The organism is Flavobacterium sp. KH_035 (genome assembly GCF_057839565.1).
Genome location: NZ_CM174492.1, coordinates 4,900,863 through 5,016,205 on the forward strand (window position 1 = coordinate 4,900,863; position 115,343 = coordinate 5,016,205).

At 35.8% G+C, this 115,343-nt stretch carries 88 protein-coding genes, 8 tRNA genes, 3 rRNA genes and 1 pseudogene (2 of these 100 cut by a window edge); 64 read left to right on the forward strand and 36 right to left on the reverse strand.

The window, feature by feature from the left end:
* The 5 genes and pseudogenes from AC3IS6_RS19780 to AC3IS6_RS19800 all read right to left on the reverse strand — a co-directional run.
* A pseudogene (locus tag AC3IS6_RS19780) lies at positions 1–3,316 on the reverse strand (amino acid adenylation domain-containing protein) (its annotated part extends 1,370 nt beyond the left edge of the window); the annotation flags it as partial.
* Between the two features lie 23 nt (positions 3,317–3,339).
* Entirely contained in the window at positions 3,340–5,733 is a 2,394-nt protein-coding gene (locus AC3IS6_RS19785; protein ID WP_489161889.1) for a TonB-dependent receptor domain-containing protein, read from the reverse strand.
* A gap of 41 nt (positions 5,734–5,774) precedes the next feature.
* Positions 5,775–6,857: an NHL repeat-containing protein gene (locus tag AC3IS6_RS19790; protein ID WP_489161891.1), complete on the reverse strand. Its 1,083-nt coding sequence runs from the start codon at positions 6,855–6,857 to the stop codon at positions 5,775–5,777.
* A 140-nt stretch (positions 6,858–6,997) separates the two neighbouring features.
* A complete protein-coding gene (locus AC3IS6_RS19795; protein WP_489161892.1) occupies positions 6,998–12,601 on the reverse strand; it encodes an amino acid adenylation domain-containing protein in 5,604 nt (1,867 codons plus the stop codon).
* A gap of 892 nt (positions 12,602–13,493) precedes the next feature.
* A complete protein-coding gene (locus tag AC3IS6_RS19800) occupies positions 13,494–14,162 on the reverse strand; it encodes a response regulator (RefSeq protein WP_489161894.1) in 669 nt (222 codons plus the stop codon).
* A 115-nt stretch (positions 14,163–14,277) separates the two neighbouring features.
* Between AC3IS6_RS19800 and AC3IS6_RS19805 the strand changes: the two genes are divergently transcribed.
* Both AC3IS6_RS19805 and AC3IS6_RS19810 read left to right on the forward strand, forming a co-directional pair.
* Positions 14,278–14,526, forward strand: a complete 249-nt coding sequence (locus AC3IS6_RS19805) for a hypothetical protein (protein ID WP_489161895.1) — start codon at positions 14,278–14,280, stop codon at positions 14,524–14,526.
* Positions 14,527–14,653: 127 nt separating this feature from the next.
* Positions 14,654–16,672, forward strand: coding sequence for a tetratricopeptide repeat-containing sensor histidine kinase (locus AC3IS6_RS19810; RefSeq protein ID WP_489161896.1), 2,019 nt, complete (start codon positions 14,654–14,656; stop codon positions 16,670–16,672).
* 462 nt (positions 16,673–17,134) lie between these two features.
* Here the strand turns inward: AC3IS6_RS19810 and AC3IS6_RS19815 are convergent.
* The 9 genes from AC3IS6_RS19815 to AC3IS6_RS19855 all read right to left on the reverse strand — a co-directional run bounded on the left by AC3IS6_RS19815 (position 17,135) and on the right by AC3IS6_RS19855 (position 24,780).
* Positions 17,135–17,208, reverse strand: a tRNA-Arg gene (locus AC3IS6_RS19815).
* Positions 17,209–17,265: 57 nt separating this feature from the next.
* Positions 17,266–17,351: transfer RNA gene (locus tag AC3IS6_RS19820), tRNA-Leu, on the reverse strand.
* A 6-nt stretch (positions 17,352–17,357) separates the two neighbouring features.
* Positions 17,358–17,430 (reverse strand) — tRNA-Phe (locus tag AC3IS6_RS19825).
* 68 nt (positions 17,431–17,498) lie between these two features.
* Positions 17,499–17,608: ribosomal RNA gene (gene rrf / locus AC3IS6_RS19830) — 5S ribosomal RNA — on the reverse strand.
* A 162-nt stretch (positions 17,609–17,770) separates the two neighbouring features.
* A 23S ribosomal RNA gene (locus tag AC3IS6_RS19835) occupies positions 17,771–20,656 on the reverse strand.
* Between the two features lie 153 nt (positions 20,657–20,809).
* Positions 20,810–20,883, reverse strand: a tRNA-Ala gene (locus tag AC3IS6_RS19840).
* A gap of 168 nt (positions 20,884–21,051) precedes the next feature.
* Positions 21,052–21,125, reverse strand: a tRNA-Ile gene (locus tag AC3IS6_RS19845).
* A gap of 127 nt (positions 21,126–21,252) precedes the next feature.
* Positions 21,253–22,766, reverse strand: a 16S ribosomal RNA gene (locus tag AC3IS6_RS19850).
* Together the 16S, 23S and 5S rRNA genes with 5 tRNA genes alongside form the textbook arrangement of a ribosomal RNA operon.
* Before the next feature lie 994 nt (positions 22,767–23,760).
* Positions 23,761–24,780, reverse strand: a complete 1,020-nt coding sequence (locus AC3IS6_RS19855; protein ID WP_489161898.1) for a hypothetical protein — start codon at positions 24,778–24,780, stop codon at positions 23,761–23,763.
* Between the two features lie 199 nt (positions 24,781–24,979).
* Between AC3IS6_RS19855 and AC3IS6_RS19860 the strand changes: the two genes are divergently transcribed.
* The 9 genes from AC3IS6_RS19860 (at position 24,980) to AC3IS6_RS19900 (ending at position 33,229) form a co-directional block, all read left to right on the forward strand.
* A complete protein-coding gene (locus AC3IS6_RS19860; protein WP_489161899.1) occupies positions 24,980–25,495 on the forward strand; it encodes an RNA polymerase sigma factor in 516 nt (171 codons plus the stop codon).
* A 50-nt stretch (positions 25,496–25,545) separates the two neighbouring features.
* Positions 25,546–26,445 (forward strand): FecR family protein, encoded by a 900-nt coding sequence (locus AC3IS6_RS19865; protein ID WP_489161901.1) that lies wholly within the window; start codon positions 25,546–25,548, stop codon positions 26,443–26,445.
* Between the two features lie 84 nt (positions 26,446–26,529).
* A complete protein-coding gene (locus AC3IS6_RS19870) occupies positions 26,530–28,980 on the forward strand; it encodes a TonB-dependent receptor (protein ID WP_489161903.1) in 2,451 nt (816 codons plus the stop codon).
* A 307-nt stretch (positions 28,981–29,287) separates the two neighbouring features.
* The gene (locus AC3IS6_RS19875; protein ID WP_489161905.1) at positions 29,288–30,163 is read left to right on the forward strand and encodes a COG4315 family predicted lipoprotein; all 876 of its coding nucleotides are present in this window, start codon (positions 29,288–29,290) and stop codon (positions 30,161–30,163) included.
* Between the two features lie 257 nt (positions 30,164–30,420).
* Positions 30,421–30,816 carry an OB-fold protein gene (locus AC3IS6_RS19880; protein WP_489161907.1) on the forward strand — a complete coding sequence of 132 codons (396 nt, stop codon included), beginning with the start codon at positions 30,421–30,423 and terminating at the stop codon, positions 30,814–30,816.
* A 16-nt stretch (positions 30,817–30,832) separates the two neighbouring features.
* On the forward strand, positions 30,833–31,675 hold the full coding sequence (locus tag AC3IS6_RS19885; protein ID WP_489161909.1) for a DUF5777 family beta-barrel protein: 843 nt from the start codon (positions 30,833–30,835) through the stop codon (positions 31,673–31,675).
* A 20-nt stretch (positions 31,676–31,695) separates the two neighbouring features.
* On the forward strand, positions 31,696–32,088 hold the full coding sequence (locus tag AC3IS6_RS19890; RefSeq protein ID WP_489161911.1) for a c-type cytochrome: 393 nt from the start codon (positions 31,696–31,698) through the stop codon (positions 32,086–32,088).
* Between the two features lie 5 nt (positions 32,089–32,093).
* A complete protein-coding gene (locus tag AC3IS6_RS19895; protein ID WP_489161913.1) occupies positions 32,094–32,648 on the forward strand; it encodes a YceI family protein in 555 nt (184 codons plus the stop codon).
* A gap of 164 nt (positions 32,649–32,812) precedes the next feature.
* On the forward strand, positions 32,813–33,229 hold the full coding sequence (locus AC3IS6_RS19900) for a hypothetical protein (RefSeq protein ID WP_489161915.1): 417 nt from the start codon (positions 32,813–32,815) through the stop codon (positions 33,227–33,229).
* Positions 33,230–33,313: 84 nt separating this feature from the next.
* On the opposite strand, the gene AC3IS6_RS19905 is transcribed toward AC3IS6_RS19900, so the two are convergent.
* The 4 genes from AC3IS6_RS19905 to AC3IS6_RS19920 all read right to left on the reverse strand — a co-directional run bounded on the left by AC3IS6_RS19905 (position 33,314) and on the right by AC3IS6_RS19920 (position 34,276).
* Positions 33,314–33,754, reverse strand: coding sequence for a DUF3592 domain-containing protein (locus AC3IS6_RS19905; protein ID WP_489161917.1), 441 nt, complete (start codon positions 33,752–33,754; stop codon positions 33,314–33,316).
* A 244-nt stretch (positions 33,755–33,998) separates the two neighbouring features.
* A tRNA-Arg gene (locus AC3IS6_RS19910) sits at positions 33,999–34,072 on the reverse strand.
* Positions 34,073–34,103: 31 nt separating this feature from the next.
* Positions 34,104–34,178, reverse strand: a tRNA-Pro gene (locus AC3IS6_RS19915).
* A 14-nt stretch (positions 34,179–34,192) separates the two neighbouring features.
* Positions 34,193–34,276: transfer RNA gene (locus AC3IS6_RS19920), tRNA-Ser, on the reverse strand.
* A gap of 239 nt (positions 34,277–34,515) precedes the next feature.
* Between AC3IS6_RS19920 and AC3IS6_RS19925 the strand changes: the two genes are divergently transcribed.
* The 4 genes from AC3IS6_RS19925 (at position 34,516) to AC3IS6_RS19940 (ending at position 37,564) form a co-directional block, all read left to right on the forward strand.
* Complete coding sequence (locus AC3IS6_RS19925; protein ID WP_173967529.1) at positions 34,516–35,694, forward strand: acetyl-CoA C-acyltransferase; 1,179 nt, start codon at positions 34,516–34,518, stop codon at positions 35,692–35,694.
* A 68-nt stretch (positions 35,695–35,762) separates the two neighbouring features.
* Positions 35,763–36,524 carry a C40 family peptidase gene (locus tag AC3IS6_RS19930; protein WP_489161919.1) on the forward strand — a complete coding sequence of 254 codons (762 nt, stop codon included), beginning with the start codon at positions 35,763–35,765 and terminating at the stop codon, positions 36,522–36,524.
* 65 nt (positions 36,525–36,589) lie between these two features.
* Positions 36,590–37,090 (forward strand): Xre family toxin-antitoxin system antitoxin, encoded by a 501-nt coding sequence (locus AC3IS6_RS19935; RefSeq protein ID WP_489161921.1) that lies wholly within the window; start codon positions 36,590–36,592, stop codon positions 37,088–37,090.
* Positions 37,091–37,564, forward strand: coding sequence for an RES family NAD+ phosphorylase (locus tag AC3IS6_RS19940; RefSeq protein ID WP_489161923.1), 474 nt, complete (start codon positions 37,091–37,093; stop codon positions 37,562–37,564).
* 748 nt (positions 37,565–38,312) lie between these two features.
* Here the strand turns inward: AC3IS6_RS19940 and AC3IS6_RS19945 are convergent.
* Positions 38,313–39,158, reverse strand: coding sequence for an AraC family transcriptional regulator (locus tag AC3IS6_RS19945; RefSeq protein ID WP_489161925.1), 846 nt, complete (start codon positions 39,156–39,158; stop codon positions 38,313–38,315).
* Positions 39,159–39,278: 120 nt separating this feature from the next.
* Between AC3IS6_RS19945 and AC3IS6_RS19950 the strand changes: the two genes are divergently transcribed.
* The 5 genes from AC3IS6_RS19950 (at position 39,279) to AC3IS6_RS19970 (ending at position 42,816) form a co-directional block, all read left to right on the forward strand.
* Entirely contained in the window at positions 39,279–40,265 is a 987-nt protein-coding gene (locus tag AC3IS6_RS19950; RefSeq protein WP_489161927.1) for an aldo/keto reductase, read from the forward strand.
* A 106-nt stretch (positions 40,266–40,371) separates the two neighbouring features.
* Positions 40,372–40,977: an NAD(P)H-dependent oxidoreductase gene (locus AC3IS6_RS19955; RefSeq protein WP_489161929.1), complete on the forward strand. Its 606-nt coding sequence runs from the start codon at positions 40,372–40,374 to the stop codon at positions 40,975–40,977.
* A 2-nt stretch (positions 40,978–40,979) separates the two neighbouring features.
* On the forward strand, positions 40,980–41,258 hold the full coding sequence (locus AC3IS6_RS19960; RefSeq protein ID WP_489161931.1) for a putative quinol monooxygenase: 279 nt from the start codon (positions 40,980–40,982) through the stop codon (positions 41,256–41,258).
* A 12-nt stretch (positions 41,259–41,270) separates the two neighbouring features.
* Positions 41,271–42,251: a zinc-dependent alcohol dehydrogenase family protein gene (locus AC3IS6_RS19965; protein WP_489161933.1), complete on the forward strand. Its 981-nt coding sequence runs from the start codon at positions 41,271–41,273 to the stop codon at positions 42,249–42,251.
* A gap of 97 nt (positions 42,252–42,348) precedes the next feature.
* A complete protein-coding gene (locus AC3IS6_RS19970; protein ID WP_173967538.1) occupies positions 42,349–42,816 on the forward strand; it encodes a DUF3291 domain-containing protein in 468 nt (155 codons plus the stop codon).
* 71 nt (positions 42,817–42,887) lie between these two features.
* On the opposite strand, the gene AC3IS6_RS19975 is transcribed toward AC3IS6_RS19970, so the two are convergent.
* Together AC3IS6_RS19975 and AC3IS6_RS19980 are read right to left on the reverse strand one after the other, a co-directional pair.
* Entirely contained in the window at positions 42,888–46,571 is a 3,684-nt protein-coding gene (locus AC3IS6_RS19975; RefSeq protein WP_489161935.1) for a PKD domain-containing protein, read from the reverse strand.
* Positions 46,572–46,846: 275 nt separating this feature from the next.
* Positions 46,847–47,554, reverse strand: a complete 708-nt coding sequence (locus tag AC3IS6_RS19980) for a class I SAM-dependent methyltransferase (protein ID WP_489161937.1) — start codon at positions 47,552–47,554, stop codon at positions 46,847–46,849.
* 199 nt (positions 47,555–47,753) lie between these two features.
* On the opposite strand from AC3IS6_RS19980, the gene AC3IS6_RS19985 reads away from it, so the two are divergent.
* Positions 47,754–49,034 carry a DUF2130 domain-containing protein gene (locus AC3IS6_RS19985; protein ID WP_489161938.1) on the forward strand — a complete coding sequence of 427 codons (1,281 nt, stop codon included), beginning with the start codon at positions 47,754–47,756 and terminating at the stop codon, positions 49,032–49,034.
* Positions 49,035–49,199: 165 nt separating this feature from the next.
* Here AC3IS6_RS19985 and AC3IS6_RS19990 read toward each other — a convergent pair whose 3' ends face one another.
* Entirely contained in the window at positions 49,200–49,964 is a 765-nt protein-coding gene (locus AC3IS6_RS19990; RefSeq protein WP_489161940.1) for an META domain-containing protein, read from the reverse strand.
* A gap of 268 nt (positions 49,965–50,232) precedes the next feature.
* Between AC3IS6_RS19990 and AC3IS6_RS19995 the strand changes: the two genes are divergently transcribed.
* The 5 genes from AC3IS6_RS19995 to AC3IS6_RS20015 all read left to right on the forward strand — a co-directional run bounded on the left by AC3IS6_RS19995 (position 50,233) and on the right by AC3IS6_RS20015 (position 54,435).
* On the forward strand, positions 50,233–50,817 hold the full coding sequence (locus tag AC3IS6_RS19995) for a DUF4202 domain-containing protein (RefSeq protein WP_489161942.1): 585 nt from the start codon (positions 50,233–50,235) through the stop codon (positions 50,815–50,817).
* A 127-nt stretch (positions 50,818–50,944) separates the two neighbouring features.
* The gene (locus AC3IS6_RS20000) at positions 50,945–51,604 is read left to right on the forward strand and encodes a response regulator (protein WP_489161944.1); all 660 of its coding nucleotides are present in this window, start codon (positions 50,945–50,947) and stop codon (positions 51,602–51,604) included.
* A 426-nt stretch (positions 51,605–52,030) separates the two neighbouring features.
* Positions 52,031–52,744, forward strand: coding sequence for an exonuclease/endonuclease/phosphatase family protein (locus AC3IS6_RS20005; RefSeq protein WP_489161946.1), 714 nt, complete (start codon positions 52,031–52,033; stop codon positions 52,742–52,744).
* Positions 52,745–52,747: 3 nt separating this feature from the next.
* A complete protein-coding gene (locus tag AC3IS6_RS20010; protein ID WP_489161948.1) occupies positions 52,748–53,371 on the forward strand; it encodes a class I SAM-dependent methyltransferase in 624 nt (207 codons plus the stop codon).
* Positions 53,372–53,772: 401 nt separating this feature from the next.
* Positions 53,773–54,435, forward strand: coding sequence for a hypothetical protein (locus AC3IS6_RS20015; RefSeq protein WP_489161950.1), 663 nt, complete (start codon positions 53,773–53,775; stop codon positions 54,433–54,435).
* A gap of 124 nt (positions 54,436–54,559) precedes the next feature.
* Here the strand turns inward: AC3IS6_RS20015 and moaA are convergent, their stop codons facing one another.
* The 8 genes from moaA to AC3IS6_RS20055 all read right to left on the reverse strand — a co-directional run bounded on the left by moaA (position 54,560) and on the right by AC3IS6_RS20055 (position 60,851).
* Positions 54,560–55,567 carry a GTP 3',8-cyclase MoaA gene (gene moaA / locus AC3IS6_RS20020; protein WP_489161952.1) on the reverse strand — a complete coding sequence of 336 codons (1,008 nt, stop codon included), beginning with the start codon at positions 55,565–55,567 and terminating at the stop codon, positions 54,560–54,562.
* Entirely contained in the window at positions 55,554–56,468 is a 915-nt protein-coding gene (gene moaCB / locus AC3IS6_RS20025) for a bifunctional molybdenum cofactor biosynthesis protein MoaC/MoaB (RefSeq protein ID WP_489161954.1), read from the reverse strand. Before moaCB ends, moaA begins: the two co-directional genes overlap by 14 nt.
* A 9-nt stretch (positions 56,469–56,477) precedes the next feature.
* Positions 56,478–56,909, reverse strand: a complete 432-nt coding sequence (locus AC3IS6_RS20030; RefSeq protein WP_489161956.1) for a molybdenum cofactor biosynthesis protein MoaE — start codon at positions 56,907–56,909, stop codon at positions 56,478–56,480.
* Positions 56,910–57,054: 145 nt separating this feature from the next.
* Entirely contained in the window at positions 57,055–57,291 is a 237-nt protein-coding gene (locus AC3IS6_RS20035; RefSeq protein WP_489161958.1) for a MoaD/ThiS family protein, read from the reverse strand.
* Between the two features lie 2 nt (positions 57,292–57,293).
* Positions 57,294–58,082 carry a uroporphyrinogen-III C-methyltransferase gene (cobA, locus tag AC3IS6_RS20040; protein WP_489161960.1) on the reverse strand — a complete coding sequence of 263 codons (789 nt, stop codon included), beginning with the start codon at positions 58,080–58,082 and terminating at the stop codon, positions 57,294–57,296.
* Between the two features lie 6 nt (positions 58,083–58,088).
* Positions 58,089–58,661 (reverse strand): molybdenum cofactor guanylyltransferase, encoded by a 573-nt coding sequence (locus AC3IS6_RS20045; protein ID WP_489161962.1) that lies wholly within the window; start codon positions 58,659–58,661, stop codon positions 58,089–58,091.
* A 109-nt stretch (positions 58,662–58,770) separates the two neighbouring features.
* Positions 58,771–59,517 (reverse strand): sulfite exporter TauE/SafE family protein, encoded by a 747-nt coding sequence (locus tag AC3IS6_RS20050; protein ID WP_489161964.1) that lies wholly within the window; start codon positions 59,515–59,517, stop codon positions 58,771–58,773.
* 161 nt (positions 59,518–59,678) lie between these two features.
* Positions 59,679–60,851, reverse strand: coding sequence for a molybdopterin molybdotransferase MoeA (locus AC3IS6_RS20055; protein WP_489161966.1), 1,173 nt, complete (start codon positions 60,849–60,851; stop codon positions 59,679–59,681).
* A gap of 1,129 nt (positions 60,852–61,980) precedes the next feature.
* Between AC3IS6_RS20055 and AC3IS6_RS20060 the strand changes: the two genes are divergently transcribed.
* From AC3IS6_RS20060 to AC3IS6_RS20110, 11 genes are all read left to right on the forward strand, one after another.
* A complete protein-coding gene (locus AC3IS6_RS20060; RefSeq protein WP_489161968.1) occupies positions 61,981–65,112 on the forward strand; it encodes a SusC/RagA family TonB-linked outer membrane protein in 3,132 nt (1,043 codons plus the stop codon).
* Positions 65,113–65,127: 15 nt separating this feature from the next.
* Positions 65,128–66,600, forward strand: coding sequence for a RagB/SusD family nutrient uptake outer membrane protein (locus AC3IS6_RS20065; protein ID WP_489161969.1), 1,473 nt, complete (start codon positions 65,128–65,130; stop codon positions 66,598–66,600).
* 31 nt (positions 66,601–66,631) lie between these two features.
* On the forward strand, positions 66,632–68,551 hold the full coding sequence (locus AC3IS6_RS20070) for an arylsulfatase (protein WP_489161971.1): 1,920 nt from the start codon (positions 66,632–66,634) through the stop codon (positions 68,549–68,551).
* A 195-nt stretch (positions 68,552–68,746) separates the two neighbouring features.
* Positions 68,747–69,817 carry a sterol desaturase family protein gene (locus AC3IS6_RS20075; RefSeq protein WP_489161973.1) on the forward strand — a complete coding sequence of 357 codons (1,071 nt, stop codon included), beginning with the start codon at positions 68,747–68,749 and terminating at the stop codon, positions 69,815–69,817.
* 5 nt (positions 69,818–69,822) lie between these two features.
* The gene (locus AC3IS6_RS20080; RefSeq protein ID WP_489161975.1) at positions 69,823–70,542 is read left to right on the forward strand and encodes a thioredoxin domain-containing protein; all 720 of its coding nucleotides are present in this window, start codon (positions 69,823–69,825) and stop codon (positions 70,540–70,542) included.
* Positions 70,543–70,620: 78 nt separating this feature from the next.
* Entirely contained in the window at positions 70,621–71,883 is a 1,263-nt protein-coding gene (locus tag AC3IS6_RS20085) for a YeiH family protein (protein WP_489161977.1), read from the forward strand.
* A gap of 191 nt (positions 71,884–72,074) precedes the next feature.
* Positions 72,075–73,730 (forward strand): arylsulfatase, encoded by a 1,656-nt coding sequence (locus AC3IS6_RS20090; RefSeq protein WP_489161979.1) that lies wholly within the window; start codon positions 72,075–72,077, stop codon positions 73,728–73,730.
* Between the two features lie 684 nt (positions 73,731–74,414).
* Positions 74,415–75,335: a family 2A encapsulin nanocompartment shell protein gene (locus tag AC3IS6_RS20095; RefSeq protein ID WP_202703368.1), complete on the forward strand. Its 921-nt coding sequence runs from the start codon at positions 74,415–74,417 to the stop codon at positions 75,333–75,335.
* On the forward strand, positions 75,319–77,256 hold the full coding sequence (locus AC3IS6_RS20100) for a family 2A encapsulin nanocompartment cargo protein cysteine desulfurase (RefSeq protein WP_489161981.1): 1,938 nt from the start codon (positions 75,319–75,321) through the stop codon (positions 77,254–77,256). The genes AC3IS6_RS20095 and AC3IS6_RS20100 overlap by 17 nt, the downstream gene beginning before the upstream one ends.
* A 400-nt stretch (positions 77,257–77,656) precedes the next feature.
* Complete coding sequence (locus tag AC3IS6_RS20105; RefSeq protein WP_489161982.1) at positions 77,657–80,665, forward strand: SusC/RagA family TonB-linked outer membrane protein; 3,009 nt, start codon at positions 77,657–77,659, stop codon at positions 80,663–80,665.
* A 10-nt stretch (positions 80,666–80,675) separates the two neighbouring features.
* Positions 80,676–82,073 carry a RagB/SusD family nutrient uptake outer membrane protein gene (locus tag AC3IS6_RS20110; RefSeq protein WP_489161984.1) on the forward strand — a complete coding sequence of 466 codons (1,398 nt, stop codon included), beginning with the start codon at positions 80,676–80,678 and terminating at the stop codon, positions 82,071–82,073.
* 66 nt (positions 82,074–82,139) lie between these two features.
* Here the strand turns inward: AC3IS6_RS20110 and rocD are convergent, their stop codons facing one another.
* Positions 82,140–83,393 (reverse strand): ornithine--oxo-acid transaminase, encoded by a 1,254-nt coding sequence (gene rocD / locus AC3IS6_RS20115; RefSeq protein WP_489161986.1) that lies wholly within the window; start codon positions 83,391–83,393, stop codon positions 82,140–82,142.
* Between the two features lie 255 nt (positions 83,394–83,648).
* On the opposite strand from rocD, the gene AC3IS6_RS20120 reads away from it, so the two are divergent.
* From AC3IS6_RS20120 to AC3IS6_RS20145, 6 genes are all read left to right on the forward strand, one after another.
* Positions 83,649–84,101, forward strand: a complete 453-nt coding sequence (locus AC3IS6_RS20120) for an Lrp/AsnC family transcriptional regulator (RefSeq protein WP_263361487.1) — start codon at positions 83,649–83,651, stop codon at positions 84,099–84,101.
* A 36-nt stretch (positions 84,102–84,137) separates the two neighbouring features.
* On the forward strand, positions 84,138–85,001 hold the full coding sequence (locus tag AC3IS6_RS20125) for a cyanophycinase (protein ID WP_489161987.1): 864 nt from the start codon (positions 84,138–84,140) through the stop codon (positions 84,999–85,001).
* Between the two features lie 2 nt (positions 85,002–85,003).
* Positions 85,004–87,196: a penicillin acylase family protein gene (locus AC3IS6_RS20130; protein ID WP_489161989.1), complete on the forward strand. Its 2,193-nt coding sequence runs from the start codon at positions 85,004–85,006 to the stop codon at positions 87,194–87,196.
* A gap of 102 nt (positions 87,197–87,298) precedes the next feature.
* Entirely contained in the window at positions 87,299–88,072 is a 774-nt protein-coding gene (locus AC3IS6_RS20135) for a dienelactone hydrolase family protein (RefSeq protein ID WP_489161991.1), read from the forward strand.
* A 146-nt stretch (positions 88,073–88,218) separates the two neighbouring features.
* Entirely contained in the window at positions 88,219–89,196 is a 978-nt protein-coding gene (locus AC3IS6_RS20140; RefSeq protein WP_489161993.1) for a DUF3667 domain-containing protein, read from the forward strand.
* A 7-nt stretch (positions 89,197–89,203) separates the two neighbouring features.
* A complete protein-coding gene (locus AC3IS6_RS20145) occupies positions 89,204–90,226 on the forward strand; it encodes a M28 family peptidase (RefSeq protein WP_489161995.1) in 1,023 nt (340 codons plus the stop codon).
* A 202-nt stretch (positions 90,227–90,428) separates the two neighbouring features.
* Here the strand turns inward: AC3IS6_RS20145 and AC3IS6_RS20150 are convergent, their stop codons facing one another.
* From AC3IS6_RS20150 to rho, 3 genes are all read right to left on the reverse strand, one after another.
* Positions 90,429–90,920 carry an acyl-CoA thioesterase gene (locus tag AC3IS6_RS20150; protein WP_281921250.1) on the reverse strand — a complete coding sequence of 164 codons (492 nt, stop codon included), beginning with the start codon at positions 90,918–90,920 and terminating at the stop codon, positions 90,429–90,431.
* A 53-nt stretch (positions 90,921–90,973) separates the two neighbouring features.
* Positions 90,974–91,555 carry a TetR/AcrR family transcriptional regulator gene (locus AC3IS6_RS20155; RefSeq protein ID WP_489161996.1) on the reverse strand — a complete coding sequence of 194 codons (582 nt, stop codon included), beginning with the start codon at positions 91,553–91,555 and terminating at the stop codon, positions 90,974–90,976.
* A gap of 267 nt (positions 91,556–91,822) precedes the next feature.
* Complete coding sequence (rho, locus tag AC3IS6_RS20160) at positions 91,823–93,718, reverse strand: transcription termination factor Rho (RefSeq protein WP_489161998.1); 1,896 nt, start codon at positions 93,716–93,718, stop codon at positions 91,823–91,825.
* A gap of 184 nt (positions 93,719–93,902) precedes the next feature.
* Between rho and AC3IS6_RS20165 the strand changes: the two genes are divergently transcribed.
* From AC3IS6_RS20165 to AC3IS6_RS20175, 3 genes are all read left to right on the forward strand, one after another.
* Positions 93,903–94,319, forward strand: a complete 417-nt coding sequence (locus AC3IS6_RS20165; protein ID WP_395343160.1) for a DUF4293 domain-containing protein — start codon at positions 93,903–93,905, stop codon at positions 94,317–94,319.
* A 167-nt stretch (positions 94,320–94,486) separates the two neighbouring features.
* On the forward strand, positions 94,487–95,149 hold the full coding sequence (locus tag AC3IS6_RS20170) for a response regulator (protein ID WP_489161999.1): 663 nt from the start codon (positions 94,487–94,489) through the stop codon (positions 95,147–95,149).
* 37 nt (positions 95,150–95,186) lie between these two features.
* The gene (locus AC3IS6_RS20175) at positions 95,187–96,098 is read left to right on the forward strand and encodes a sensor histidine kinase (protein WP_489162000.1); all 912 of its coding nucleotides are present in this window, start codon (positions 95,187–95,189) and stop codon (positions 96,096–96,098) included.
* Positions 96,099–96,105: 7 nt separating this feature from the next.
* On the opposite strand, the gene AC3IS6_RS20180 is transcribed toward AC3IS6_RS20175, so the two are convergent.
* Complete coding sequence (locus tag AC3IS6_RS20180; protein WP_263361495.1) at positions 96,106–96,600, reverse strand: metallophosphoesterase family protein; 495 nt, start codon at positions 96,598–96,600, stop codon at positions 96,106–96,108.
* 427 nt (positions 96,601–97,027) lie between these two features.
* Between AC3IS6_RS20180 and truA the strand changes: the two genes are divergently transcribed.
* The 14 genes from truA to AC3IS6_RS20250 all read left to right on the forward strand — a co-directional run bounded on the left by truA (position 97,028) and on the right by AC3IS6_RS20250 (position 109,510).
* The gene (gene truA, locus AC3IS6_RS20185; protein WP_281921241.1) at positions 97,028–97,768 is read left to right on the forward strand and encodes a tRNA pseudouridine(38-40) synthase TruA; all 741 of its coding nucleotides are present in this window, start codon (positions 97,028–97,030) and stop codon (positions 97,766–97,768) included.
* A gap of 78 nt (positions 97,769–97,846) precedes the next feature.
* Positions 97,847–99,601 (forward strand): ABC transporter ATP-binding protein, encoded by a 1,755-nt coding sequence (locus AC3IS6_RS20190; RefSeq protein WP_489162002.1) that lies wholly within the window; start codon positions 97,847–97,849, stop codon positions 99,599–99,601.
* Positions 99,602–99,830: 229 nt separating this feature from the next.
* Positions 99,831–100,124 (forward strand): ubiquitin-like protein, encoded by a 294-nt coding sequence (locus AC3IS6_RS20195; protein ID WP_246253169.1) that lies wholly within the window; start codon positions 99,831–99,833, stop codon positions 100,122–100,124.
* Positions 100,125–100,669: 545 nt separating this feature from the next.
* The gene (locus AC3IS6_RS20200; protein ID WP_264524678.1) at positions 100,670–101,254 is read left to right on the forward strand and encodes an NUMOD4 domain-containing protein; all 585 of its coding nucleotides are present in this window, start codon (positions 100,670–100,672) and stop codon (positions 101,252–101,254) included.
* 237 nt (positions 101,255–101,491) lie between these two features.
* Complete coding sequence (lpdA, locus tag AC3IS6_RS20205; RefSeq protein ID WP_121329580.1) at positions 101,492–102,880, forward strand: dihydrolipoyl dehydrogenase; 1,389 nt, start codon at positions 101,492–101,494, stop codon at positions 102,878–102,880.
* Between the two features lie 491 nt (positions 102,881–103,371).
* Positions 103,372–104,118 (forward strand): YegJ family protein, encoded by a 747-nt coding sequence (locus AC3IS6_RS20210; RefSeq protein WP_489162005.1) that lies wholly within the window; start codon positions 103,372–103,374, stop codon positions 104,116–104,118.
* A 149-nt stretch (positions 104,119–104,267) separates the two neighbouring features.
* The gene (locus tag AC3IS6_RS20215; protein WP_489162007.1) at positions 104,268–104,759 is read left to right on the forward strand and encodes a TPM domain-containing protein; all 492 of its coding nucleotides are present in this window, start codon (positions 104,268–104,270) and stop codon (positions 104,757–104,759) included.
* Between the two features lie 193 nt (positions 104,760–104,952).
* Positions 104,953–105,138 (forward strand): SymE family type I addiction module toxin, encoded by a 186-nt coding sequence (locus tag AC3IS6_RS20220; RefSeq protein WP_489162008.1) that lies wholly within the window; start codon positions 104,953–104,955, stop codon positions 105,136–105,138.
* Positions 105,139–105,344: 206 nt separating this feature from the next.
* Positions 105,345–106,253: an arginase family protein gene (locus tag AC3IS6_RS20225; RefSeq protein ID WP_489162009.1), complete on the forward strand. Its 909-nt coding sequence runs from the start codon at positions 105,345–105,347 to the stop codon at positions 106,251–106,253.
* Between the two features lie 170 nt (positions 106,254–106,423).
* Positions 106,424–106,813 carry a DUF1801 domain-containing protein gene (locus tag AC3IS6_RS20230; protein ID WP_489162011.1) on the forward strand — a complete coding sequence of 130 codons (390 nt, stop codon included), beginning with the start codon at positions 106,424–106,426 and terminating at the stop codon, positions 106,811–106,813.
* 80 nt (positions 106,814–106,893) lie between these two features.
* Positions 106,894–107,547 (forward strand): DUF2306 domain-containing protein, encoded by a 654-nt coding sequence (locus AC3IS6_RS20235; RefSeq protein ID WP_489162012.1) that lies wholly within the window; start codon positions 106,894–106,896, stop codon positions 107,545–107,547.
* A gap of 44 nt (positions 107,548–107,591) precedes the next feature.
* Positions 107,592–108,494: a PhzF family isomerase gene (locus AC3IS6_RS20240; RefSeq protein ID WP_489162013.1), complete on the forward strand. Its 903-nt coding sequence runs from the start codon at positions 107,592–107,594 to the stop codon at positions 108,492–108,494.
* 38 nt (positions 108,495–108,532) lie between these two features.
* Positions 108,533–108,964, forward strand: coding sequence for a GNAT family N-acetyltransferase (locus AC3IS6_RS20245; RefSeq protein WP_489162015.1), 432 nt, complete (start codon positions 108,533–108,535; stop codon positions 108,962–108,964).
* A gap of 141 nt (positions 108,965–109,105) precedes the next feature.
* Complete coding sequence (locus AC3IS6_RS20250; protein WP_489162017.1) at positions 109,106–109,510, forward strand: hypothetical protein; 405 nt, start codon at positions 109,106–109,108, stop codon at positions 109,508–109,510.
* An 84-nt stretch (positions 109,511–109,594) separates the two neighbouring features.
* On the opposite strand, the gene AC3IS6_RS20255 is transcribed toward AC3IS6_RS20250, so the two are convergent.
* Positions 109,595–112,102, reverse strand: coding sequence for a M14 family zinc carboxypeptidase (locus AC3IS6_RS20255; protein ID WP_489162019.1), 2,508 nt, complete (start codon positions 112,100–112,102; stop codon positions 109,595–109,597).
* 403 nt (positions 112,103–112,505) lie between these two features.
* On the opposite strand from AC3IS6_RS20255, the gene AC3IS6_RS20260 reads away from it, so the two are divergent.
* The 4 genes from AC3IS6_RS20260 to AC3IS6_RS20275 all read left to right on the forward strand — a co-directional run.
* A complete protein-coding gene (locus tag AC3IS6_RS20260; protein WP_489162021.1) occupies positions 112,506–113,291 on the forward strand; it encodes a hypothetical protein in 786 nt (261 codons plus the stop codon).
* A gap of 193 nt (positions 113,292–113,484) precedes the next feature.
* Positions 113,485–113,973 carry an SRPBCC family protein gene (locus tag AC3IS6_RS20265; protein ID WP_489162023.1) on the forward strand — a complete coding sequence of 163 codons (489 nt, stop codon included), beginning with the start codon at positions 113,485–113,487 and terminating at the stop codon, positions 113,971–113,973.
* 109 nt (positions 113,974–114,082) lie between these two features.
* On the forward strand, positions 114,083–114,499 hold the full coding sequence (locus tag AC3IS6_RS20270) for a hypothetical protein (RefSeq protein WP_489162025.1): 417 nt from the start codon (positions 114,083–114,085) through the stop codon (positions 114,497–114,499).
* A 692-nt stretch (positions 114,500–115,191) separates the two neighbouring features.
* Positions 115,192–115,343: the beginning of an aspartate/glutamate racemase family protein gene (locus AC3IS6_RS20275; protein WP_489162026.1), read on the forward strand. 529 nt of this gene lie beyond the right edge of the window; only the first 152 of its 681 coding nucleotides appear in the window; the start codon lies at positions 115,192–115,194; its stop codon lies beyond the right edge, outside the window.

Here is a 115,343-nt window from a genome sequence, read left to right on the forward strand (position 1 = left end):
AGGCATTCTCTTGTAATTCCTTACTTAAACCTTCTATAGTCGGGCTTGCAAAAAAAGCTTTAAAAGATATTGTTTGACCTAATTGTTTATGAATTCTGTTGATTACCTGGGACACGATTAAACTATGACCTCCTAATTCAAAGAAATTATCGGTAATTCCAATCTTTGGAACTCCTAAAACTTCTTGCCATATTTTAACCAGTTCATTTTCGGTACTATTTCCTGGAGCAACATATTCTTTTCTTATAATATCTTCCTCCGAAATAGCCGGCAGGGCTTTTCGATCTATCTTTCCATTAGTAGTTAATGGCAATTTATCCAATTCCGAATAAAAATTTGGAACCATGTAATCCGGCATTTTATCTTGCAGAAAACTTCTCAATTCCGATTTATCTATCTCAGTAGTTGCTACCAAATAAGCAACTAATGCCTTCTCGCCATTTACTTCTCTGGCCTCTACAACTACCTGATTTAAATTCTCTGAGTACTGTAATATGACATTTTCTATTTCTCCAAGTTCAATTCTATATCCTCTAATTTTTACCTGATGGTCTTTTCGTCCCAGAAACTCAATATTTCCGTCAGGTAACCAACAACCTAAATCTCCGGTATCATACATTCGCTCTCCTTTTATAAAAGGATTTACGATAAACTTCTCTTTCGTGAGCTCAGGATTGTTTAAATAACCTCTTGACACACCAGATCCCGATATATAAAGTTTCCCGGTTACTCCTATTGCTACTGGTTGTAAATCTTCATCCAGCACATAAATCTGCGTATTTGAGATTGCAGAACCAATAGGCGGATTACCAATCAGGTAATCATCTTTTATGGTAATTGTTGATACAACATGTGTTTCAGCTGGTCCATAGTGATTATGAAGCTTAGTATCTGACTTACTAATTCTCTCAATAGCTTCTTTACTTAACGTCAGCTGTTCTCCTGCAACTATTATATTTTTAATAATGCCGGACGTTAGTAAGGCATAAAAAGCTTTAACCTCTATTAATATCTTAAAATACGATGTTGGTAAAAAAACAGTTTCAATAGTATTCTTCTTTATAAAGGCTGACAGCGCATCAGAATCTGTTTTAACTATTTCAGTAATAGGATATAAAGTTGCTCCCCTCGACAACGTGGTAAATATTTCCTGAAATGAGACATCGAAACTTATACTTGTAAATTGCAATACCTTACGAACATCATTATCGTGAAATTGCTCATTATGAAAAACGATCAGATTGAACATACACTTGTGTTCCATCATAATTGCCTTTGGGATTCCAGTAGAACCGGAAGTGTAGATAACATAAACAAGGTTCTTCTCTTTTATAAGTACCTTATTTTTTTCCTGAGAATACTTTTCTTTAACTTTATTAAACCTTTCTAATTCTGCTTCATCAATTACAACTTTGCAATTGCTGTCTTTTTCCATATAGTCAATCCTCTCCTTCGGATAATTGATATCTATAGGAACATAAGCCGCACCGGCCTTTAGCACACCTAAAATAGCTACGATAAGTTTTTCACTTCTTTCTAACTTTACGCCTACTAAATCATCAGGTTGAATAGCGTAATTTTCTCTTAAGTAAGATGCTAATTGATTCGTTTTTTTATCGAGCTCACGGTACGTCAATTCAGTATCTTCAAACACCACAGCCACATTATCAGGTGCTCTCTGCACTTGCTCTTCAAATAAATCTACTACTGTTTTACTTTCAGAATAAGCTACTTCTGTGCCATTAAAAATGGACAAGACCTGATGCTTTTCAGGTTCCGTTAAATAATCTAATGAACCTATTGAAACTTCCGGTTTCGTAACGATACTATGAAATAATATTTCAAGATGAGATAATATGTTTTCTGCGAATTCTTGTGAATAAATATCGGTGTTGAATATTAGTTTTAAACCAAGTCCTTTGTCCGTTTCTTTAAAAGAAAACTCCAAATCAAACTTGCTGACAATTTCTTCTTCTGACTGATGTCCTCTAACTACAACTTCCTGAATGTTCTGGTTACTCGCTTTAAATATTTCAGTATTCTGAACTGTAACCATCACATCAAACAATGGATTCCTACTCATATCCCTATTGAGCGGCAAATGCTCCACTAATTCATCAAATGGAAAGATTTGGTGTTCATATGCTCCTAGAGTAACTCCTTTTACCTTTGCCAATAATTCTTTAAAACTGTCTTCTTTTTCAAACTGCGTTCTTAAGGCTAAAGTATTAACATAAAAACCTATTTGATTTTGTAGATCCAACTGTTCTCTTCCGGCAACGGGACTTCCTATAACTATGTCTTTTTGATTGCTGTATCTAAACAATAACACTTTTACGGTAGTTAATAAGCCCATAAACAAGGTGGATCCTTGTGATTGATATAATTCGCTAATTTTCTTTAGAAGATTCTCATCATAAATTTTCTTTACAGCGTTTCCATTATAGGTCTTAATTACTGGTCTTGTTTGATAAGCAGGTAAATTTAATATCGGAAGCTCATCTGAAAATTGTTCTAACCAATAGTCTTTATGATCTTCTATACTATCATTCTTCAATTGTTCCTGCTGCCAGGTCGAATAATCCTTATACTGTATATTTAATGCTGGTAATTGGCTTGGATTTCCTTTTATATGAGCATCATAAAATTCAAATAATTCATTGGTCATTATTTCTGACGACCAACCATCGCCAATAATATGATGCATCACACAAATAAATATGTAATTATCTTGTGATGTTCTTATTAATTTGGCTCTCAGCAAGGAATCGGTCGATAAATCAAAAGCATATTCTGTTTCTTCCTGAATTATAGATTTTATCCTCTCCGATTTATTTGCTTCTTTGCTTAAATCTTCATGTCGCAATTGGAACCGAATATCATTCAAATTCAATATCACTTGCCTAACCTCACCAGACTTATCTTCTTTGAACAGCGTTCTTAAAGATTCATGTCGCTCTATAAGTGACAGAAAAGCACTTTGCAAAGAAGGAATAACCAATTTCCCTTCCAATTCAAAAACGCTCGGCATGTTATAAGCTATATTTCCACCTTCGAATTGGCTTAATAGCCATAACCTGCGCTGGGAGGAAGATAAAACATAGCTCGATTGTTCCTGCGCTTTTGGAATAATTTTTTGTTTCTCTTTTTTTGTTTTGTAGAAAGCTATAAATTCTATTAATTTGGTTTTATTTAACTGAATTTCATTTAAGATCTCCCGGGTCACAACTCCTTTAGGCGCCTGAATGTCAAGACCATCTCCAACCAAATCAATTTTTATATTAAGTTCATTTAATTTTTTAAGTAGTGTTTTCATTTCCCTTATCTTATCAAAATTTATTAATTACCTGTTCGACTTCTTTCTTCTTCATTACCAGTTTCTCTTTGTCCTGTCTTAATCTTCTTATTCCCGAACTTATAAGAAACGGAGAACTGAAGCGCCTGTCTGTCGCGATAATATCTACCCTCGTTGTAAACATCATTAACTCTTGAATTTATACTGATTACTTCGGTTCTGAATATATCACTTCCCTTTAATGACAGTGTCAGATCTTTATCTAATAGCAAATATTGAAGAGTTAACGATAATGAACTCATCGCATCATTTTTGTAAAAACCATCATTACCAGGGAAACTATACCAATAATTTACATTAAAAAGCAAGGTCTTTTTCGAATTAAGAATAAAGTCATTATTTGTGGAAATCATAGAATTAAACCCTTTTTGTCCGCCTTGGGTTATCGCTAATTTTGATTTTGAAATCGAATAATTAATATCGAAAGTATTGATACTCGTCCACCATTTAATTTTGTCAAAAACAAAGTTTTCCGAAATACCATATCGCTGTATATCAATAAAATTATCAATTGCAAATCGGATCAAATTGGTCGTAGGGTCTGTTATTGGAATTTCATTAAACATATCAGCCTGATAACTAAAATAAACCTTAGTTTCCAGCTTTTTGTAGGTATAGGTCAATTCTAAATTATCTATAAAAGAAGGCTGCAAGAAAGGATTTCCCTCTATAGTTTGAAACGGATTAAGAAAGGTAACGTTTGGATTTAAGTCATAAAACTGAGGTCTTTCTATTCTTTTACTATAACTCAAAGTATATGTTGAATTGTCATTTGGCTTGTAAGACACATAAGCCGTTGGAAAAAATTTAACGTAATCCAGTTTTGTAGATTGGCTTAAACTTTCCGCAAAAGTTTTGGTTTGAGTAGCTTCCATTCTTAAACCGAACTGTGACTCCCAATACTCATTAATCTTTTTATTTCCTGAAATATAAAACGCTTGTACATTTTCGGTGTACTCAAATTTATTCTTGGATAAAATAAACTCTGAAGGAGGATTATCAACTAATCCGCTATTAAAAGCAAAAATGTCATTGTGCGTTTGTGAGTTTGAAATTTTGCTTCCAAAGCTCAATACCGCCCATTTCGTTGGATAATCAATATCTAGTTTTCCTGAGAAATTATTGATATCCTGACTGTTATCATTTATCCCTGCATAATATTTCTCTGAATAGGGTAATGGAACTTCAATAACAGAAATTCCATTGTAAGTTCTGACATCTTTGTTATTAAAGTTAAAGTAATCAAGATTTAGGGTAAGTTTCTTTCCTATAGTATCTAATTTAAACTCATTATAAAAGCTCAACGATTTGATATTCGGATTCTGTACTTCTTTACCATCTGACTTCAAATAACGGTTTAATCGGCCTGTTGTATAATCAGTAACACCTGTAAATGGACTTTCTGTATTTTTAGAATCATTATTATTGTATAAAAATTGCCCCCCCATAATCCATTTAGGAGAAATCTGATAATCAATAGTTAGTTTTCCATTTACTCGGGCATATTTTTCTTTATCTGGCTCACTGGTATGCCATAATCCATCAGGGAAATAAGTGTAATTATCCTGATTGACATATCTTGTTCCATTTTTATAATTAAGCGAAGAAGAAATACTCAACTTGTTCTTATTATAATTAAAACTCCCCAAAACAGCACCATCACTGTAAGTTCTCTGCAGGAAAGTAGTACCAATTAATGCATTCCAGGAATCTTTCTTAGCCTTTTTTAATTTTATATTGACCATACCGCTATTTCCAGCGGCCTCGTACTTAGCTGGAGGTGTAGTAATTACCTCAATACTCTTAATAATATCTGAAGGTATTGATTTTAGAAAATTTGCCAGGTCTTCCTCCGAGAGTTGAATGATTTTGTCATCAACCATGACTGCCACACTGCTTTTTCCAATAATAGCTATATTGTCATTTTGCACTTTTATTCCCGGGGTAATCCTAAGAGCTTCTAACGCGTCACCTCCTGTAGCACTAATCGAATTTTCTACATTAAAAACCACTCGATCTACCTTTCTTTCAATTAGTTTCTTTTTACCTACAACTACAACAGATTCTAACACTATTGCAGCATCGACTACTATATTGCCTAAATCTAAATCTGCATTCAATTCGATATTCCTTGATGCAATTGTTTTATTTGCCTGCCTAACCTGTAACTCATATACCCCCGGTTGGCTTTCCAATACGAAATCCCCTTTTTCATTAGTAAGTTCGCTTTTAATAGCAGCAGAGTCTTTACCTATTAATATAACTTCTGCAAACTCAATTGGATTATTATCTTTAGAAGTAACTTTTCCGGTTACTTTTACCTGAGCCGACAATACTGAGCTTAACAGCACAAGCAATAAAAAGATGCTTTTCTTCATTGTATTTTTTTTGAGTAAATAAATATTTGATAGGGGTATAATTATAATTCGAAACTGGAAATTGTATGAAAATTATCTACTTCAGTATTTTTCTCTCCTTTATAGGAATCAAAATTTACTACTAATAATTTTCCTTTATAAATTATAGGTTCACAAGGGTTGTCTAATAAACCGTCAGAGCCGTCGGCATTACCATTTTCCCAAAGAAGACTCAATGTGTTTTTATTTAAATCCAATACATGTACACTATTGTTGTCATAATTAGCTATATATATACTATTTGTTTTTTCGTAGTAATACAGGCCATCACAACATTTTAACTTATCAGAGTCTACTATTATTTTTTGAGATTTTACTTTACCGTCTAGTGAGAATTCAATTTTAGAAATTACGCCGTCACCAAAATTACCTGCATATAAATCTCCTTTTTTATCAAATGCAATTCCATCTACACCTAATGCCCATTCTTTTGCTTCCGGTTTTAAAGTAAATTTGCAAATTAAATACGGGGCGTTATCAGTCGGTTTTAACTGTATTAAACCTTTGTTTAACTCTTCCATTTTAAAACTGTAAATACCACTTTGCTTTTTTACATCTAACGCAGAATCACTTATATAAATTCGATCTTTATGCCATCTGATAGCATTGGCAAAATTTAATCCCTGAACTAATATTTCGGTACGAATTGGTTTACCATTTTCAACAATAACCCTGAGTAATCTTGATTGATGCTCTTTATTAGCAAAATTTTGGTTATCGGCAATGTAAAGATTCCCATCCGGACCAAATTCCATTCCCATAGGATGTACTCTGTTTGTAAGTGGATGTAGAGGAAGATTATCCAGCCAGGTGACTGGTTGGTTTAAATTGTTAAAAACACATATTTTACTTCCATATTTTTCAAAAGTAGATCCATTAGGAACTGATAGATATAAGTTTCCCTTCTTGTCTATTGCCATCGCATCCGGAGTACCGAAAGTATCTCCTAAATTTGAAAAAAGAGTAGGTCTTTTTAATACTGCAGTCTCATTTATAATAATAGCATCCTTCGTTTTCTGAGATATACCTATAAAAGGATGTAACAGTAGAATACATAATAGAACTTTTATGGAGTGTGCTTTCATATTTTATTATTTTGTTTTATTTATTTTAACCGTAAATTCTATATAAGAGTTTTTATACCTTTTAGATATTCCGTTCAGGATATATGTCTTCTTGAGCGGTATCCTTAATCCATTTGAATTAAAAGAACATCAATAAAAAATCATATATAAAACTTTTCAATTTCAACATTACTCTTATCTTGATCAACATCAAAACCATACGCTACATCAATGTTTTCAATTAAAACTGCCAAATCTTCTAAAGTTCTATTTTTGAACAAATCATTAATAGTAATTTTAACTTCAAATTCGTTATGTATAAGACTAATTAATCTTGTGGCACTTAAACTATTCCCTCCTAATTCAAATAAATTATCTGTAGCCCCTATTTTCTGAATTCCTAAAACTTCCTGCCATATTAAAACCAGTTTGTTCTCAACCTCATTTCTTGGAGCCACATACTCTTTTCTCATAATATCATCTCCGGATATACCAGGTAAAACTTTTCTGTCCACCTTTCCATTTGGAGTTAATGGTAACTTTTCCAATTCTACATAAAAACCTGGAACCATATAATCTGGTAGCTTTTCTTGTAAAAACTTCTTCAATCCAGTTTTATCCACATTTGTAATCGATACTAAATAGGCAATCAATACTTTCTCCTGATTTACTTCTTTTGACTCAACAATTACTTGCTTTAAATTCTCTGAATACAGTAATATCGCATTCTCTATCTCACCAAGCTCGATTCTGTACCCTCGTATCTTAACCTGATGGTCTTTCCTACCCAAAAATTCAATGTTACCGTCCGGCAACCACCTGCCCAAATCTCCCGTATCATACATTCGTTCTCCAGCTGCAAAAGGATTCGAGATAAACTTTTCATTTGTAAGTTCTGGTTTGCCAAAATACCCCCGTGCTACTCCTGCCCCTGACACGTACAGTTTTCCTACTACTCCAACGGGAACTAAATGAAAATCAGCATCTAAAATATAAACCTGTGTATTGGATATTGGTTTACCAATTGGAAAATTGATATAGGCTTGATTGAGTGCTTTATAACTTGTACTATATGTTGTATCTTCTGATGGTCCATATAAGTTTCTAACCTCTATTTTTTCTGTCTGAAGTTTTTCCACAATATCAGGAGGTACAATTTCTCCTGCCATATTGATAAAAACTACATTCTTTAAATCTATCTTATCTTCTAATAAATTTCTAACTACGGAAGGCACCGTATTTAATGCTACTTTGTTTTCTTTATTTATATGATCTTTTATTTCCAAGGCATTATGTAAAACCCTAATTTTCTTCCCTATTGCTAAGGTGTAAAAGATCTCATATATTGATAAATCAAAACAATATGATGTTGCCGCATACATGATTTCAAATTCTGACTGATCAAATTCTAATTTTGACCAATTAATCAGTGCAGCTGCATTTCCATGCTCTACCATCACTCCTTTTGGATTTCCTGTAGTACCAGATGTATAAATTACATAGGCTAAATCATGTGGTTTGTTTATTTTTTCAGGATTCGCTTTCGAATATTCCTGCTGAACTTCTGCAAATACACTTAAAGCTTCTTCATCAATAACAATCTTGCTATTGCTGTCCTTCTCGATATAAGCAATTCTTTCCTGTGGATAATTAACATCTATTGGAACATAAGCCGCTCCCGATTTCAATATTCCCAGAATAACGATGAGCATCTTCTCGCTTCTATCAAGCTTTATGCCGATCAAGTCATCCGCTTCAACAGCATATCGATCTCTTAAATAAAAAGCCAATTGGTTTGCCTTTTCATTTAGCTCCTGATATGTTAGTTCTGTTTCTTCAAATACAACAGCAATATTATTTGGTGTGCCGGCAACCTGATCTTCAAATAAGTCTATTATTGTTTTATCTTTTGGATAAGCTACGGCTGTATCATTAAATCCAACCAACAACTCTTGCTCTTCTTCTTTGGTGAGGTAGTCGATATCATGAATAGGCATTTCCGGCTGTTCCAGAGCTCCCGTAACAAGATTCTCAAAATGAGTAAACATTCTTTCTATCAAATAAGCATCGTAGATGTCGGTATTGTATTCAATGGTAAGGTCTAATCCTTCTGTTTCTGCGAAGGTGAAGCTCACATCAAATTGTGATGTTTTTCTGGAAAACTCATAATCACTTACCTGAAAATTGGCCAGTTCCTCATTATTAAGATTATTCAATTGTCCCTGGTTTTGTAAAACAACCAGAATATCAAATAAAGCGGTACGACTCGTATCTCTTTTTAAGTTCAGTTTGCCCACCAATACATCAAAAGGATAACTCTGATATTCGTAAGCTCCCAATAAAGTCTCTTTTTGGGAGGCTGCAAGATCTGCAAAACTGGTCTCTTTTTTCAATTGAGTTCGTATGGCAAGCGTATTGAGATACAAACCTATTTGATGCTCCAGATCCGGATGCTCTCTTCCTGCAATCGGGGTTCCAATTATGATGTCGTCCTGACCTGTATATTTATGCAACAAAGCATTTATTCCTGCCATTAAACTCATAAACAAGGTAAGGTCCTGTTCTTTTGAAAATCTTTTTAATTTATCTAAAAATACTCTCGAAAATCGGTGGGTAAGGCTATCACCATTATAAGTCTGAATTAATGGACGGGTTTTAAAACTTGGTAAATCCAATACCGGTAACTCGCCTGCAAATTGTTCAAGCCAATAATCTTCGGATGCCTGATATTGCTCCTGCTGTATTTCGTCATTGAGCCAGACTGCATAGTCTTTGTACTGAAGGCTTAATTCCGGTAAGGCTATTTCTGTTCCTTGCGTTAGCGCATTGTAGGTTTTCACAACCTCTGATATCAAGACTTCTATTGACCATCCGTCTCCAATAATATGATGAAGGGATAAGAAAAATACATGCTCTTCTTCTTTTAATTTGATTAAAGAAGCTCTGACAAGTGGTGCTTGTTCTAAATCAAAAGGCTCATTGTTTATTGCTTGTAAATAATCTGCAATGGCTTCTCCCTGATTTTCTCTTGCACTATAGTCCTGCTCTGCTATCGCAAAGTTAACTTGCTCTGTGGGTACGATGTATTGTCGAACATCTCCGGACTGATCTGTTTTGAAGCTGGTTCTCAAAATTTCATGACGAGAGATCAATCGTTTAAACGATTCTTCAAATTTAGTCCCATCAACAACTCCGGTTAGTTTGACTGCCGCTGGCATATTATATGCCAATGAACCGCCTTCCAACTGACTCAAAATCCAAAGTCGGCTTTGCGAAGAGGTCAACGGATAAGATGCTGCTTCTGTTGCTGTGGGGATTGCTATAAAATTCTTCTCCTGTAATTCCTTACTCAAGCCTTCTATCGTTGGATTGGCAAAAAATACCTTAAAAGAGACTGTTTTTCCTAATTGCTTATGTGTACGGTTGATCACCTGAGCGATAATAAGACTATGTCCTCCTAACTCAAAGAAATTATCGCTTATCCCGATTTGCTCTATTCCTAAAACTTCCTGCCATATTAGAACCAAATTTTCTTCGGTTTTGTTTCTTGGACCTACATACTCTTTTCTTATGACATCTTCTACAGAGATACCAGGCAAGGCGTTTCTATCTATTTTTCCGTTAGGGGTTAGTGGCAATTTCTCTAATTCAATATAAAAACCCGGAACCATGTAATCCGGCAATTTCTCTTGCAGAAAACTACGCAACTGCGCTTTTTCCAGGTTTGCTGTCGAAACAAAGTAAGCAACCAGTACTTTCTCCTGATTGTTTTCTTTTACTTCAACAACTACTTGTTTTAAATCTTCTGAGTACTGTAAAATGGTATTCTCGATCTCTCCAAGCTCAATCCTATAACCTCTGATTTTTACCTGATGGTCTTTTCTTCCTAAAAATTCAATGTTTCCGTCGGGTAGCCAACACGCTAAATCTCCCGTGTCATACATACGCTTGCCTGCTATAAAAGGATTTGGTACAAACTTCTCCAATGTAAGCTCCGGCTTGTTCAAATAACCTCTGGCAACACCTGAGCCAGAAACATACAACTTTCCTGAACCTCCAATAACAACTGGCTCTAAGTTATCGTCTAAAATATAAATCTGAGTGTTTGATATTGGTTTTCCTATTGGAATAACCAGATTTTCAAAATCATCTTTGGTTACCTTATAAATCGACACACAAACAGCACATTCTGTAGGTCCATAGGCATTGTAATAATCAATTCCTGATTCTACAACCGTTATTGCTTTAGTCAGATTAGCAGATTCTCCAGCTGTAATGACACATCGTAATCCAGAGATATCATTTTCAGACAATAATCCTAAATAACTTGGAGGAAAAGTAACTACTGTCGATTTTGTTTCTTTTAAAAAACTTGTAAACTGATCTTTGTCTTTAATTATTTCTTCTGTCGGAATGCATAATGTAGCACCACTATACAAACTCATCATAATTTCAGATATAGACGCATCAAAGGCAACAGAAGCAAACCATACTACTTTATCCTTTTCCGTAATTTCAAAAATCTCAATCTGATTTAAAGACATATTTATATTACTGCCATGCTCAACCATTACCCCTTTAGGTTGACCGGTAGAACCGGAAGTATAGATTAGATAGGCTAAATCTTTGGACGAAATAGGTATATTGATATTATTGCTGCTATTATCTTCAAAAATCGTTGATTCTAGAGTTATTGTCTCACAATTATCAATATCCAATACGACACCATCACTAATTAGCAATTTTAATCCACTATCTTTTATCAAATAGTCTATTCTTTCCTGAGGATAATTTGTATCTATCGGCAGATAAACCGCACCTAACTTTAATATTGCCAATAATGAAATGATTCCAATATCAGATTTAGGCAAAAACACACCAATTATGTCTCCTTTATCACTGGAATGTTTAGTAGAAATATAATAGGCTAACTGATTTGCCTTTTCGTTTAGTTCCTTATAAGTTAATTTAGTTTCTTCAAATAGAACAGCAATATTATTTGGTGTATTTTCAACTTGTTCTTCAAATAAATCTACTATCGTTTTATCTTTCGGATAATCAACTTTTGTATCATTAAAACCTTTTAATAACTGCTGTTTTTCTTTTTCAGATAATAGTTCGTAATCCGATAAGTCAGCTGTTATATTATCTTCTAAATTAACTATAAACTGTTTAAAATGCTTAACCAGATATTCAACAATTGTTTTCTTTACAAAATCTTCTAAAAAAGAAACGTGAATTTCTATAGCGTCTCCCTCATTTATTTTTATATCAAACAAAAGACCATTACAATCTAACTTAGAATCGGAGTTAATATTTATAGAAAAATTAGAAAGAGTGCTTAAATCACTAAAACCTTCTTTTTCGGAGATAACGTTATTATCGTAATCCGAATATTTTAGCGAATCTAAAATTTCAATTCTTACTTTTTGAAGATATTCCTTAAATGGTGTTTTTAAATCTATAGGAAATGATAAAAGCAAGCAATTGGGTTGATTTCTATAATTTGAAACAACATAACCATCAAATTCACTAAGCAGTCTCTTTAACAAAAAAGAAAAAATAGCACTTAGAACTGTAGCTTGAGCAATTAAATTACCATTTGCCAGCTTATTAAAGTAGTTTAGGTCCTCGGCCTTAATAGTAACACTGTGAGTACTATTTTTTTTATCATTTAATTCAAAAACTTTCTCTCTGTTTGATATTTTTTTTTTCCAATATCTTGAAACTAAACTAAAATTATTTGATACTGCATTCTTATCCATAAATTCTGTATTCCTATTTCTTGTTTAAAATCAACATCCTAATGCACTTCAATACTTATAAAGTGCGCAGGACTTTTATACTATATCCCAAACAATATCTATAAAATCACTTTTTTTATTAAAGTTATTTTCAATATACTGGCATATAGATTTTTCACGAAAATAGAGGCAACATCCGTCTAAAAATTACGGTGTTTTCTCATAAAAATTACGGACTTTGGTGATTAAGTAGATAAATTGTTAGCAGAAAGTAAAATAACTATTAAGGCAAAAAACTCTTCTTAAAGATTTAGAAAATTGATGTTATAAAATTTTGTTTTCCCAAGTTAAATTTGCAACCATAATTATGAAGAATGCAAGAATTATGGCGATTAAGAAAACCCAAAAACAATAGAAATTTTACTAAATTAAAACCTTCGCTTTTGTAGTCAATATTTGTAAATCTTACTTATTTTGAAGAAACACAAAAAAAAGGGATTTGATAAGTCAAAATTCCCAAATTAAGAAAAACGCTCACCAGTACTATTCTGGATTAGAGAACAGCATATTTTTATTTCGAAACTAAAAAGATTGAAAAATATCAAAAAAACAGATTTTAAAGCATTACTTCTAATACTATTGGGGGTAAATATATCAGAAACTCCCCCCTTCTTCAGAATAAACATCAAGCCTGCGTTTAGCTTAAGGGCTTGATTAAAGAAAACCAAGTAAGAATTTTAATTGTGGATTATTTCATTAAACATAAAACAATTAAATCAAAGGAAAAATAATTCAAGAAACCATACTATTAAAGGCATAGGTCACACAATGAATTATTAGAAAAAAAATTAACCTAAGACCCTACTCTCGCATTGTACTTAATTTGATTATTGAATTCTCCAATAACCCATAATTATAACAATCCTAGCTTTTTTGCTTTCTCCACTAGATCTTTATCGCTTCCTTTCCCCTTTAAAAGTTGATCTTTTATGTTTGCCTTTCTTTTTTCAATAGCACTCATAGAAAGAGGTATATAATTCGGAAGATTAACAGTTCTAACTCCCTGAGAAATTAAAATTAAAATTTGATTGTCATGATTATCCCAATTTATATTTTTTTTAAACAATTCCCTTTGAGACTTTATGATAGTACTACTTTTAAATATATCCCCGTCAAGGATTTTCTTGCAAATATTCGGAAATAATTCAAAATTAATATCACTCTTTGCGATGAAACCTTCTGGTTTTATTCCTTTAATAATTTTGTCGACAGTTAACGGCTCACTATGCATTGTAAGAAGAACTACTTTGCAGTTTTTAAATTTTTCCCTAATAAGCAACGCTAAATCAATACCACTGTTAATATTTAGCTCCTTATAGGCAGGAAGACTAATGTCTAATAAAGCAAAATCAATACTCAAATTTTGTTTTAAATAAAATACTATCTTTTTATAAGCATCTTCACAATTATGACTCTTTATAAAATTCAGCTTACCGAAATCTAAATCACTATAAAACAACAAATTGACATAGCTATCAACTGTCATAGGGTGGTCATCAACAATCAAAATGTTTAGGTTCATAATTATTCCATCTAATTTACATCAAAACTAAATAAATATTACGGATATTCCGTACAATTCAGACAAATCTTAGATGTTTTTTTGCCATAAATATGATCAACTTAAAAATTTATTTATGAAAAGCAAATTATGTATTATAGGACTTGTCTTCGCTTCTTTATTTATTTATTCCTGTTCTAATGATGATAGTGATGAACTTCAAGATTCCAAAAGCAATAATACCCGCATTCACCATCAGTCTAATATGAAAAGTCTATTGGAAGAAAAAGTAATTGATTCAACTGCTGTAATTTATAAGATTGATAAAAATAACGCAAAAGGAGAGCCAAGCAATCCTATACCACCAAGGAAAGGTCATCACTAAATCACAATTCTTTAAAAATAAAGACTAAGTAATTTTCTTCAGCAGTAAATTACTTAGTCCTCTTATATGTTAAGTCTATTACTTAAAAAAACTATATATTTGAAATTATTAAGTAAATGATTATAATTTGGCCTCTTGTAACAGAATAATTTGCGTACTTCTAATTCTATTTTTTTCTTGTGAAAAACAGAATTCAAATCTTTATATAAAAAATACATCTGTTTCAATTGATAAAATTTATATTAATACTCTAAAAAAAGATAAAAAAGAGAAATACTTAGATTCAATTGCCAGTCTACTTAAATCTAAAACAAATGATTCCATTGTTAGAAATTTATACCTAAAACTTGCAACTGAATATTACTCCATTGACAATCTAAAAAAATCATTACACGTTAGTTTACAAGCTCTTAAACTTTCTAAAGAAGCCAAAGATAGTACTAGAATTCCATTGGCATTATTTTACGTAGGGGACTGTTACAGAAATTCTAAAAGAGATAGCGCTTACTTTTATTTTTTACAAGCAGAAAAAATATACTCTAAGATTTCTGACTATGACAATGTAGGCAAAATGCTATTTAATAAAGCCTACGTTTTATTTTATGATGGAAACTATATTGAATGTGAAGTTGAAATTTCTAAAGCATTACAATATTTAAAAAAATCTAAAAATCATCGCTTAATTTATTCCTGTAACACTCTAATGGGGAATTGTTTGGAAAAATTAGTCAATTATGACGAAGCATTACGATATCATAAATTAGCTTTGAATAATTTAGAAAAAATGAAAGTTAATGATATAGATAAGGATGAAATCAACAATTACAATGTAACTTCCATCATTAATATTTCAAATTTATACGACTTAAAGGGAGAATTTTCAAAATCTATACAAAACTTACAAGGGCTACTTTCCAAAGATTTGAAAAAAAAGTGGCCAAGATTATATGCAAATGTTCTGAGTAATTTAGCATATTCAAAGATGAGAAATGGGGACTACAAAAATGTTGAATCAATGTTCATTGAATCTCTAAAAATTGTAGATAGCATCGGCGTTGAATCAGATCTTTTATATAAGAAGATATACATTGGAGAATACTTTCTAACACAGAAAGATACTTTAAAGTCAATACAAAGTTTATTAGAGGCAAATTACATAGCAATAAAAATAAAAAACAGTAATGAAATTTTAACTTCTTTAAAATTACTCTCTAAAATAGATAAAAAGAATAGTTTGTCTTATACAAATCAGTATATCCAGATAAGTGATAGTATCAATAAAATCCAAAAAAATGCCCATTACAAATACGCCAGGATTGCATATGAAACTTCAAGAATAGAAGACGAAAATAAAGTTCTTACCAAGAATAACTTATGGATCTTAATTATTTCATTTGGATCAATTTTATTACTTGCACTATTTTTTCTTTTGAGATATTTAAAATATAAAAATAAGGAATTACTCTTTTTAAGAAAGCAGCAAAAAGCTAATGAAGAAATCTATCTATTATTAACTGAACAGCATAAGAAAATAAATATTGCAAAAGAAAATGAAAAGGGAAAAATAGCTAAGGAATTACACGATGGTATAATGAATAAAATATATGGTGTGAGAATGAATTTAGGTTTTTTTAATTCCAAAACAGATTTGGCAATAATTGAAAAAAGAAAAGAATATATTTTTGAACTACAAAATATCGAAAATGAGATCAGGACCATATCTCATGATTTAAGCCGGGGATCTTTCTTAGAAGGGAATGATTTTAACGTATTATTAGAAGGTTTAATTGAAAATCAAAAAGACATTAGTACCACCAATTTTAAATTTGTAAATGAGGGCACTTTTGAATGGGAAATCATTCAAAATATATATAAAATAAACATATACCGTATCATTCAAGAAGCCATTTTAAATGTTAATAAATATTCGGATGCAGAAAATTGCGATGTAAAAATTGAGAAGAAAAATCACAATTTTATAAAATTAACTATTATTGATGACGGGGATGGATTTGATATCAAAAGTAAAAAAAATGGCATCGGATTAAGCAACATGCGAGAAAGAGTAACGTCATTAAAAGGTCAATTTAATATTGAATCAAAAATTGGTGAAGGAACAACAATCGAAGTTACATTTACTTTTTAAAATATAATTCAAAAAAAGCCTCAGAACCATTTCTAATAAATAGTTTAAGTAAATGGTTCAAAACAAAAAAATACTCGATTTAAATAGCTTTTAATCCGAACACAGAAGAATTCAATCCTTCATTCTCGATTAAAAACTGCTTATTTTGAAAAATGCTACACAAAATAAGAGAGTCTTTTTTAGGCCAGGCTTTCGCCCTTACAGGACTTAAAGAAGTGATCACCTGTATAATCATGGTACTTCACGCCATGTTATTGCTAAGGCTCATTCAGAGCCACAAGCTTCAAATACTTTTACTTTATGAAGTCAAGCTCAGTATTGTCTTTTGTCGCTTAATTTCCACCTTTAGAACCTGATCCGTTTTCATGTGCAAACATTGTAAGAAAAGATGATAAAAGAACAGTTTTATGTTTTGATAAATGGCACAAAACAAAAAAACCACTCAAATTGAGTGGTTTTTTGTGAACACAGAAGGATTCGAACCTTCGACCGCCTGCTTAGAAGGCAGGTGCTCTATCCAGCTGAGCTATGCGTCCATATTAGTTTTTATTTTAAAAAAAACTTCAATTAGCAGAGCCAATTGAAGTTTTCAGTACTCAGAGCGGGACTTGAACCCGCACGAACATTGCTGTTCACTGGATTTTAAGTCCAGCGTGTCTACCAATTTCACCATCCGAGCATTATGTGGTACCTCCAGGGATCGAACCAGGGACACATGGATTTTCAGTCCATTGCTCTACCATCTGAGCTAAGGTACCTTTTCTACTTATTAATAAGTAAAATTAGAATAAAAAACCCCGTTTTGTTACGAACAGGGTTTTTAAAAGAAAGGCGACGACATACTCTCCCACATAACTGCAGTACCATCTGCGCAGGCGGGCTTAACTACTCTGTTCGGGATGGGAAGAGGTGAGCCCCGCCGCAATAACCACCTTAAGAAGTTATAATTGCTTTGGGCAATTTTTTTTAATTAATAATTGATAATTCACAATTCATAATTAAAATAATATCTTAACATACTGAGATAAAGAAAAGTACTTTTATTTACTATTTTAGAAAGTTTCTTCTCTCCCGATTTGCATCGGGAGAGAAAAGGGTGTACATAAGCTTACGGATTATTAGTACTACTCGACTATGACATTACTGCCTTTACATCTATAGCCTATCAACGTGGTCATCTTCCACGATCCTTAAAAGAAATCTCATCTTGTGGTGGGTTTCGCGCTTATATGCTTTCAGCGCTTATCCCTTCCAAACGTAGCTACTCTGCGGTGCCCCTGGCGGGACAACAGATACACTAGAGGTTTGTCCAATTCGGTCCTCTCGTACTAGAATCAGATCCACTCAAATTTCTAACGCCCACAGTAGATAGAGACCGAACTGTCTCACGACGTTCTGAACCCAGCTCGCGTGCCACTTTAATGGGCGAACAGCCCAACCCTTGGGACCTTCTCCAGCCCCAGGATGTGACGAGCCGACATCGAGGTGCCAAACCCCCCCGTCGATATGAGCTCTTGGGGGAGATCAGCCTGTTATCCCCGGCGTACCTTTTATCCTTTGAGCGATGGCCCTTCCATGCGGAACCACCGGATCACTATGCTCTACTTTCGTACCTGATCGACCTGTATGTCTCTCAGTCAAGCTCCCTTATGCCATTGCACTCTACGCACGGTTACCAAGCGTACTGAGGGAACCTTTAGAAGCCTCCGTTACTCTTTTGGAGGCGACCACCCCAGTCAAACTACCCACCAAGCAATGTCCCCCACAACGCGGGGTTAGGCTTCAGATAAACAAAGGGTTGTATTTCAACAATGACTCCACAACGCCTGGCGACGCCACTTCACAGTCTCCAACCTATCCTACACATCATTTATCCAAAGTCAATACTAAGCTATAGTAAAGGTGCACAGGGTCTTTTCGTCCCACTGCGGGTAAACGGCATCTTCACCGTTACTACAATTTCACCGAGCTCATGGCTGAGACAGTGTCCAGATCGTTACACCATTCGTGCAGGTCGGAACTTACCCGACAAGGAATTTCGCTACCTTAGGACCGTTATAGTTACGGCCGCCGTTTACTGGGGCTTCAATTCAATGCTTCTCCGAAGATAACATCTCCTCTTAACCTTCCAGCACCGGGCAGGTGTCAGGCCCTATACTTCATCTTACGATTTTGCAGAGCCCTGTGTTTTTGATAAACAGTCGCCTGGACCTCTTCACTGCGGCCCTGTATTACTACAGGGCGACCCTTCTCCCGAAGTTACGGGTCTATTTTGCCTAATTCCTTAGCCATGAATCTCTCGAGCACCTTAGGATTCTCTCCTCAACTACCTGTGTCGGTTTACGGTACTGGTACTAATTACCTGAAGTTTAGAGGTTTTTCTTGGAAGCCCTTAGGCGCACTATCTCTTTGTCCGAAGACGCCGAGTACTATCGTATTTCCCCAAGCCGTGTGGATTTGCCTGCACAGCTTATAGGTAGGTACTTCAACGAACTATTCCGTCAGTTCGCGGCGCTTTCATCACTCCGTCACCCCATCACAGTAATTAGTAGTACGGGAATATTAACCCGTTAGCCATCGACTGTCCCTTTCGGGTTCGCCTTAGGACCAGACTAACCCACAGCTGATTAGCATAGCTGTGGAAACCTTAGTTTTTCGGTGTGCGGGTTTCTCGCCCGCATTATCGTTACTTATGCCTACATTTTCTTTTCTAACCAGTCCAGCATACCTGACGATACACCTTCAACCCTGTTAGAATGCTCCCCTACCACTTAGAGTAAACTCTAAATCCATAGCTTCGGTAATACACTTATGCCCGATTATTATCCATGCTCGTCCGCTCGACTAGTGAGCTGTTACGCACTCTTTAAATGAATGGCTGCTTCCAAGCCAACATCCTAGCTGTCTGGGCAGACAAACCTCGTTCTTTCAACTTAGCGTATATTTGGGGACCTTAGCTGATGGTCTGGGTTCTTTCCCTCTCGGACTTGGACCTTAGCACCCAAGCCCTCACTGCTGAGAAACATTATATAGCATTCGGAGTTTGTCAGGAATTGGTAGGCGGTGAAGCCCCCGCATCCAATCAGTAGCTCTACCTCTATATAACTTTACGCTCAGCGCTGCACCTAAATGCATTTCGGGGAGTACGAGCTATTTCCGAGTTTGATTGGCCTTTCACCCCTACCCACAGGTCATCCGAAGACTTTTCAACGTCAACCGGTTCGGTCCTCCACTGTGTGTTACCACAGCTTCAACCTGCCCATGGGTAGATCACACGGTTTCGCGTCTAACACTACTGACTAAAGCGCCCTATTCAGACTCGCTTTCGCTACGGATCCGTGGCTTAACCACTTAACCTTGCCAGCAACGTTAACTCGTAGGCTCATTATGCAAAAGGCACGCCGTCACCCCACGAAAGGGCTCCGACCGCTTGTAAGCGTATGGTTTCAGGATCTATTTCACTCCGTTATTCACGGTTCTTTTCACCTTTCCCTCACGGTACTGGTTCACTATCGGTCTCTCAGGAGTATTTAGCCTTAGCGGATGGTCCCGCCAAATTCAGACAGGGTTTCACGTGCCCCGCCCTACTCAGGATACCACTATCTATTATACTCGTTACCCATACGGGGCTATCACCCTCTTTGGCTCGACTTTCCAGTCAATTCCGGTTCCTTGTACATAAAATATCGTGGTCCTACAACCCCAACATTGCCGTAACAACATTGGTTTGGGCTAATCCGCGTTCGCTCGCCACTACTTACGGAATCACTTTTGTTTTCTTCTCCTCCGCCTACTTAGATGTTTCAGTTCAGCGGGTTTGCCCACCTATCGGTGTACTATGTCTTCAACATAGTGGGTTGCCCCATTCAGGTATCTACGGATCAATCGGTGTGTGCCCGTCCCCGTAGCTTTTCGCAGCTTATCACGCCTTTCATCGCCTCTGAGAGCCTAGGCATCCCCCATACGCCCTTATTTTGCTTATTGTACCAATCTTGTTACTTAAAACAAGACCGTTTTTTTTTGTCTTTTACAATAAATTGTAAAAAACGCTTTCTACTTTTTATTATTTTCTTATCTCAATATGTCAATGAACTTTAACAATTAATAATTATCAATTGATAATTGTCAATTATTTCGTGGAGAATAACGGAGTCGAACCGTTGACCTCCTGCGTGCAAGGCAGGCGCTCTAGCCAGCTGAGCTAATCCCCCATTTCTTAAATCTTAGATTGTAGAATTCAGATTTTAGATTTCTTTTTTCTTCTCTAATTTCTTTTGGTGAATTCCAACTTCCAGAATTTCCTTTTTTAAGCTAACAGTCTTTTTTATTTCCTTAATCTTTAAATAGTTTAATACTTAAAGCTTTCAATCTTTAAAAAGTAGTCCCGGGCAGACTCGAACTGCCGACCCCTACATTATCAGTGTAGTACTCTAACCAGCTGAGCTACGAGACTCTGTTTTACTTAATTTTCATTATTTTTTAAATTAACAGCAAGAGTAAGTGAATGTTGTGATTCAGAACCTTCTAAATTAACATCTTTTTTCCTCAACGTGTGTTTCCACTAACATTTGAGGCTCTAGAAAGGAGGTGTTCCAGCCGCACCTTCCGGTACGGCTACCTTGTTACGACTTAGCCCTAGTTACCAGTTTTACCCTAGGCAGCTCCTTGCGGTCACCGACTTCAGGCACCCCCAGCTTCCATGGCTTGACGGGCGGTGTGTACAAGGCCCGGGAACGTATTCACCGGATCATGGCTGATATCCGATTACTAGCGATTCCAGCTTCACGGAGTCGAGTTGCAGACTCCGATCCGAACTGTGACCGGTTTTATAGATTCGCTCCTGGTCGCCCAGTGGCTGCTCTCTGTACCGGCCATTGTAGCACGTGTGTAGCCCAAGGCGTAAGGGCCGTGATGATTTGACGTCATCCCCACCTTCCTCACAGTTTGCACTGGCAGTCTTGTTAGAGTTCCCGACATGACTCGCTGGCAACTAACAACAGGGGTTGCGCTCGTTATAGGACTTAACCTGACACCTCACGGCACGAGCTGACGACAACCATGCAGCACCTTGTAAATTGTCTTGCGAAAGATCTGTTTCCAAACCGGTCAATCTACATTTAAGCCTTGGTAAGGTTCCTCGCGTATCATCGAATTAAACCACATGCTCCACCGCTTGTGCGGGCCCCCGTCAATTCCTTTGAGTTTCATTCTTGCGAACGTACTCCCCAGGTGGGATACTTATCACTTTCGCTTAGCCACTGAAATTGCTTCCAACAGCTAGTATCCATCGTTTACGGCGTGGACTACCAGGGTATCTAATCCTGTTCGCTACCCACGCTTTCGTCCATCAGCGTCAATCCATTAGTAGTAACCTGCCTTCGCAATTGGTATTCCATGTAATCTCTAAGCATTTCACCGCTACACTACATATTCTAGTTACTTCCTAATAATTCAAGTTTAACAGTATCAATGGCCGTTCCACCGTTGAGCGATGGGCTTTCACCACTGACTTATTAAACCGCCTACGGACCCTTTAAACCCAATGATTCCGGATAACGCTTGGATCCTCCGTATTACCGCGGCTGCTGGCACGGAGTTAGCCGATCCTTATTCTTACGATACCGTCAAGCTGCTTCACGAAGCAGTGTTTCTTCTCGTATAAAAGCAGTTTACAATCCATAGGACCGTCATCCTGCACGCGGCATGGCTGGATCAGGCTTGCGCCCATTGTCCAATATTCCTCACTGCTGCCTCCCGTAGGAGTCTGGTCCGTGTCTCAGTACCAGTGTGGGGGATCTCCCTCTCAGGACCCCTACCCATCGTAGCCTTGGTAAGCCGTTACCTTACCAACTAGCTAATGGGACGCATGCTCATCTTTTACCGTTGTGACTTTAATAGTGATCTCATGCGAGACTGCTATGCTATGAGGTATTAATCCAAATTTCTCTGGGCTATCCCTCTGTAAAAGGTAGATTGCATACGCGTTACGCACCCGTGCGCCGGTCTCAAGTTCCGAAGAACTCTACCCCTCGACTTGCATGTGTTAAGCCTGCCGCTAGCGTTCATCCTGAGCCAGGATCAAACTCTTCATCGTATATTTTTTATATTATATTGCGATGCTTTATCTATCGGTTCTTTTCAAATCTCTCGATTCATTTACTCTTATTCTTTTGTTTTAACATCTCTGTTAAAACGGCTGTCAATTCAATATGTCTACGAACGTGTATTTCTTTTTATTGTCTCGCCTGTATCTCAAAGCGGGTGCAAAAGTAAAAAACTTATTTCTAAATGGCAAGAGTTTTTTGAAGTTTTTTTTAAGAAAATTTAATTTCCTTTTTCCTTCTTTCTCCTTCCAATCTCTCAATGAGCTTCCCGTGTTTTGCGGGGTGCAAATGTAATATCCATTTTCAAATCTCACAAGCTTTTTCGAATCTTTTTTTGAAAATCTCTTTTCGCTTTTATTCCTTTGCTTGTCAGTATTTCAGTGAACGTCTATCGCTGTTGCGGGTGCAAAAGTAGACACTTTATTGAGTTCTACAAGCTTTTTACCAAACTATTTTTGATCTTTTTTTAAACTTTATCTTAACACTCTGATAACACCTCTTTTACAAATTAAACTATTTTCAGCTTTGAAAGGTTTTTCCTTAGTGAATTAGATTTAGTATAATTCCATCTTACCAAACACCCCGATTTTACTAGTCTCGCAAAGGCACAAAGACGTCAAGTTTTGCTTTTTTTACCTTATTCTCTTTTGAAAACCTCCACCCTAGCCCCGATAGAAGTGGAAATCCTTTTGCTTTTTCCTTTAAAAAGCAAAAGATTGAAACGCATAGCGGGAGAAAGCTCCTAAATACTCAAATTCCAAATCTCAAATTCCAAATTCCAAACTTGAAAGCTTCGACTTCATTCAACTGGACAAAATTACTCCTTATATATAGGTACAAAAACTACAAACCCGACAGGTTTTAAAACCTGTCGGGTTGTTACTATATATATGTAGATATTTAATTTAAACTACAGACAACTTCTTTTTGTAATACGAGTACATGCGATCATCTGGTTGGCACGAAAACGTTGTTCTGCGAGTATCATTGTTTTTGTAAATAAAGATAATCAGTAGTACTACTCACATCACGTAATCGAATTTGAGAATTATTAAACTCAAACAACTTCCAGTTTCGATTCAATTTGCTTAGCGGTTCTGAATTGAACTCTATTTTAACTTCTCTAACTCCATTCTGTAATGTACTTTCCCATTGACCCGTTTGTGATACCCCTCCTTTAGTAGCAACTACAGATTTGTCACTTTTAAAAACAAATGAATAATCAACATAAGTAGATGTCTTTTCTGAGTCATCAAAAAAATAGGGTATCCCCCAAGTCCCTTTTGTTATCGTTTGTGAAAAATCAAGTGTTACAATATTATTTTCAGGAGCATTGTCAATTGCATATTTAATAGCATTTTCGAATTCTAAGTTATTAGAAATTGATTTTGTTTGATTATTGTAATCTGCTATGGTAATTGGATATTTTAACGAAATATACTGACTGCTATTCAAATTTTTTATAAAATTAAAAAAAGCCTGATCGCTAACAATCGAAACAGAACTTGCAATTTGATTAGCACTGTTATAGCTATTAATCGTTATAGGGTAGTTAATGTTTAGTCCATTAATTTTGGATAACAAATCAGGATGAAGATTCCAGTAGTCGATTAAAGTATTGAAGTCAGATTCAGTCGGAATGTTTTTTTCAATATAATTATAGTACACCATCATTACAGGGAAGTCTATTTTTACAATATCATCATCGTATGTACTAGCATTTATATTGTCTGTTACTTTTTTATAATCGGCAGTAGTATTTATTGCAATTTTTGCATTGTTAACAGTAACCGTATAAGGGAGTTTTATCGTGCAATAACTAGACCTGTCGATTACATTATCCTGCACGGTTTGAACCATTGCAACCCTTTGCAGATAAGTAGTAAGAGGCGAAACATTTGTAACTGTTCCCTGCGCATTATTATCTTTCTCATCTATTTCGCTTTGACAAGACAGTAGGAACAAGAAAACCACTATTGATAAATATTTTTTCAAAGGGAACATATTTATATTTTTACAAAGGTAACAAAATTAAAGAAACTGTTTTTTAATAAATCCTCTCCAAGGCCTTTCATTTGATTCTACAAAACATTAATTATCAACAGGAAACAACACTTCCTATTTGTATAAAACAATCGGCTTTGCTTTTACCCTACTTAAACCAAAAACAAATACTTTTGCAAGGTAACAACTGAAAAACGAAATGTCACAAAAAAACCAATCAAATACTTGCGACGAAATAATCTTCTCGGCTTTTTTTAAAAGTCACGTAAAAGCACTTCGCAATTTTCTTTTTTACAAATTTGGCAATATCGATCAGGCTGAAGATTTAACCCAGGAAGCATTTGTAAAACTTTGGCAAAATTGTGCTTCGGTGCCTCTTGAAAAAGCAAAATCATATCTTTATACTATTGCGAATAACAGCAGTCTCAACGCAATTGCGCATCAAAAAGTTGTTTTGAGGTATGAGAAAAACTTCACTGGCTTAGATAAAACAAATGAAAATCCGGAATATCTTTTGGAGGAAAAACAATTTCAAACTAAACTTTTGAAAGCCATTGAAAATTTAAATGAAAAACAACGTATCGCTTTTCTGATGCATCGAATTGACGGAAAAAAATACAACGAAATTGCCTTAGAGCTAAATATCAGCGTAAAGGCGGTTGAAAAACGCATTCATCTTGCTTTGCTAAGCTTACGCAAAGAAATTGATTTATAGAAGTAGGGTAAATTTAGATTCAATTGTTTTAATCACATAATACCAGTATAATGAAAAAAAATCGCTTATTAGCAAAATGGCTTAACAATGATTTATCTCAGGATGAATTAGCTGAATTTGAAGCAAGTCCCGATTTTGAAAAATATAAAAAAATAAAGGATTATACTGATCATTTGGAAGTAGATGATTTAGATGAAAATACGATGCTATCTAACATACTAAATCAGAAAAAAGACACTCCAAAAGTAATTCCGTTATACAAAAACTGGATATTTCGAGCTGTCGCTGTATTTGTGTTAGCTCTCGGAATTACGTTTGTTATGAAACTTTTTGTGCCTCAAACACAAACCGCAAATTTTGGAGAGAAAACCACCTTTTCATTACCTGACAACTCTGAAGTGGTACTAAACTCCGGTTCTGAAATAAGTTATAAAAAATGGAACTGGGCCAATAACAGGCACCTTGAATTAAAAGGAGAAGCCTATTTTAAAGTCGCCAAAGGCCGACGATTTGAAGTACAGACCAGCCTGGGAAAAGTATCAGTTCTCGGAACTCAATTTAACGTTAAGGTTAGAAAAAACAAGTTTGATGTCGTTTGTTATGAAGGACGTGTAAAGGTGAATTATGCAAACACTCAAATTCTACTAACCCACGGACAAAGCGTTAATTTTGAAAACGGCAAACAAGTAAAATTGAATGTAAGATCATTGAAACCAGAGTGGATTGACAATCAAATATCTTTCTACCAGGAAAATATCAGAGCAATATTAGACGAGGTTGAAAGACAATATAACATTACAATTGAATTGAACACAAAGGACACGGTCTCTTTATTCACTGGAAAATTACCTGCGAAGGATTTAAACACAGCCATACAAATTATTAGTACAACCTATCATTTAGAGGCAAAAAAAGTCTCGAAAAATAAAATAATTTTTGACGAAAAATAAATGTCTCTCCCCAAACAATTTCATTTTTTGTTTTTTATAATTTTTCTTGTCCTGAACGGCTTCGCTCAAGACAAAGGAAAACCTATGCCTTTTAAAAAAATTATTGCAGCTATAGAAAAACAACATAATGTAAGTTTTAATTACACAGAAGACAATATTACCGGTCTACAACTAAATCCCCCAAAAAAAACTCTTACTTTAGATCAGAAACTACAATATCTTAAAGAAAAAACCAATCTGTCATTTGAAAACATAGAAAACCAATTCATTAATATTTATAAAAACGATACTGAATCACAAATAATTTGTGGTTACGTTTTTTCTAATGACAATAAAAAACCTATTGAAAACGCCAATGTTAACCTGCCTAACAAAACACAAATCACAACTGATTCCCATGGTTACTTCGAGTTCAAAAAAGACCTAAAAAACACATTTCTGATCAGTCATATTGGCTATATAACCAAAAAAATTGTAGTCAATAATTCCTATTCCAAAAACTGCCAGCAAATAACATTAGAACCTGAAATCACAGAACTTCAAGAAATTAAAGCCAATGCTATTTTAGCTTCAGGGATTTCAAAAAACACAGATGGATCCTTTGAAATTAAACCCAAAAAATTTGGTATTCTACCGGGACTTATAGAGCCTGATGCTTTACAAACCATGCAGCAAATTCCAGGTGTAAACAGTCTTGACGAAAGTGTATCCAGCATCAATGTCCGCGGTGGCACACACGATCAGAATCTATTTCTATGGAATGGAATACGAATGTTTCAGACAGGACATTTCTTTGGTTTAATATCTGTTTTTAATCCCAATTTGGCACATACCATCTCTATTTATAAAAACGGGAGCTCTGCATTTTACGGCGAGAGTGTATCTAGTGTAGTAGCCATTTCCTCTACTCCTGAAACAACCGAAAAAAATACTTTTAGCGCAGGAATAAATATGATAAATGCCGATATTTATGCAAAGTACAATCTCTCAAAAAAGAGTTCTATCGAAATTTCGGCCCGTAAATCAATTACCGATTTTGTAGAAACACCTACCTACAAAGAATATTTTAATAAAGTATTTCAAAATACTACAATCACCGACTTTTCAGAAAAACAAAATGTAGATTATCGCAGTGATAAAAAATTTGGCTTTTATGATGCTACATTAAAATATGTACACAAAATAGGCAATAAAGACCAAATCATACTCGATTTAATTACCATTAAAGATAATCTCGAAGTTTTTCAGAGTGCCACTGTATACAACATGAACAAATCGGAAAACAATGTTTTACGCCAACAAAATTATGGCGGAAATTTGTCGTGGAAAAGAAATTGGAACAATTATAATACAACTAAAATCAATATTTATAATTCTGCTTACGAACTTTTAGCCAACCAAAAAACTACTTTTGGAGATCAGATCGTAATTCAGGAAAATACCGTTAACAACAATGGAATTAATCTGGAGAACAACCATATTATTAATTCTAAATTTACTTTTAGCAATGGCTACCAGTTCAATGAGATTGGTATTGCTAATTTAGAACAAGTAACTAATCCTGATTTTTATCGCAAAGTGAAAAATGTGCTAAAAACCCATGCTTTAATTTTAGAAGGAAAATACAACGACACGCTTTCCAGAATATATTTTAAGGCCGGAACACGAATTAATTATATTGAAAAATTTAAAAAATACAGTATCGAGCCCCGCATTCAGTTTAATTACGGCATCAACAAAAGTTTAAATTTAGAATTACTGGCTGAGTTAAAAAGCCAAAATTCGCAGCAAATTATTGATTTGCAAAAAGATTATTTTGGGATTGAAAAAAGGCGCTGGATCGTTTCCAATAACACAACCATCCCTATTCAAAGGAGTAAACAAATATCTTTAAATTTATTTTACAAAAAGAACGACTGGCTACTGGATATAGAAAATTTCTATAAAAAAGTATCCGGAATTATAACATCCAGTCAGGGCTTTCAAAACCAATTGGAATTTGTTCGAATGACTGGTGATTATGAGGTTCTGGGAACAGAAATGTTGATTCAGAAAAAAATGAACCACTTTCTAACCTGGCTGAGTTATACCTATAACCATAATAATTACTATTTCTCCAATTTCGAACCTCCAAGTTTCCCTAACAATTTTGAGTTAATGCATACGGTATCGTGGGCGGGAATTTACGAAAAGAACAATTTCAAAATAGCGCTAGGCACAAAATGGTCTTCGGGCAGACCAAAAACCTCTCCTGATCTTTCTCAAATTAATTTGTCAGATCCTGTATTGGTGTACAACAAACCCAACAATACCAATGTACATATTTTTTCACAAGTTAATATTTCCTCTACTTACAAGTGGGAAAGCGCAAATGGAATTCAATACAAACTAGGCCTGTCTATTTTGAATATCCTAAACAGAAAAAATGAAATCAGCGAGTATTACAGAGTAAGTTCCTTAACAAATTCTATAGAAGAAGTTGAAACTTTCTCACTGCAAAGAACTCCAAATATGAGCTTTAGAATTTCATTTTAACCTTATTCTACAAGGTTGACAAAAATTACTTTTCTTTTTTTTTAATAAAATTACAATTCTTTGGTAGGGTAACCTTTATCAAAGCTGTTTTACTATTGAATCATATCAAAAAAAGTAAAAGTGGCTCTATCAAAAGACTTAATCCAATACCAACCGGCGTACTTTTTCTACGACAGTTCGTAGTCATCAAATTTATTGCACGAAGTGCCTGTTAGAAGCAAACCCTTATTGCTGCTACCACAATTAACATTTTACTGAATATGTAACACATATTCCCCACTTCACATATTAACTAAATTAAAAAATAATGAAATCAAAACAACTTAAACTGGCTTTTGCTGCCGTTGCAGCAACAATATTTTTTACAGGCTGTAGCAATGACAAGGATAGCGATACTGTTACTCCGGAAGCAAAAAAAGAAATTGCCCTTTCTACAAGTACTACATTAGGCTCTTATCTTTCTGATAAAGATGGAAAATCTTTATATTTTTTCGCAACAGACGCAAAGGGTCAAGCCTCGTGCACAGGTGGATGTGAAGCCGTGTGGCCTCCATTTTATGTAGATAATTTAACAGCTGAAAAATTAAGCACAGGATTGACACTCACAGATTTTGCAACTATAACTACCACATCGGGTAAAAAGCAGTTGACCTACAAAGGATGGCCATTGTATTATTATGCACCAAGTATAAACGGAACAAATACACCGGAAACTGCCGGACAAACAACAGGAGATGGTGTTGGCGGTGTATGGTTTATAGCAAAACCGGACTATTCGATTATGTTAGTCAGAAGTCAGCTTCTGGGGCATGACGGAAAAAACTACAAATCTGATTACACCGTTGGTGATGGCCTGACAACGTACTTTACAGATGCAAAAGGACTGACACTGTATACTTTTAAAAACGATAATTTCAAGAAAAACAATTTTACAAAAGCAGATTTCTCAAACAATGCCGTTTGGCCTATATACGAAACAGATAAAATAGTTGTCCCTTCTATTCTTGATAAATCTAAATTTTCTGTAATTACCGTATTTGGTAAATCTCAATTGATTTACAACGGTTGGCCTTTGTATTATTTTGGACAAGATGCCAGCGTAAGAGGTTCCAATAAAGGAATCAGCTTCCCAAGCCCCGCCGTTTGGCCGGTACCTGTAAAAGACTCGCCACTTGCAATCTAAAAAGGCATACTTTTTCAATCAAATTCATTTACAGGTTCACCTAACCTATTGTTGTTCAAATTAGTTCAATGTACTGTTGAGCTAATTTGAATCTTCATTATTTCCTTAGCATTACAAAAAATTAAGGGTCTGGATCTTAGAATTCTATGCCCTGTATTTACACTCGAATTTGAAGAATCTCATGCTTCTTTTTTTTTAAGCGGGCTAATCCGCATCAAAGCTGATTTACTACTGAACCCTATCCAAAAAAATAAAAAATGAATCCAAAAAGAATCGCATTTGCAATTACAGTCTCGTTGGTATTGATTTCGGCAGGCCTCTATTTTTATTATGGTTTTGTCTTTAAAGAGGCACGCAATATAGAATCTGAAGTACCTGAATTTAGTATAACTACAACAAAATTGCTTCATGATTATAACTCAAATACAGAAAAAGCAGATTCATTATATCTCAATAAAACTATAGAAATAACAGGCAAAGTAACCAAAGAAACCGATTCTGTTGTGATACTTGAAAACAACATTTTCTGCCTGTTTACCAAAAAAACAAAAGACAAATTATTGAACAACAAAGTAACCGTTAAAGGCAAATGCATTGGCTTTGATGAACTATTTCAAGAAGTCAAACTAGACCAGTGCACCATTAATAAATAAATCAATTTATCAATTTATGAAAAAATTTTTAGTCCCAATCTGCTTTTTTCTGACTACAATGGCCTATTCCCAAGAAGATTTACTAAACAGCCTTGATTCGACTCAGGTACAAGAAAACTTTTCTACAGCAACTTTTAAAGCATTGCAGCTGGTAACCTTACAGACCACAAAAATGCCTGCAAAAAAAGAGTTCTATTTTGTAGTCTCCCATCGTTTTGGCACCGTTAAAGACGGTTTTGATAGTTTTTTTGGCCTTGATAACGCCACCACAAAACTTGGCGGTATTTATGGGGTTACAGATTGGTTATCTGTGAGTCTTTCCAGACATACATTAAACAAACTATATGAAACAGGAGTTAAATACCGAATGATGAGACAAAGCAATAGCTTTCCTGTAGACATTGTTGGTTACAGTGTTGTGGATATCAACACATTTTTGGAAAAAGATCAATATCCAGGTTTAGAATTTAAGCATCGTACAACCTACGTACAACAATTGCTGATATCGAGAAAAGTTAGTGAAAAACTATCGTTAGAACTAGTACCATCATTTGTGCATAGAAATCTTTACAATCCAGAATTAGAAAGAGACAACCAATTTTCTTTTGGCGGTGGCGGACGTTATAAAATCACAAAAAGATTATCTGTCAATTTAGAATATATGCACAATTTTAATAAACCCAATTTTTATCAAAATCCATTGTCAGTTGGTCTCGATGTTGAAACCGGAGGACATGTTTTTCAATTAATCTTTACCAATTCACAAGCCATGAGCGAAAGCGGATACCTTACCAATGCCGCTGGAAACTGGCGGAAAGGGGATTTCTTCTTCGGATTTAACCTATACAGAGTATTTTAACAACTATAAACAAGCAAACTATGAAAAAAACATTAGCAATTACAATTTTAGCAGCCGCACTAACACTTATAAGCTGTAGTGATTCCGATACCTACCAAGATATAGAAACTCCTCCTGTTACAGGCACTCCAACTCCAGGACCAGACCCAGTAGTTACCATTAGCTATTCTAAAAATGTAAAAGCAATTATTGATGCCAATTGCGTAGGCTGTCATCAAAGTGGAAGATCAGCAGGTTTCAGACCTCTGACCACTTATGCTGAAGTAAAAACAGCTACTGAAGGTGCAGGTTTACTGAACCGAATTCAACTACAAACTGGTCAACAGGGCATTATGCCTCAGGCTGGAAGAATGTCACAGGCAAATATTGATTTGATTGTGAAATGGAATACAGACGGACTAAAAGAAAACTAATTATTATGAAAAAATCGGTTATTAATTTCTCTATAGTACTCTTACTCATTTTGATACATACCAATGGATATGCACAAAAAGTAATCACAAAAACAGGCACTATAAAATTTCAGGCTACTGTGCCTTCCTATGAAGAAGTTGCCGCCGAAAACAAAAGTGTGTCTGCAATTTTAGATCAATCCACTGGGGATTTTGCAGCTTTGGCTCTTATAAAAGGTTTCCGATTTAAAGTTGCTTTAATGGAAGAACATTTCAACGAAAATTATATGGAGTCCGAAAAGTTTTCAAAAGCAACTTTAAAAGGTAAATTAGAAGATTTTGACATTTCTAAAATTAACGGTACTCCCAAAAACTTCACTCTAAAAGGAGATCTTACCATTCATGGAAAAACAAAACCTATAACCGTAATCATTAAAATATCCAAAGCAGCCAATGGACTCAGTACTGTAGGTTCATTTGAAGTCAAACCAGAAGATTTTGATATCGAAATACCAAGTCTGGTCAGAAAGAAAATTGCGGACAAAATTAAGATTAGTTACAATTTTCTGTTAGTTAAATAATCCATTTTTAAAAATAAGGCTTAATTGGTAAGTAGAATTTCCCAATTTAACATTTACTAACCTAATAACTTTTGCTTTAAAAGATTATTAAACATGACTATTGATTAGAGGTCAGTTTCATACTTAGCTGGCCTCTTTTTTTTACTAACTCAAATAAAATTCAAATGATCTGCAAAAATTATGTTGTTACCGGTGAAGATGTAAACGATGCTATGATTATGGAAAAGTCCGCATACAATTCATACACGCTACGATTACTATACCATTTTTTATTTCAAAATGGATTTTCAAGAGAGAAGCTAAATTCTTTACAGCTCGATTTGCAGGAAGGAAAATATGTACTGGTCTGTCATAAAAACCTGATGTTTACAGAACATTTTTTTATTGAGATGAAACATTGTTTTATGAATGACAAGATCACTATTAAAAGTTATTTTTTTAATTCTAAAAACGAATGCTGTGCAGAACTCCTTAAAGAAGTCGAATGGTTTGATTCTATGCGCAAAGAGGTCGTCAGAGCTCCTAAAAAAATTCTAAAACATTTTAATGCGGATAACCCGGTAAAATTCCAGAATCCGTAAATCTCAACTCATTACCTCTCAGTCGCTATTATTCTGCTTTTAATATTATATAACTTTAAAAATTAAAGGCCTAACCACTCAATATCAATCCGTTTTCCTGCTTTTTTGATACTCGTTTAAGATAGCGCCCAAACCCATTAAAAGGAAAAATACGGCAAGACCGCCCAAAAGCATCGGGTCTACAGTATAACCGTAAATCCCATCAATCTCCGCTTTATTCGGATTAGTTGGATCATACAAAACCTTAACTGAACTTCCTTCAATGTAACTCGGACGAGAAGTACCCACATTAGAAGTGAAATCTATTTGTTTGCCTGATTCTGTAACAAATGAAACATGGGGATAATAGAGTGATCCATTCTTATTACCAGCAAGAGGTATCGATTCGATAACTGTACCATAAACAATATTTGCCTTTTCAATAAAATTTAATTTCTGTTGAAAAAGATAAAATGCCCCGACCAATAGAATCAAACCAGGTACAAAACACACATAAATAACAGCACGAATTAGTCTTTTATTCATAGTTTATTTTTATTATTAAAATCAATGGTTGTGTCACATTGTCCTGCAGGTTATTACTAATTGCTTTATCAGAAATGACCATACATTCATTCTCACTAATTCAACCTCTTATTTGTGTAGCATCAATACTCCTTTGATAGTGAAAAGTTTCATCATTTTTAGATTGACCCTTGATCCGATGTGGGTCAAGAAAAAACCAATCTAACACAAAACAAAAAAGCCACTCAAGTTGAGTGGCTTTTCGTGAACGCAGAAGGATTCGAACCTTCGACCGCCTGCTTAGAAGGCAGGTGCTCTATCCAGCTGAGCTATGCGTCCATTTTTTATAAAACTTCCGACAAAGTTCTTGTCGGGGTGGCAGGATTCGAACCTGCGGCCTCCTGCTCCCAAAGCAGGCGCGATAACCGGGCTACGCTACACCCCGAGGCAAAATTTAAGCGGAGAGACAGGGACTCGAACCCTGGCGACGGTTACCCGTCGACAGATTAGCAATCTGCTCCATTACCGCTCTGGCACCTCTCCAAGCTCAAGAAACGTGTTCTGTTTTGCGGTTGCAAATGTAAGACAACATTCCATATCTCACAACTATTTCGACGCTTTTTTTTATCTTTTTTCAATCTTTTTTTTAAACCTCTTCACAATCAAACAAATAGAATTAACAAAAATTTGATATTAAATTTAAAATCCAATCGAATTGCCTCAAAATTTGAATTTATTCAAATAAAGAGTAAATTTGCTTGATTAACTAATATTAACAGAAAATGAACAAAAGAGTTGTTATCGTTTCTGCCGTTAGAACACCTATCGGAAGTTTCATGGGAGGTTTATCTACCGTACCCGCACCAAAATTAGGTGCTGCCGCAATAAAAGGCGCACTTCAAAAAATTAACCTTGACCCAAAATTAGTTGATGAAGTTTTTATGGGTAATGTGGTACAGGCCGGAGTTGGCCAGGCACCAGCACGTCAGGCTGCACTTTTTGCAGGTTTATCTGAAGAAGTTGCCGCTACAACTGTAAACAAAGTTTGTGCTTCAGGAATGAAAGCTGTTATGTTCGCCGCACAGGCTATTGCTTGTGGTGATGCTGAAATCGTAGTAGCCGGAGGAATGGAAAACATGAGTTTGATTCCACATTACGTACAAATGCGTAACGGAACTAAATTTGGTCCAGCTTCTTTGCTTGACGGAATGCAGAAAGATGGTTTGACAGATGCTTACGATAACAACGCAATGGGAGTTTGCGCTGATTTATGTGCGTCTGAATACAACATCAGCCGTGAAGAACAGGATAATTTTGCTATTCAGTCTTATGAAAGAAGTGCAAAAGCCTGGGATGCCGGAAAATTTGATAACGAAATTGTTCCTGTAGAGGTTCCGCAAAGACGTGGTGAACCTGTCATCGTTTCAAAAGACGAAGAATATACAAATGTAAAATTAGACAAAATACCTTCTCTAAGCGCTGTTTTTACTAAAGACGGAACCGTTACTGCTGCAAACGCTTCTACTATCAATGACGGAGCTGCCGCTTTAGTTTTAATGTCTGAAGAAAAAGCAATCTCATTAGGGTTAAAACCTTTAGCGTACATAAAAGGTTATGCTGATGCTGCTCAGGAGCCAAAATGGTTTACAACAAGCCCGGCAAAAGCATTACCAAAAGCCTTAGACAAAGCAGGAATTTCAATAAGTGATGTTGATTATTTCGAATTCAACGAAGCATTCGCAGTAGTTGGATTAGCCAATTCAAAAATCCTTAGTCTTGATAACGACAAAGTAAACGTAAATGGTGGAGCTGTTTCATTAGGACACCCTCTAGGATGTTCGGGAGCAAGAATCATCGTAACTTTACTAAGTGTTTTAGAACAAAACAATGCTAAAACCGGAGCTGCAGCAATTTGCAACGGTGGTGGCGGTGCTTCGGCAATTGTTATCGAAAGAGCCTAAATACTATTTTATTAGGAGTTATTTCATTTGTAAATAACTCCTAATTTTCAACTCATAAATTACCCTAAATGTTCGGAATTTGCAATCTAGCCATAGTACCCGTACGAGCTGAACCAAGTGACAGAAGTGAAATCGTTACTCAACTCTTGTTTGGCGAACATATCGAGATTTTAGAACGCCAAAATCAATGGGCCCGAATAAGAATTCAGTACGATGACTATGAAGGCTGGGTAGATTCAAAACAATACCAGGTTATCTCTGAAGCAAATTTCAAGCAATTAAGCAGTGAAGCAATTATTCTAAATGCCGACTTGATTGACTATATCACTTCTTCGAATAATTTACTACTGCCAATTCCGCTTGGCGCTTCATTATCCTTTTTAAACAATAATGAAATCAACATTTCGAATTTTGATTTTGAAGGCACCAAAACCAGCGGTATAAAACCTAAGAGCGCTATTATAAGTACGGCTTTTATGTATTTGAATGCTCCCTATCTTTGGGGAGGAAAAACTCCTTTTGGAATTGACTGTTCCGGTTTTACCCAAATGGTCTACAAATTAAACGGCTACAAAATTCATCGTGATGCCTCTCAACAGGCCCTGGATGGAGAACCTTTGAGTTTTATCGAAGAAAGTGAGCCCGGTGATCTGGCCTTTTTTGATAACGAAGAAGGAAATATTACGCATGTTGGTATCATTATGGACAATAACTACATCATTCACGCCAGTGGAAAAGTTCGTATTGATCGCTTAGACCACTTAGGAATCTACAATCCCGAAATAAACAAACATACTCATAAGTTACGCGTGATCAAGAAGATAATCTAATTTTATCTCTAAACTTCAAAACAAACAACAAAATTATTGTATCTTTATAGCAAATTTGTTGTGCCATGAAAAAAATAACGCAGAAAACAGAACCTTTTGATACTAAAAGAAGTATTCGAAATGCCTCAGGAAAAGTAATCTCCATTAAAAGATCTACTTTAAGTTCTGATGGTAAAGAATATAGCTGGAGCAACAAGCTGGAACGTGTTGGAGTCATCCGATCCGGTATTCCTTATGATTCAATCGAAGTTATTAGCAGGCGATTAAACAATCCTGTAAAATCTGTTCTGGCCATTGTAGGGATTCCTCAAACTACTTATAACAAGAAAAAAAGCGAACATTTGCTTTTAGACAGCAGAGACAGCGAATTGGTTATTTTAATCAATGAGCTGATCGATTATGGCCTTGAAGTTTTCAATAATGAAGAAGAAAAATTTCAAAGATGGCTCAAAAAACCCAATTTATCTATCGGCGGAAGCACTCCGGAAAACATGCTGGACACCGTAACAGGAATTAACGAAGTGAAATTTAGTTTGAATCGATTAGAGTTTGGAAACTTAGCTTAAATGAAGGTTTTTAGAATCGAAAGAGAAAAATACCTGACCACGACTTTAGCAGGAATTGGAGCTTCAATGTCTGAAGGTTTCCGATGGAACAGTCTTAACACCCGCATGGTTTATACTGCCGAAAGTAGAGCATTGGCAACACTTGAAGTATCTGTTCATTTAGACTTAAGCGAAGATTTGCCTTTAGATCGTTTTTATGTCGAAATCGAAATCCCGGATGACATTACCATTCAGGAAGTTAATTTAGAAGACTTACCGGAAGACTGGAATTCGAAACCTCCAATAGTAATAACACAAACGATCGGTGATGATTTTATAGATTACAATGAAGCTGCAATCTTAAAGGTTCCCAGTTGTATCGTACCACAGGAATTCAATTATTTAATAAATCCAACCCATCCTGACAGTAAAAAGATCAAGGTTATCAGTAGTACCAGAATGAATTTTGATTCGAGATTTCAAAACAAACACTAATTTCACGAATTAGCACGAAGTAAAAATCCACTTAATCTTTATAATCTGCGGCAAAAAATTAGTGACAATTAGTGTAATCCGTGTTTAAACACCAATTTCACGAATTAGCACGAAGTAAAATCTTTCTAATCTATCTAATCTGTGGCAAAAAAATTAGTGACAATTAGTGCAATCCGTGTTTAAACACCAATTTCACGAATTAGCACGAAGTAAAAATCCACTTAATCTTTATAATCTGTGGCAAAAAATTAGTGACAATTAGTGCAATCCGTGTTTAAACACCAATTTTACGAATTAGCACGAAGTAAAAATCCACTTAATCTTTATAATCTGCGGCAAAAAATTAGTGACAATTAGTGCAATCCGTGTTTAAACACCAATTTCACGAATTAGCACGAAGTAAAAATCCACTTAATCTTTATAATCTGTGGCAAAAAATTAGTGACAATTAGTGCAATCCGTGTTTAAACGCCAATTTTACGAATTAGCACGAAGTAAAAATCCACTTAATCTTTATAATCTGTGGCAAAAAATTAGTGACAATTAGTGCAATCCGTGTTTAAACACCAATTTTACGAATTAGCATGAAGTAAAAATCCACTTAATCTTTATAATCTGTGGCAAAAAATTAGTGACAATTAGTGTAATCCGTGTTTAAACACCAATTTCACGAATCCACACGGATTAAAATCTTTCTAATCCATCGAATCTGTGGCAAAAAAATAGTAACAATTAACGTAATTCGTGTTTAGGCACTGATCCTGATTGTTCTCCTAAACTCCGAAGGGCTATTTCCTTTTTGCTTTTTGAAGAATTTATTAAAGTGACTTTCATCGGTAAAACCAAATTCGTAAGCAATCTCATTGATTCGTTTATCACTAAACTGCAGGCGATGTTCAATCAGCTTTGTTTTATAATTGCTGATATACTGCTGCATGGTTTCGTTGGCATGCTTTTTAAAATAACGTCCTAGATAAGTATTTGAAATGCCGAAATAATCGCTAATCGATTCTGCTTTGATTCTTTCAGGATAATAAATGTTGTTTTGAATGTACTGCAAAATATCCATTGCTTTTGCCTCACAGCCAATATTTACTTGCTCGGGCAAATACTTCGCGATATTTCTCGCTACAACGATAATCAAAGTGTTTACCAATTGCTGAATTAATTCTTTATTATACACATCTTTATCTTCATACTCCCTAATAATTGCCTCCACCATAACTTTCACCAAACATTTATCGGCGACATTTTTTAAAATACAGCCTGGCTGATGATTCGCATTTTGTAGGATATACTCTAAACGCTGAATGTTTTCGTTTTGTAGACTTGAGTTTTTTAAATAAATATCATTGAACCTTAAAAAGAAAAACTTTGTTTTGGTTTCAATGGTAAAATTATGACAATCCTCAGGGGTCAACAAAAACATATGTCCCGCATCGTATTCAAAGACATTTTTATTGATGCATTGCAAACCGGTTCCGTTCAGAATATAAACCAATTCAAAAAAATTATGACGATCACCTACATCCGGGTATTCATCTAAAGTCTCAAAGGAAACACTAAACGGTTCGTATAAATTTTCTTTTTTCATAATAGTTGTTATTATATAGTGGCTGCAAATATACCTAAAAAACACAAATATATACCATTTAACACTCTTAAAAATGGTATAATTTTGCTAAACAATTTTAAACGATCTAAAACATCACTTATGAAATATAGAAAATTAGGCAATACTGAACTAGAATTATCCACGATTACATACGGTGCATTTGCTATTGGCGGGAATATGTGGGGCGGAAACGATAAAGCAGATTCAATTGCTTCTGTTCATGCTTCAATCGATCATGGTGTTACTACAATTGATACTGCTCCTTTCTACGGATTTGGTTTAAGCGAAGTAATGATTGGTGAAGCTTTAAAAACACAAAATCGTTCAAAAGTACAGTTATTGACAAAATTTGGTCTGGTTTGGGACGGAAGTACTAACGGCAAGGGCGAATTTTTTTTCGATGCTGAAGACAATGGAAAAAAAATCCCTATTTACAAATATGCTTCTAAAAACAATATTATCAAAGAAGTTGAGGAAAGCTTAAAACGTCTTCAAACTGATTATATCGATTTACTTCAAATTCATTGGCCGGATGCTTCAACGCCTATTCACGAAACGATGGAAGCTCTTGAAACCCTAATTCAACAAGGAAAAATCAGAGCAGCCGGTGTAAGTAATTACAGTGCATCGCAAGTTCAGGAGGCACAAAAAACCATTCAATTGGCCTCCAATCAGGTTCCATTTAGTATGTTAAATCGTAGTATTGAAACTGATTTGGTTCCACTAACGCTTGCTGAAAATATAGGAATTATTGCCTACAGTCCGATGGAAAGAGGTTTATTGACCGGTAAATATTTCACCGATGGTAAATTAAAGGACAACGATCATCGAAATGGTTATTTCGGTCAGTTTGATCTTCAGAAGGTAAAAACTTTGGTAGAAGAACTGAGTTCTTTAGCCAATGCCAAACACATTTCTATTTCACAATTGGTTTTACGCTGGACGACTTTACAAAAAGGGATTACAATTGTTCTGGCCGGAGCCCGAAATGCAGAACAAGCCATTTCAAACGCTAAAACAATGGATTTTGATTTATCTTTTTCTGAACTAGATTTCATCGATCAGGCTATTTCAAAATTAAAATAGTTACCCGAGCAGTTATACCTTCTTTTAAAAAAGCATAAAAAATTAAATTATATCAAAGAGATACCACTCTTATCTCTTACACAAACACATAAGAGCAATTCATAGTATGAAACAAATTTTTATTATCAACGGCGGGCAAAATTTTGCTCATTCAGGTGGAAAATTCAATCAAACCGTTACTGACTGGACAATAGAATACTTAACAAACAGTAAACAATTTGAAGTGAAAACAACCGACATTAAACAAGAAGTCGATTTAGACGAAGAAGTCGAAAAATTCGTTTGGGCAGATGTAGTCGTTTATCACACACCTGTTTGGTGGTTTCAATTACCGAATCTTTTTAAAAAATATATTGATGACGTTTTTACTGCCGGACATCAAAAAGGAATTTACAAAAACGACGGCAGAACGAGAACAAATCCTGATATCAATTACGGTACAGGCGGACTTTTACACGGACGAAAATATATGCTTACCACAAGCTGGAATGCTCCTGCAACAGCTTTTACCCTTCCAGGAGAATTTTTTGAAGAAACAACTGTAGACGAAGGTGTTATGTTTGGTTTCCATAAAATGAATAAATTTGTAGGAATGGAGAAATTAGACGGTTTCCATTTTCATGATGTCGAAAAAGGTGCTACAGCCGAAAATATTGGTATCTTTAAGGTTAACTATACCAACCATTTAGAACAAATCTTTAAAACTTTATAACTATGATCTCAATTACCGCTATTTTAAAAAGTAAACCGGAAAATACAGCGCAAATAAAAAACATGCTAAATCATTTGGTTACAGAAACCAGAAAAGAAGAAGCTTGCATACGTTATGATCTTCATCATAGCGAAAATGTTTTTATTATTTGGGAAGAGTGGAAAGACCAGCCAGGACTTGATATTCATAACAATCAATTGTATTTACTGGATTTCATTAAAGAAAGCGAAAGTTTAATCTCCTCACCTATTCAGGTTTACAAAACAGCACAAATCTTATAATTTAAAGAAACAATGAAAGCACTTTTTACAAATACTTACGAATCTGATTTTGTCAGTACAGAAATAGAAATACCTACTCCTAAAAAAGGAGAAGTTTTAATTAAAATTCACGCAAGCGGTGTTAATCCGATTGATAACAAAATTCGCATTGGGGTTTCGCCTTACGCATCGCCAGTTTTACCTGCCATTTTAGGAACCGATCTTGCCGGTGTTGTGGAAGCAATCGGAAAGGATGTTACTGATTTTAAAGTTGGTGATGAAGTGTACGGACTCGCCGGAGGTGTACTGGGACTTCAGGGAACTTTAGCCGAATATACTGCTGTTGATGCTTCCTTACTGGCTTTAAAACCTACGAACTTAAGCATGAAAGAGGCCGCAGCCGTTCCGCTTGTATTGTTAACAGCTTGGGAAGGCCTAATTGACAGGGCAAAAGTAAAAAAAGGTGATCAGGTTTTGGTTCATGCAGGAGCCGGAGGTGTTGGACATATGGTTGTACAGTTGGCCCGCATTTTTGGTGCCGATGTTTATGCAACTGTTTCACCTGAAAAGGCTGCTATTGCAGAAGCCTTTGGAGCAACTCCAATTGATTACAGAACAGCAACTGTTGAAGATTATGTCGAGCAATTTACATCTGGAAAAGGTTTTGATATTATTTATGATACCGTAGGCGGAGCGTCCTTAGACGATTCTTTTAAAGCCATTCGCCATTATGGTCAGATTGCCAGTTGTTATGCTTTTGGAACGCACAATTTAGCTACGGGATCGCTTCGATCTGCCAGTTTACACGGTGTCTTTGTTTTGCATCCAATGATTAGCGGTGAAGGCAGAAAACATCATGGAGACATCCTGAAAGAAGCTGCAAAATTTATCGAAGAAGGAAAATTAAAACCTATTATTGATCCCCGAAAATTCACATTAGATAATGCGATAGAGGCTCATAAAGCGGTTAGTGATGGTTCGGCTGTCGGAAAAATTGTAGTGGATATCGTTTAATTTCAAAATTTTACTCTTTTTTGTGATATTAATTTACTTACAAAATTAATTTCGGCAAAAAAGTTAACTTGCCTCTTATTCAAAACTTTACAATTTTATGAGCGAGTACCATTTAGCCGAAATTAATATTGCCAAAATGAAAGGTATTGACATAAACGATCCTATCATGAAAGAGTTTAAAGAAAATATAGATCTTGTGAATACTTTGGCCGAAAACAGTGATGGCTTTGTGTGGAGGTTGAAAGATGAGAGTTATAATACGACAAATCCTAATCCGTATAATGATGAGCAGGTTCTTATTAATATCTCCGTTTGGGAGAATGTTGAAACTTTAGAGCATTATATGTACAAGACTTTTCACAGCGATTTTCTAAAACGTCGAAAAGAATGGTTTTTTAAATATGGTAAAGCACATACAGCAATGTGGTGGATTCCTAAAGGCCATGTTCCAACTCTTGAAGAAGCGGTAGAAAAATTAGATTATTTGCAGCAAAATGGAGTTTCGGAATTAGTGTTTGATCTTCGAAACAAGTTTCCGGCACCACAATTCAAAAATATTTCCTAGTAAAACCATTAAATAAAAAAGAGACTGTATCCCAAAAGGACACAGTCTCTGTCTTTTCATATTAAACTAAACTACTGCTTTATGATTTTCTGAGTGAAAGTCTTCTTAGCTGAAGAAGTTACATTAAGAAAATATACTCCTCTTGTTTTTCCCGACAAATTAATCGTTTTTTCGGTGTTATTTCCTCCGGCAAAAGTTTCGGTATAAATCATTTTTCCTTCTGCGCTATGAACGGTAACCGTATAATTGTCCGCATTAGATGGTGTTACCACATGAAAAACATTACTGGACGGATTTGGATATACCTGAACCCCTTTCAGATTGTCTACTTCTCTTGGTTTTGTTACTGTTAAATTAGGTCCGTTATCGATTTTAAAATTATCAAACCAAATTCTGGTTCCAAAACCTGAAGTGTTTTTAAACTTAATCAAAACATTTTTCTGTTGTTTTACAATGCTTAAATCAATCTTTTCGGCTCTCCAGTCAGAATCTTTGGTTGGAGTCCAATCATTAGTTTCATTCGCTCCGGTTGTTGCCGGGTCGTCCTGAATTGGAGGGGAAACCGTTTGCAACTGTATTTGATTTTTAGAATATACATTTATCCATGTCACACCGCAATCTGAAGATACCAAGATATCAATCTTATCGGGAGCGGGTGCCGGATCATACACGCTTAAATACTGTGTGTAAGCCAGATCAAAATACAAATAGGGTGTAGATGCAGAAGAAAAATCAACTGCTTTTAAAATAAGCTCATCGATTTTAGCTGTTGGATTATCGGCATTATTGATTACCAAACAAGACAAATCACCTTTACCAACATCCGAACGTTTTTCCCATGCAATGGCATCTTTGTCAGGATTAATTATTTCCCAATCCTGAACAGGAAAACTTCCCTCAAAATTTTCCGCAAACGGAAGAGTATTTTTGCTTTTCACAACCACTACTCCGGTTTTTGTTATAGCAGTTCCTGCTCCATAAGCATTAGAAGCCGTTAAAGTCACATTGTAAGTTCCCGGGCTATTATAAACCACAGTAGGTACTTTGCTTGTCGAAGATGATGGTGTACCTCCCGGAAATGACCATGCCCAAGCTGTAGGTTCTCCGGTTGAGCTATCATTAAAAGCAATTGGAAGATCGCTGCACAATCTTTCGTTCTCCACTGTAAATTCGGAAAACGGAGTTTCTTTACTATCAAAATTGAATTTCAAATTATCTATCCATATTCTTGCACCATATCCAGAAGTATTTTTGAATTTAAATAAAACATTCGATTCTCCTTTAAACTTAGACAAGATCACTCTTTCAGTTCTCCAATGTGAATCTAAAGTTGGAATCCAATTATTGGCATCGGCACTCACAAATGTTTCCAATTCAGTATGAGTCTTTTTATAAATACTTTCCCAGGTAAGTCCGCAATCTTTTGAAACGAGAACTTCCAGAACGTCCGGGCTCACGGCATCAAATTTAGCGTAAGCTACATCAAATGAAAAATCGGTCACTCCAACTGACAAATCAGTCGGTTTCAGAATAATTTCGTCTACCTCGTCCACTTTATCGTTGTCAGCATTATTCATAACCATACAAGAGGAAGAATTATGCCCAACTCCGATGCGTTGCTCCCAGGCTAATTTGTTGTCCGGATTAATAATTTCCCAGTCTACAGGAGGAAAAGAACCTTCAAAACCTTCGGCAAAAGAAGTTTTATAAGGATCAACAATGGTTATAAAATTATTTTTAGTCATTATTGTTCCGCTACCATTGGCGTTTTTAGTAGCCAGTGTTACGGCATAAGATCCCGGTACATCATAGATTACTGTTGGATTCTGATCTGTAGAACTTGAAGGCGTTCCTCCCGGAAACGACCAGTTCCATGACGTTGGATTTCCTGTTGAAACATCTACAAATGGAGCCGTAAGACTTGTACAGCGCGTATCTCTCATGCTGGATGCAAAATCAGAGACCGGAGTGGCAGCCTGTGTAACAGCAACATTTACATTATCAATCCAAACTCGCGTTCCATAGCCCGACACGTTTACAAAACGAATAGAAACATTGTCGTTCCCGATATATGCATTAAGATCGACTACTTCTTTTCGCCAATTGGCATCTGTAACTGGTATCCAATTATTGGACTGAGCTGTAGGAACAGCTGTAGTTTGTAAAACCGTATGCGTTTTCGAATAAACATCATTCCAGGTAAGTCCGCAATCTGTCGAAACCTGTACTTTTAAAACATCAGGGCTTACATCATCAAACTTAGTATAAGCAACATCAAAATACATTTGACTGTTTTGTCCTGCCGTAAAATCAAAATAAGGCAATCTGATATAATCCAAAGCACCTATCATTGAGTTATCGGCATTGTTCATAATCATACACGAACTGTCATTGTGGCCCACACCTTTACGTTTTTCCCAGCCAAGACCTTTGTCCGGGTTTGTAACTTCCCATCCTCTTGGAGGAAAAGCTCCCGTAAAACTCTCCGTTAAATTGGCATTTAATTTCTGATCTACTTCAATGAAATTCTGTATGTCTTTTGTATTTGTTCCCAGCGAATTGGTTACCTCTAAAGTTACTTTGTATTTTCCTGATGTATTATAAGTAACTATCGGATTTACTGCTGTAGAGGTTGCGGGAGTTCCTCCTTCAAAAGTCCAGACTCTTGAATTAGGCAATCCCAAAGAAGTATCCTTAAACGTTATTGCTTTTCCGGAACAAACTGCAGTTGTACTACTGTTAAAATCAGCCAACGGAGCCGTCTCAATAACCCCAACTGCGCCAAGATTAGCCGGCTCCCACAATAATCCTCTCGGATATTTAGCAACGGTCTTATCTTCTAACCAATAGGTCATTGCATTGGTCTGATCACGGGTGTACATATTCTGACATTCGGTATTATAATCCATGTGATTTTCGGTGTTGGCATACACTCCACAGCTGTTTAACACATTTCTGGTACAGCCTTCCGCAACTTTGGTTGGAGGAGTATCGGCCATCCCGTCATTAACTGGATCACAATCGTCCTGGAAGGTGTGTTTTAGACCAAAATAATGGCCAAACTCATGTGTCATTACCTTTGCAAAAGTAGCACTCGCATGTGATCCGCAAGTACTGCCTATATATCTGTGGTTGAAAGCCACACGCGGTATTGCATCCTGAATAGGCAAAAAAGCATGTCCTGAACCAGTAGCTCCCTGTCCTGTATTGGGTTCATCAACCACCAAAACATCAAGATAATACCTGTTGTTTTTACCGTACCATATATAGTCATAAATTCTAGCATCATAACCGTCTGCAACGTGTGCTTCGGGATGCCAATCCAGACCTGGAATTTCTAAAGGATTTCCCTCGGGATCAACAGTAGCTAAAACAAACTGAATGTTCATTTTACTTTTAACAGCGTCAAAACGAGGATCAGTCATAGTATATCCGGGAAACAAACCATTAAAATCTTTGTTAACTGTTAGCAATGCATCGTCAATTCTACATTTCATCTGCTCTTTGGTAAAAGCATTATTGATATTTGTTCCATCGGCCAAAATGTGAAACACGACCGGAATAACATAAGGAACGGTAGCTGTTTTCTTTGTATTTCCTTTTTTCCAGGTTTTAATTTTTGAAAGCGATTTTTGAAATGCGTTTTCTTCCTTTTGAGATAACTGGGTTCCGCAGCCAATTGGATTTTGGTTTTGCCCAAAGGAAATGCAACATTGAAGCAGAAAAACTGCAGCAATAAGGTAGTTTTTTTTCAAAATAATAGTTTTTTGTTAGTTGTTATTTCAAATATAAAATTGTCGCAAAATTTGTTAAAAACTTAAACTTTATAAATAATTAATTTATTATAATTTTATATTTGACGGTTTTTTTATAAAAATATTCAATTAACCTCTAATAAAAAGATATTATCTTATTGTAAAATAATTGTATGTTATCTGGTTTTTATTGTTGCTATATATTCTGAAAAACAAAAAACTGCCCCTTACCGACAGCTTTTCTTAAAAAATATTTTCAAATCCTCCTATCTTACTTACTTTATTCCTCCAAAAGCTCCAAAACACATGTTTTTGTGTAAAATCTCCACTTTTGTAAAACCAACTTTTTTCATCAAATCCAATTGGTAATTCATAGATCTTGGCGTATCTTCTTTCTCCACATAATCCAATACTTTTTGTCGGTATTCGGCTCCTCCAATTCCTTCCAGATAATCACCATAACGTTGCCAGGTATACCTATTTAAAACTTCGGTATCCTGAGTAATTAAATCTGAAATAAAAAAACAGCCGCCGGGTTTTAATAACTTAAAAATTTTAGCAAAAGTAGTTTCCCAATCCTGATCGTCCCTCAAATGATGCAAAACTGCTCCTGCCAAAATAATATCAAAATGGTTTTCTGCCAAAGCGACTTCTCTGATATCGCCTTGTTGTACCTCTACTGTTCCATTTGTTTCTTTTGAAACTCTTTCAAAGGCCCTGTCCAGCATCGGCAAACTCAAATCGACCAGAGTGCAATTTAAATTCGGCACTTTCGAAAGCATTTTTAAAGTATAATTTCCGGCACCACAGCCTATATCCAAAACATTCACCGCAGCTGGAACAATCCTTTTGGCGGCTTCGGTAATTAATTCCAGCGAAATAGTGGCATCGATAGTCGCTACCTGTCCGGTTTCTAAATTTGAAAATCGTTCGACATCCTTATCAAAACGCTCTCTGATTTCTTCAATGGTTGATTTTTTCATAGTTTTTTTGTTGTTCCCGAATAAGACGGGTTTATTAGTTATATTTTTTTGGCTACGAATTCACGAATTTTTATTGCTAAAATCGATATGAATTCGTGGCTAAAAAAACATTACAATTTATAACAAGAATCCCAATAATAAAAAGAGAACTTTTAAATACCTTAGCAAATTATAATTCTACAAAATAAAACCAACAAAAATGGCTGAGCAATCTTCAATCCAGTGTCCAAATTGCGGCACCCCAATCGATGTAAATGATGTTTTGAAGCATCAATTGGAAGATAGTATCCGTAAAGAATTTCAACAAAAAGCTAACGCTCAATCCAAAGAAATGGAACTTAAGAACGAGCAGTTTGAAAAAGCAAAAGCTGAATTTGAAGCCAAAAAGAAACAGGAGAATGAACTTTTTGCCGAACGACTGGATCGAGAAAGAAAAGTTGCCGAAAAAGAGATTACTCAAAAATTAAAAACCAAACTCGAAGAAGAAAATAAAGACCGTTTACAGCTGATGGAAAAAGAACTTTCAGAGAAATCGGAAAAACTGCGTGAGCTTAATAAAATGGAGGGCGAAATTGCCAAACTCCAGCGCGAAAAACTCGAAATGAAGGAAGCCATCGAAGCCGAAGCTCAAAAACAGCTTAACGCAACTTTAGTTTTAGAACGCGATAAGATCAGAAAACAGGAAGAGGAAAAAAACGAGTTAAAAATAAAAGAATACCAAAAACAGTCTGACGATCAGAAAAAGCTGATTGAAGAAATGAAACGCAAACAGGAACAAGGTTCTATGCAATTGCAGGGAGAAGTGATGGAACTGGCGATCGAAGAATGGCTGGCCAGTAATTTCCCGTTAGACACAATCGACGAAATAAAAAAAGGGGCCAACGGAGCGGATTGTCTTCAGGTTGTCAATACCCGGGAAGTACAAAATTGCGGTTCTATTTATTACGAAAGTAAACGTACTAAAGCTTTTCAGCCCGCCTGGATTGAAAAGTTCAAAAACGATATTAGAACCAAAAGAGCCAATATTGGGGTTTTAGTGACTGAAGTTATGCCGGCCGGAATGGACCGCATGGGAATGCGCGACGGAATCTGGATTTGTACTTATGAAGAATTTAAAGGTTTAAGTGCTGTCTTACGACAATCTTTAATACAGGTTAGCCAGGCTGTTCAGGCTCAGGAAAACAAAGGCGATAAAATGTCGATGTTGTATGATTTTTTAACCAGCAATGAATTTCGCTTACAAGTAGAAGGAATTGTCGAGGGCTTCACACAGATGCAAAGTGATCTGGACTCCGAAAAAAGAGCCATGCAGCGTATTTGGAAACAACGTGAAAAGCAGATTGAAAAAGTAGTTCACAATACTTTGGGAATGTACGGTTCGATTCGCGGTATTGCCGGAAATGCTGTTCAGACAGTAAGAGCTTTAGAACTTGATTTTGTCGAAGACGACGAAGAACAAAAAATAAAGGAGCTGGAATAATTACACAAGCTGTATCTTTTTTACCCCTTTCAATTTTTATTTAAATACAATTTGCCATTCCAATCAACGAATTCTTCTAAGCAATGTTGCTTTTTTACAACATTAAACTCGAGAGATCCATCGCAATCGGAATGGCAAATTTTATATTTTTTTATAAGACGGGATTTAATCTACCTTTCTAAACACTAATAGTTTTCCATTAGGATTAGACAATATCAATCTTAGATCTCCAATTGAATAGGTAGTCGTACTTTGTAATGCCTTTACAAACTCGCCTTCTTTATTACTCGGCAAGCAAGCCATCATAGTTGAAGCTACATCAGAGAATCTCAACAATCCTTTTTCAAAGAAAATAGTTCCCCCAATAGAATTACAGCCTCCAAATCCCATGAATTTATTCTCCGCTGCGTTAATTTCAATTCTTGGCATTTCTTTTTGAAAATCGGCAATAGTCACTTTTTTCCCATTTAACTCCTCTAAAACCCAGATATCATGCAAACGATAATCCGTAATGTATTTGCCGCAGCCGTTTAAAGTCTTACCATTTATCTCTACCTTAACGGTATAAGGTGAAACAGTTCCCGACATTGAATCCGTACATTCAAATTGCTGAACGGTAATGGTAGCTGAAGTTTTTCCATTGTTTACTTTATACATCTTTACATTGGCATCCATTGCTCTGATAGGTTCAACAGATTTAAAACTAATGGATTCCATTCCTTCGATCAACGAAGTAAAAACAATTTTATCTTTTCCAAATTTTAATCCCCAAAAGGGTTCATTTCCAGTAGCTTCAAAATAAACACTTAGGTCCTCTTCTTCCGAAGTTGTTTTAGAAGTTGTTTCTTTTGTGTTTGTTTTTTTAACTGCAACCGACTTACAACTTAAGATCACAGACATTAGGGCGCATAGTAAAAATACTTTTTTCATATAATTAAATTTTTATTATGACTCCACACTAGAAAAAACCGAGCCAAGAATCACTACTGCCTGTTTTTTATGATTTTTTTAAGTAGAACCTATTGTTAAATTTAAGAAAAATAACACAATTACAAAAAAAATCTAAAAACTAAAAAATACTGCCAACTCCAACCGCTTAGAAAGAATGCAGTAAAACAAATCTATACTTCTCATTATCGAAAAAATTCACGTAATAACTAATTTCAGTATCTTTGAAATCTATTCTTTTACTAAAAAAATGAACACACCTTTTCAAAAAGCCAGCCAATTGATTGATGTTGAGAACGCTCAGGATCCGAATATCGAAATCTATCAAAATATAGAGTATCCGAAAGAATTACTGTATTCCGACAGGATGTATAAAAGATTGATGCAATTTGAACCTAAAGCTTCAGAAGAAATTCAGATTGCTTCGAAAGCACAGCACATTTGCCGATGGAAAGTGGCACGCGAATCTTACCCAATGGATCGTGTAGGTTATTTAAAATGGAGAGAAGAGCTTAAAAAATTCCACGCAAAAACCACTGCAGGAATTTTAACGAAAGTAGGATATGCCCCAGAATTTATCGACCGTGTTTCATTTTTGATTGAAAAAAAACTGCTTAAAAAAGACGCCGAAACGCAACTGCTTGAAGATGTAATTTGTTTGGTTTTTTTAGAATATTACCTTGATCCGTTTGTGCACAAACACGATGAGGAGAAACTCAAAAATATCATAAAAAAAACCTGGGATAAAATGTCAAACAAAGGACATGAGGAAGCCTTGAAGATTAGTTATACTGAAGAAAATTTAAATCTGATAAAAGCCTCTTTAGGTCTTTAACTTAATTTTAAATTAAGGAAAATTCCTTTCGGTATCTTCTGCGTAATTCTTCATTCATATTACGTATATTTGCGTAGTCAATTTAGATCAATATACGTAGGATCTTGAAGTAACAATTAAATAAATAATGAGTAAAACGATTCGGGTAGTCCTCGCGGATAATCATGTTTTTGTAAGGGATGGAATAAAATCTTTGTTGGAAAACGAAGTAAACATAGAAGTTGTAGGCGAAGCTACAGATGGAATCGATACACTCGAAGCTGTTGCTGTAAGTGAGCCAGACTTACTTATACTAGACATACGTATGCCGCATTTAACTGGTATTGAAGTAGTCGAAAAACTTAGAAGTGAAAATAATAAGGTTAAGATTATTATACTCACCACTCATGAATCTGAAGAATACGTATTAGGTGCATTGAAAGCAGGTGCCGAAGGGTATTTACTAAAAGATTCCAGCAAAGAAGAATTTTTAAAAGCCTTACATACAGTTTTAAATGGAGGAAAATATTACAGCGGTGATGTTTCAGGAATTTTAATTCATCACTTTGTGCATTGTACTGTTTCATTAGGGCCTAAACAAGCTTTAGCCGAAGAAATCACGATTACTAAGAGAGAAAAAGAAATTCTGTCTCTTTTATTATCCGGAAAAGGAAATAAGGAAATTGGCGAAACTCTTAAAATCAGTAAGCGTACTGCCGAAGTCCATCGTTTTAACTTAATGAAAAAACTAAAAGTAAAAAACCTGATGGAGCTTTCAAACAAAGCAAGCGAGTATTCTTTGTTATAAAAATTACGTACAATTACGTAACTGCTTCCAAAAACTACGTTTTAATCCTTTTTAACGAAGCAAAGTTGTACTACTTACTTTTTATTAAAATGTGCTCATTTTCATTTTAACACATAGAAACATAGATTTTCTGGTTGAAATTTAGGCGTTTTACTTTTAATAAAACACAGAGTATACTATGTGAGAGGAATACGTTTCTCTTACACATTCTTTTTTAGTCCCTAAAAATCTATGTTTCTATGTGTTAAGTCATTTTTTTTTACAAATTAGATTCAGGGGTTTAAAAAGCAAAAAACGGGTTGCACTCTCCAGGGTATTTTATTTTCTATTTTCCTAACAGTAATTTTTTACGATCTAAGCCCTTCGATAACACCTTATAAATTGGTATATTTGAGAGGGTCTTTTCTCAGACAGGAAAATCAGCTTATGAAAATTATAGCATGGAATTGTAATATGGCATTTCGAAAAAAAGCAGGCTTTCTTGACGCTTATAATGCCGATATTGCCGTAATTTCTGAATGTGAAAATCCTGAAAATTTAAAATTCCAAACCGATGCAAAATTGCCAAATGACCTACTTTGGTACGGAACCAACCCACACAAAGGACTTGCCGTTTTCTCCTACAGCAATTATAAGTTTCAATTGTTAGACTGTCACAATCCTTTATTCAAAAACATTTTGCCAATAGCGGTTTCCGGCGGAGACATCGATTTTACGTTGTTTGCCATCTGGGCCAATAATCCACAGGACAAAGACGGCCAATATGTAACTCAGGTTTGGAAGGCGATTAATTACTATGCCGATCTGATCAAGGAACAAAAAACCATTTTGATTGGAGATTTTAACAGCAACACGATTTGGGACAAACCCCGAAGGGAAGGAAACCATACCACCGTTGTAAATAAACTGAGCGAAAAAAAGATTTTCAGCACCTATCATACCTATTTCAATCAGGAACAGGGCAAAGAAGAGCATCCTACTTTATATCTTTACCGGCATGAAAACAAACCCTATCATTTGGATTACTGCTTCGCCTCGCAAGACTTTATAGCCGTTTTAGATACTGTCGAAGTTGGCACTTATCAGGACTGGACGATGCTGAGCGATCATAAACCTTTAATCATTAATTTCAATATATAAATCATGAACAACTCCTGGACCGAACGGTGGAACGACCGTTACAGCACCGAAGAATTTGCCTATGGCACCGCGCCCAACAATTATTTAAAAGAAACATTAGAAAAACTAGACATCGGAACAATTCTTTTCCCCGCTGAAGGCGAAGGCCGGAATGCTGTTTTTGCTGCTAAATTAGGCTGGAAAGTTTCAGCATTCGATATTAGTTCAGAAGGTAAAAACAAAGCTCTTAAACTGGCCCAGTCTCAAAATGTTATCATCGACTATCAGGTTGGAGAATTAGAAACTTTAAACTATCAGCCGGGACAATTTGATGCCATTGCTTTAATTTATGCACACTTTCCGGCAGAAATTAAATCGGCAATACACAAAACACTGGATCAGTATTTGCGCAAAGGAGGCTATATTCTTTTTGAAGCATTCAGCAAAAAACACTTGGAATATCTAGCTATAAACGATAAAGTTGGCGGACCAAAAGATATTGCTTCTTTGTTTTCAATCGAAGAAATTCAATCTGACTTTCCCGATTATGAGATCAGCACACTGGAAGAAAAAGAAATCGAACTCAATGAAGGTCTTTTCCACAACGGAAAAGGTTCCGTAATCCGATTTATCGGAAAGAAAAAGTAATTCGTTTTACAAACATTTGTAGAGACGCTGCAATGCGTCTCTACACCGCACCTCCTTGCCCTCAAACAATTGTGTTCAGCTATCTCCGATCACAACTGAAAATTTACAGTTTATAATTCACAGTTTACAGTTTACAGTTTATAATAAACATCTCACTATTTACTGCTTACAGCCCACAGTTTACATCCCCATATTTCTCCCATTTTCCATGTAGAATTGTTAAGAGATTTCGGCTTTATATTTCAGCTAAAAAACCAAACAATTCACTTTCAAACACTTAATATTATTTTTTATAAGAAAACTTAACATTGAATACCATGTTTTATAATTATCTTTACTTAACTATGAGTTAACAATTTAGTTACATTGATAACGATAACCTTACCTAAAAGCACATTTATATGGAAAACAAACCCGAAGAAAGTACCCCGGAAAAAATCGATTCTGTAAAACCCGAAGCTGTTCAACCAGCTACAGAAAACGTAAAACCAGCCAATACTCCTGTTAAGAAAGCACCAGTTCGTAAAGCAGCACCTGCTAAAACAACAGCAGCAAAACCGGTAACCCCTAAAGCTCCTGCAGCTTCTGTTACCAAAGCCGCAACAACTACAGCAAAAGCACCTGCCAAGGCTGTTGTAAAAACAGCTGCAGCGACTACAACAACACCGAAACCGGCGGTAGCAAAAGCACCGGTAAAAAAAGTAGTAACACCTGCTGCTAAACCAGTAGAAAAAGCCGTTACTCAAACACCTGTTGCTAAATCAAAAGAAGAAAATACTAACCAGACAGCTGAAATCGAAGAAAATAAAAAAGATAAAGCTGCTAAAAAAGCCAAAAAATTGAAAGACAAAGAGAAAGACAAAGCCAAAAAGAAACTGGCTAAGAAAAAAGAGAAAGCTAAAAATGATAAAAAGAAAGAAAAAGCTAAAAAAGCAAAACTAAAAGCTGCAGCTAAGAAAAAAGAAAAAGCTAAAAAAGCGAAAGACAAAGCTAAAGCTAAAAAAATTGCAAAAAAGAAAGCAAAAGCTCAGAAAAAAGCAAAAGCCAAAAAGAAGAAAAAATAATACATAAGAAAGGTTTGACTTTATAAAAGTTGAACCTTTTTTTTATCTTACTATACCTACACTTCTATTATCATTTTGAAGAAAGGAAAAATTAACAACCCTTTGTGTTGAGTTTTTTAGCCTCCTAACCACCAATTGCAATCATGCTGCGGTTATCAAAATGTTTTGCAGGATCATTCATTTCATCAATCGTTACCATTCCGGCACGAACTTTCTTCTTACTTTGAACAGCAGCTGAAATGAGATCCGTTATCGGCTCAGCTTTTCTAAAAGGAGTTAAAAGATCTATTTCTGAATTAGAGAAAAAACAATTTTTTATTTTTCCATCGGCGGTTAAGCGAATTCGGTTACAGCTGTCACAAAACGGATTTGTAATTGAACTTATAATTCCGAAATCTCCCTGAAAGTCTTTTATTTTATAGGTTCTCGCCGTGAAGTTTGCTTCGTCTTTGAGTTTTATAATTTCCTGTTTTGAAAAACCATTTCCTACCCAAGAAAGAATCTCCATTTGCGAAACCATCCTGCTCCTGTCCCACTCGTTCCCTGCAAAAGGCATAAACTCAATAAATCGAACCGAAATAGGTAAAAACCGAGTTAGTTTGACAAAATCAACAATTTCGTTATCATTAAAACCTTTCATCAAAACGACATTTACTTTTACCTGAAAATCATGATTCAAAAGTAAATGCAGATTATCGACAACTTTGTCAAACTGATTTCTAAGTGTTATCGAATGAAATTTCGACGCAACCAGGGTATCCAGACTTAAGTTGATCTTTTTAATATTAAACTGCTTTAAAGCCTCAATATGGCGGTCGATCAAAATTCCGTTTGTAGTCATCGAAACCGAAATATCGAGAGCAGCCAGTTTTGAAATGATTTCTGGAAAATCTTTTCGCAAAAGCGGTTCACCGCCTGTTAATCGTATTTTATCAACACCCTGTTGCACGAAAATCCGGGCAATACCAAAAATCTCATCGGCAGTCATTAAACTGGCTTTTGGAGAAAGTGCGATACCGTCAGCCGGCATGCAATACGTACAACGCAGATTGCATTTTTCCAGCAGCGAAATGCGCAGATAATTGTGTCTGCGTCCAAAACCATCCGTCAAAATAGTGTTAGAGGCTGTCATGATTTTTTCCTTTTAAAACATGAAAAATATGCATAACATGCGGAAAAACCGCATCCATAGACTCTCTTGCTCCGTTTGTCGAACCCGGCAAAGCCAAAACTAAACTCTTACCCAAGGTTCCGGCTACGCTCCTGGACAACATCGCATAGGGCATTCTCTGCTGTCCATAGTCCCGAATCGCTTCTTCAATCCCAGGAATTCTGCTTTCTAAAATTGGAGATAAAGCTTCCGGTGTAACATCTCGCGGAGACAAACCTGTACCACCCGTAAAAATCACCAATTGATGTTCTTTAGCAAACGTTTTTGTTCTTTCCTGAATAATATCAAGTTCGTCAGGAATAATTTCATAATGCGGCGTCTCAACACCATAGGAGTTTAATTTTTCGACTATAACTTTTCCCGAACGATCTTCTTTATCACCCGCAAAAATAGAATCGGAACAAACAAAAACTGCCGCTTTTATTGCATTCGGGAATTTATTTTTAAAAGACGATTTCCCACCTTCTTTCTGAATCAATTTTATGGTCGAAATTTCGATTTCTTTATCAATCGGTTTCAGCATATCATACATGGTAAGGGCTACGATTGATGCTCCATGCATCGCCTCTACCTCAACACCGGTTTTATATACGGTTTTTACCGTAAAGATGATCTGAATCTCCAGACCCTCGATCTTATATTCAACTGAAGTAAATTCAATCGGAATCGGATGACAATCGGGAATCGATAAATGGGTATTTTTAACCGCAAACAATCCCGCCGTTTTTGCCATTTCGAGTACGTTTCCTTTTGGCACTAAGTTATTGGTCACAGCATTAATCGTTTCTTGTTTACTTACTTTTACAATTGCAGTGGCGGTTGCTTTTCTTAAGGTGCTTATTTTATGCGTAATATCTACCATTGTGTCTTATTAGGAATTCTGTTTCCAAGTGAATGTATCGTTTTCAAACATTTCTTTACCAAAGATGGGCACATCGGTTTTAACCCAGTTTACGATAGCTTCTGTTGCTTCATAAACTTGTTTGCGTCGCGTTGCTGAAACAAAGACAAACAAACAAATTTCGCCCGCTTTTACAATACCCAAACTGTGGTAAATGTGCATACAGGTCAAATCAAACTTAGCAAACGCTCTTTCGCGAATGGCATACAAAGCTTCATTGGCCATATCGGTGTAAGCCGAATAATCGATAGCTACAACAGTATTGTCGTGAATCACATCGGCACGAACTTGTCCTAAAAAAATATTATGCGCACCAATCGTGTGTTTGGATTGGTGTTTTGCGATCGACTCGGCTATAAATTCAGGACTAATTGGCCCTTCTACAAATACATTTTTACTCATTACTTCTATTTTTTTTTGCCACAGATTAAAAAGATTTTTCTTTGGCCATGAATTCACGAATTTTTCTAATTCAAAAAAACTTGTGAATTAGTTGCCAATAAATCTGTATGTTTTTTCACTTCTTTACAGGCGCTCTACTTTTTGATTATCCTCCTGCAAATGGCGGCAATAAAGCAACCACATCATTCATCTGCAAAGTACAGTCCACCGTTTTTGAAACTATTTTTTGATTTACTGCTACGCTGAAAACAAGCGAATCAAATTGGTATTTCTGGTCTAAATCACGCAATAATTCCTGCAGTGACACTTCAGAAAAAGGTACTTTTTCAAGTTCACATTGGGTTCTTTCGGCAACAGCTCCAAAATATTTAATCTCAATCATTTTTATAAATTTAAATTCTGAAAAATAAACTCATCTTCAAAATGTTCCTGAAAATAAGAAATCCAGCTTGAAGTATTTTTCACTACTTCACCAATGACAATAATAGCCGGCGATGTTATATTTTTTTCAGAAACCAATTTAGCAATTGAACCAATAGTTCCAATCACTTTTTGTTCTGTTTTTTTCGTTCCGTTTTGAATAATGGCAATGGGAAGATTGTCGGTTCTATTCTGCTGATAAATAGAAATTATCTCCTCTAATTTATGCATTCCCATCAAAATAATTACGGTTGCATCCGATTTAGAAGCCAAATGAATATCCTTGGATAGCTTATGATCTGAGGTTGTTCCTGTAATGACCCAAAAGCTTTCGGCTACTTTGCGCTGTGTAACGCTTATTCCGACCGAGGCAGGAACTCCCAAAGCAGATGAAATTCCGGGAACAATTGCCGTTTCGATTCCAAAATGTTCTGCAAATTCAATCTCTTCACTTCCTCTTCCAAAAACAAACGGATCGCCTCCTTTCAAGCGAACCACATGTCCGTGGCGCTTTGCCATTGACACGATCAGTTCGTTGATCTGATCCTGCGTGTATGCATGGCAGCCCAGTCGTTTTCCAACAAAAACAATTTCGGCATTTGATGCATAATCCAACAATTCTTCATTGACCAAAGCGTCATACAAAACCACATCGGCCTGCTTTAAAACCTTTATAGCTTTCATCGTAATCAGTTCAGCATCACCCGGTCCTGCACCTACAATCGTTAGTTTTGGTATTTTTAAGCTTTGCATAATCTTTTAACTTAAATTGGCATTCAAATCATTTAATTCGTCAGCCGAATTAATATTGGTTAAAGGAATGATCTCACTTTCATCCAGATTAATAATCTGATGTGGCATTCCTTCCAGCAAATCCATCATTTTTAGTGCATTCGAATCAATAGCCTTTTTAATAAAAGGGATCATCTTTTTGGAATAAATTCCTATTAGTGGGTGCATTCGGCTTTCCGAAGCAAAAACGGTAATTCCGGCTTCTTCCGTATGTTTTGAGAGTAACTCCTGTAATAATTCTGTTGAAATTAACGGAATATCACAGCTCAGAATCAGGTTAAATTCGGTTTCGGAATGTAGTAAAGCAGTATAAATCCCTCCTAACGGCCCTTTGTCTGCAATAACATCGGGTATTTTTTGATAAGGGAGATAATCATACTCTTTTGATGCAGTAACCAAACTTATTTCTGCCGTAATAGGCAAAATCGCACTGATGATGTGCTCTATAAATGGCTTTCCCCGAAACAAAACCAATCCTTTCTCTGACTGCATCCGGGAACTTTTTCCTCCACAAAGAATAAATGCTGTTAGTGTTTCCATTGTTTTTAGTGTTTTGTTTCAGGTTTTCTTGGTTTCAGGTTGAAATGAGAGAAAGTTTAACTTTAAAGGATAGCCATTACATTCCTACTATCTTTTTATTATTCCATTATTAAGGAAAAATCAATTTGACACTTGCCATTAAAATTACGGTTCCTAAAACTATTTTCAGGGTTTTGTTTGAGAAATAACCACTTCCATAAAATCCTCCCAATACTCCTCCTACAACTGCAATCGGAACTAAATAAAAACTTTCGACAGGGATTGTTTTTCCGCCCATAAAAAAACCTAACATTCCCGCAAAAGAATTCACAAATATGAATAAACTCGAAATGGCCGCCGATTCTTTTACAGACGCCCATCCCAAAAACAATAGAATAGGACTTAAAATTATACCTCCCCCTATTCCCAACATTCCGGATAATAATCCGATTGCAAAACCAATTGTTAATGCAAATGGCAGGTTGATTTTAACAGCCTCTTTTTCTTTAAAATTAAAAACCCCAAACAACCTTAACGCTGCAAAAACCAAGACTACTCCTAAAACTGCTTTATAAATCGTATTATCTAATGTGACAAACCCGCCTATAAATGCTGCCGGAATTGACGCTATTGCAAATGGATAAAACAATTTTGACTTGAAATAATTCTTTCGATAATAAAAGAAAAACGAAATACTTGATACAAACAAGTTCAACAACAAAGCCGAAGGTTTCATCACCACCACCGGAAAAGCAAAAATGGTCATCAAAGCCAAATATCCCGATGCACCTCCATGTCCCACACTAGAATATAAAAATGCAATAACAATTAATGCAAAACTAAATAGTAATAGGTTTTCGGAACTTAATAGGATCATTCTGTAATGGTTTAATCGTTTATTTGTTTAACTGTTTATTTGTTTCAAGTTTTAGGTTTCAGGTTTGCTCCTCAATATCGTTTTATTTATATACCGATTCTCTTGGTTCTTGCATCTTTGTTCTACAATCTAAAATCTAAAATCTGCAATCTAAAACTCCTCTAATCTATCGGTAATATAGTTACTAAAGTCCCTTTTTCATAGGCTTCAACGTCCTCGGGAACAATTAGCAAACCGTTGGCAACGGCAAATGTATTGAGCATTGCGGAGCTTTGTCCGTCCAGTACGGTGACATTTGTTTCGTCGTATCTTGCCTTTAAGAATAATGTTTTGCCTGTATCGTTTTTAACATCCGAATTTAGCGTTCTGACTATTTTTGTCCTGTGAATTTCAGAATGCCCAATTCTGTTTCTGATGGCCGGATAAACATAGATATAAAAATTGGTCAGTGATGAAGCCGGATTTCCGGGTAAAGCAAAAACTAAGGTTCCATTTTTTGACCCAAAAAACATAGGTTTTCCCGGTTTTTGATTGATTTTATAAAAATGTTCATTTACATCATTGTGTAATAAAGCTTCTTTGACAAAATCATAATCTCCAACAGAGATTCCGCCTGAAACTAAAACAATGTCATACTTTTTTAAAATCTCTTTTAATGACTTTTTTGTAGCTTTCAGATCGTCTTTTACGCGATAGACTTTTGTTTTGTTTATTCCTGTCGTTTCAAGAGCGGCCTGAAGCATAACGGAATTACTTTCGTAAATTTTTCCCTTTTTTAGCTTTTCACCAGGTTTTACTAATTCATTTCCTGTCACTAAAATGGCCACTTTCGGTTTTTTGTACACTTCAATTTCTGTGATTCCTAAGCTGGCTAAAAAACCAATTGCCGCAGGAGTTATTAAAGTCCCTGCTTCAAAAACAACATTATCTTTTGCAATTTGTTCTCCTTTTAAGCGAACATTTGTACCTTTTGAAGGCATGACCGCAATCAAAATAGAATCTTTATTTGCGATGACATGTTCCTGCATTACTACCGTATCTGCATCATCAGGTACAAAAGCACCTGTAAAAATACGGACTGTTTCATTTGCTTTTAATTTCAAATTTGAATGATCGCCAGCCTGAGAAGTACTTATGATATCGTATTGATGTTTTATACTTTGAATAAAAGCATAACCATCCATCGCCGATTGTCGAAACGGCGGCATATCAATTGGCGAAATCACCTTATCGGCCAAAACATAACCCAATGCTTTGCCTATCGCTATTTGCTTCGTGGGCATTTTGACACAGTTCGCTTCAATTCTTTGTAATGCTTCTTCAACTTTAATCATAACGGTTGTTTTTTAAGCAAAAAACACTTTTTGTAAAAACATAAATTTTTACTTCTCACAAGTCTCTCTTATCACTTTTTTAAGAATATAAATTTAGCTTAATTCTTTGGATTACTCCCCTAAAAAATCAAATAGCTTTTTAGGATCAGAGGTTTTGGTTCCTTTATTCTAGAAATTTCCTTTCGGACGACCATACAACCTATAAAATTACGCACAACTGAACACACAAACAACTAATTCACAGTACTTTAATCAATTTATCCGCTTTATTATCCCATCTCAATCGAAAAATGCATTTCCAGACCATCACATTTATAATGAAGTCATACCTATAAAAGTTGCATTAAAAAAAAAAACATCTTTTGGAGGTTCCAACAACTTTTAGCTGACGTTTTTACCTTATTTTAAAATGAGATAAGATCTTAAAAATTAGAAAATTAAGTATAAAGTACTACATTTTTTAATTGAAAAAATAGAAGCTTATGCTTTTTTTCAATATCGTAAACAAAAATACAACGTATTGAAAAACAACCAATTAACTCATTTGCATAGCTAAAAAATATTCCAAAATTCTATCTTTTTCAAAAAAAAATAACCAAACTTTTGGTTTTTATTATATTAAAATTAACTTTGTCTATAGGATTAGTAGAGTTTAAAATAATATTTGAAACCAAAAAAACTATATTTTGAAAACAACCGAAAGCATATCGTATTACATTCTTCCTAAAAAATATACTTATAACACTTTTTGTTATATGTGCTTCTGTTGCTAAACCTCAGCAATTTTTTCGTTTGCATTCGATTCCTTTTTGTACCGAATCATTTTAAAGCGAATTTTTAAATACACCATAAAATTTTTATTGAAATTTCCAAGTCGGTTTGATGCATTCATTTGTATCAAAAGGAGTACTGAAACTATACCTATACTTTAAAAAGAAAATAATTAACAACTAAAAAAAACAAAATGAAAAATATGCAAGGCTGTTGCTGTAAATAAAAAAAGCCATTTCTGCGGCAACAGAAATGGCAAGGCTTAAAGAACATTTATCACTAAATCAAGAATTCCATTAGAGAGTTGAAAATTCAACTTTCAAGGCTTCTTGTTAATTACTTAAACCAGTACAAAGAAATGAAAAAAAAATTAAAAATATACTCATTCCTGTTTCTCCTCCTCCTATCGGCAGGAATTAATGCCCAAAATACAACACCTCTTATACAATCAAAACTGGATGGAACAGTTTTAGACGACATTACCAACCAGCCTATTATTGGTGCTTCTGTTATTATTAAAGGAACTACTCACGGTGTTCAGACAGATGCCGAAGGAAAATTTTACTTTCAAACCGGACAGAAATTCCCTTATACTTTAATCGTAACTTATATTGGATATAAAAAATCAGAGATTATAGTCGAAAAAAATCCAATTACCATTCATCTAAAAGAAGAACGTCAGGAGCTGGACGAATTGGTGGTTGTTGGTTATGGCTCTCAAAAGAGAAAAGACATTACAGGTGCTGTGTCCTCTGTACCTAAAGCCAATTTAAGTCAGGTAACCTCATCGGCAGATAACTTACTGCGCGGTGCTATACCGGGGGTGGTAGTCACACAAAGTTCGGGACGTCCCGGAGCCTCTTCAAGTGTACGAATCAGGGGAGGAAACTCTATTACAGCCGGTAATGAACCGCTTTATGTAGTTGACGGAATTTTAATTTATAACGACAATAACAACAGTACAGCAGGAGTTTCAAATGCGGGAGCGACTGTTAATGTACTATCAACGATTAACCCCGGTGATATCGAATCTATTGAGGTACTAAAAGATGCTTCTGCCACTGCTATTTACGGCTCCCGTGGCGCAAATGGTGTAGTCATTATCACCACTAAAAAAGGAACAAAAGGTCAGGACAATATTTCATACCAAGGTTATATTGGATTCCAGAATGTGTCGAAAAAACTGAATTTACTGAACGCCAGCCAATGGGCAAGCCTGCGTAATGATGTTCAGGCCAGTATTGGTCAGGCTCCTTCTTTTACTGCTGCTCAGATCGAAGCTTTAAAAACTTCGGAAGGATACGACTGGCAATCGGCTGCTTTTAGAACGGCTGCTCCTATTCAGAATCATCAATTGTCTTTTTCAGGAGGTGATGAACGCTCCCGATATGCAATTTCGGCTGGTTATTTTCAACAGGACGGAATTGTAATTGCCTCTGATTTCAAACGTATCTCGCTTCGTGTTAATTACGAAAGAAACTATTCTCAGAATTTTAAATTTGGAGTAAATGCCAACTATAGCAATTCGGTTGCAAATGGTATTGGTACCAATGGTGGTTCTTCTGCCGGAAGACAACCTAATCCGCTAGTTGTCGCTTTGTATCAGCCACCGGTAGTTCCGATTAAAAATGCCGACGGAAGCTATAACTTGACCAATAATCCTTATGCAACAGCTGTTAACGGAGTCATTGCTAATCCAATAAATGACCTTGTTAGTACGACCAACGAAACTAAAATCAATCGAATCCTGACCAGTTTATTTGGCGAATATAAAATCACCAAAAAACTAACCGCAAAAGTGGCTGTTAGTGGTGATGTGATCAATACCAAACAAAATTACTATGCACCGGCAACTACCACTACAGGTGCAGGAACTAAAGGTTTTGGTTCTGTCGGAGACCGCTTAGTAAGCTCTGTACTGAATGAAAACACCTTGAACTACAACACTAATTTTGGTGAAAACCACAAATTTTCAGCCTTGGGCGGATATACTCTTCAATATACGCAAGGTGAAGTTGTGAATGCGGGAGCTCAATTTTTTGTCAATGACGCCAATACGTACAACGCTTTGCAAGATGGTGTGCCTTTAAAACCTTATACAGATGCTTTCGAGAGTGTTTTAAAATCCTGGTTAACCAGAGTTAATTATTCGTATAAAGGAAAATACAATTTTACGCTTTCTGCCCGTGCAGACGGATCTTCAAGATTTGGTTCGAAGTCGCTTTGGGGGTATTTCCCGTCAGCAGGATTTTCGTGGAATATTACCGACGAATCTTTTGCAAGTAATATCAAAGGCGTAACCGAAGCTAAACTAAGAATAACTGCCGGAACAACCGGTAACCAGGAAATTGGAAATTATCTTTCTCTTGCTCAAATGGCTTCTGTAAACTATTCCTTCGGAGGAACTCTGCAAACTGGTTTAGCTCCTACCCGACTAGCCAATCCGGACTTGAAATGGGAAAAAACAAATCAATACAATGTTGGATTGGATTTATCCTTGTTAGACCGCAAAATCAATTTTGTTTTTGATGTGTACTACAAAAAAACAAACGATTTGTTGATCAATGTACCTATTCCGTTGACCTCAGGATATGCAACTGTGCTTCAAAACATTGGAGGGGTTGAAAATAAAGGGGTTGAAATTGGCCTGATTACCGAAAACCTAAAAACAGAAAACTTTTCATGGAATTCTAACATCGTTTTCTCTGCCAATAAAAACAAAGTCGTTTCTATTGGAAATGGAGTGGATCAATTTTTTCCAGTAGTGCCAAACGGCTCTTTACTACAGCAACAACCGGTAACAGTAAAAGTAGGATTGCCATTGGGAACTTTCTGGGGGTACAAAACCAATGGAATTTTCCAGACACAGGAAGAAGTAAACACTCAGCCAAAAATAAACAGTTTAGCCAACACAAAAGTTGGAGACCGAAGATATGTAGATACCAACGGAGATGGCGTAATTACAGCTCTTGACAAAAGTAATCTTGGAAGTTCACAACCAAAATTTGTGGGAAGTTTTAGCAACACGGTTTCCTATCGCGACTTTGATCTTAACTTTTCATTCCAGGGATCTTATGGAGGTAAAGTATTCAATGCTTTAAATCAGCAACTGGAAATTTCTACGCTGGGTACGAATGCCAATGTTACACTGGAAGATCGTTGGACGCCTACAAATCCAAGCAATGAAGTTCCGAGAGCGACTAGTTCTCCATTAGGAATTGTTTCAGAACGTTATGTGGAAGATGCTTCTTTCCTGAGATTAAAATTAATCACATTAGGTTATACTTTACCAAAAAGCCTTTCGAAAAGACTGGGAGCTAAAAGTATCAAATTTTATGTCTCTGCCGAAAACTTAATTACATGGACAAAATACACAGGGTATGATCCTGAGGTAAGTTCCTACGAGCAAAACAATTTATATCCAGGAATTGATTTTGGTTCTTATCCGAATTCAAAAACATTCATCTCCGGCCTAAACGTAACTTTCTAAGTAAAAAAATATAACATGAAAAAGATAATTCTAACATTCCTATTAAGTGCCGGACTATTGGTATCGTGCACCGATCTAGAGGTCACACCTACCTCTTTTGTAACCGAAGACAACTACTTTAAAACACAAGACGATGCTGTAGCAAGTGTAACAGCTGTCTACGCTTCACTAAGTCTTGATCCGGGAGAGCAGAGTTTGTTTGGGAGAAACTTATATTTCCTGACCGATATGGCTTCGGATTATGCTGCAGCGGGAGTTTCGGCAACCAATCCACAAGTTAGAGCTTTAAGCAGTCTGACGCATGATGCTACTTCTGACCGTGTTCAGGTGGCGTGGCGTCAAATCTATGCGGGAATAAACAGAGCCAATGTAGCTATTGATAACATTCCAAAAGTAGTTGGTTCAGACGCTGTTAAAAACAGATTGATCCTGGAAGCCAAATTCATCAGAGGGTTACTGTATTTTCAGGACGTACGACTTTGGGGCGGAGTTCCAATTGTTTTGCACGAACCTACTTCTATTCAGTTAGAGAGTTTAAAATCGAAAAGAGCGACAGTACAGGAAGTTTACAATCAGATTATTTCAGATTTAAAAGAGGCCGAAGCGCTGCCGCCTGCTTATGCTGCAACAGATGCGGGACGTGCTACATCGGGAGCTGCAAAAGCAATTCTAACCAAGGTGTACCTTACGAGAAAAGACTATCCAAATGCTATTTTAAAAGCCAAAGAAGTGATCAACGGCGGATATGGATATGCTCTTTTCGAAAATTTTCAGGATATTTTCACGAAAACCAAAAAGAACGGGAAGGAACATATATTCTCTGTTCAGTTTGAACCCAATCAAGCCGGAAACGGATCTAGCGGAAGTACTTTTCAGGCCACTTCTTTTACCGGATTCACTGCTACAGAACCTGCCGATATTATTTCGGATGTCGCGTTGTTCTATGACATTTACGCCGCCGGAGACACCAGACGCGATGTAAGTTATGCCAAACAATTACCAGTTCCCGGTACAGCAAACGTTTATACTTTTCCAAAGCCAATCTTTAAAAAATATTTGGATTTAACCAATCTGGCCACTCCGTCTAATGTCTCAATCAATTTTCCGATAATTCGTTATGCCGATATTTTACTGTCTTTAGCAGAAGCGATAAACGAACAGGGACCACCAACACCTGAAGCCTATGAGCTAATCAATCAGGTAAGAAGAAGAGCTTTTGGAAAACCGATCAACACGCCCGACGCAACAGTAGACTTAGCGGGATTGACACAAACAACGTTTAGAGCAGCCCTGCAAGAAGAACGAAAAAAAGAATTTGTTCAGGAAGGACAACGCTGGTTTGATTTGGTTCGTTGGGGAACTTTGGTTACCGAAGTCAAAAAAGTACTGGCGAAAAACTCCGTTTCTGAACGAAATAATTTATACCCGATTCCGCAAAGCGAAAGAAATATTGATCCTGTTGGATTACCTCAAAACCCCGGATATTAATTAAAACCACCACTATAAAAACGAATAAATTATGAAAAATTTCAAATACCCTAGTAAAAGTAAGAGCCTCAAAAAAGGACTCTTATTTACTGCGCTGCTTGTAGCACAATTGAGTTTTGCGCAAAACAATCCGAATGCTGATTTTAAAGGTGTAGTCGGAAAAACGCTGGCCGATTCTAAAGAATATTGGCCAGATCCTGTGAAAGCCCCTGCAGGTGCACCAAATATTGTCTGGATTTTATTAGATGATGTTGGTTTTGGAGCCTCAAGCACTTTTGGAGGTTTAATTCAGACGCCAACTTTTGATAATTTGGCTAATAATGGTCTGCGTTACACCAACTTTCACACCACTGCTATTTGTGCCCCTACCCGTGCCGCTCTTTTAACCGGAAGAAATTCAGGAAAAGTACACGTAAGCGGATTTTCACATACCGTTTTATCAGCAGGTTTCCCGGGTTGGGATGGAAGAATTCCATCTGATAAAGGAACAATTGCCGAAATTTTAAGAGACAAAGGATACAATACTTTTGCCGTGGGAAAATACGGTTTGACTCCTGATGAAGAAGCTACCGATGCAGGGCCTTTCGACAGATGGCCTACCGGAAAAGGTTTCGAACATTTTTTCGGTTTCTTAGGATCACAAACCGATCAGTACAAACCTGATTTGGTAGAAGACAACGCACATATTACACCTGACGGAAGACACTTAACGGATCAGATTACGGATAAAGCCATTAGCTATATTACCAAACAGCATAAAGCGGCACCAGACAAACCTTTCTTTTTGTACTATGCTCCCGGAGCGGTTCATGCACCACATCAGGTGGCAGAATCCTGGAGCGATGCGTACAAAGGAAAATTTGATGAAGGCTGGGATGCTTATCGCGAAAAAGTACTGGCCAACCAGAAAAAACTGGGTGTAGTTCCTGCTAATGCCATCTTACCGGAACGCAATCCACTGATTACCGACTGGAAAAAACTAACACCGGATCAAAAGAAAGTCTACGCCAGATTCATGGAAGTTTATGCCGGATATCTGACCTATACCGATCACGAAATTGGAAGAATCGTAGAACATTTAAAACAAACCAATCAACTGGAGAATACTTTAATTTTTGTTGCAATTGGGGATAATGGCGCTAGTAAAGAAGGTACTACGCAAGGTACAATCAATCAGAGTTTATTTGCTCAGGGCGGATCTGACGAGGAAAATCTACAGAAAAATCTAAACAATATCGGAGAGATTGGAACTGCAAAAGGACTGAACACCAATTATCCGCTGGGATGGGCTCAGGCAACAAATGTTCCTTTTAAAAACTGGAAACAAGATGCACAATCTGAAGGAGGAACCCGTAATCCGTTGATTGTTTTTTACCCAAAGGGAATTAAAGAAAAAGGCGGAGTCAGAAACCAGTACAGTCACGTAACCGACTTACTTCCAACCACTTTAGACATTGCAGAAATTAAAGCTCCTGAATATATCCGAGAAGTAAAACAGGATGCTCTTCAGGGTTCAACCTTCTACGCTTCACTAAATGATGCCAAGACGCCGTCTTTACACAATATCCAATACTATTATATTTTTGGAAACAGAGCCATTTACAAAGATGGCTGGAAAGCAGGCGCAGCACACCTGCCGGATTCTTTTGCTGTAAAAAAATCGCTGGGTAAAAACGAAAAACCTACCGAAAGCAATTTCGATGCTGATGTATGGGAGTTGTATAACCTCAACGAAGATTTCAACGAGCGCAATGACCTGGCTAAAAAATACCCTGAAAAATTGGCCGAACTAAAAAAATTGTTTGAAGAACAAGCCAAAGAGAATAATGTTTACCCGTTGATTGACTGGCAGGATGTGTACAACAGAAGAATACACAACACTACCGCCGACAAAGGCAAAACATTACAGGACCTGATTCAGCAAGCCACCAGACCAGGAAATGCTAAATAATAAATCCAATAGCGATTCAGGTCTTTTGACAACATTTTGAAACCTGAATCGCTTTTAATTTAAATCATTATGAAAAAAGTAGATTTTGAAATTATAGGAAAAAAAATCATCGTGGGAGCGATTATTTTTTTAGTTCCGCTAATTATTCTGGCGGGAGGTTTAACATTAATTAATAACTTTTTAAAATAAGAAATCATGGCAACAACAGCTTATAATTCAAAGAGCAAACTTACCAGAGATTTAAGCATTAGTCTCCTTATTTATTCTCTGCCTGTCGTGGCAATTTTTCTTTATTTCAAACTAACGAATGGTTTGGTCACCGAATCTCATCTTACGTTACCGTCATTTTTAGAATTTGCAAAACCGGCTTTCGAAAATATCAGAACCTGGGGATTAACTGCTTTTATGTTAATCTTGGGAGTTATCGAATTTACTGCAGGTTTGTACGATGACCAATGGACGGGCGAAGAACGCAAAGTCGATATCGTTTGTTTTCTGGCCCCAAAATTGCTTTTGCCCCCGGTAATTGCCTTTTTTAGTCTGACCGCATTACCGTATTTAATCCCTAATCTTGCCAACTCGCTTTCGTGGGTTCCATTTTGGGGAGGCTTTTTCCTTATCGCGATAGCCGATGATTTAACGCAATACTGGTACCACCGTCTGCACCATCAGGTTCCTTTTTTATGGCGTTTTCATCGAACGCACCATTCCGCGCCTTACATGGGCATGGCAATGGCATCCAGACAAAACTTTATTTACACGGTCTTCTTTTCTCAGATTTACTTAACCGCCACTTTAACCTATTTAGGTTTAGGATTGCCGGCCTTGTTCGTATTAGTCATTAAAAGTTTGATTACTCTGGGAGCTCACTCGAGTATTGCCTGGGATAAACCATTTTACAAATACAAAGTTTTACATCCAATTGCATGGGTTTTAGAACGTTTAATTTCGACTCCGGCAACCCATCACGCGCATCATGCTGACACCAGCGGAGACGGTGTTGGACATTTCAAAGGGAACTTCGGAAATATGTTTTTCATCTGGGATATCATTTTCGGAACAGGTTTGATCACTAGAAAATTCCCAAAATCATACGGAATGAAGTCGTACAAGCAAGAAGAATGGTACGCACAATTTCTTTGGCCAATTTTCAAATCCAAAAAAGAAGGAAGCGCTTTGGCTGAAGGAGTACTAGCTGTTCCGGTTCGTCAGAAAGTAGAAAATACGATTCCAAATCCGGCTTATTATGAGCAGGTTCAATCTTAAAGATCATGAAAAAAAATAAATTAATCCAAAACAGTATTGCGATCGTGATACTGTTTTTCTCCGGAATTAGCTTTGCACAGCAAAAAGCATCCAACACCGTTTCTTTAGACGTTTTTTATGCTAAAATTCAAAGCGAAAAAAAGCCACAGATCATTGATGCACGTGGTCCTGAAGAATTTGCACTGAACCATATCAATGGTGCTCAAAATTTTAATCTGGAATCAAAGGATTACACCAAACGTATCGCTGCCTTAGATAAAACAAGGCCAGTCTTCACCTATTCTATTGGAGCAGGAAGAAGTGTCTGGCTTGCAGAGGAATTGCTGAAAAATGGTTTTAAAGAAGCCTACAGTTTAGAAGGCGGAATTGCCAATTGGATTGGAAACGGAAAACCTTTTTACTCCAATTCAAAAAGCAAATTGACCTTAGCCGAATACAATAAAATCATAACTGAAAATAATGACGTTCTGGTTGATATTGGTTCTGTATACTGTGGCGCCTGCAAAAAAGTAAAACCTGTTTTAGAAACCATCAGAGCGCAATACGGCAATAATTTAAAAATCATTGAAATTGATTTGGAAGACAGCCCGCAGGTAATTGCCGATTTGAAAACTGTAAAAGTGTTCCCAACTTTGATTTTATACAAAAAAGGAAAAATTGTTTTCAAAAGAGAAGGTTTGAGTGATTTAAAAAATGATGTCGATGTCGCTTTGGCTTCGAAATAAAAATCGCTAAATAATCGAATACAAACCCGACAGGTTTCAAAAACCTGTCGGGTTTAATACAGTAAAACAAACAATAAAATGTCGACCCAAACCAAACAATTTACCCTTCACGAAGATTGGACTGTCGTAGTCCTTGGATTTATCATCATCGGAATTTCTCTTTTTATTTTTCTACCTGAGATCCCTGTTTTCAAATGGTCAACCGAAACCGATTTATTAGTGAACGTGTTTAATTCCGGAAACCTAAAAATCATTGGCTTACAATTTTTATACCTGATTGCGATTGGAACACTTGGTGCTTTTTTAATTGGAAAATCGGTCAAAAACTTTCTACTGGGTTTTCCAATAGTATATTCTTTAACAATTTTAGCTTTAATTATCTCCGGAAACACAATCCTAAAAGGGCTAAACCTGGAAGCGGTGATTTTTAGTTTAATCATAGGTCTCTGTCTGGGTAATTTTTTCATCCTTCCAAGGTGGTTTCGTTCCTCTCTTTCAACAGAGGTATTTGTCAAAATTGGCTTGGTATTACTAGGAACCACTGTTATTTTCTCAGACATTCTAAAAGCCGGTTCATTAGGACTTATTCAGGCTTTAGTGGTTGTACTGTCGGTTTGGTACTTTGCCTTCTGGCTGTGCAAAAAACTAAAAGTTGACGATGAATTAACCCTGATGATCTCAAGCGCCGTATCGATCTGTGGTGTTTCTGCTGCGATTGCCACTTCGGGCGCTATAAAAGGTGATTCTAAAAAACTGTCCTATGTAATTTCTGTCGTTTTGGTTACCGCCATCCCCATGATGATTTTCATGCCTGTAATTGCCCAATATTTCAACTTTCCCGAAGAAGTAACAGGAGCATGGTTAGGCGGTAGTATTGACACATCTGGAGCCGTTGCCGCTTCGGGTTCGTTAGTAGGCGAAACGGCTTTAAAAATTAGTACGATTGTCAAATTTTCTCAAAATGTATTATTAGGCTTAGCGGCTTTTGCTATATCCGTATACTGGACCTATACACACAACAAATCAACCGAAGCTGTTTCATCAAAACCAACCTTAGCTGTTATTTGGGAACGTTTTCCAAAATTCGTTATCGGTTTTATCGCCGCTTCACTCCTCTTTTCTTTCCTGCTGACTGCGGAGGTTAGAGACGAAGTAAAAGACAGTTTAAAAAACCTGCAGAGTATCTGGTTTGCATTGGCTTTTACCAGTATCGGACTGGAAACTCACTTTAAAGATTTATGGAACAATACCAGCCGAAAACCGCTATATGCCTTTTTAATCGCACAATTATTCAATGTCATTGTCACCCTGATTATTGCCTTTTTACTGTTTAGTAAATAACGATCTGAATCCTTTTTGGAATATATCAGAGCGTAACTTGTTGTACCTAAAAGACATTCTGCTAAAAATAAAAAGTATAGGTATCTAAAAAAATCATAATTTTCTATAATTTTCAAAGCCTATGTTTCTATCTGTCAAATAGATTCCACTAATGATAAAACCAACCTCAGCAACTCACAACATGAATTAAAATGAAAAAAACACTTCTTACACTAAATGTACTGCTTTCGACCGTGCTTTTAGTTTCCGCACAAAATAAAACTACGGCCGATTCTTCAAAACCAAATATCATTTTGATTATGGTGGATGATATGGGATATTCTGATTTAGGAAATTACGGCTCCGAAATTAAAACACCAAATCTCGACAAACTGGCTAGTGAAGGTTTGCGTCTGCGCGAATTTTACAACAACTCCATTTGCGCACCTACCAGAGCCTCGCTGTTAACAGGGCAATATCAGCATAAGGCCGGAATGGGATTTTTTGATATTAACCTGGGACTTCCCGCTTATCAGGGTTATTTGAACAAAGAGTCTTTAACATTGGGCGAGGTTTTCCGTTCCGGAGGTTACAGCACTTTACTTTCGGGAAAATGGCATGTAGGCTCTCTAGATCAGTCGCAATGGCCCAATCAGAGAGGCTTTGATAAGTTTTACGGAATCTTAAAAGGAGCTTCCAGTTATTTTGATGCCAAACCTTTGCCTTTCGGAAAAACACCTTATCCGGTAAAATTGCTTCTAAATAATGAAGAGCTTCACCCAAAAGACGATTCGTATTATTTTACAGATGAGATCGGAAACAATGCAGTGTCTTTTCTGGACGGACAAAACAAAGAAAATAAACCTTTCTTCCTTTACTTAGCCTTCACGGCACCACACTGGCCACTGCAGGCAAAACCAGTGGATATTGCCAAATACAAAGGGAAATTTGACGAAGGCTGGGATGTACTAAGAGAAAAAAGAATCGAAAAACTAAAAGCAAACGGTATTTTACCCGCCAATCAAACTGTATCTACAAGAGACCCTGAAGTTCCGGAATGGAATAAACTGACTTATGATGAAAAACAATTCTGGAAAGCCAAAATGGAGGTCTACGCTGCAATGGTAGACAACATGGATCAAAATGTGGGTAAAGTTCTAAACAAACTAAAAGCATTAAAAAAAGATAAAAACACCCTCATTATTTTTATTTCAGACAATGGTGCGCAGGGTGGTTTTAATACTTACAATCCTTTAGGAAGAGGTTTGGTCCGAAATGATGGTCCAATTGGGACCTCGGGTTCTTTTGATTATCAGGAACAAAACTGGGCTTATTTGTCTAACACACCTTTACAGCAATACAAAAACAATATGCACGAAGGCGGTTTCAGTTCACCTTTTATTGCCTGGTATCCTTCAAAAATAAAAAGCGGACGAATTGATAAAGGAACCGGACATATTATTGACCTGGCTCCTACTTTTTATGAATTGGCCGGAATTGAATATCCAAAAGAATACAATAGTGTAAAATCTAATCCATTAGCAGGGAAAAGTCTGCTGCCGGTATTATTCGATAATGCTTCGGAAGTCGACAGAGGAGCCCCACTGTTTTGGGAAAGAGCCGGAAACAGAGCCGTACGCGATGGAAAATGGAAGCTGGTTTCGACTTACCCGTCATACGAATGGGAACTTTATAATATTGAAACTGACCGTGGCGAAACGACCAATGTAGCGCAACAAAACCCCGCTGTTGTCAACAAACTGTCTGCTTCTTACTTTGATTGGGCTGATCAGACAGGAGTTGTAGAATACAGTAAATTCAAACTAAAACAGGAAGTTATGCCAGGTGGCGCAGCCTTAAAAAAGTAATTAAAGCTTCTTTTTACATTTTATAAAGCATTTAAAAAGACAGAAAAATAAGTAAAAAACAACTCTTACTTATTTTTCTGTCTTTTTTTATATTCGAAAACAAATAAAAACAAACAACTCAAAATCAGCATTTTAAAACGAAATCTATTCTACAGTTTACCTGTTTTCTTGCACTCATCTGAATAAATTTTAAAAAACTTTTGGATTTTATTATTTTAAATTTAACTTTATCTATAGAATTAGTAGAGATTAAATTTTAAAAAACTACATTTTGAAAACAACTGCAAGTACATCGAATTATATCCTTCCAAAAAAATATACCTATAACACTTTTTGTTATATGTGCTTCTGCCGTTAATTCTTCCCATTATTTCGTTTTGAATCGATTTCACTTATAAAATAAAAATTCATCCCCAAGTACAAACAGATCCCCTCTTTGGTAACGGGTACCAAACCGGATCACCATATCAAGCAAAAATATCATTCGGTTAAATGCGGGTTCTGCCTTGATTAACCTTATGATTCAATAATTTAGACATTATTATACTGTAAATTAAACGGTTTTTATTTCGGAGGTTTTTAGTTTTAAGCTAAATTTACTAGTACGATAAAATTGTTTTTTTACGAATGAAAGTTCTTAAAATACTACAACAAAAAATAAATTAACCATTAAACCATTAAGCCATGGCTGAAACAAAACAACAACAAACAGCATTAGGAGATGTTGCAGCAAGACAATTAGCAATTGCAACACGTACCGTTCCTCAAATTGGAACAATTACACCACGTTGGTTAACGCATCTTTTGCATTGGACACCAGTAGAATCGGGTGTATTCCGTTTGAATAAAGTAAAAGACGGAAGCCATATCGAAGTAGATTGTTCTGCAAGAGACGAAAGGGTTTTACCCAATACTTTTGTCGATTATATCGATAATCCGAGAGAATATAATCTGGCTGCAGTTCAAACGATTGTTGAAGTACATACAAGAGTTTCAGATTTGTACAGTAAACCGTACAATCAGATTTCTGAACAACTTAGATTGGCGATCGAAACCATTAAAGAGCGTCAGGAAAGCGAATTAATCAACAATAAAGATTATGGTTTGCTCAGCAATGTTGCGCCTTCGCAAATTATTAAAACCAGAACTGGTGCACCAACGCCAGATGATCTGGACGAATTACTAACCAAGGTATGGAAAGAACCGGGTTTCTTTTTATTGCATCCTTTAGCAATTGCAGCTTTTGGCCGTGAATGTACACGTCGTGGTGTTCCTCCTCCTACGACCTCTTTGTTTGGATCTCAATTTTTAACATGGAGAGGAATTCCGCTTATCCCGTCAGACAAATTACCAATCAAAGACGGAAAATCAAAAATCATTCTATTGCGCACAGGCGAAAGCCGTCAGGGAGTTATCGGATTAATTCAGCCAGGATTACAAGGCGAACAATCACCGGGATTATCAGTTCGCTTTATGGGAATAAATGAAAAAGCAATTGCATCCTATCTGGTATCGCTATATTGCTCACTGGCAGTATTGGTAGACGATGCAATTGCCGTTCTTGAAGATGTAGAAATTGGAAAGTACCATGAGTATAAATACTAACAACAACGGTTTACCCAACATTGAGGATTTGCAGCTTTTGGCTAACGAATTGTTCAGTACGTTACCTAACGAATTTCCCAAAGAGATTTCGTTAAGTCCTGATCGTAATGAACATCCCCGTGCCACAAAAGTTGCAGAAACCTTCCTTAATTCGGGGAACTTCAGTGGCCACAACCCGGCAGCCCTGCCCTTGCAGGATGAGCCAGCTTCACCTACTGCTTTACCAGCATTTAGCGGATTTGGAGCAGCGCCAAACGTTGCCAACTATGGTTCAGGAGCTTCGGCTTTATATCCAAATGCCGGAGCCGGATTTGATCCTCAAAGTGAAACTTCTCCATTGGGAATTTCACACGGAAATAATGTAAATGTCAACAATCCGCAAACCGGTTTTTATGACGAAAATTTTGGGAATAACGGAACCGCTCAGCTAAATGAAGAAAGTTTTTTTTCGAAATTGTTTTTAAATAATGAATACCTGCCTTTTCAATCCCAAGGTTCTTCGTTTGAAACGGAATTAAAAGCAGCGTTGGCTTTTGTGGATACACAATTTACAAAACGTACCAACCTTCCATTAAACGGAAATGAGATATCAAATTCATATTATTTTTTAGAGCAAAATCCGTTTGCTTTTGATCAGAGAAATTCGAATTTAATCGTTGGTAATACTTTTGAAAAACAAGATTTTGGGGGTATTTCCACTTCCCATTTTGATGCTAATCGAATTAAAAAAGATTTTCCTATTCTAAGAGAAACCATAAATGGAAAACCTTTGGTTTGGTTTGATAATGCTGCCACAACACAAAAACCGCAATCGGTTATTGATCGTATTGCCTACTTCTACGAACATGAAAATTCGAATATCCATCGTGCTGCACATGAATTGGCTGCACGCGCATCGGATGCTTATGAAGCTGCACGCGAAAAAGTAAAAACGTTCCTGAATGCTGGCTCCGTAAACGAAATCGTATTTGTTCGTGGTGCCACTGAAGGTATTAATCTTGTGGCACAAAGTTGGGGTGATTATAATTTAGTTGCCGGCGACGAAATCATTGTCAGCAATTTAGAACATCATGCGAATATTGTTCCGTGGAAACGTCTGGCAGATAAAAAAGGATTAAAACTTCGTGTAATTCCGGTTGACGATGACGGACAAATTTTACTCGATGAATATGCAAAATTGCTGAATTCAAAAACACGTCTGGTTGCTTTTACTCAGGTATCAAATGCATTGGGAACGGTAACACCGGCCAAAAAGATTGTTGAAATGGCTCATGCTGTTGGAGCAAAAGTTCTAATTGATGGTGCACAATCGGTTTCACATATGAAGGTTGATGTTCAGGATTTAAATCCCGACTGGCTGGTTTTCTCCGGACACAAACTTTTTGGGCCTACAGGAATTGGCGCTTTATACGGAAAGGAAGATTTACTGAATGAAATGCATCCTTACCAATCTGGTGGAAACATGATTCAGGATGTCACTTTTGAGGAAATAAAATACCACAAAGCTCCTAATCGTTTTGAAGCTGGAACAGGAAATATTGCTGACGCAATTGGTCTTGGGGCTGCAATAGATTATGTAACAAAACTAGGAATAGATGCGATCGGTCAGTACGAACATCAGTTGTTAGACTATGCGACAAAATTGCTAAAAGAAATTCCTGGTGTCCGATTGATCGGTACAGCAGCAAATAAGGCAAGTATTCTTTCATTTAATTTGCAAGGCTACACAAACGATCAGGTGGGACAAGCTTTAAATAAAGAAGGTGTTGCGGTACGAACCGGACATCATTGCGCACAGCCTATTTTGCGAAGAATGGGTGTAGAAACTACTGTTCGTCCATCTCTGGCTTTTTACAATACCACCCAGGATGTCGATACTTTTATCAAAACCTTATGGGAACTTAAAAAAGTTAGATTTTAAAAAATAATACAGGGCAATGTCTTCTTAGGCCTTTCTAAAAAAATAGTTACTTTTTTTGATATTTTGAGTAATTATAACCAAAAGCGATTGTTTTCGGACAGTCGCTTTTTTTATGTTAAGAAAAAAGAAACCTATTAAAAAATAACTACATAAAAACAAAAACACTCCAAATCAAATTATATTTTTTGTTAAATCACATTATTTAATTCAAACAAAAAAGAGTTTGATTACATTATAAATAATAAAATTCAATCTTTTTTTGAGGAAGCCCTAAATTCACATCAAAATGTTACAAATGTCACAAAAATAAACACTTGAGTGATTTTTATTACTATACAAAAATAAATCGTTAACAAAAAATTAAGATATTTGAGAGAACTAATCCTAACATATTGAAAAAATGAAAATCAACTTTAAGCTTTTTTTTGGGCTATTGATAGCATTATTTGTGCAAATAGCCAATGCACAGGAAGAATCTATTACAGGTAAAGTTACGGATTCAAAACGAGTTCCGCTTCCGGGGGTAAACATCGTCGTAAAAGGAACCAAAACCAGTACTCAAACAGATTTTGACGGGAATTTTAAAATAGCCGCTAAAAAAGGAGACATCCTTACGGTGAGCTATGTAAGTTTTACCACCGTACATGTTCCCGCTTCAAATGCAATGACCATTACATTAATCGAAACTCAAAACGAACTGGAAGCTGTTCTAGTCGTAGGTTACGGAACACAGACTAAAAAGAATCTAACCGATAATATTGCCCGTGTTACCGCAAAAGATATTCAGCAAATACCCGTTTCAAACGTTCAGAACGCTTTGGTTGGTAAACTTGCTGGTGTACAAATCACCCAAACAAATGGTAAAGTCGAAGGAGGTATAAACATTAGAGTTCGCGGTGCTGCCAGTATTAGTGCCGGTACACAGCCTTTATATGTATTGGACGGAATTCCATTGATTACAGACAACGAATCCAGCAATGGAGCTCCAACAAACCCGTTATTGACTATAAGTCCCAACGAAATTGAGTCTATTGATGTTTTAAAAGATGCCTCATCAGCAGCTATCTACGGTGCACGTGGAGCCAACGGAGTTGTAATCATCACCACCAAAAAAGGAAAAGACGGTAAAGGAACCTTCTCCCTTAATTTCTCGCAAGGAGTTAGTGAAGCTACCCATAAGAAAAAATGGTTAAATGCGAAACAATATGTTGAATTGCTGCGGGAAGCCGGAAGCAATGCTGATGATTTAGCAACTGTAGAAGAAGAACTAGACAGACTGGCACAGGGAACTGACTGGAGAAACGGAGAAATTGATACCGACTGGCAAGACATTGCATTTCAAACAGGATTTACAACCGATGCTGATTTTTCTGTTTCCGGTGGAGACGATAAAACAAAATACTTCTTTTCCGGAGCCTACAACAATACAACCGGAATTATCGACAGCAACAGTCTGGAAAGAATAACTGGAAGATCAAACATATCACATAAAGTCTCAGATCGTTTTACGGCCGGTATGAATATTGGCTTTTCAAGAGCAATCATCGACAGGGTTCAGGATGACAACTCATTTGTATCACCTTTGCAAGTTGTAGCTCAGTCTCCGATATCTCAGGCAAGATTTCCGGACGGAACACCAAATCCAAATACAGAATATGCCAACTATCTTCTGGCGAAAGACAATACTTTTTGGAAAACTGTCATGCGCAGACTTACCGGAAAAGTTTATGGCGAACTAAAATTAGTAAAAGGTCTTAAATTCAATTCTGATTTCTCTTACGATTATTTAACTCAGACTGAAGACTATTGGCAAGGCAAAAATGCTCCGTTTATGGCAACTGATGGTGCTGTATTTGCTTCCTCAGTAAATACCGAAAATTATGTATTTAGTAACTATTTTACTTACGATAAAACATTTGCAGAAAAACATGCCTTGAATGTTGTTGCCGGTATGGAACTTAACAAATACAACCGAAGATATCAGGACGTAAACAGCATCTATTTTCCTAATGATGGTTTTCAAACCATTGATGGAGGAGCCGAAATTAATGAAGGACACGGTAGCGAAGAAGATTATTCTTTTGTTTCTCAGTTCGGAAGATTAAATTATGCTTTTGACGGTAAATACCTTTTCAAAGCCAGTATTCGTCGTGACGGTTCTTCCCGTTTTGGAAAAAATGAACGCTTTGGAGTTTTCCCTGCATTTTCTGCCGGTTGGGTAGTATCAAAGGAAAATTTTCTAAAGGAAAACTCCGTTCTGACCTATTTAAAACTAAAAGGAAGCTGGGGTAAATTAGGAAATGCCGAAATTGGCAACTTTGCTTCACGTCAATTGTACAGGCCAAATCCGTATAACTTAAAATCAGGATTAACATTTGATCAGCCCGGAAATAATAATTTAACCTGGGAAAAATCGACTCAAATTGATTTTGGTGCAGAAATGGGCTTTTTAGATAAAATTACTTTTGAAGCCGATTACTATCAAAAAGATACTGACGGATTACTTTTTGATGTACCACTTCCAAAAAGTGTCGGTGCCGGCGATAATGGAACCGTAAGTAAAAACATTGGAAAAATTAGAAGCAATGGTTTTGAATTCACTTTGAACACAAAAAACATCACAACTGAAAATTTTACCTGGACAACAAGCTTCAATTTAACAACAAACCAGTCTAAAGTAAAATCATTACCAAATAACAATGCAGATGTGATTAATGCCTACACCATTAACAGAGTTGGCGAAAATATTTCATCATTCTACTTGGTTGAATACGCCGGAGTTGATCCCGCAAACGGAGATGCTCTTTTTGTAAAAAACACAAAAAATGCCGATGGAAGCATTGACAAGAGTACGACCAATGACTATAGCGAAGCACAAAGAACAATTCTTGGAAATCCATTTCCAACCTTAATGTCGGGACTTACTAATACCATCCTCTATAAAGGTGTTGACTTTTCATTTACTTTCCAGGGAGAATGGGGAGCCAGTATTTATAACTCTGCCGGAATATACCAATCTACGGCAGCCGACTATTTTGACAATCAAACCTTAGACCAGTTAGACCGCTGGCAAAAACCGGGCGATATTACAAATGTCCCTCAGGCAAGGTTTGGAGGTTCTAACGGTACACAAAACTCAAGCCGTTATCTCGATAAATCCGATTTTGTGCGTCTAAGAAACCTGACTTTAGGATATACATTACCTAAAAAAACAATAAGCGACATGGGAATGAGCAGCTTAAGAGTCTATCTTACAGCCGTTAACTTATTGACTCTTACCAACTATAAAGGTTCTGATCCTGAATCACGAAGAGATGATATCTCAAAAGCGAATCCTAATATTGGACAGGAATTTTATTCGGCTCCACCTGCAAGAACCATCGCTATGGGAGTAAATATTAATTTTTAAATCGATCAAAATGAAATCAAATACTATAGTACTTTTTATACTTTTTACAGTCTTTTTTACAAGCTGTGAAAATGAATTAAATATAGAACCAAGGCAAAGAGAAGACGCTACTGTAACTTTAAGTACAGAGGAGGGAGTCACCAACGTGTTAACAGGAGCTTATGCTCTTGCAGCAAGAGGAAATGCCTACGGAGGAAGAATCTTAGTTTATGCTGAATTATTAGGAGTAACGGGGGTAACCACAACTACCGATTTTAGATTTAGAGGGAGTTATGGTGAATTAAGGCAAATATATCTCAAACAAATGCTTGCCGATAATGTAATCATTACAGGAACTTACGCCAGATATTACGAGATTATAAACGCTACAAATACCGTTATAGACAATATCAACAAGGTAAAAGACCCTGCCAAACAAAGTCGAATGATTGGTGAAGCCAATTTTTTGAGATCACTTGCTTATTTCGATCTGGTACGTTTCTTTGCTAAACCATACGTTAGCGGTCAGGCCAACAATCAACTGGGAGTCGTTATTAGACCTAACGCAATTTATGATTTCAATGTCGATTTATCAAAAGAAAGAAGTACCGTCGATGAAGTATACAAAGTAATTATTGACGGATTAAATATTGCCTATACCAATCTTCCTAAAAACAATAGTTTTTATGCAGATAAGTACGCTGCAAAAGCGTTATTGGCAAGAGTATATCTGCAACAAGGCAATTACGCTCTGGCGAGAGATGCTGCCGATGATGTGATCAAAAATAGCGGACACTCACTTTCAACAAAATATGCAGATGCTTTTAATCATGATGCCGATCAGACCGAAGATATATTTGCCATACAAATTACAAAACAAACCGGGGTGAATGATGCCAACACCTTTTATTCATCAGAAGATAATGGAGGACGCGGAGGTGATATTTCGATAAGAGACCCTTATCTGGACAAATTTACAGACGCCAATGATGATCGTGCAAAATACAACTACGTAAATCCTGTGAATGATCGAGTACTGACATTAAAATTTACCGATCAGTTTGCCAATATTGGAGTAATTCGTCTGGCAGAAATGTATCTAATCAGAGCTGAAGCAAATTTTCAGGCAGGAACAACCGTGGGCAACACGCCTCTTAACGACATCAATTTAATCAGAACAAGAGCCAATGCTGAAAACTTAACCGCAGTAACCCTTAACGATATTTTATTAGAACGCGAATTAGAATTAGGGATGGAAGGATTTTTAATTCACGATCTACGAAGAACAAAACGCTCTATCGATGTAAGTGATGATGGTGATGGATCTAAACTGTTACTCTATGATGCAAATGAATTGGTATTCCCTATTCCGATTTCAGAAATGGATGCCAACAAAAAAATCACTCAAAATCCAGGTTACAGCAAGTAATGTATAAATCAAAAAAACATCCCGTTTAGCGGGATGTTTTTTTACATACTAAAATCAAAAAAAAATCTAATTTTTGAAGTCATTCAGTGATTTCTCGATAATTTCAAGACATTCCTGAATTTGAGTTTCTGTCATCACCAATGGTGGTGCCAGTCTAATTTTATTTCCGTGAGTTGGTTTTGCCAATAATCCATTATCTCTGAATTTCAGGCAAATTTCCCATGCCAGATCCGAATCTTCACCACAATTAATTACAATTGCATTTAACAAACCTTTACCGCGAACCAGGGTAATCAAATCATTACGCTCTGCGATTTCGTTTAATCCTTTTCTTAAAATCACTCCCAGACGTTCTGCATTTTCGGCAAGATTTTCTTCTTTTATTACTTCAAGAGCGGCGATTGCAACTGCAGCAGCAACAGGATTCCCACCAAAAGTAGATCCGTGTTGTCCTGGTTTAATCACATTCATAATTTCATCATTACACAATACTGCTGATACCGGATATACTCCGCCTGAGATTGCTTTACCTAAAATTAAAATATCAGGCTGCACATTTTCATGGTGTACGGCTAATAATTTTCCGGTACGCGCAATTCCGGTCTGAACCTCATCGGCAATAAACAAAACATTATGTTTCTCACACAAGGCTTTAGCTTTCGCCAAATATCCTTCAGAAGGCACATATACTCCTGCTTCACCCTGAATTGGTTCTACTAAAAATCCTGCAATATTCTTTGATGATTCAAGTGCTTTTTCAAGAGCCTCCAGATTATCATATTCAATTTTTATAAATCCATCTGTAAAAGGTCCGAAATTTTTACGCGCCCCTTCATCATTCGAAAATGAAATGATTGTAGTTGTTCTTCCATGAAAGTTATTTTCACAAACAATAACCTGAGCCTGATTTTCAGAAATTCCTTTTACTTCATAAGCCCATTTTCTACATATTTTAAGAGCCGTTTCAACAGCTTCAGCACCAGTATTCATTGGAAGAACTTTATCAAAACCAAAATATTTAGTTACAAATTCTTCATAGTTACCTAATCTGTCATTGTAAAAAGCACGGGAAGTCAAAGTAAGCTTTTGTGCCTGATCAACCATTGCTTTTACGATCTTAGGATGACAGTGCCCTTGATTTACAGCTGAATAAGCAGATAAAAAGTCAAAGTATTTTTTTCCGTCTACGTCCCAAACATATACCCCTTCTCCTCTTTCTAACACGACAGGAAGCGGGTGATAATTGTGAGCTCCGTATTTATTTTCTTTTTCAATCAAAACCTCTGATTTTGACGATAGGCTATTTTCAGTATGAATCATGATCTTTTATTTTATTTTTTTGAAAGCACAAAAGTATTAAAAATTATTCATTATCGGGCTACAAACCTTATTCTTTGACTTTAAAAATCAATTTAAAAGTCAAAATCAATTGTTTTTAGTTTTAAAAAAATCAATTTCACTTATTACAAGTCCATTTTTAAACTCTTTTAATTGAAAAAAATAATTACTTTTATAAATGTTAAAGTGCTGCCGATTATTTGGGGTACTATTCAAGTTTTAACACAATTTAAAAGAATGGATATATTAGACGAATTTGATATTAGTATCATTAAAGAATTAGAAAAAGACGGAAGAATGGCTTTTTCTGCTATTGCTGCTAATTTGAAAATATCAAATACTATGGTGCATCAGCGTATTAACAGAATGATCGAGCAAGGTGTAATTGGTGGCATAAAGCCAATTATCCAGGAAAAAAACATAGGTTACGATTGGGCTTCTTTCACAGGAATCACCCTAAATAAAGATTCCGACTCTGACCGAATTATTGAGGAATTAAAAGGAATTCCTGAAATTACCGAATGTTATTATGTAACTGGATCTTTTACACTTTATATCAAAATTATTGCAAAAAATCACGAACACATGCGCCGCATTCTGTATGAAAAAATCGACGGCATTCCTGGCATCGCCAAAACCGATTCGATTATTGAGTTAGGCTGTGCTTTTAAGCGAAATATTTCTTTGTAGAAATTAGGTCATCGTAATTAACCAATTCTTCCCGATATGAAAAATCAATCTCTTTTTAGATTTCCTGTAAATAAATACAGTATGGTCCTGTTTCTTTTACTAGCTAATCTCTTGCAGGCGCAAACTACAAAAGGAAAGTTATTTATCATTGGAGGCGGTGATCGGTCTGATGCCTTAATGAAGCAGGTTTTGAGTGTTTCCGATTTGTCTAAAAAAGATTACATCGTCGTTCTACCAATGTCGAGCGAAGAGCCGGACAGCTCGTTTATTTTCTTCAAAACACAGATGGCAAAACTAACGCCTCACCCAATTGTGATGCTCAACTTCAACAAAGAAACAGCTCAAAATAAAAGATTAACAGATTCATTGCAAAAAGCAAAACTGATTTTTATCAGTGGCGGAGATCAGACACGCTTTATGCATATAGTTGAAAATACTCCGATCAAAAAGGCGATTCAAAAAGCGTATGAAAATGGAAGTACAATTTCCGGAACAAGCGCCGGTGCAGCAGTAATGTCAGAAAAAATGATCACCGGAAATCAGAAGCTTCAAAAAGAATATTCAGGAACCTTTGACAACATCCGTTACGACAATCTTGAAACCGCAGAAGGCTTAGGGTTGCTTAAAACTGCTATTATCGACCAGCACTTTTTAAAAAGAAATCGTTACAATCGATTACTTTCTGCATTAGTCGAATTCCCTGCCTTAACCGGAATAGGAATTGACGAAAGTACGGCCATCATCGTTCGAAACAATCAAATTGAAGTTGCGGGCGAAAGCGAAGTGATCGTCGTTAGAAACCCGAAAGGAATCCTTAAATCTAAAAACAACAATCTCATTTCGATTGAAAATCTACAAATGAGTATTTATACTGCCGGACAAAAATTTAACATCAAATAAGCATGCTTAAAATTCCAAAATTAGCCTTTATAATTTTCTGTATCAGTTTTCAGCTTTCGGCACAAAAAATCAATTCCAAAGAAGTTACCCGTCTTCAAAATCTAGCCCAGCAAGTCACTATCATCAGAGACAACTGGGGTATTCCACATGTTTATGGAAAAACAGATGCCGATGCGGTTTTCGGATTACTCTATGCCCAATGCGAAGATGATTTTAAACGAATTGAAATGAACTACATTGAAAAGCTGGGCAGGCTATCAGAAATAAAAGGACAATCTGTTTTATACAATGACTTAGAGATTAAACTTTTAATAAATCCGGAAGAAGCAAAAACCGATTATAAAAAAGCCCCTATATGGCTCAAAAAACTATTGAACAGTTATGCCGATGCCATCAATTTTTATTTATACAAACATCCTGAAGTAAAACCGGCACTCTTAACCCATTTTGAGCCCTGGTTCCCTCTACTTTGGACAGATGGAAGTATCGGAGCCATAAGTACCGCCGATCTTACCATTGGAGAATTAAAAGCTTTTTATTCCGGCAATACCGATAAAGTTGCCTATGTCGAAAGAGAAAAAAACGTTCAGACAGGTTCTAACGGTTTTGCTTTTGCACCATCAAAAACAGCTAACGGTAATGCTATATTGTACATAAACCCACATACTACCTTTTACTTCAGACCCGAAGTACAGGTAACAAGCGATGAGGGACTAAACGTTTACGGAGCGGTAACCTGGGGACAGTTTTTCGTCTATCAGGGTTTTAACGACCATTGTGGATGGATGCACACCTCATCTAATGTAGATGTTGCCGACATGTACGCCGAAAAGATTATCGATAAAAAGGGCAAATTATTTTATGAATTCGATAAAAAACTAATCCCTGTTATTGAAAAAGAAATCACGATAAACTATACTGAGAACGGAAAATTAATTGCAAAAAAATTCAAAACTTACTTTACTAATAACGGTCCTATCATGGCAAAACGCGATGGGAAATGGATCTCCTTAAAATCAAATAATCGTTCGATGACCAGTTTAATCCAAAGTTGGATCAGAACCAAGTCGGCTAGCTTTGAAGATTACAAAAAAGCATTGGATTTAAAAGCCAATACCTCCAACAATACCGTTTATGCAGACGATAAAGGAAACATTGCTTACTGGCACGGAAATTTTATTCCAATCAGAGACAAAAACCTCAATTGGTCCAAAGTAATTGACGGTTCGGTTTCAGCTACACAATGGAAAGGCCTGCACGAAGTAAACGAAACCGTTCATTTATACAATCCCGTAAATGGCTGGCTGCAAAACTGCAACTCAACTCCTTATTCTGTTGCCGGAGAAAACAGTCCGAAAAAACAAAACTACTTGCCATATATGGCGCCAGATGGAGAAAATTTTAGAGGAATAAATGCTGTTAGAATTTTCAGCAAAGGCAATCAATACACTTTAGACAAAGTAATTGCAGACGGATACGATACCAAATTGTCAATTTTCGAAATCTTAATTCCGTCTTTAATTACCATTTTCGAAAAAAAAAGCAGCTCTAAGAATCCTGAATATGCAGAATTGAACGAAGCGATTTCAATATTAAAAAACTGGGATTATTATGCAAAAGCAAATTCGGTAGCAACCGCATTAGCTGTTGAATGGGCTTATAAACTAGATCCAATAATACTAAAAGCTTATGTCGATGAAGGAGAATTGGATCAGGTAGAAAACACCAAAAAATTTGCTAAAAATGCAACCGCCAATCAAATGCTCCCACAATTACAAACCGTTTTAAAAGAACTGAACTCAAAATGGGGAACCTGGAAAGTGACCTGGGGAGATATAAACCGATTTCAGCGTTCCAGTGGTGACATCGATTTAAAATATGACGATGCACAACCAAGTTCACCTATTGCTTTTGGTCCGGGCTCATGGGGAAGCTTACCTTCCTTTAAAAGCAGCTATCAAAAAGATTCTAAAAAACGATATGGTTACAATGGCAACAGTTTTGTCTGTGCTGTAGAATTTGGCCCAAAAATAAAAGCAAAATCACTATTGGCAGGAGGTAATAGCGGAGATCCTAAATCCAGACACTTTAACGATCAAAGCGAAATGTACCAGAAAGGAAGCTTCAAGGAAGTCTTATTTTACAAGGAAGATGTCATCAAAAATGCAGAGAAAACCTATCATCCCGGTGAATGATTTTCATTGTAAGAAAACAACAAGTGAAAACCTCGGAAGAAATATATCCCGAGGTTTTTTTGTAACATAATATTTCTGATATTTGTTAAAAATTGTACCCTTATGAAAAATTCGGCCCTTCTCCTATTTGCTACTATACTGTTTTCTAACGGTATAAATGCGCAACTAAAAGCTGTAAAATATAACGATGGTTCTCAGACTTTAAATGGATTGTTTACAAAATCTCTTAAAAAAAGCCCTCAAAATCCGGGTATTTTACTTATTCCGGCCTGGCTGGGAATTGATAAAGCTTCTAAAGATATTGCAGAAAACTTAGCGAAACTAGGCTATAATGTTTTCATTGCCGATATCTATGGTGAAGGAAATTATCCGGCCAATACTGCCGAAGCAGGAAAACAGGCAGGTTATTACAAAAAAAATTACGAAGTATACCAAAAACGCATCAATACAGCGCTACAGGAATTAGTTAAATCGGGGGCCAATGTCGACAATATTGTAGCCATAGGATACTGTTTTGGCGGAACGGGGGTTCTTGAAGCTGCCCGAGGACATTTGAACCTAAAAGGAGTTGTTTCATTCCACGGAAGTTTAGCCAGAGATGCTGCCAGAAAGATTGAACCAATTACCTCTAAAGTACTGATTTGTCATGGAGCCGACGATCCTTATGAATCAAAAGAAGAAATCACTGCTTTTCAGCAGGAAATGCGCGATTCAAAAGCCGACTGGCAAATGATTTATTATGCGAATGCCGTACACTCTTTCACAAATCCGGAAGTAGGAAATGACAATTCAAAGGGTGCGGCCTATAATGCTATTGCAGCAAAAAGATCTTTTGAGCATTTACAGCTTTTCCTAAATGAAGTATTAAAAAAATAAACAACAGCATAGAGATTTAAGCAGATTAAAATTAATTTGCGCTACGTAAAATTTGTATCGTAAAAAACAACATAAACCCATTTAAATCCGTGACATCCACGGGCAAAAAGCAACAACCAAAATCAAACCAAAGTAATTCATACCCAATGTCACACAGTCCGATTAGAAAAGACAAAACCTGCCTAAACTGCAGACACGTTGTTGAACAAAAATTCTGTCCCAATTGCGGACAGGAAAACACTGATTCCCGAAAAACATTTCATCATTTGTTTATTCACTTTTTTGAAGATCTGACACATTACGAAAATGCTTTTTGGCGTACGATCAAAAATCTTTTGTTTAAACCCTCTGCTTTAACTAAAGAATATCTTTCGGGAAAACGCCTATCCTATCTGGCGCCTGTTCGTTTATACATCTTTATTAGTTTTGTTACTTTTTTAATGATTGCTTTATTTCCTGGTCATTCAGAGGAAACTCCAGCTGATTTTAATCTAGAAGTAAGCAACAAGAAAGAAGCTCCAAAAAACATTTTCACAGGAAATCTTAACGATTTAAAACCTGGAGATGGTTTTGATAAATTTACCCACGAAGTAGATTCCGTTCAAAAATATGCCCCCGAAGATAAAAAATTAGACTCGTTTAGCTACTGGGTAGTTCAAAAAGTAAAATACGTAAAGGAGCACAATACCAAAAAAGAACTCATCAACAAATTCACAGAATCATTTGTACACAACATTCCTAAAGTTCTGTTTATTATAATGCCACTATTTGCTTTCTTTTTATGGCTTTTTCACAACAAAAAAAGATGGTATTATTTTGATCATGGGATATTCACTTTACACTATTTTTCGTTTTTGCTTCTGGTAACCTTCATCTTGTTTGTAATTCGTAGACTTGTTGGATTATTTGGAGAAGATAGTCCTATAGCTGTGATTTCAGATATAACCGACTTCCTTGGAGGTCTCTGGATGTTTTATTATTTTTTTCCGGCGCATCACCGATTTTATGGCGAAACAAGATGGATTTCCTTTTTTAAAAGCATTGCATTGCTGTTTATAAATTTTACTTTCATCCTAATCTTATTAGTCTTTTACGTTTTCTATACCTTTATCAATTTACATTAAACAACACATGAAAAAAATTATAATCCTGTTATTAATTGGTACTGCATTTTCTTGTAAAAACACACAGTCAGTTACCTCAAAAGACAATTCAGATCCGTCTAAATACATTGAATTTATTTCAGAAAAAAATCTAAAAACAATGCTTTATGTGGTCGCTTCAGATGAAATGGAAGGCCGTGAAACCGGATCCAAAGGACAAAAGAAAGCTGGTCTTTACATGATCGAACAATACAAAAAAAGTGGAATTTCGTTTCCAAAAGGAGCAACGGATTATTATCAGCACATTCCTGCATCTTTCTTAAATGCCAGACGTAACGAAAATTTACCTGATTCAGAGAACATCTGGGCTTACATTGAAGGTTCTGAAAAACCTAATGAAGTTTTGGTAATTTCAGCACATTACGATCACGTTGGAATAAAAAAGGGCGAAATTTATAATGGGGCCGATGATGACGGTTCGGGAACAGTTGCTGTCATAGAAATGGCAAAAGCATTTGCAAAAGCCAAAAAAGACGGACACGGACCAAAACGTTCTATCCTGTTCCTACACGTAACAGGTGAAGAACATGGCTTGCATGGTTCGCGCTATTATTCTGAAAATCCATTATTTCCAATTGCCAATACCATTACCGATATCAACATTGATATGATTGGCCGTCGTGATGTTGATCATGCAAAAACAAACAACTATGTGTACGTAATTGGAGCCGACAGACTCTCAACCGACTTACACAATATTGTGGTGGCTCAGAACGAAAAATATACCAAAATAGACCTTGATTTTAAATTTAATGACCCTAAAGATCCAAATCATTTTTATGAGCGTTCTGATCATTATAATTTTGCAAAATATGGAATTCCGGCAGTTTTCTTTTTTAATGGAGTTCACGAAGACTATCACGGAAAAGGAGATGAGCCTCAAAAAATCGAATACGACGCTTTGACCAAAAGAACGAAATTGGCTTTCGCGATCGCTTGGGACTTAGCCAATAGAGAGAACAGACCGGTAGTCGATAAACCGATTAAATAAGGCACTGAGGTACTAAGATGCTAAGGCTCTAAGGTTTTGAGGTTCTGAGATTTTTTTAGGTGCTTAGAAACTAAGTTATCACTTTATTTTATAAAATAGGAGGCTGTCTTTTTAGACAGCCTCTCTTATTTCTCCTATTACTTAAAGATTATTCTTGCATCATAGAGCAACTTTTAAATAACATATCACAATGATTTCTTCTTTAAGCAGGTACTCCTGACTTTAATTTCTGAACAATTTCCAAACATCTATTCTCAAAAATAGATTGCTCAACCGGCACAACAACCGATTGAAATAGTTTCATCAAATCATCAGAATGTGAGGCACGTTTTGTGCTCTGAATATTGTAATGAAAAAACTTAATCCATAAAATGGCTTTTAATTCTGTTTCATTTTCATTCCACATTTTCATTTCAACCAGCAAAAAATTATCGCTATACTGAACCAATTGCGAATCAATCAGTACCGTTTCCATTGTAAAAGCGGGACGCATATAACTAATTTGATTAGTTGCCACTACCCAGCTAAGCCCTGTTTCCTTAAGATATTTAAAGATATCCAAATTGTAATGCTCAGCAATCTGATCCTCCCTGGTATTAATAAAATACTCCAGGTACTTTGCGTTGTTTAAATGATTAAAAGGATCACAATCCTGAAATCTGATTTTCTTTTTTGTTTTTAATACTTTTTCCATTCTTTGAATTTATTATACCAAATACCAATCGGTATCTGATGAGTTAAAAAATTTTATTTCCTTATTTTATCAATTATTGCACTGTCTATAAAGTCCATTGCTGTAGTTATGTAACTCTCATCATTATGTGTAAAAGCCAAAAGCGAGCTGCCTTCAATTAAAGACAACATTATTTTCGCATATTTTAGAGGATCCGTAGTTCGCAGAATCTCCTCTTTATCAATGCCTTCACTGATAATATTCGTCAGTCCGGCAATAAACTTTTGAGATAAATTCTGAGCAGTCTGAAACAATAATGGATTGATAAATTTTGTATCAACTCCTACCCGCAGCATAGGACATCCGCCCCTGTCCTTGACTAAATCATAATAGCTTCTCTGATAATTTGTTATCCCATAGAGTTTCTCCAAACTTCCGCTCTTAGTTGCTACAAGTTTGAATAAAGGTGTTATTGCCAAGTCGACATTTAACCGAAACGACTGCAGTGCTAAATCTTCTTTATTTGTAAAATTGCAATAAATAGCTCCTTTCGTAAGGCCAGTTGCATTGGTTATATCTGTCAGACTGGTACCAATGTATCCCTGTTTGTTGAAAATTGGAGCCACTTTATCCAATATAAATTCAGAAGTATTCATAATTTTTCGTTTGCGTTAGATATTTTCAAAACAAATATAATCAAAATACCGATCGGTATGTAACAGGATTGAATTATTTTTCTTGGAGATTCTGAGTTATTTAAAAATCCAGTGATTAATTACCTGAGAAATTAAAATAATTAAGGTCCTGAGTTTCAAAGTGCATTTCACACTTTAAAACTCAGGACCTTTTTATCTTAGTAACCTATTATCTTTGCCTCTAAGTATCTCAGAGCCACGGTATCTTAGAACCTTAGCACCTTCTTTCTAGTCATTCATAGAAATCAAAAACTCTTCATTGTTTCTGGTTTTCTTGAAACGGTCGTTTACGAAATCCATAGATTCTACAGGATTCATATCAGACAAATATTTACGCATAATCCACATTCTTTGTAATGTTTTCTCATCCAGTAATAAATCATCACGACGAGTACTTGACGAAGTAAGATCGATAGCAGGGAAAATACGTTTGTTGGCAATTTTACGATCCAATTGAAGTTCCATGTTACCGGTACCTTTAAATTCTTCAAAGATCACCTCATCCATTTTAGAACCTGTTTCGGTCAATGCTGTTGCGATGATACTTAACGAACCTCCGTTTTCTACATTTCTTGCAGCCCCAAAGAAACGTTTTGGTTTTTGCAATGCATTGGCATCAACACCTCCACTTAAAACTTTACCTGAAGCAGGTTGAACGGTATTATAAGCTCTTGCCAAACGGGTAATAGAATCCAGTAAAATAACCACATCGTGTCCGCATTCTACCAAACGTTTTGCTTTTTCAAGAACGATATTCGCAATCTTCACGTGTTCTTGTGGTTCTCTGTCGAAAGTGGAAGCAATAACTTCACCTCTTACACTACGCTGCATATCGGTAACCTCCTCAGGACGCTCATCAATCAAAAGAACAATAAGGTAAACTTCAGGATGGTTGGCTGCGATTGCGTTTGCAATGTCTTTTAGCAACATTGTTTTTCCCGTTTTAGGCTGAGCGACAATCATACCACGCTGTCCTTTTCCAATTGGAGAAAATAAGTCGATAATACGGGTTGAAACTGAACTGCCTTTTTCGGCTAATTTGAATTTTTCAGAAGGGAAAACCGGGGTAAGATGTTCAAAAGAAACTCTGTCGCGAACAACTTGCGGATCGTGACCATTAATTTTAAGTACACGAACAAGGGGGAAAAACTTCTCTCCTTCTTTTGGAGGACGAACTACTCCTTTTACAGTATCTCCGGTCTTAAGACCAAACAATCTGATTTGTGATGTTGATAAATAAATATCATCGGGAGAAGCTAAATAATTATAATCTGATGAACGTAAAAAACCATAACCGTCCGGCATCATTTCAAGAACACCTTCACTTTCGATAATTCCATCAAACTCAAAGTCTGAATCTCTGAAATTATTCTTTTTATTTTTATGATTTGGATTTTGATTCCCGTTACTTGCGTTCCCATTCTGGTTCGAATTTGGATTCTGATTTGGGTTTTGGTTGGGATTCTGATTCGGATTTTTATTTTGGTTCGGATTGACCTTTTTGGTTTGAACCGGTACTTCTGTTTTTTCAGTCGTTGAAACTTCTGCTACAGCTTCACCTTCCGGAATTGCTTCTTTTGTAGCTTCTTTTTCTTTTTGCAAAGCGACCTTTTTCTCGTAAGCCGACTTATTAAATTTTACGATTTTCGGTCCTTTTTTCTCTACTGTTGTATTCTCTGCGTTTTCAGTATTCTCTGTATTTTCCTGAACTTCCGGAGTTGCTTCGGCAATTTTAACTTCTTCTGTTTCTTTCGCTACTGCATTTCCTTTTATCTTAGAATTAGTTTTAGGGTTTGCTTTAATAGCCGGTGTTTTAGTTACTGCAACCGGTATTTCAGCTTTTTCAGGAGTTTCCTCTACTTTATCAAATTCCAGAACTGGTACATTCTTGCTGATTGGTGTTTTTTTGGCCGGAACAATTCTTGCTCTTTTCGGTTTATCATCAACTATTTCCGCTTCTGCCACAGGATTAACCGGCGGCGCTACAGTCGCTTCTTGATGTGCCAAAATCTGACTGATTAAAGTCTCTTTTTTAACACCATTAAACTTTATAGTTTTAGCTAACTTAGCTATTTCTTGAAGCTCAGAAAGCTTCATTTCTTTTAATGCAGAAATATCAAACATGAATGTTCTATGAATTTAATTATTTTAACGGAAATACTGTAAAAAGAATAGGTAGATATTTTTTTTTCGATTGACCGCAGTATGAAGTGCTTACGGTATTATGATGCAATAATACGAATAAAATTTAATCATACAATAGTATTTTAAAAAAAGAAAATATATTTTTGTAAAACAATTTTAGACCATGATACAACGAATTCAAACCGTATATTTAATTCTTACCTTTTTAATCACAGGCGTATTACTGTTTTTTATTCCGCTTTGGACCTTAAATAATGGTAAGGCATTTTACTTTATGCAGGATAAATTTTACGCTGTTATTTTAAGTTTAAGTACAATGCTAACTATTCTTAGTATCATTTCATACAAAAAAAGACAAAATCAGTTTGTAATGGGCAGACTGAACATAATATTAAATTTAATTTTATTGGGATTATTTGTATATCGTTCTCTAAATTTATCTGGAGATACTACTACCATTGTATCAGAGAAAGGTATTGGGATGTTTCTACCTATTGTTGCTATCGTATTATTAGTTTTAGCTAATAAGGCCATCAAAAAGGATGAAGATCTTGTAAAATCTGTAGATCGTTTGAGGTAAACCTATAAACTTAATTTTTTTGTGCGAAGAGAACCCGAATTTTTAAATTCGGGTTTTTTTGTGCCTTACATTTTCTACAATTTCAAACAGAACTGCCAAAACAACCTTAAAAAGAAACTTTGTAAGATAATTTTTCCTTAATTTTGTGTTTCAGTTCCTAAACAATTATGAAACAAAAAATAAGAATACACCTTGCAGATGATCATCAGGTGCTTATTGACGGCCTTACCAATTTGCTACAGACAGTTGAAAATTTTGAAGTGGTGGGCAATTCACAGGATGGCACCACTGTTTATAATGATATCATTCAAAGTAATCCCGATATTTTGGTCCTGGACATCAGCATGCCCAAAAAAGATGGCATAGAAGTAGTTAAAGAACTTCAGCAAAAAGATTTTCAGTGCAAAATTATTATTCTATCCAGCTACGATGATTTAAAAATCATCAAAGAAGTAATGAAATTAGGTGCAAAAGGTTACCTGACAAAAAAATGTGCCGGAGAAAATATAATCGAAGCCATAGAAGCTGTTTATCAGGGACAGGAATATTTTTGCGATTCGGTAAGAGAAAAAATCTTCAACATTTTCTCTCATAACAATCCAAAACTTAATAAAAACATTCAAGTCGAAAACCCTATTTTAAGTGCCCGTGAAATCGAAATTATCACTTTAATTGCCTTAGAACACAGTGGAAAGGAAATCAGTGAGCAGCTTTTTATCAGTATAAACACTGTAGAGACACACCGGAAAAACATCATGAAAAAACTACAGTTAAAAAGCACTATTGGCCTCGTAAAATATGCACTCAAAAACAATCTGATCAATTCCTGACCCCTTTAACAAGCACATTCAAATAATTCGCGTCAATATGTCTTTTTTCAGATTCTATATTTTTTTTGCTTTATTAACTTCTTTCAATGGCAGCTTTCCGGCTAATCAGCAAAAGTCGATTTCAGAAAAGAAAACTATTACTGTTGTCGAAAATTCCAAAAAAAACAATCCCTCCCAACCGAAAAACATCCGAGATAAGCAGATAATCAGCTTATCCATCGTACTGGTAATACTATTGTTCTTTTTATTCTATTTTTTCTACGAAAACAATAAACTGAGGCGAAAAATAAAGCGGAAAGACATAAAGCAAAAGATATTACTAAATGTAATTAATGCCGGTATTGACAGCCAAGAGGTAGAACGTAAAAAAATCGCATCATTTTTGCACGACAATATCAACTCTTTATTATCTTCTGTTGGACTGCACATAAAAACTTTTACAACACAAAACGAAGTAAAATCAGATGAAATTCAGAAAGCAAAGGATATTTTACAGGAAGCACATGACCTTTTACGAGATATGTCGCACGATCTGGCTCCTACACTTCTTGTTCGTTTTGGACTAATTTACGCCTTAGAGGACTTATGTGAAAGAAACTCCAACTCGCACATTAATTTTGAATTTTCAAGTGCCATTCCGACTGAAAAAAGATACATCGAAAAATTTGAAATGAAGGTTTATTTTATTGTTACAGAGCTTTTCAACAACATTGTAAAACACAGTGATGCACAAAAGGCTAAAATTTCCTTATCCGAAAAAAACAATCAATTTGTAATTATAATTCACGATAACGGAAAAGGTTTTGAAACCGAAAAACTAAATAATGTTGAAGGTTTTGGTCTAAACCGAATCAGAGCCCGAATTAAGAAATACAAAGGAAACATCTCCATTACCTCAAAAACGAATGAAGGAACCTCTATCAAAATTCAGGTTCCATTACCTCTTTAATTCAATTTTACTTCTTCCCGATTTCAACAATTTCCAGGTCTTTTATTTTGTCACCATCAATTACAAATCGCAACATCGTTCGAACCTGATGAAAACCACTTTTCCCCGCCGCTCCCGGATTCATATGCAATAGATTGTTTTTTTTATCAAACATAACCTTCAGTATATGCGAATGGCCGCAGATGAACAATTTGGGAGGATCCAGTGTCATTTCTTCCCTTATATTGGGATTATATTTGCCCGGATATCCTCCAATATGGGTGATCCAGACAGAAACATCTTCACATAAAAACCTATTGTGTAATGGAAATTCCAATCGCGCCTGAGCATCATCAATATTACCATAAACACAACGTAACGGTTTTAACTTTTTAATTGTGTCTGTAACATTCAGATCTCCAATATCCCCGGCATGCCAAACCTCATCGGCCTGAGCAACGTATTTTAGAATGGTATCATCAATATGACTGTGAGTATCGGAAAGCAGGAGAATTTTTTTCATTATTTAGGCCCAAAGGTTCAGAGCCACAAAGGTACAAAGGTTTTTTTTCTTTTAAGGGACTAAGATTCTAAGTTGCTTAGGTACATCGAACCTTAGTACCTTTTAAAAAACCTTTGTACCTTCAAACCTCCTAAAAAAGAAACTTACCATCTAACTACCCTAGTACCTTAGCAACTTAGAATCTTAGTACCTTTTTAAAAAAACCTTACTCTTTCAAACCTCCTAAAAAAGAAACTTACCATCTAACTACCTTAGTAACTTAGAACCTTAGTACCTTTTAAAAAAACCTTTACTCCTTCAAACCTCCTAAAAAAGAAACTTACCATCCAACTACCTTAGTACCTTAGCAACTTAGAACCTTAGCATCTTAGTCACTTTTAAAAAAAACCTTTGTACCTTTGCATCTCTGAACCTTTGAACCTTTATTTTGAGATATTTTATTCAATTTGCTTATAACGGAACACATTATCATGGCTGGCAATTTCAGCCCAACGCATCTTCTGTTCAGGAAACTTTAAACAAAGCGCTTTCTATTTTATTGAACACTTCTATAAATGTAATGGGTGCCGGACGAACGGATACCGGAGTTCATGCGCAGGAAATGTATGGTCATTTTGATGTTGAAACCCCATTGGAAGTTCCAAATTTGATTCACAAGCTCAACTCGTTTTTACCAAAAGACATTGCTATTTTTAATATTCTTCCGGTTCACGATGAGGCCCATTGCCGATTTGATGCAACCAGAAGAACCTACGAATACCACATCAACACTGTTAAAAATCCGTTTTTAGAAGAATTGAGTTGGTACTTTAATCAAAAATTAGATGTAGATTTGATGAATGAAGCCGCGAAAATTTTACTGCTCCACACCGACTTCCAGTGTTTTTCGAAAGTAAATACAGACGTCAATACTTTTGATTGCACGATTTTTGAGGCATACTGGAAACAGGAAAACAGTAAGCTGATTTTTACGATCTCGGCCAATCGTTTTCTTCGAAATATGGTTCGGGCAATTGTTGGAACATTAGTAAATATTGGTTTGCATAAAATTTCTCTGGATGATCTTGAAAACATTATCGCCAGTAAAAGCAGAGAAAAAGCCGGATTTTCGGTACCGGCACACGGATTATATTTAACCGAAATTGATTACGATTATTTATCGCTGTAGGCCATAAGCCGTAGGCTGTAGGCTTTATGCCTAAAGCTTACTCCCTATAGCTTAAAGCTTAATGCCCACAATAAATAAATGAAAGCAAAAGCATTTGATACCGGATTATTCAAACGAATCTTAAAATATACCAAACCTTATAAATGGCGCTACTACGGCGTTATTACCTTTGCTGTTTCTCTTTCGATTTTTGCAGCCCTTCGTCCCTATTTACTAAAACAAACGGTCGACGGCTATATCAAGACACATGACAAGGAGGGTTTACTTTTTTATATAATCTTAATGGGAGCTGTTCTTTTGATGGAAGTTTTCTCCCAGTTTTATTTTGTTTACTGGGCCAATTGGCTTGGACAGGACATTGTAAAAGATATCCGTACCAAACTTTTCAAACACATACTAAGCTTCAGAATGAAGTATTTTGACCTTGTACCCGTAGGGCAATTGGTAACGAGATCAGTTTCAGACATTGAGTCAATTGCTCGTATTTTTAGTCAGGGGCTTTTTATGATTATCAGTGATTTGATGAAAATGCTAGTGGTACTTATTTTCATGTTTTATATGAACTGGAAATTAACTTGGATTGTAGTAGTCGCGATGCCAATTCTGGTTTATATTACGCGAATTTTTCAGCGCAAAATGCAGGTCGCTTTTGAAGAAGTCCGCACTCAGATTTCCAATATGAACTCTTTCGTACAGGAACGCGTTACAGGAATGAAAATCGTACAGCTTTTTAATCGCGAACAAATTGAAGCCGATAACTTTAAAGACATCAACAACAAACACAGAGTTGCCTGGATCAAAACAATTTTATACAACTCAATTTTTTTTCCGATTGCTGATATTATCTCTTCTATTACTTTAGGATTGGTTGTCGTTTACGGTGGCTTTAAAATTCTGAACGGGGATCATTTTACAACTTTTGGGGACTTATTTTCCTATACCATGTTTATCGGAATGCTATTCAACCCACTACGTCAGATTGCGGATAAATTCAACGAGATGCAATTAGGAATGATTGCGGCCAATCGTGTTTTTGATATTATCGATACTCAGGATCATATTCAGGATACCGGAACAATCGAAGCACCAATCTTTGAGGGAAGTATCGAATTCAAAAACGTCCGTTTTAGTTATATTCCGGAAGAAGAAGTTATAAAAGGAATTGATTTATCTGTCTCTTCAGGACAAACCGTTGCCATTGTAGGTTCTACAGGAGCAGGAAAGTCGACTATTATCAATCTATTGAATCGTTTCTACGAAATTAACAGCGGTACCATTTGCATTGACGGTCATAATATCGAAAATTATACTTTGGCTTCATTACGAAAACAAATTGCGGTGGTTTTGCAGGATGTCTTTTTGTTTGCTGATACAATCTACAATAACATCACTTTACACAATCCTGAAATTACCCGCGAAAAAGTTCTGGATGCTGCCAAAAAAATTGGTGTCCATGATTTTATTATGAGTTTGCCGGACAATTATGATTTTGATGTAAAAGAACGAGGAGTTATGCTTTCTTCAGGACAGCGCCAGTTAATTGCGTTTTTAAGATCGTATGTAAGTAATCCGAGTATTTTAATTCTGGATGAAGCTACCTCATCGATTGATACATATTCTGAAGAATTAATTCAGCGTGCCACCGAAACCATTACCAAAGGAAGAACTTCGATTATCATTGCGCATCGATTGGCAACCATTGTAAATGCAGATAAAATTGTAGTTATGGATAAAGGGCTAATTGTTGAACAAGGTACACATCAGGAATTATTACTTAAAACAGATGGTTATTATAAAAACTTATATGACTCTCAGTTTGCCGTAGCTAATTAATTACTCCTTAAAAAAAATTAACCTCTCTCACGGATCTGCCAAAACTATGGTCACAATGCCAATAATTTAGCTCACTATCATCTGTGTAGAGCTTCTCTTCTATCGAATCATCAAAAATTAGTCTATGATATCTTTTGATTGGGAGAACTAGTGATAACTCAATAATGTTATTTTGCGTATTACAAATAAATAAGTATTTTTGAGAAATAAACAAGTATAAAAAAACCCCATGAAAAAAAAATTATTAATTCTCGTTTTATTTTTAGCCTTTTCTGCTAATGCGTTCTCAATGCAACTTTTTGTCAAAACTTTGACCGGAAAAACTATAACTATTGAGGTTGAATGTTCAGATACTATCGAAAATATTAAGGCTAAAATACAAGATAAAGAAGGATTTTCTCCTGATTGCCAAAGGTTAATATTTGCAGGAAAACAACTTGAAGACGGCAGAACAGTATGTGATTATAACATTTTAAAAGAAAGCACGATACATTTGGTTCTTAGGACTCCTCCTTGCAATTAATTCTAATTAATTGTTTCTTAGAGAAGATGACAATGTGTTTAAATACATTTTAAAACGGGGTTTCGACACACTTACTACTTCGATTTCAAAACCGATAATAGGAAAATAGGAAACCAAAAAACACTGTCCTAAAAAGCGTGTAAGTTTAAAAATAATGGGGTTTGACTTTTAATTAAAGTCAAACCCTTTTTTTCTATAAACGAAACCGAAATCACTTATTTTGGACGAGGCAACACTTCGATCATCATTGAGCATCGTCTGGTAACCATTGTAAATGCTGACAAAATTATTGTAATGAACAAAGGACTTATCACAGAACAGGAAACGCATCAGGAACTACTCCTTAAAACCGACGGTTATTACAAAAATCTATACGACTCTCAATTTGCTGTGGCTAATTAGATTTCGAAATGCTAAAAAAGTTCTTAAAAAAGTTAAATTAGCGTTATAAGAATCATAAATCTACTGGTTCACAGGCCTTAGGATAGCATTCCTTTTTTTTGAATTATTTATCTTTGAGAGACAAAATTCAAATGCAAAAGAAAATGCCACAAAACAGATTTTATCCTAACGAAGAATTCAAAGAAATAGAAATAAACGCCTCATTACAACTTAGATATGCCATTTCAAACAAAGGCCGACTGATTAGTTTTTCAGATGAAATTCAAAACGGACGCATTCTCAAAGGTGGTCTAAGTGATGGTTATCCTACTTTTAGATTTAAGGTTAAAAAAGACGACAAAATTGTCAACAAATATCTTTTTCTCTACAAACTAGTCGCCCATTATTTCATCCCAAAAGAATCAGAAGAGCAAACTTACGTGCTTCATCTGGATTACAACCGCAGCAACGATGATGTCAAAAATTTATGCTGGGCAACAAAAGCCGAAATGATGGCGCACAGCCGTAAAAGTCCGCATGTGATTCAGGCCAAAAAGAACCTGATCGAACACAATTTAAAAGCCGACGGAAGAAAATTAACAACCACCAAAGTAATGTTAATCAAAAAAATCCTCGCGCGCCCGGAACAAAAAACACGTCTAAAAATGATTGCCAAACAATTTGGCGTAAGCGAAATGCAGATACGACGTATTGCCAGCGGTGAAAACTGGGGACATGTAAAAGTGTAACTATATTTAGTGAAATATTAAAGGTGAAATGTGAAATGTATCTACTACATCTTAATATTTCACCTTTTCACTTTTTACATCTCACATTTTACCTTTTTGCTTTTTACTTTTTTACATCTTACTATTTTTTTAAAATAATTCCTTAAATTCGCAAGCACAAATAACAAAAGAATGAATCGATAAATGAGTTTCGGAATTAAACTTCATTTTCGATAGTAAATACTAAAAACCAAAAAAATGAAATACGACGTTATTGTTTTAGGAAGTGGTCCCGGTGGATATGTAACAGCTATTAGAGCTTCGCAATTAGGCTTTAAAGTAGCTGTAGTTGAAAAGGAAAACTTAGGTGGTGTATGTTTGAACTGGGGATGTATCCCAACAAAAGCATTATTAAAATCAGCTCAGGTTTTTGATTATCTAAAACATGCTTCTGACTACGGATTGAAAGTTTCTGAGTTCGACAAAGATTTCCCGGCAGTAGTGCAACGTAGCCGTGGTGTTGCTGAAGGAATGAGCAAAGGAGTTCAATTCCTAATGAAAAAAAACAAAATTGACGTTATTGAAGGTTTTGGAAAATTAAAACCAGGAAAAAAACTTGACGTTACAGACAAAGACAATAAAGTTACTGAATATAGCGCTGATCACATTATCATCGCAACCGGAGCTCGCTCTCGTGAGTTACCAAACTTACCTCAGGATGGAGTAAAAGTAATTGGCTACCGTCAGGCAATGACATTACCAACACAACCAAAATCTATGATTATCGTAGGTTCTGGAGCAATTGGAGTAGAATTTGCTCATTTCTACAACTCAATGGGAACAGAAGTTACTATTGTAGAATTTATGCCAAATGTTGTTCCTGTAGAAGACGAAGATATCTCAAAACAATTTGAGCGTTCTTTGAAAAAAGCCGGAATTAAAATCATGACTAACTCATCTGTTGAGCGTATTGACACAACTGGTGCAGGAGTTAAAGCATTTGTTAAAACTGCAAAAGGTGAAGAAGTTCTTGAAGCTGACATCGTACTTTCGGCAGTTGGAATTAAAACTAACATTGAAAACATCGGTTTAGAAGAAGTTGGAATCGCTGTTGACAGAGATAAAATCTTAGTAAACGCTTACAACGCAACTAATATTCCTGGATATTATGCAATTGGAGACGTTACTCCAGGACAAGCTTTGGCTCACGTAGCTTCGGCTGAAGGAATTAACTGTGTAGAAAAAATTGCTGGTTTACACGTAGATCCAATCGATTACGGAAACGTTCCTGGTTGTACATACGCAACTCCTGAAATCGCTTCTGTAGGTTTAACTGAAAAACAAGCTAAAGAAAAAGGATACGAATTAAAAATTGGTAAATTCCCATTCTCAGCTTCAGGAAAAGCTAAAGCTGCCGGAACTCCAGACGGATTCGTAAAAGTAATCTTTGATGCTAAATACGGAGAATGGTTAGGATGCCACATGATTGGTGCAGGTGTTACCGATATGATTGCTGAAGCAGTTGTAGCTCGTAAACTTGAAACTACAGGTCATGAAATCCTAAAATCTATCCACCCTCACCCAACAATGAGCGAGGCTGTTATGGAAGCTGTTGCTGATGCTTACGGCGAAGTAATTCACTTGTAAAAAAATACCGTTTTACGGTTACATACAATTTTCAATTTAAAAGAATCCGATTTGTGAAAGCAAGTCGGATTTTTTTATGGCGTGTCCCTCCGGGTCAGGCTGTCCGCTGTATCTTTTATGGCGAACCCCGCCATAAAAGGATGCCACTTCCATCCTTCACGCTAAATTGTTTTCAGCATAAGCAAGTTCTCCTTCAAGGTTCTCAAAACCTTAAAGGAAATAAAAAGATAAACGTAGAAATTCCATCAAAAAAAACTCCATAGCAAATGGCTTGAAAAACTTGGTTTTATTAAAGATGAAATTGTAATTCTCAAACAAATCAAAAACAGACTTATTGATATTGATGAAAAAGCAAAGGCATAGTAAAATGACATCACTTTGTATCAAAAGCTCAATTCAGATTTTTTTATTGTTAAATTTTAAACCATTTATTAGAAATATTTTATCTTGGAGTTAAAATATAATTACGGCCTTAATTAAAACAATACCTAATGGAAAACACACCTATATTCTTTGCCGACGGAGAAAACCCAATAATAATCGAAGCCTGTAAAAAAGCACAAGAAACCTTTAAATATTTCTGGAGAGAATTATCGTGGGAATACCGCCGAATTATTCCGGGACTTGACGTTGCTTGCGTAAAACTGGCCTTTACTCAGGAAATTGATGGTGAAACTGTAGTCGAACACATGTGGATTAACGATATCAATTTTGACGGCGATACCATTTATGGCATCTTAGTAAATCAACCCGACGAATTAACCAATGTCAGTAATGGCGACGAAGTACAAATACCCATCAATCAAATAAGCGATTGGTTATTTGCCAGTCAGGGAAAAACCTACGGAGCCTTTACGATACAAGCCATGCGTTCAGAAATGAATGAAGAAGAAAGAGAAGATCATGACGAAGCCTGGGGGTTAGAATTTGGAGATTACAATGACATTATGGTCGTATCAGATCAAAAAGAAAAACCGGAAAACCTGGTAGAACATCCCATGAGTAAAAACATGAAAGAAAACCTTATTGATTTTGTAAAAAACAATCCTGAAGAACTTACCACAAAAGACGAACTAGGCTATACATTTCTGCATCGCGAAACAATTGCAGGAAATAAAACATCTGTTGAAGTTTTACTGGAATTCGGAGCTAATGCTAAAGCCGAAACTTCCAATGGAAAGACCGCACTTGATTTTGCAAAACAGCTTAACTGGGAACATCTAATTCCTTTGTTGTAGTTTTTAGTATCTAAAGTCCGATTTTCTTATATAAATCGGACTTTTTTTTTGAAATTTCTATGAAAATAAATATTAATTTATAGTAACCATTAAGAGACCTTTTTTTAATAATAAAGCACTAATTTTGCGGCACCCAAAACAAATTTGCCATGAAAAAAATATTGCTAGTATTAACATTTTCTCTTTTTTTACCCTATACTATTTTTGCACAAACCAAAACCGAAGCGCTGGCGATTTTTGCAAAATCAACCAATTATGTAAACGATTTTGAAAAAATCCTTACTTCAAGTCAAATCAAGAATTTAAGCGACTTTTTAAAAACCGGCGAGACTAAAACTAAAACTAAAATTACTATTGTAACTACCTCTTCAATAGCACCATATACAAACCTTACCGATTATTCTTCAGATTTTGAAAAATACCTGGTTTCCACATTAAAAATTGACTCTTCTATTTTAATCGTTTTAAGCAAGCAATTGAGACAAATTCAGATACAGGGCGTTAATAAATTACGTCCAAAAATGAGCGATCAGGAAATTAAAGATATTGTATCAGCCTATGTACTTCCGGAACTAAAAAAAGGGGATTACCATAAAGCTTTACAAGAAGGTGCAATTCAGCTTATCAAAAAGCTAGAATAAAACATCCTTTTTTTAAACTGATTTAATCAGAAAAAAATAGTAAAATCCGACTTGTGAAAACAAGCCGGATTTTTTTTTAATTTCTATAAAATTATGGATTGTCAATTTATAATATGACAACATTCTCAATAAATCAAAAGACATTTGTATTCTACAGGATATTCATTAAAAAAACATACAGATAACAAGGAAAATGAAAAATTTAAGAAAACTAAAAGTTCATAGAAAATACCAAAGGAGGGCTCGTAGCAAAATTATCATCATACCGCAAATAATACTTGAAGGTAAATGGCTTGGAAAACTTGGTTTCAAAACAGGACAAATGATAAACGTAGAACAAAAGAAAAACAAATTGATAATTACAATTTACAAAGAATAGGTTTTAGCTCCATAACTAAAATTGCCAATCTTTGTCTAATTTAGATTGTGATTTACTTCGTCTGTTCGCTATCGGTGTAAACGACACAAATCACTTGCAACACCAAATCGTAGAGGCGTACAGCAGTGCGTCTACGCAATCCAATACAAATTTTGCATCTTACCGATCAATAAATTTTCATAACTTTATCACTAAATAAAAAGGTTATGAAAGAAATATGCATTGTTGAATTTCCATCGAATTTGGGTTTAAAAGAACCTCAACCCGGAAAAGAACCAGGCGTAAAAAAACTGCCAGATTGGTTATGGAAACATAATTTGCATAAAATCATTCTTCCTAAAAACATCATAAGACTCGATCCTCCAAAATATTCAAATAGCCGGGATGCTGAAACTCAGATTCTCAATAGCAATTCACTGGTTGATTATGCCAGAGAACAAGCTTATTTAATAAACAATTTACTTTCTCAAAACAAATTTCCATTTATTCTGGGTGGAGACTGCAGCATTCTACTGGGAGCAGCTATCGCTTTAAAACAAAAGGGAAATTACGGATTGTTTTATCTGGACGGCCATACCGATTTTATGGATATCTCGTTATCCGAAACCGGAGGTGTTGGCGGAATGGCCGCATCAATAGTTACCGGAAACGGAACTGAAAAACTAACCAACATTCTAAATCTGCGTCCTTATATCAACGAAGAAAATCTATGGTGCGTGGGCAACCGCGAATATGATGATGCGTATGAAAATGAAATCCGCAATTCTTCTGCGACTTATATTAGTCTTGCAAGCTTACGAAAACAAGGTATTTTAAAGAGTGTACAATCTTTTCTTTCGGAAGTAAAAAATAAGAATTTGGATGGTTTTTGGCTGCATATTGATCTGGATGTTCTAAACGATAGTGTAATGCCCTGCGTAGACAGCCGAACACCGGATGGACTTACTTATGAAGAGTTCAACGAGCTAACTTCTCTCCTTTTTCAAAGCAATCAATTAACCGGACTTGAAATTACCATTTTAGACCCTGATCTTGACGTTAGCGGACAATACACCAAAGAGTTTGTACAGCAATTTACCACTACTTTTAAAACACATATCAATCTGGGCGATTAAAAATGTTAAATGCCACCAATTTTAGCACATCGAGATCTATGTAAAAAATGAGTCTCCTTATCTTAAATCATTGTCCTTTTGAACCGGTTTCATAAAACTAAAAATCGTATTTTAGCTACTACAATTGAAACCAAAAAACGCAGTACAAGCTATTTATTCAATCCCTCATTATGAATACAGCGATACAGAATTACAATAATTTACAAAGCAGTTCTGATCAGGAAATCTGTAATCGGTTGGCGGCTATAATTGGCGAAAATCTACCGGAGGCCGAGAATAAAATCTGGCACGCACATCCCGTCTGGTTTTTAGACGGAAACCCTATTGTTGGCTACAGCAAGCTAAAGAACAACGTTCGACTATTGTTCTGGAGCGGCCAGTCTTTTGAGGAAAAAGAGCTTATCAACGAAGGTTCTTTTAAAGCAGCAGAATTTCGCTATACCTCAGTTGACCAAATTAACCCATCCGACTTAAAACGCTGGCTTAAAAAAGCACGAGAAATTCAGTGGGACTATAAAAACATTGTCAAACGAAAGGGCGTTTTAGAGCGGTTAAAATAAACTAGCGATGAGCCGAAGACAAAAAAGATATTGAAATTTTCCTTTTATATCTGAAACCAAACTAAAACTAACCGAATGAGATGGAGAGCCAAAAAATAATACAAATACTAATTTACTTTCATGCCCTGTTTGGTGCTATTGCGCTTGTTTCGGGATTCCTATCATTACTCTCCAAAAAAGGAAAAAACACGCATAAAAAAATGGGAAAGCTCTTTTTCTACACCATCCTTTTATCGGCTATAAGTGCTCTGATTATTTCGGTCCTGCCCCAACATCAAAGTCCGTTTTTATTTTCAATTGGAATTTTCAGTTCCTATTTTGTACTTACAGGCTACAGGGCTTTGCGCTTTAAAAAGAGTGATGTCAACCTGAAAAATGATAAAATCATTTCAAGAATTATGATGATTACAGGACTTATAATGATCCTTTACAATCCGATAGTGCATCAGACCATCAATATTGTTTTAACTGCTTTTGGTCTTGTTGGACTGATTTTTTCAAGCAGAGATTTAATACTGTTTAAAAATAAAACCAGGCTTAAAAGTGTGTGGCTAAAATTGCATTTAGGAAAAATGCTTGGCGGTTATATCTCTGCCACAACAGCTTTTGTTGTTGTAAATGAATTTTTCCCCAGTTTTTATGGTTGGTTTATCCCCGGAACAATAGGAGCATTTTATATTGTTTACTGGATAAGAAGAGTCGATAAAAAACAAACAGCAGTAAGAATAGAATAGAATTATTGAACAAAGAACAAAGACGATTTACTCCTTAAACTAAAATGAAAAAACGAATAATATATCAAATTGATTCCTTTACAAAAGAAAAATTCAAAGGAAACCCAGCAGGAGTTGTGATAAATGCAGATGGAATGAGTGATTATAAAATGCAGCACATTGCCAGGGAACTAAATAACTCTGAAACCGCATTTCTTTTCTCCCCTGATGGTCCTGACTGCGATGGAATTATACGTTACTTTACACCAAATACTGAAGTTCCCATCTGTGGGCACGCCACAATTGCAGCCATGTATGCGAAAGCAATCGAAGAAAAACTGGACTCCTGTATTCTAAGATACAAAACCAAAGTTGGTATTCTCCCATTTGAAATCATCCGAAAAAATGACGATTACCAGATTGTAATGACGCAAGGAAGTTTTGAACTTAGTGAACCCTTTAATGAAACCATCGCACAAAAAATGTCAATGGCTTTAGGAGTGGAAAAAGGAGAAGTAGATGAAAGATGCCCCATTCAAATTGCTTCAACAGGTCATTCTAAAGTAATGATTGGAATTAAAAGCAGGACTAAACTAAATACTTTAACTCCAAATTATACTGCTCTGGCAAACTTAAGCAAAGAGATTAACTGCAACGGTTATTTTGTCTTTACATTTGATTCTGATGATAAAGATGTTCTGACCTATGGCCGAATGTTTGCTCCGGGAATTGGCATAAATGAAGATCCTGTCACTGGAAACGCAAACGGACCTTTAGGCGGTTATTTAATTCAAAACAAACTTGTTGCTTTTACTGGTAATGAATTTCAGTTTAACGGAAGACAAGGTGAAAAAATAGATCGTCTTGGAGAAATACAGGTTAAAGTTGCAATTGAAAATAAGAGTCCAAAATTAATCCAGATAAAGGGTGATGCTGTTGTTGTTTTTAAAACCGAAATAGAAATTTAGTACTCCTTTTAACTTCTTAATCTGCTCAAAAAATTAAAATGGAAATAACAGCGCTTCGAAAAAACGACTATAAATCTTTAAGAACTTTATTCTTAAACGAAAGACAACGTACTTTTTCGTGGTTTGATCCTTCTGAATTTCAATTAAAGGATTTTGATCGGGATACTAAAGGAGAACTGATTTTAGTAGCAAGGCATAATGAAATTCCTGTCGGATTTATTTCGATTTGGATGAAGGATTACTTTATTCACCATTTGTATGTCGACGAACAATATCAGAGCAAAGGCATAGGAACCGAATTATTGAAAGCGGCAATCAAAAAAACAAAACTGCCCATCACTTTAAAATGTTTAGAAAACAACTCCAAAGCCGTGGCTTTCTATCTCAAAAAAGGCTTTTTTGCCACCGAAAGAGGGCAATCAGAACATGGAAGCTATATTTTGTTTGAATTGAATGAAAATATAAATTAACAACTAAAGTACCAATACCAAATTAAAGTAGGTTTTTCAATACTTTAAACGAAATTTTAACAAAATACAAAACAGCAACGCAACCATTTAACAAAATTTGCATCTATTAATTAAACCAATGTGAATTTTAAACCAGTTAACATGAAAAAATATTTTCTACTACTTGTAATAATGATCTTTAGCTCCTGTAGCAGCACTGATACCGAAGTTACTCCACAAAAAACATTAGAGGGCAAATGGAGTTGGATTGGTTCCAGCGGTGGGATAGCCGGAACATACGAGACGCCAGAATCAACAAACAAAGTAATTTATCTTGAATTTTCAGGAGCTACTTTTAAAAAATATATTAACGGAAAATTAGCAGCTGAGGCCACATTTATCATAAAAAACGAAAAATCAATTTTTGGTGGCGAAAAACCAATGATTGTAAGTAATGATCCTTCAAAATATTTTATTGCCATGTCTTTCGAATTTGACGGCCATAAGCTATACCTATACGAAGAATGTTATGACTGCTACGGATCAGGTTATATCCGCGCAAAGTAATAGCACAAACAACTAGGCCTTCCCCCAAAAAAATTCCGCTCTTCAAAAAAATTGAAAAGCGGAATTTATAAATTAAAATTCGCTCTATTGAACTAAAAAAAGTGCATTGCTGAATAATAAAATTCCATTTTCCCAGAAGCCTCTGAAAAGCGGATTATCCATCATATAAATTACCGATCCATCACCCCTTTTGTCTACGGCAAAACTTACTGTCTCGTCCAGTTTTTTTCGGATGTCGTTACCCACAAATCCGTAACTTAAATAACCTTTTGGGATATAAGCAACATTTATTGCTTTTTTCAATAAAGAGAATGATCTTTCGTTACTTTTAAGACTGAAATAAGTATTCCCTAACCCGAAGGCCATTGGATAAGTTTTGTCAAGCTTATTCTCGATTATTGCTCCGGGAATCGAACCCGAAATTCCTCTTCGTTCCGAACCTTCAAAATCCAGAAAACGCTTTTTAAGTTCGATTTCTTTTTCTTCCTTTTCCGATTTCTCTTTGTCTTCTTTACTTGCAAATAAACTCAAAGCATAACCGTCACGGTCCTGAAATAGCGAAATTGCGTTGGCCATAGCAATAACTTTTCCGCCATTTTTTACCCACTCATCAATTTGTTTTTTTTGATCTTCAGCCAATTCATAACTACCGTCTGACAAAATCAAAGTATTGTAGTTGTACAATTTAACCCGATTCAAATTAGCCGTTTCTACTATACTTATCGGATAAGCGACCGTTTCATCAAGATAAAACCAGGTTGCGCCAAACTCTGTTGAAACTACTCCTTTTCCGGACAACATCAATATTTTTGGTGCTTTAAGCAGTGTAAAATTCTCTCCTCCAATATCTTTTGAATTCGTCGAAAATCCTGTGGTTATAAAGCTAAAATCGGTTTTGATTTTAATAATAGTACTTACCGTTTTTTCAAAATCAGCAATTTTTGCATTATCTGCCCTACTGATAACCAATCCTCCCGGTTCAACGGTGACCGTTCCGAAAACTGCTTTTTTCATGGCCGATCGCACTTTTATTCCCGCCTGATGCAGTAAAGAAATCACCTGTGCCGAAGTTCTGTTATTCCACGGAACATAAAAGGCGTATACCGATTCAGGAATATTTTTATCTGCAGTCTCCACTTTACTCTTTGTTTTGATCTGAAGACTATTTTTAACCGCATAACCTTCAACACCATACGCCAAAGGCAAAGCCCAGGCCGTAATATCATACGACAAACTATCATTTAATTTTTGGTTAGGTTCAAACAACACCTGAGTTAAAACAGATCTTGGCTGATCTGCCTTAATGATTAAATCGTTGGACTCGATTTTAAAGCTTTCGTTCTTCTTCGTCTGATAATGAAATCCGGAAGCACTCCCGGAAGCATCAGCGTAACTAAATTCAACATCATTTTTTTTAAGTAATTCCGTCAATTGCTCCAGTTTAGGATTGCTTTTTAACACGTAAGTATTGTAAACACCTTTGGCTTTTTTGCGGGCATTGATGTGAAAATCTCTAAACCCTTTGAGCAATACGTCTTTTTGTGAAGCGGCACTTTCTACCACTGTTAAAACTGCAGTTGCATGATGCGTTAATCGGTCTTTTATAGTAACATTTGCACCATTCTCCATTGTTACTTCACGCCCCGCGCCTATTCCACCCTGTTCCAGCGTTAGACCTACTGCACCATTATACGTTGGATAAGTATCTCCGTAACTCGGGTAAAACAAATCAAATCGCTCCCTGGTATTGTACATCCAGTTTTGCTTGTCAAATTTCTGTGAAATATTTTTACCCAAAACAGTATAAAAATCCTTTTGATATTGCTCAATAAATTCATGTAGAGGTTCTGCTGCCGGAGGAAAAAAGTAAGGTGAATTGTAGCTCATTTCATGCACATCGGTGTGTACCTGTGGCATCCATTGGTTGTACAGTTTAATACGCTGTTGCGATTCAGCTTGTGTTTGCCAGGCCCAATCACGGTTCAAATCAAAGAGATAGTGGTTGTATCTTCCACCCGGCCAGACTTCCATATGTTCTCTGTCGTACAAACCCGGATGTGTCTTTTTACCTGAAATCTCTCTTAACCAGTTTCCATATCTTGAATAACCATCGGGGTTAATGCAAGGATCCAGAATAACAATGGTATTTTTGAGCCATTGTTTTGTAGCTTCGTTTGACGGGTTCAACAGTTCGTATGCCACGGTTAAGGCACTTTCGGTTCCGGCAAATTCATTTCCGTGAACATTAAAACTCAGCCAGACAATAATTTTATCTTCGGCTCCGCTATTTTTTTTATCCGATAATCCGATTGCCGCCAAATTGTTGTTTCGGATTTGTTCAAGATTAGCCAAATTTTCGGGTGTCGAAATATAATAAACATTCAGATCACGCTGTTCGTTGGTTGTTCCGTACTTCTGTTTTTTGATCGATTGGGATTGTTCCGTCAGATAATTAAAATAATCTTCTACCTGATGGTAATAACTAATTTGTTTTCCGTAATTCGGAATAAATTCTGAAGGTGTTTTTAATTGCGCCAAAGCAGCAAAGGAAATGGTTAACAGCAGAACTGTTACAAAGAATACTTTCTTCATAAGTGATTAAAATTTGGATAGTTGGTTAAAAATAACAATTAACTCAATCCCTTTTCTAAAATCACCAGGAATATTATCATTTTAAATCGTTGCTGAAAATTATTCTAAACACTTAGTTACATAATTTAAAACAAAAAAAAGCGTCACACTTGTAATAAACCACATAGCATTAATATGAGAGAAGTTTGCTTCTTTTACACCTTTTTCTTCCGTACAAAACAATCAATGTCTTATATGTTAAATAACACTTTTACAGATTTCACTTAAGTTTATGTTTTAAAAAAATAATTTCCTGTTTTTCCATATACGTAAAATAGGAAACGATTATCTTCCATCAGACATTAATTTGTATTTTAGTCCTTTTGGAACAAACTATTAAAATAAAAAAACTCAATACTATATTATGGAAGAGGCAGTAATTGAAAAATCGATTTTTGAAGAAATACCAACAGAAAAAATCTATACAGACAAAGCAATTCGTGTGGGCACTTTCTTGGGAGGGCCTTTGGTTGCCGGTTATTTTTTAGCAGAAAATTTTAAAGTTTTTGGTGAATCAGCGAAAGCCAAAAAAACCTGGATTATAACCCTAGTTACAACTATCTTTATCTTTGCCTTGATATTCTTAATTCCGGAACACATCAGTGCTAAGATTCCAAATATCGTTTTCCCTTTAATTTATATGGGAATCGCTACTTATTTCACCAAACAATATCAGGAAAAACAAATTAGCAAACACCTTGAAAATGGCGGTGAACATTTTGCCTGGCCAAGGACCATTTTAATTTCGGTAATTGGTATTTCAGTTCTTCTTGGAGCGATATTCAGTATTGCTTTTTTAACCGAAACAGCAAACGGAGGTCTCACAGAGTCAACGAAAAAATACGGTATTATGAATCACGAGATTGCCTATCAAAGCAATATTAATGAAAATGAAGCGGATAAAATTGCTGAAGCGCTTCAAAAAACAACTTTTTTTGATGACACCATAACCAAGTATGTTTATCTTGAAAAAATTGATAACAACTACGAAATATCCATTTCCTGTAACGGATCTATTAAAGATGATCCATCAGCCTATGAGCCTTTTGTACAACTAAGAAATGATATGCAAAAATATTTCCCACATCATAAAATCATTCTGAAACTTGTGGTGAATGATCTTGATAATGTGGTCAAAAGAATTGAGTAAGACTACACTGTTCTCAAATAGTTCCAAAATGAATTCAAATCAATGTTGAAGTTTCATTTACATAGTCACAATCCAACAATCTAATAATCTAAAATCTTGTCCGATTCACCCCTAAAACCTGTCCTTTAACAGCCCTAACATATTGATTTTTAAAAGGTAACTTTGTATTATAACTTTTTTAAAACCAAACAAAATGAGTGCAACAAATTTTACCACAACCATAAAAGTAGAACAGTCTCCACAAGAAGTTTTTAATGCTGTTACAAATGTCCGCGGCTGGTGGTCGGAAGAAATAGAAGGTAATACGGCTCAACTAAACGATGAATTTGACTATCATTACGAAGATATTCATCACTGTAAAGTAAAACTAATCGAAGTAATTCCGAATCAGAGAATAGTCTGGCTGGTGGAGCAAAACTATTTCAAATTTACGGAAGACGAAACCGAATGGACAGGGACCTATCCTACTTTTGAGATCTCAGAAAAGGACGAAAAAACAGAACTTCGTTTTACTCATGTCGGTCTAGTACCGGAATATGAATGTTTTGAAATTTGCAGAGGTACCTGGACCAATTATATTGAAAACAGTTTATTTAAGCTGATTACAACCGGAAAAGGAGAACCTAACGCAACTGGAAAGCCTCAGACCGAAAATGAGAAAAAACTATCTGAAAAACCATAATCTGCTCTTCCTTTCTCCTTATTTAACTTTGAGAATAAAAGTCCGACGCATTATTTAATTCCGATACCAGCTATAATTTTCATAAATTCGTAGTACTAAAACTATGACTATGAATCCTATTTTAAGAAATACATTAGCCGTTATAATTGGTCTTTTTGTTGGAAGTATTGTCAATATGGCTATCATTTTGATGAGTGGTTCTATCATTCCTGCTCCCAATGGCGCAGATGTTACCACTATCGAAGGACTAAAAGCTACGATGCACTTATTTGAACCAAAACATTTTCTGTTTCCGTTTCTGGCGCATGCCATCGGAACATTTGCGGGAGCTGGAACAACAGCTTTAATTGCCATCAGTCATAAAACAAAACTTGGACTGGTTATTGGCGCTTTCTTTTTACTGGGCGGAATTATAAATGTGTGCTCCCTACCTTCACCAGTTTGGTTTAATATCACAGACTTACTATTTGCCTATATACCGGCAGCTTATCTGGCTACGAAATTGGTGGTAAAAGAAAAATCTTAAAATCTGTTTTTTATTAGCCAATAAGGCTAACATAAAAATGTTTTAACACATAGAAACATAGATTTTTAGATGTAAAAGAGAAAGCAAAATGTATCGTTCCGCTGGAACTTATTCTGAAGACGCTTTTTTTTCAACGGATTAAAATCGGTTGCTATAAAATTTGTCGTTCCTTCGGAACTAAATTATGCGGTTGTTTTTGTTGTTAACGAACCATAATCGATGCACATAAATTAGCATAGAAGAATAAAAGTATGTTAGGTTCAGTATAATCGATTTTCGTAAAATAAAAGTTAAAGTTGTAAAAGAGCCATTGGCTCGAATGATATTATAGCAACGGATTTTAATCCGTTGTAGAAAATAGACACCATAAAAAAAAAGAGCTATAGGCTCGGCCCATATTTTTTCGTGATTAATCTAACCCGCTGAGCATCATTAACAAAAACATTTTAACACATAGAAACATAGATTTTTAGGTGTAAAAAAAGAAAACAAAGAGAAATATATTTCTTTCGCATAGGAAAACTATGTGTACTAAAATAAAGTGAAACGCCTTTTTATGCGCACAGTATCTATGTTTCTATGTATTAAAACAATTAAGCACAACAGCTTAACCGACAATTTTACTAATTAGGAAGACTTGTTTTTTCTTCCAAAATCATAAAGTTATGCTTTATAAATGCCCCCTCAAAACAATGAAAAAAATAGGCCTTGTAGGCGGAATCAGCTGGGTTTCTACAATAGATTATTACAAATTAATTAACGAAGGTGTTAACAAAAAACTAGGCGGACTACACTTTGCCGAATGCCTAATTTATTCTTTGAATTTTGGCGATGTTCAGGAAAA

Bases quoted from the DNA above. Each gene is read 5' to 3' on its own strand.
- AC3IS6_RS20100 (WP_489161981.1), top strand. From the start codon at position 75,319: ATGAGTATAAATACTAACAACAACGGTTTACCCAACATTGAGGATTTG.
- AC3IS6_RS20120 (WP_263361487.1), top strand. From the start codon at position 83,649: ATGGATATATTAGACGAATTTGATATTAGTATCATTAAAGAATTAGAA.
- AC3IS6_RS20085 (WP_489161977.1), top strand. From the start codon at position 70,621: ATGTCGACCCAAACCAAACAATTTACCCTTCACGAAGATTGGACTGTC.
- AC3IS6_RS19875 (WP_489161905.1), top strand. From the start codon at position 29,288: ATGAAATCAAAACAACTTAAACTGGCTTTTGCTGCCGTTGCAGCAACA.
- AC3IS6_RS19960 (WP_489161931.1), top strand. From the start codon at position 40,980: ATGATCTCAATTACCGCTATTTTAAAAAGTAAACCGGAAAATACAGCG.
- AC3IS6_RS20095 (WP_202703368.1), top strand. From the start codon at position 74,415: ATGGCTGAAACAAAACAACAACAAACAGCATTAGGAGATGTTGCAGCA.
- AC3IS6_RS19805 (WP_489161895.1), top strand. From the start codon at position 14,278: ATGAAAAGCAAATTATGTATTATAGGACTTGTCTTCGCTTCTTTATTT.
- AC3IS6_RS20200 (WP_264524678.1), top strand. From the start codon at position 100,670: ATGCCACAAAACAGATTTTATCCTAACGAAGAATTCAAAGAAATAGAA.
- AC3IS6_RS19955 (WP_489161929.1), top strand. From the start codon at position 40,372: ATGAAACAAATTTTTATTATCAACGGCGGGCAAAATTTTGCTCATTCA.
- AC3IS6_RS20110 (WP_489161984.1), top strand. From the start codon at position 80,676: ATGAAATCAAATACTATAGTACTTTTTATACTTTTTACAGTCTTTTTT.
- rho (WP_489161998.1), bottom strand. From the start codon at position 93,718: ATGTTTGATATTTCTGCATTAAAAGAAATGAAGCTTTCTGAGCTTCAA.
- AC3IS6_RS20105 (WP_489161982.1), top strand. From the start codon at position 77,657: ATGAAAATCAACTTTAAGCTTTTTTTTGGGCTATTGATAGCATTATTT.
- AC3IS6_RS19870 (WP_489161903.1), top strand. From the start codon at position 26,530: ATGCCTTTTAAAAAAATTATTGCAGCTATAGAAAAACAACATAATGTA.
- AC3IS6_RS20165 (WP_395343160.1), top strand. From the start codon at position 93,903: ATGATACAACGAATTCAAACCGTATATTTAATTCTTACCTTTTTAATC.
- AC3IS6_RS19890 (WP_489161911.1), top strand. From the start codon at position 31,696: ATGAAAAAAACATTAGCAATTACAATTTTAGCAGCCGCACTAACACTT.
- AC3IS6_RS19800 (WP_489161894.1), bottom strand. From the start codon at position 14,162: ATGAACCTAAACATTTTGATTGTTGATGACCACCCTATGACAGTTGAT.
- AC3IS6_RS20145 (WP_489161995.1), top strand. From the start codon at position 89,204: ATGAAAAAAATTATAATCCTGTTATTAATTGGTACTGCATTTTCTTGT.
- AC3IS6_RS19865 (WP_489161901.1), top strand. From the start codon at position 25,546: ATGAAAAAAAATCGCTTATTAGCAAAATGGCTTAACAATGATTTATCT.
- AC3IS6_RS20180 (WP_263361495.1), bottom strand. From the start codon at position 96,600: ATGAAAAAAATTCTCCTGCTTTCCGATACTCACAGTCATATTGATGAT.
- AC3IS6_RS19985 (WP_489161938.1), top strand. From the start codon at position 47,754: ATGGCTGAGCAATCTTCAATCCAGTGTCCAAATTGCGGCACCCCAATC.
- AC3IS6_RS20075 (WP_489161973.1), top strand. From the start codon at position 68,747: ATGGCAACAACAGCTTATAATTCAAAGAGCAAACTTACCAGAGATTTA.
- AC3IS6_RS19880 (WP_489161907.1), top strand. From the start codon at position 30,421: ATGAATCCAAAAAGAATCGCATTTGCAATTACAGTCTCGTTGGTATTG.
- AC3IS6_RS19905 (WP_489161917.1), bottom strand. From the start codon at position 33,754: ATGAATAAAAGACTAATTCGTGCTGTTATTTATGTGTGTTTTGTACCT.
- rocD (WP_489161986.1), bottom strand. From the start codon at position 83,393: ATGATTCATACTGAAAATAGCCTATCGTCAAAATCAGAGGTTTTGATT.
- AC3IS6_RS20235 (WP_489162012.1), top strand. From the start codon at position 106,894: ATGGAGAGCCAAAAAATAATACAAATACTAATTTACTTTCATGCCCTG.
- AC3IS6_RS19860 (WP_489161899.1), top strand. From the start codon at position 24,980: ATGTCACAAAAAAACCAATCAAATACTTGCGACGAAATAATCTTCTCG.
- AC3IS6_RS20055 (WP_489161966.1), bottom strand. From the start codon at position 60,851: ATGATTAAAGTTGAAGAAGCATTACAAAGAATTGAAGCGAACTGTGTC.
- AC3IS6_RS20090 (WP_489161979.1), top strand. From the start codon at position 72,075: ATGAAAAAAACACTTCTTACACTAAATGTACTGCTTTCGACCGTGCTT.
- AC3IS6_RS20195 (WP_246253169.1), top strand. From the start codon at position 99,831: ATGAAAAAAAAATTATTAATTCTCGTTTTATTTTTAGCCTTTTCTGCT.
- AC3IS6_RS20220 (WP_489162008.1), top strand. From the start codon at position 104,953: ATGAAAAATTTAAGAAAACTAAAAGTTCATAGAAAATACCAAAGGAGG.
- AC3IS6_RS20260 (WP_489162021.1), top strand. From the start codon at position 112,506: ATGGAAGAGGCAGTAATTGAAAAATCGATTTTTGAAGAAATACCAACA.
- AC3IS6_RS20240 (WP_489162013.1), top strand. From the start codon at position 107,592: ATGAAAAAACGAATAATATATCAAATTGATTCCTTTACAAAAGAAAAA.
- AC3IS6_RS19785 (WP_489161889.1), bottom strand. From the start codon at position 5,733: ATGAAGAAAAGCATCTTTTTATTGCTTGTGCTGTTAAGCTCAGTATTG.
- AC3IS6_RS19855 (WP_489161898.1), bottom strand. From the start codon at position 24,780: ATGTTCCCTTTGAAAAAATATTTATCAATAGTGGTTTTCTTGTTCCTA.
- AC3IS6_RS20080 (WP_489161975.1), top strand. From the start codon at position 69,823: ATGAAAAAAAATAAATTAATCCAAAACAGTATTGCGATCGTGATACTG.
- AC3IS6_RS19990 (WP_489161940.1), bottom strand. From the start codon at position 49,964: ATGAAAAAAGTATTTTTACTATGCGCCCTAATGTCTGTGATCTTAAGT.
- AC3IS6_RS19980 (WP_489161937.1), bottom strand. From the start codon at position 47,554: ATGAAAAAATCAACCATTGAAGAAATCAGAGAGCGTTTTGATAAGGAT.
- AC3IS6_RS20065 (WP_489161969.1), top strand. From the start codon at position 65,128: ATGAAAAAGATAATTCTAACATTCCTATTAAGTGCCGGACTATTGGTA.
- AC3IS6_RS20030 (WP_489161956.1), bottom strand. From the start codon at position 56,909: ATGAGTAAAAATGTATTTGTAGAAGGGCCAATTAGTCCTGAATTTATA.
- AC3IS6_RS20155 (WP_489161996.1), bottom strand. From the start codon at position 91,555: ATGAATACTTCTGAATTTATATTGGATAAAGTGGCTCCAATTTTCAAC.
- AC3IS6_RS20270 (WP_489162025.1), top strand. From the start codon at position 114,083: ATGAATCCTATTTTAAGAAATACATTAGCCGTTATAATTGGTCTTTTT.
- AC3IS6_RS20255 (WP_489162019.1), bottom strand. From the start codon at position 112,102: ATGAAGAAAGTATTCTTTGTAACAGTTCTGCTGTTAACCATTTCCTTT.
- AC3IS6_RS20130 (WP_489161989.1), top strand. From the start codon at position 85,004: ATGCTTAAAATTCCAAAATTAGCCTTTATAATTTTCTGTATCAGTTTT.
- AC3IS6_RS20125 (WP_489161987.1), top strand. From the start codon at position 84,138: ATGAAAAATCAATCTCTTTTTAGATTTCCTGTAAATAAATACAGTATG.
- AC3IS6_RS20070 (WP_489161971.1), top strand. From the start codon at position 66,632: ATGAAAAATTTCAAATACCCTAGTAAAAGTAAGAGCCTCAAAAAAGGA.
- lpdA (WP_121329580.1), top strand. From the start codon at position 101,492: ATGAAATACGACGTTATTGTTTTAGGAAGTGGTCCCGGTGGATATGTA.
- AC3IS6_RS20015 (WP_489161950.1), top strand. From the start codon at position 53,773: ATGGAAAACAAACCCGAAGAAAGTACCCCGGAAAAAATCGATTCTGTA.
- AC3IS6_RS20045 (WP_489161962.1), bottom strand. From the start codon at position 58,661: ATGGAAACACTAACAGCATTTATTCTTTGTGGAGGAAAAAGTTCCCGG.
- AC3IS6_RS19895 (WP_489161913.1), top strand. From the start codon at position 32,094: ATGAAAAAATCGGTTATTAATTTCTCTATAGTACTCTTACTCATTTTG.
- cobA (WP_489161960.1), bottom strand. From the start codon at position 58,082: ATGCAAAGCTTAAAAATACCAAAACTAACGATTGTAGGTGCAGGACCG.
- AC3IS6_RS20000 (WP_489161944.1), top strand. From the start codon at position 50,945: ATGAGTAAAACGATTCGGGTAGTCCTCGCGGATAATCATGTTTTTGTA.
- AC3IS6_RS20245 (WP_489162015.1), top strand. From the start codon at position 108,533: ATGGAAATAACAGCGCTTCGAAAAAACGACTATAAATCTTTAAGAACT.
- AC3IS6_RS20035 (WP_489161958.1), bottom strand. From the start codon at position 57,291: ATGATTGAGATTAAATATTTTGGAGCTGTTGCCGAAAGAACCCAATGT.
- AC3IS6_RS19925 (WP_173967529.1), top strand. From the start codon at position 34,516: ATGAACAAAAGAGTTGTTATCGTTTCTGCCGTTAGAACACCTATCGGA.
- AC3IS6_RS19945 (WP_489161925.1), bottom strand. From the start codon at position 39,158: ATGAAAAAAGAAAATTTATACGAACCGTTTAGTGTTTCCTTTGAGACT.
- AC3IS6_RS20225 (WP_489162009.1), top strand. From the start codon at position 105,345: ATGAAAGAAATATGCATTGTTGAATTTCCATCGAATTTGGGTTTAAAA.
- AC3IS6_RS20150 (WP_281921250.1), bottom strand. From the start codon at position 90,920: ATGGAAAAAGTATTAAAAACAAAAAAGAAAATCAGATTTCAGGATTGT.
- AC3IS6_RS19885 (WP_489161909.1), top strand. From the start codon at position 30,833: ATGAAAAAATTTTTAGTCCCAATCTGCTTTTTTCTGACTACAATGGCC.
- AC3IS6_RS20050 (WP_489161964.1), bottom strand. From the start codon at position 59,517: ATGATCCTATTAAGTTCCGAAAACCTATTACTATTTAGTTTTGCATTA.
- AC3IS6_RS19900 (WP_489161915.1), top strand. From the start codon at position 32,813: ATGATCTGCAAAAATTATGTTGTTACCGGTGAAGATGTAAACGATGCT.
- AC3IS6_RS20215 (WP_489162007.1), top strand. From the start codon at position 104,268: ATGAAAAAAATATTGCTAGTATTAACATTTTCTCTTTTTTTACCCTAT.
- AC3IS6_RS20210 (WP_489162005.1), top strand. From the start codon at position 103,372: ATGGAAAACACACCTATATTCTTTGCCGACGGAGAAAACCCAATAATA.
- moaCB (WP_489161954.1), bottom strand. From the start codon at position 56,468: ATGGTAGATATTACGCATAAAATAAGCACCTTAAGAAAAGCAACCGCC.
- AC3IS6_RS19995 (WP_489161942.1), top strand. From the start codon at position 50,233: ATGAACACACCTTTTCAAAAAGCCAGCCAATTGATTGATGTTGAGAAC.
- AC3IS6_RS19970 (WP_173967538.1), top strand. From the start codon at position 42,349: ATGAGCGAGTACCATTTAGCCGAAATTAATATTGCCAAAATGAAAGGT.
- moaA (WP_489161952.1), bottom strand. From the start codon at position 55,567: ATGACAGCCTCTAACACTATTTTGACGGATGGTTTTGGACGCAGACAC.
- AC3IS6_RS20170 (WP_489161999.1), top strand. From the start codon at position 94,487: ATGAAACAAAAAATAAGAATACACCTTGCAGATGATCATCAGGTGCTT.
- AC3IS6_RS20135 (WP_489161991.1), top strand. From the start codon at position 87,299: ATGAAAAATTCGGCCCTTCTCCTATTTGCTACTATACTGTTTTCTAAC.
- AC3IS6_RS20250 (WP_489162017.1), top strand. From the start codon at position 109,106: ATGAAAAAATATTTTCTACTACTTGTAATAATGATCTTTAGCTCCTGT.
- AC3IS6_RS19935 (WP_489161921.1), top strand. From the start codon at position 36,590: ATGAAAAAAATAACGCAGAAAACAGAACCTTTTGATACTAAAAGAAGT.
- AC3IS6_RS20230 (WP_489162011.1), top strand. From the start codon at position 106,424: ATGAATACAGCGATACAGAATTACAATAATTTACAAAGCAGTTCTGAT.
- AC3IS6_RS20010 (WP_489161948.1), top strand. From the start codon at position 52,748: ATGAACAACTCCTGGACCGAACGGTGGAACGACCGTTACAGCACCGAA.
- AC3IS6_RS20190 (WP_489162002.1), top strand. From the start codon at position 97,847: ATGAAAGCAAAAGCATTTGATACCGGATTATTCAAACGAATCTTAAAA.
- AC3IS6_RS20005 (WP_489161946.1), top strand. From the start codon at position 52,031: ATGAAAATTATAGCATGGAATTGTAATATGGCATTTCGAAAAAAAGCA.
- AC3IS6_RS19940 (WP_489161923.1), top strand. From the start codon at position 37,091: ATGAAGGTTTTTAGAATCGAAAGAGAAAAATACCTGACCACGACTTTA.
- AC3IS6_RS19950 (WP_489161927.1), top strand. From the start codon at position 39,279: ATGAAATATAGAAAATTAGGCAATACTGAACTAGAATTATCCACGATT.
- AC3IS6_RS20175 (WP_489162000.1), top strand. From the start codon at position 95,187: ATGTCTTTTTTCAGATTCTATATTTTTTTTGCTTTATTAACTTCTTTC.
- AC3IS6_RS20060 (WP_489161968.1), top strand. From the start codon at position 61,981: ATGAAAAAAAAATTAAAAATATACTCATTCCTGTTTCTCCTCCTCCTA.
- AC3IS6_RS20140 (WP_489161993.1), top strand. From the start codon at position 88,219: ATGTCACACAGTCCGATTAGAAAAGACAAAACCTGCCTAAACTGCAGA.
- AC3IS6_RS19790 (WP_489161891.1), bottom strand. From the start codon at position 6,857: ATGAAAGCACACTCCATAAAAGTTCTATTATGTATTCTACTGTTACAT.
- AC3IS6_RS19965 (WP_489161933.1), top strand. From the start codon at position 41,271: ATGAAAGCACTTTTTACAAATACTTACGAATCTGATTTTGTCAGTACA.
- AC3IS6_RS19795 (WP_489161892.1), bottom strand. From the start codon at position 12,601: ATGGATAAGAATGCAGTATCAAATAATTTTAGTTTAGTTTCAAGATAT.
- AC3IS6_RS19930 (WP_489161919.1), top strand. From the start codon at position 35,763: ATGTTCGGAATTTGCAATCTAGCCATAGTACCCGTACGAGCTGAACCA.
- AC3IS6_RS20265 (WP_489162023.1), top strand. From the start codon at position 113,485: ATGAGTGCAACAAATTTTACCACAACCATAAAAGTAGAACAGTCTCCA.